The organism is Pseudomonas reactans, from assembly GCF_013385825.1.
GTDB lineage: Bacteria > Pseudomonadota > Gammaproteobacteria > Pseudomonadales > Pseudomonadaceae > Aquipseudomonas > Aquipseudomonas reactans.
Window position 1 is genome coordinate 1 of the sequence record NZ_JACAPG010000014.1, and the last position, 111,879, is coordinate 111,879.

The following is a 111,879-nucleotide window of genomic DNA, read 5'->3' on the forward strand; positions in this document are numbered from 1 at the left end:
GTGGCGGCGGCCCCCCAAATCACTGTCGGATTACGGGCATACCGAGCCTAGGCGAGGTACCGAGTGTTGGGGCAAGAGCCCTTTTGGTTACTTTTGGGGCTCTTTTCCAAAAGTGACCCGCCGTAAGGGCGGAACCCATATCAGCCATCACCCAAATAACGGATATGTACCCAGTCCCACCCCTATCCCAGACATAAAAAAAGCGCCGCGTACCTCACGATACGCGGCGCCTCTTCACATCAACACTTTAGGCCTGAATCACCGGAATGTTGGCGCTAGCTGCGATCTTGCGGAACTCAGCAATCTGGTCGAAGTTCAGGTAGCGGTAAACGTCACTGGCCATGGTGTCCAGTTTCGCCGCGTAGCCCATGTACTCTTCGACAGTCGGCAGGCGACCCAGGGTAGAAGCCACTGCCGCCAGCTCAGCCGAAGCCAGGTAGACGTTAGCGCCGTCACCCAGGCGGTTCGGGAAGTTACGGGTCGACGTCGACACCACGGTCGAGTTCGGCTCTACACGTGCCTGGTTACCCATGCACAGCGAGCAGCCCGGCATTTCCATGCGCGCGCCAGCCTTGCCGTAGATGCCGTAGTAACCTTCTTCGGTCAGTTGGTGAGCGTCCATCTTGGTCGGAGGCGACAGCCACAGACGAGTTGGCAGCTGACCCTTGACCTGCTCCAGCAGCTTACCGGCCGCGCGGAAGTGACCGATGTTGGTCATGCACGAACCGATGAACACTTCGTCGATCTTCTCGCCGGCAACGCTCGACAGCAGACGGGCATCGTCCGGGTCGTTCGGTGCGCAGAGGATCGGCTCGTTGATCTCGGCCAGGTCGATCTCGATGATTTCAGCGTATTCCGCGTCAGCATCGGCTTCCATCAGCTCAGGGTTCTTGACCCAGGCTTCCATCGCTTGGGCGCGACGTTCCAGGGTGCGTGGGTCGCCGTAGCCTTCACCGATCATCCAGCGCAGCAGGGTGATGTTGGAGTTCAGGTATTCGGTGATCGACTCTTTCGACAGCTTGATGGTGCAACCGGCAGCCGAACGTTCAGCCGAGGCGTCGGACAGCTCGAAAGCCTGCTCCAGCGTCAGGTCGTTCAGGCCTTCGATCTCCAGGATGCGGCCGGAGAAGGCGTTCTTCTTGCCTTTCTTCTCTACTGTCAGCAGACCCGATTGGATCGCGTAGTAAGGAATGGCATGAACCAGGTCACGCAGGGTGATGCCAGGTTTCATCTTGCCTTTGAAGCGCACCAGGATCGATTCCGGCATGTCCAGTGGCATAACGCCAGTGGCTGCGGCGAACGCGACCAGACCGGAACCGGCCGGGAACGAGATGCCCATCGGGAAACGGGTGTGGGAGTCACCACCGGTACCGACGGTGTCCGGCAGCAGCATGCGGTTCAGCCAGCTGTGGATGATGCCGTCACCTGGACGCAGCGATACACCGCCACGGGTCATGATGAAGTCAGGCAGGGTGTGGTGGGTGGTCACGTCGATCGGCTTTGGATAGGCCGCGGTGTGGCAGAACGACTGCATGACCAGATCGGTCGAGAAGCCCAGGCACGCCAGGTCTTTCAGTTCATCACGGGTCATAGGACCGGTGGTGTCCTGGGAACCCACGGTGGTCATCTTCGGTTCGCAGTAGGTGCCAGGACGAACGCCTTTTCCTTCTGGCAGACCGCACGCCTTGCCGACCATTTTCTGTGCCAGGGTGAAGCCTTTGCCGGTGTCGACCGGTGCTTCTGGCAGTTTGAACAGGTCGGTCGGGCCCAGGCCCAGCTCGGCACGTGCCTTGTCGGTCAGGCCACGGCCGATGATCAGCGGGATACGGCCGCCGGCGCGGACTTCGTCCAACAGCACCGGGGTCTTCATTTCGAAGGTGGTGATGACTTCGTCGGTGCCGTGTTTGCAGACCTTGCCAGCATGCGGGTACAGGTCGATCACGTCGCCCATGTTCATGTTGGTAACGTCAAACTCGATTGGCAGTGCGCCCGCATCTTCCATGGTGTTGTAGAAGATTGGAGCGATCTTGCTGCCGAAGCAGAAGCCGCCGGCGCGCTTGTTCGGCACGTACGGAACGTCGTCGCCGAAGAACCACAGCACGGAGTTGGTGGCCGACTTACGCGACGAACCGGTACCAACCACGTCGCCCACGTAGGCGATCGGGAAGCCTTGGCCGCGCATTTCTTCGATCTGCTTCATCGGGCCGGTCTTGCCTTGCTCGTCCGGCACGATGCCTTCACGGGCCATTTTCAGCATGGCCAGGGCGTGCAGCGGGATGTCAGGACGGGACCAGGCATCGGGAGCAGGGGACAGGTCGTCAGTGTTGGTTTCGCCGGTGACCTTGAACACGCGCAGGCTGATCTTGTCGGCCAGGGTAGGGCGGTTGCTGAACCACTCGCCGTCGGCCCAGGACTGGATGACGGCTTTAGCGTGTTCGTTGCCGTTCTTGGCTTTTTCAGCCACGTCGTGGAACGCATCGAACATCAACAGGGTGTGCTTGAGTTGGGCGGCGGCGACAGGAGCCAGTGCGGCGTCGTCCAGCAGCTCGACCAGGGTCACGATGTTGTAGCCGCCTTGCATGGTGCCAAGCAGTTCAACGGCACGTTGCTTGCTGATCAGGGGGGAAGTGGCTTCGCCCTTGGCCAGGGCAGACAGGAAACCGGCTTTGACGTAGGCAGCTTCGTCAACGCCTGGTGGAATGCGGTTGGTGATCAGGTCAACGAGGAATTCTTCTTCGCCAGCCGGAGGATTTTTCAGCAGCTCGACCAGGCCTGCGGTTTGTTCGGCGTTAAGCGGCTGGGGAACGATACCCAGGGCTGCACGCTCTTCGATATGTTTGCGGTAGGCTTCAAGCACAGTTATTACCCTCATCAGTGGTCCCACGGGACGCTCATCCAGAAATGAACGGCACGCATGCGCTCGGGGGCTTTTTGGGCCGCAAAGCCAGCGCTGCCGGCATTCCTCACAGAAGCTGCTTTCAAAGTTTTACGCCTGCAGAACGGAGCTGATGAGGGTTGGCGAGGGCTCTGACCTACCGAGTCATTAACCATCGCCAACACCGTTCTGAAGGAACGACTGTGCTCGTGACGCTTTGAAAACAGCTTCCAGCGGATTATTGGCGCCTTACAAGGCCGGATGATTCTACGGCAAAAAAATTCTAAAGGTAAGTTGCCTAACCAAGTTTGCTGGGTGATCAAGCTTAGACAAAGGGCTAACATGGCGCATTGTTTCGCTGATTTGCGTGTCGCTGCCCATGTCCAACCAAACCATCAAGACCCCCTGCGTCGGCCTGTGCTCCACGGTCTACGGCGATCTCGTGTGCCGTGGCTGCAAGCGCTTTCACCACGAAGTGATCCAGTGGAACGGCTACGGCGAAGAGGAAAAACGTGCGGTCTGGCTGCGGTTGGAGCAGCTGCTGGTGCAGGTGATGGCCGGAAAGCTGGAGGTTTTTGACCCCAAGACCCTGCGCGGCCAACTGGAACAGCGCAAGATCCGCTTCGTGCCGCACCAGTCCGAATACTGCTGGGCCTACCAGTTGATCGCCCGCGGGGCTCGGGTGATCAATAACCTGGAGGCCTATGGCATGGTGCTGTTGCCCGAGTTTCGCGACTGGCCCTTGCCGGACCTGCGCGATGCCATCGATCGGGAGTTCTTTATCCTGTCCGAGGCCCACTACCAGCGCTATATCGCGCCGGGGTTTCTCAAGGATGCATTTGGCGCCTAGCGGTCAGGCGTTGGTGGCCTGTTCCACCAGGCGGTCCATCACTTCTTCAGGCTTGAGCACCAACACGTCGCTTTCCAGCGTATCCAGCACAACCTCTGCGGTGTTGCCAATCAATGCGCCGGAAATGCCCGTACGCCCCACGGTACCGATGATAGTCACCGCCGCCTGCAGCTTGTGGGCGAGATGCGGTATCAACACGTCCGCCGGTCCTTCCTCGATATGCAGGTGTTTGTCATCCACATCGAACTCCGCCTGAAACGCCCTGCATTGCTCGCGATAACGTGCCTCGATGGTCTCCTTGAGCTGAAACGTCGGGTCCGCCGCCGACAGCATCGGCGACGGATGGGCGCTGATCACATGCAACTGCGCCTTGGCCAGGTGGGCGATATCAAAGCCATGGTCGATGATCGAGTTATGCAATGAACGGTGCTCACCGTCGGTATTGCCCACATCGATCGCCGCCAGGATCACGCCGCCCGTCCAGGGTGTAGCGGTCTTGACCAGCAACACCGCCGTCGGGCAATAACGCAGCAACTTCCAATCCGCAGGCGTCAGCAGCGCCTTTTTCAATGGGCTGTCCGGGAAGTGCTGCTTGATCACCAGCCCACAGCCTTCGGCCTGCTGCACGTCGATAATGGTTTCATGCAAGCTGGCATTCCACGCCTGCTCGGTGCTGACGCTGTAGCCGTCTTCCTGCAAGCCCGACTTGAGTAGGCTCAGCAGCGCCGAGTGCTCATGCTTTTTGTCGCAGACCAGCAAATGCAGGTGCGCGCCGGTGACCCCGGCGATCAGCTTGGCACGCTTGAGGGCCAGGCTTTCCGAATGCTCGGGCTCGATGACCACCAGGATGCTGCGGATGGCTTGCATGGTCGGGATCTCCATAAAAAAGGGCGGGGGCCTGGAACAACTATAGTTGCTGGCTGGCGCACGTCATGTTGATGCACATCAAGGCCGGTGGCTGGTGGTCTGCGGCGGGGTCGGTATAATCGCCGGCCTTTTGTGATCCTTTTACCCGTGAGCCCGATGAACCTGCCCGAAATCCACGAATTCCTCGGTTGCCGCACCCCTGGCGCCTGGGTCCAGGCCGCGCTGGCCGATCAGGACACCCTGCTGATCGACCACAAGAACTGCGAATTCAAAGCCGCAAGCACTGCCCTGAGCCTGATCGCCAAGTACTACAGCCATGTGGACCTGATCAACATGATGTCGCGCCTGGCCCGCGAAGAGCTGGTGCACCATGAACAAGTCATGCGCCTGATGAAAAAGCGCAAAGTCGAGTTGCGTCAACTGAATGCCGGGCGTTACGCCTCGGGTTTGCGCAAAGTGGTGCGCACCCATGAGCCGGTCAAGCTGGTGGATACCCTGGTGGTAGGCGCGTTTATCGAAGCGCGCAGTTGCGAGCGTTTCGAAGCACTGGTGCCGCATTTGGACGAAGAACTCGGCAAGTTTTACTTCGGTTTGCTGAAAAGCGAGGCGCGGCACTTCCAGGGTTACCTGAAGCTGGCCTACCAGTACGGCGACACCAAGGATGTTGCCCAGGTGATTGAGCGGGTGAGGGCGGCCGAGCAGGAGCTGATCGAATCACCCGACATCGAGTTCCGCTTTCACAGTGGCGTGCCAGCCTGAGGCCACGGCCACGCCGATCAGCGCGGTGATTCCGGCGAGCAGCAGGATCACCGCCTGCGTGCCCAGCGGCGCCGCCAACAGCGCAATCGCCAGGCCCGCCAAGGGTTGCGGCAGGTTGTTGAGCAGGGTGATCACGCCTACGGTCTTGCCGAAGTCCTGCACGGGAATCACCCGCTGACGGGTGCTGCGCAGGTAGACGTTGAACATCTTGTCGAAGCCGGTGACCAGCAGGAAGCCCACGGCGTAGAGCCACACGTCGGGGCTGACTGCCATGATCACCGCACCGACCGCAATCATTGAATACGACAGGCCGCCCAGCACCTTCAACGGCAGCCCGGCCCGCGCCAAATAAAACAGAATCCCGATGGTCACCAGGGCGCCGGCTGCCTGCAGCAGGGCGTAGGCGTCCTTATCCTGTGCAAATTGGCCGGTCACCATCGCCGCAGACGTGGCCAGCGTGACGCCGATGATCAGGTTCACGCCCACGGCCAGGGTGATGATCCGCTTCAATTCCGGCAGTCGGCGGATATGCCCGAAGGCAATCTTAAGTGGCCGCAGCCAGATATCCCGGTGCTGCTCGAAAGTTTCCAGCTGTGTCGTGCTGGAGCGTTGCCACGCGCGCATCGCCAGGTCAGCCAATAAGAACAGCCCGGCCACCCCGAGTACGACCCAGTGCCAGGCCCACACTTCCAGCATCAGCGCCGCTACCAATGGGCCGAGCACCAGCCCGCTCTGGTCGGCAATCTGCGAATAGGACAGTGTCTTGGCATAGCTGTAGTGGGGGAAAACATGGGGCATCAGCACTTCTCGCGCCATGATGCCCTGGGTGGTCAGCACGCCGCAGAGCGCCGAGAGCAGGACGATCCAGAGGATGCCGTCGAATACCCCGTACAAAACCACGGCCGTCACGCAAGCCAGCGCCCGGTAAACCTGGCTGATATGCAGGATGCGCACCGGTGCGAACTTGTCGCACAATGCGCCACACACCGGGAACGCGAGATAACGCGGCAGCGACTCGATAAAGAACGCCAGCCCGGCCCAGGCCACGCTCTGGGTGGTCTGGAACACGATCAAGGGCACGATGAACAGCAGAATCTGGTCCGCCAGCCGCGACAGGAACAGCGAAACAAAGAACGCCAGGTAATCCTTGCGCATACAACTCCCTGTGGATGGCGTTAAACATTGCAGGTTATTTGTTAAAAACTCTTAAAAGCATGAAGCTTCGTCGGCCAATGCTGGCCAGCCGCTTTAGTTGCCCAGCTTGCCACCTATAATGCCCGCTCTTCAATCCGTGTCTGCATACTGAGAACTTATGGAAAACTTGGGGCTGGGCAAGGTCTTGCTCGTTGAGGACGACGAAAAACTGGCAGGGCTGATCGCGCACTTTCTCGCGCAGCATGGCTTTGAGGTGCGCGTAGAGCACCGGGGCGACGAGGCCCTGGCCGCGTTCCTGGAATTCAAGCCGAAGATCGTCGTACTCGACCTGATGCTGCCCGGCCAGAGCGGCCTGCATGTCTGCCGGGGGATTCGCGCGGTGTCTGACACGCCGATCGTGATCCTCACGGCCAAAGAGGACGACTTGGACCATATCCTTGGCCTCGAGTCCGGTGCCGACGACTACGTGATCAAGCCGATCAAGCCCCCGGTGCTGCTGGCGCGCCTGCGCGCCCTGCAACGACGCCAGACGCCAGAACCGACCGTGCGTGGTTCGCTGGCCTTCGGACGGCTGGCCATCGATCGCAGTTGCCGGGTGGTCAGCCTGGGCGATGACAAAATCGACCTTACCACCATGGAATTTGAGCTGCTGTGGCTGCTGGCCAGCAACTCGGGGACGATCCTGTCCCGCGATGACATCCTCAACCGCATGCGCGGCATTGCGTTCGACGGCCTCAACCGCAGTGTCGATGTGTACATCAGCAAGCTGCGCGGCAAACTCAACGATAACCCCCGCGAACCGGTGTGCATCAAGACCATCTGGGGCAAGGGCTACCTGTTCAATCCGTTCGCGTGGGAGGCTTAGATGCTGCGGCTCTATATCCGCCTGTACATCATCCTGGCGCTGGGCCTGGCGGGGGCGATCTGGCTGGTCAACTACACCTTCGACGAGCTGCTGCCCGAAGCCAATGAAACCTATAACCGCGAAGCCCTGCGTGGCCCGGCCTATGGTTTGGTCGAGCAGTTGCGGCCCTTGCTCGGTGATGCCCGCCAAGCGCGTCTGAGCGAGCTGCAACCCCATTACGGCCTGCACCTCAAGCTGGTGCAGCGCGATGAACTGGCGCTGGATCAGCGTGAGCAACAATTGCTGGCGGCCGGGCAGTTGGTGGTGCGGGGCGACTTCATGGAGTTCATCGCCAATATCGACGGCGGCCCGCAATTGCTCAATATCAAGCTGCCCGACGAGCCGAAATGGCTGTATTTGTGGGCCTACAGCCTGCTGGGGCTGAGCCTGGCGATCGTGCTGTATTTCTGGGTGCGCCCGCACTGGCGCGACCTGGAGCATATCCGCCTGGCGGCCCAACGCTTCGGGGATAACGATCTCAGTTCACGCATTCTGCTGCCACGCCGTTCCACCGTGCGTTCGCTGGCCGGGCACTTCAACCAGATGGCCGAGCGTATCGAAAGCCTGATCGCCAACCAGCGCGAACTCACCAACGCCGTGTCCCATGAACTGCGTACGCCGATTGCGCGGCTGTCGTTCGAACTCGACCAGCTCAAGCAACAGACCGATCCACGCCAGCGCGGCGAATTGATCGCGGACATGTACGCGGACCTGGGCGAGCTGGAAGAAATGGTGTCCGAGTTGCTCACCTACGCCAGCCTGGAACGCGGTGCCACCCAAGTCACCCGCGAAAGCATCGAGGCCCACAGCTGGCTCGACAGCGTGATCGGCAGCGTGGCGCTGGAGGCTGAAGCGGCGGGTATCCAATTGTCGTTGCGCACGTGCGAGGTGGACTTTATCCAGATCGAGCCGCGCTTCATGGCGCGCGCGGTAATCAACCTGTTGCGCAACGCCATCCGTTACGCCGAACGCCGTGTGGAAGTGTCGCTGGTCAAGTTCGGCAGCGGCTACGAAGTGCGGGTGTGTGACGACGGCCCAGGGGTACCGGAAGAAGGCCGCTCGAAGATCTTCCAGCCCTTCATGCGCCTGGACGCCAGCCGCGACCGCCGCACCGGCGGCTTCGGCCTAGGCCTGGCGTTGGTGCAGCGGGTGTCGCAATGGCACGGTGGCCAGGTGCAAGTGCTGGATTCGGAATGGGGCGGGGCCTCATTCCGAATGACTTGGGCGTATGCCGAGTAGCTGTAGGCGCTGGCTTGCTGCGAAGGCTGCCTGACTGCCGACCACTCTCTAACTGTTGCCCCGCAATCTAACTGTAGGAGCTGGCTTGCCGGCGATGGCGATCGTTCATTCAAGGACAGGGTGAATGTTTATCCGCTATCGCTGGCAAGCCAGCGCCTACAGTGTTTGATTGGATTACTAGGTTAGAAGGTGTATTCCAAAACGCCCATCACTGACGTCTGTAACCGTCGCTCCACGATGGGGCTCTTGCCGGCTTCGTCCGCTAGGTATTGCACGTCCAGCAAGGTCGAGAACTGGGTGTGCTCGCTGATCGGCAGGCTCCACACCAGGTTCATGCCATTGCTGATATTGCCACCACTGGCCTTGTAGGCTTTGAAGCGACTGCGCGCGGCTTGGCCGGTGGTCACGCCGTACCAGGTCTGCAGGTACTCGCGGTCGCCAAAGTGGCTGCTGAGGCTGGCGTCGACGGAGCCGAAACGGCCTTCATACAGGTTGGTCCCCAGGCTCAATTCCAGATGGGTGAACGCTTTGCCGCTGTCCTTGTGGTCATCTTCCTTGAGGGCATGCTCCAGCGTGGCGCCCATAATTACACCGCCCAGGTTGTAGCTGGCACTCACGCCCAATTGCGGGCGTGATTTGATTTCACCCATGCCTTTCAGGCGCTTTGAACCGAGGTGCATGGACTCGTTTTTGTCTTTGCGTGATCCACTGGCGCCGACATACGCACTGAAGCTCAAGGCGTTGCCTTCGTAGCCCCAGCCCAGGCCCTTGTCGGTGTCGAGGAAAATCCCCCAGGGGCTGACGATGGCACCGCCGAACACCGGGGCGGTCATGCGTTCGTCGCTGCCGCTGTAGCGGGGCAGGTTGGCCACGCCGGCCTTGAGGCTGTAGGTCCAGTCCTCGGCCAGTACGCTGTTGGCGCTCGCGAGCAAACACAGTGAGGTCAGGGACAGGCATAGATTTTTTGGGTTCATCAGGGTTTTCATGTCGGTTAGAAACTCAAGGGTGGATGGGTACGTTTGAAGGAGTAGCCCGAAGCGCTCAGGCCATTGATCTGGCGGCTGACGGTGTCACCCAGGCCATAGCCGTTACCGGCCAATACGGCATGGGCGTTGTCCACGGGCAGCAGGATGTAGTCGGTCAGCGGTTCGTCGTGCAGTTGGCCGCGAATCACCAGGAAGCCTTCTTCGAGGCGCACGCTGATCCCGCTCAATGGCGCATCGGGTTCATGGGTGTTGAGTACTTGGTAGGTGCCGACGGTGTCGGCCCAGGCCAAGGGCAGTGGCGGCGGGTCGATGCGTTCGCCGATGGGGATGCGCTGGCCATGGCTGCGCGCCGTGAGCATCTGCCGGCCTTGCACAGTGATGACGTCGAGTTGTACCTGGCCCAGTTCGCCGAGGTCCTTGAGCCAGAAACCGAAGACTTTCTTCTGGGCGCGCAGCCAGCCTTGATCGTCACGCAGCAGTTCGAAGTTAAAGCCAGCCAGTTCGCCACGCAGCCGATGGTCATCATCCTTGATCCGGAACACCCCCCACGCGGTGGCATAGAACCCGGCCAGGCGCTGGCGGTCGATGGCGGCCGGCACCTGGCGCAGCTTGAGTCCGTGGCGGGGGGCCTGGCAGTCGTCGCTGCAGACTTGCTCGCCGGTTTGCGCCTGAAGCATCAGGCGCAGGGTGTCGGTGGCCAGTGTGGCGACCAGGTCTTCGGCATTGCTGTCGTTGGCCATGATGATCACGGCCAATTGATGGTCCGGCAGCAGGCTCAGCTGTGCGGCGAAATCATCGCCACCGCCGCTGTGCTGGTAGGTGCGCACACCAGGGCCGACCGGCTCGTCACCGCAGGGCGCCAGAAACCACGCCAGGCCGATCTGGCAATCGAAGTCCAGGGCATTGCCAGTGTTTTGCTGGGTGAACATTTCATCGATGGAGCGGCTGGTCATTACCCGGTTGCCCTTGTAGAGGCCTTCGGCAAACAGCATCTGCACGTAATGGCTGAGGTCCCTGGGGCTGGCCCACAAACCGCCGGCAGCGATGTCACGCAGTTGCGCATCGGTGCTGGCGACACCTTCCTGATAACCCTGGGCGCGATAGCCGATTTGCGCGGCGGTCCCGACAAAGCTCGCACGGTCCATCTCCAGCGGTTTGAGCAGACTGTGTTGCAACTGGGCTTCAAATTCCTTGCCGCTGCTGCGCTCGATGGCCGCGCCCACCAGCGCGTAACCCAGATTGGAATAGGCCACTTGCGTACCGGGCGGCGTGCTCAGCCAGACGCCGGACAGGCGCATCGGCATCTGCCCCATGGCGTAGGTGTTGCGCAGGTCTCGCAGGTGTTCACTGGGCAAGCCGGACTGATGGCTGAGCAGGCGACGCAAGGTGATGTCGCGGTCGGCGGCCTGCTGGTCGGTATGGAAGCGCGAGCGCACATAGAATTCGCGCAGGGTTTGCTGGATCGGTGCGTCCAGCGCCAGTCGCTGTTGTTCAACCAGTTGCAGGGCCGCACTGGCGGTGAGCAGCTTGGAGATCGCACCGGCCCGGAAGGCGGTGTTCGGCGTCACCGGCAGGCCCTTGGCTTTGTCGGCCATGCCGAACCCGCGACTCCAGATCAACTCCTGGCCGTTGACCAGGGCAATCGACAGGCCCGGGATGTTGTCCTGGGCCATGTCTCGCGGGATCCGGGTTTGCAGGTAACGGATGATCGCGCTGTAGTCGCCCTTCGGAATCGGCGGCGGGGCAGGTGACTGCCCTTGGCAGCCGATACTGCCCAACAGGCAACCGAGTAATGGAAGACCGCGCAATGTGCGAAGCATGACGAGCACCCGACAGGTGATTTGGATGCTCGAATGCTAGGGCTGTGGCGCCCGAGGGTCTTTGACAGCTTTGTCGATAAACTGTCAAAGACTGTTAACGGGTCACTCCGTTGCGCTCATGCCACTGGGCGATCGACTCTTCGGGGTACTCATCGAACTGCAGGTCGCCCTTACGCAGCGTGACCTCTACCCAAGGTGCCTTGGACCCCAGCATCAAGTGCGTGTGCTCCGGTGGTACCGGCAGCGGCGTGTCGATGGCCGAGGCGAACGGATGGATCAACTCCGGCCATTCGGGGCTGAACACCCACAGCGCGCTGCCGCACTGCGAGCAGAAATGCCGCTCGGCCGTACTGGCATGGGCGCGGCTGGCGCCTTCAGGCTTGAGCTTGGCGTGGTAGACCGAAATGAATTTGCGCCCGCGCACCTTCAGGCTGGCGGTGTCACCGGCCAGGTTGATCGCGTAACCGCCACCGCCCTGGGTCTTGCGGCAGATCGAGCAATAGCAACGCTGGTAAGGGTAGGGGTGGGCACTGACGAGGCTGAACGTGACGGCGCCGCAATGGCAGGATCCTTCAAGCTGCATGGGCTGACTCCTTTGGCAAGGTGACTGTTCAGCTTAGGCGCTTTGCGGCATCAACGTGGCAATCAGCGCACGAATGGTGCCGGGCAACGCCTCCAGCTCCCGCACCAGGATACTGCGCTCGCGAATCGCCCAGGGCTCATCCAGCTTCACCGCGACCAATTGCATGGTGCGGCTGTGTCGCACGGCAGCCGACTCCGGAATGATGCCGATCCCCACACCGGCCTCGACCATCCGGCAGATCGCCTCGAAGCTCGACACCTGGATACGCAGTGACAAATGCTTGCCCAGCCGTTCGACGTGTTCGCGCAAGAAGCTCAGCAAGGTGCTGCCTTCGTGCAGGCCGATGTGCTGGTAGGCGAGGGTCTGTTCCAGCGTGACCGAGGGTTGTTCCGCCAAGGGATGGCCGACCGGCACCATCAACACCAGTTCATCGGTGCTGAAATGCAGCACCTGCAAACCTGCCGCTTCTACGGGGCCGGCGATGATGCCCATGTCGCTGGTGCCATCCAGCACGCCGCGCACGATATCGCGGGACAGGCGTTCCTGCAGGTCGACGGTCACGCCGGGGCGTTGTGACAGGAAGCCCGCCAGCACCTCCGGCAAGAACTCGGTGACGGCGGTGGTGTTGGCAAAGATGCGGATATGCCCGGCCGAATCCACGCCGTATTGGGTGAATTCGCTCTTGAGGTAGTCCACCTGGCGCATGATCAACCGCGCATGGTGTAGCAAACGCTCACCGGCCGGGGTGATCTCGACGCCACGGCTGTCGCGGTACAGCAGGCGGGTGTCGAGCTGGCCTTCGAGGGCTTTGATCCGCGCGCTGGCGGCAGCCGGCGAGAGGAACGCACGCTTGGCGCCCTGGGTCAGGCTGGGGGATTCGGCGATATGGATAAACAGGCGCAGGTCGGCCAGATCGAAGTGCATGCAAGGCTCCCGGTACAGGATGGCGGCGTTCAGCATAACCGAACGCCGGTTTATTGAAATGCAAATTCTCAGAACGGCGATAGGCTTGCATGATCCGGGGCAGACACTCACTGCCCGAGGACCTGCACCCGATGAGCGCCACCGATTGGATCGGCCGAAGCGAAACCGCCCACGACCACCTCAGCCATAACCTGCTCAAGCGCATTGCCGCCACCTTCGGTGAAAAAGTGCCCGAAGACGGCGCGGACATCCCGCCGTTGTGGCAGTGGTGTTTCTTCCAGGACCCGTTGCCGGAAACGGCCCTGGGCACTGACGGCCACCCGGCCCGTGGCGGTTTCCTGCCGCCGGCCGACAACCGCAATCGCATGTGGGCCGGTGGCCGAATCGAGTTTGTGCATGCGCTGCGTGCCGGCGAGGCAGCGACCCGCGTGTCGACCATCACTCAGGTCGAAGAAAAGACTGGCCGCACCGGTTCGCTGCTGTTTGTCACCGTGCGCCATGACTATTCCCAAGACGGCCGCCTGGCGATCCGCGAGGAACAGGACATCGTCTACCGCGAACCCACGCCGCCCAAATCCGGCAGCGGTGACGCGCTGGAGCAGGGCGAATGGTCTGAAGCCGTCAATCCCACGCCCACCCTGCTGTTTCGCTACAGCGCCGTGACCTTCAACGGTCACCGCATTCACTACGACTACCCCTATGTCACCGGCACCGAAGGCTATTCAGGCCTGGTGGTGCATGGGCCGCTGATCGCCACCCTGAGCCTGCGCGCATTCTGCCGCGCCAACCCTGGCGCCACCTTGCGCCGGTTTGCCTATCGCGGCGTGCGCCCGTTGATTGCGCCGCAGCCGTTTGAAGTGGGCGGCCGCGTGACCGAAACCGGTGTGGCGCAGCTGTGGGCCGGCAACGCCCAGGGCCTGGCGCAGCAAGCCAGCGTGCATTTCGAATAATCCAAGAACAACAGGCGGAGAGCCGTTAATGAACCCGAATGACAATGAAGAACTCAATGCCATCCGCGAAGGCGTGCGCGCCTTGTGCGCTGAATTCGATGCCGCGTACTGGCGCAGGATTGACGAGGAAAAAGGCTTCCCCGAAGCCTTCGTCAAGGCGTTGACCGACGCCGGCTGGCTGTCCGCGATGATCCCCGAAGAGTACGGCGGCTCCGGCCTGGGCCTGGCTGAAGCTTCGGTGATCCTTGAAGAGGTGAACCGCTGCGGCGGCAACTCCGGCACCGTGCACGGCCAGATGTACAACATGTTCACCCTGTTGCGGCACGGCAGTGAAGCCCAGAAACGCTTCTACCTGCCCAAGCTCGCCAGCGGCGAATTGCGCCTGCAATCCATGGGCGTGACCGAGCCCACCACCGGCACCGACACTACCAAGATCAAGACCACCGCGATTCAGCGTGGCGACAAGTACGTGATCAACGGCCAGAAAGTGTGGATCTCGCGGGTCCAGCATTCCGACCTGATGATCCTGCTGGCGCGCACCACGCCATTGGCCGAAGTGAAGAAAAAATCCGAAGGCATGTCGATCTTCCTGGTGGATCTGCGCGAAGCCATCGGCAACGGCCTGACCGTGCAGCCCATCGCCAATATGGTCAACCACGAAACCAACGAGCTGTTCTTCGACAACCTGGAGTTGCCGCTGGACAGCCTTATCGGTGAAGAGGGCAAGGGCTTCAAATACATCCTCGACGGCCTCAACGCCGAGCGCACGCTGATCGCCGCCGAATGCATCGGTGATGGCCGCTGGTTTATCGAAAAGGCCAGTGCCTATGCCCGCGACCGCGTGGTGTTTGGCCGGCCCATCGGGCAGAACCAGGGCGTGCAGTTCCCGATTGCCGAAGCGCATATCGAGATCGAAGCGGCGGACCTGATGCGTTGGCGTGCCTGTGAGGAATACGACAGCGGCGCCAATGCCGGGGCCAGTGCCAACATGGCCAAGTACCTGGCGGCCAAGGCGTCCTGGGAGGCGGCCAACGCTTGCCTGCAAACACATGGCGGTTTCGGGTTTGCCTGCGAATACGACGTGGAGCGCAAATTCCGCGAGACGCGCCTGTACCAGGTGGCGCCGATCTCCACCAACCTGATCCTGTCCTACGTGGCCGAGCATTTGCTCGAACTGCCACGCAGCTTCTGAGGGCCTGACCATGAGCCATACCCAAGCTTTGTGTCGGTTCCTGGCCGAACTGGATTACGCGCGACTGCCGGAAGACGTGCTGGCGCGCACCGAAGATTTGTACCTGGACTGGTTGGCCTCGGCGCTGGCAAGCCAGGGCGCGCACCCGATTCCGTTGTTCGAGCGTTATGCGCAGAAAATGGGCCCCGGCAGCGGCCCGGCGCAGGTGATCGTCAATGGCGGCAGCACCAGCGCGTATTTCGCCGCGCTGGTCAACGCGGCCTCATCCCATCTGGTAGAGCAGGACGACCTGCACAACAGCTCCGTCCTGCACCCGGCGACCGTGGTGTTCCCAGCCGCGCTGGCGGCCGCCCAGGACCTCGGCAAATCCGGCCGCGACTTGCTGCTGGCCTCGGTGGCCGGTTATGAAGCGGGCATCCGAATCGGCGAATTCATGGGCCGTTCCCACTACCGCATCTTCCACACCACGGCCACCGTCGGCACGTTGGCGGCGGCGGTAGCCGTAGGCAAGTTGCTGGATTTCAACGAAGAACAATTCATCAACCTGCTCGGCAGCGCCGGCACCCAGGCGGCCGGGTTGTGGGAGTTCCTGCGTGATGCCGCCGATTCCAAGCAACTGCATACGGCGAAAGCCGCAGCGGACGGCTTGCTCGCCGCTTACCTGACGGCAGATGGCCTGACCGGCGCGCGCAATATTCTGGAGGGCGATCAAGGTCTGGCTGCCGGTATGTCCCGTGATGCCGAGCCGGCCAAATTGTCTGCCGATCTCGGCAGTCGCTGGGCGTTGCTGGAAACCTCGTTCAAGTTCCACGCCTCATGCCGCCATACCCATCCGGCCGCCGATGCGCTGTTGGATTTGATGCAGCGCGAAGGCCTGCAGGCCGAACAGATCGCCCACGTGGAAACCCGAGTGCACCAGGGCGCCATCGATGTACTGGGCCGCGTGAAAGTACCGACCAGCGTGCACCAGGCCAAGTTCTCCATGGGCACCGTGCTGGGCCTGATCGCCGTGCATGGCAAGGCCGGGCTCACCGAGTTCCATGAGCTGGCGTTGACCGATCCAGCGGTCTCAGCGTTTCGCGACAAGGTCAGCATGACCCTCGACGCCGACGTCGACGGCGCTTACCCGCAGCGCTGGCTCGGTCGCGTCACCGTCACCACGCTGGATGGCCGCACGCTGCACGGCGCCATCGACGAGCCCAAGGGCGATCCGGGCAACACCCTGAGCCGTGTGGAGCTGGCCGACAAATTCCAGCGCCTCAGTCAATTCAGCAACGCCCGCACACCGGCCCAGGCCAATGCCCTGATCGACAAGGTCTGGGACCTGCGCAACGCCGCATCCATGGCCGACTGGCTTTGAGGAACTGTCATGACTAACCCAAGACCGCTGGACGGCATCACCGTTGTCAGCCTGGAACACGCGATTGCCGCGCCGTTCTGCACCCGTCAATTGGCCGACCTGGGCGCTCGCGTGATCAAGGTCGAGCGCCCCGGTGCCGGTGATTTTGCCCGTGGCTACGACGAACGCGTGCGCGGCCTGGCTTCGCACTTCGTGTGGACCAACCGCTCCAAGGAAAGCCTGACCCTGGACCTCAAGCAGGATGAGGCGGGGGATATTCTCGACACCCTGCTGGCCGATGCCGATGTACTGGTGCAAAACCTGGCGCCCGGCGCCGCCGCGCGCATGGGCCTATCGTTCGAGGCGCTGCATGAGCGCTTCCCGCGCCTGATCGTCTGCGACATTTCCGGTTACGGCGAAGGTGGACCTTATGAAAAGAAAAAGGCCTACGACCTGCTGATCCAGAGTGAAGGTGGCTTTCTGTCGGTGACCGGTGGCCCCGGTGAAGACCAGATGGCCAAGGCCGGATGCTCCATCGCCGATATCTCGGCGGGCATGTACGCCTACAGCGGCATCCTCTCGGCGCTGCTGCTGCGTGGCAAAACGGGGAAGGGCAGCCGCATCGACGTGAGCATGCTGGAAAGCCTGGTGGAATGGATGGGCTACCCGATGTACTACGCGTTCGACGGTGCACCGCAGCCACCGCGTGCTGGGGCAGCGCATTCGACGATCTATCCCTATGGACCGTTTCCCACCGGCGACGGCGGCACGGTGATGCTCGGCCTGCAGAATGAACGCGAATGGGCGGCGTTCTGCGACAAGGTGCTGCTCACCCCGGCATTGGCGACTGACGAGCGTTTCTCCGCCAACTTCAAGCGCTCGGCCAACCGCGACGTGCTGCGCCAGATCATCGTGGACAGCTTTGCGCAGTTGGATGCCGAGGCGGTGATCCAGCGCCTGGAAGACGCACAGATCGCCAGCGCCCGGGTCAACGACATGCAAGGCGTGTGGGACCACCCGCAGCTCAAGGCGCGGGACAGTTGGCGTGAAGTCGACAGCCCGGCCGGTGCGTTGCCATCGCTGCTGCCGCCGGCACGCAATGCCGCATTCACCCCGCGCATGGACGCTGTTCCAGGTTTGGGGCAGCACAGCCAAGGCATTCTCGAAAGGCTCGGTTACGCCGCAGACGCCATCGACGGCCTGCGCACGCGCGGTGTTATCTAACAATAAGGAATTCAACAGATGCCCAAGCCATTGGTACGTTCGGCGTTGTTTGTACCCGGTAGCCGACCGGAGCGATTTTCCAAAGCCTTGGCCAGCGGTGCCGACGCGGTGATCGTGGATTTCGAGGATGCGGTGGAAGAGCCGCTCAAGCGCCAGGCGCGGGATAACCTTGGAGCGTTTTTGACCGCCAACCCCGCCGCCCAGGTGTGGGTGCGGATCAACGCGCCGGAACATGCCGAGCACTTTGAGGATGTGGCGTTCTGCAAGGCCCATCCGAATGTGGCGGGCGTGCTGTTGCCAAAGGTCGAAAGTGCAGCCCAGGTCGCCGTGGTGGCGGCCACCGGCAAACTCATCTGGCCGATTATCGAGAGCGCGCGGGGTTTGCTGGCGGTGGCCGAGATCGCCCATGCACCGCAGGTGGAGCGCCTGTCATTCGGCGGGTTGGACCTGGCGCTGGACCTGAACCTGAGCAGCCATTCTGCGGCCGCCCAGTTCGCCCTGGACCAGGCGCGCCTTGGACTTATCGTGCATTCCCGTGCCGCCGGCCTGGTCGCACCGCTGGATGGCGTGCACCCAGCCATCGATGACCCTGAAGGCCTGCGTCGCTCGATCCGGCATGCCTATGAGATGGGCTTTGCCGGGGCGTTGTGTATCCACCCCAAGCAGGTGGCGGTGATTCACCAGGCCCTGGCGCCAAGCGCCGAAGACCTGGCCTGGGCCCGGCGTGTGGTGGATGCCGGCGCCCATGGGGCAGGGGCGTATCAGATCGATGGGCAGATGGTGGATGCACCGGTGTTGCTGCGCGCGCAACGGCTGTTGGCGGCTCAGGTCTAGCGTTCGTCCAGACCGAACGCAGGTATCAAAAAATCGAAATTCACTACACGCGTCACATCAGGCACCTTGCCCTATAACACAACAATAAGAAGGTGATTTCCCATGCTCAAGCTTTCCCGGGCGCTGCTGTGCGCCGCCACCTTGTTTGCCGCGGGCCTGGCCCAGGCGGCAGACCCGATTGTCATCAAGTTTGCCCACGTGGTCGCCGAAAACACTCCCAAGGGCCAGGGCGCGCTGCTGTTCAAGAAACTCGCGGAAGAACGCCTGCCCGGTAAGGTCAAGGTCGAGGTGTACCCGAACTCGTCGTTGTTCGGCGACGGCAAGGAAATGGAAGCGCTGCTGCTGGGCGACGTGCAGATGCTGGCACCGTCCCTGGCCAAGTTCGAGCAGTACACCAAGCAAGTGCAGATCTACGACCTGCCGTTCCTGTTCAACGACCTGGCCGCCGTCGACCGTTTCCAGGCGGCCCAGGGCAAGGAACTGCTGACCTCCATGCAGGACAAGAACATCCTCGGCCTGGCCTATTGGCACAACGGCCTCAAGCAACTCTCGTCGAACAAGGCGCTGCATGAGCCCAAGGACGCCCGTGGCCTGAAATTCCGTGTGCAGGCTTCAAGCGTGTTGGAAGAGCAATTCAAGGCGATCCGCGCCAACCCGCGCAAGATGAGTTTTGCCGAGGTGTACCAAGGCCTGCAGACCGGCACCGTGAATGGCACCGAGAACACCTGGTCGAACTATGAAAGCCAGAAGGTCAACGAGGTGCAGAAATACTTCACCGAGTCCAACCATGGCCTGATCGACTACATGGTGATCACCAACGCCAAATTCTGGAACGGGCTGCCACCGGACATCCGCAGCACGCTGGAGCAGATCATGGTCGAGGTTACCGTCGAGGTGAACAAGCAGGCCGAAGCACTGAACCAGTCAGCCAAGCAGAAGATCGTCGATTCCAAGACCAGCGAAATCATCGAACTGACCCCGGAGCAACGCCAGCTGTGGCGCGAAGCCATGCGCCCGGTGTGGCAGAAGTTCGAGGGTGAGATCGGGGCTGACTTGATCAAGGCCGCCGACGCGTCCAACCAGCCCCAATAACCCCTGTAGGAGCCGGCTTGCCGGCGATGAGGCCCTCAGGCCTTGTGGCGATCTTGCGGCAGTCATCGCCGGCAAGCCGGCTCCTACACAAACGCCATCCGCGTTCACATTCCTGTTCCTGTTGCGAGGTTTTGCCATGCAAACGCTAAGGCGCGTCTGGGAGCACCTGGAGGAAGGTTTTATCGCCTTCCTGCTGGCCGCCATGACCCTGGTGACATTCGTCTACGTCATGCTCAACAACATCTACACGCTGTTCTTTGCCCTGGCTGACAAGTGGGCGCTGAGCAGCAATTTCTTCAATGCTTTGGGCGATCACACCATGACCTGGGCCCAGGACATGACCTGGAGCGTGGCGCTGACCAAGGCCATGTTCGGCTGGCTGATCTTCTTCGGTATTTCCTACGGCGTGCGCACCGCCGGCCACCTTGGCGTGGATGCACTGGTGAAGTTGACCAAGCGCCCGGTGCAACGCGTGCTCGGCATGCTTGCCTGCCTGTGCTGCCTGGCCTACGCCGGGCTGTTCATGGTCGCCAGCTACAAGTGGGTGAGCGCCGTGATGGGCGCGCATATCGGCGCCGAAGACCTCGATCAATACGGCATCGATGTGGGCGATATCGTGATCATCGTGCCTATCGGGTTTGCCATGGTGTTCATCCGCTACCTGGAAATTTTCTACCGCATCTTTACCCACCGTCAGGTCGGGTTGGGGCTGGCCGACGAGGCTGGCGAGGCCAGCAAATTGGCCGGCAGCCATGAGGAGCGTCACTGATGGCCGTGCTCTGTCTATTCCTGTTGTTGTTCGTGTTCATGTTCCTCGGCGTGCCCATTGCGATTTCCCTGGGGCTGTCCGGCGCCGTGTCGATCCTGATGTTCAGCCAGGACTCGGTGAGTTCCCTGGCGATCAAGCTGTTCGAGACCTCCGACGCCTATACCTTCCTGGCGATTCCGTTCTTCCTGCTCTCCGGTGCGTTCATGACCACCGGCGGCGTGGCGCAACGCCTGATCGACTTTGCCAACGCCTGTGTCGGTCATATCCGTGGTGGCCTGGCGATTGCGGCTGTGCTGGCGTGCATGCTGTTTGCGGCGCTGTCCGGTTCGTCTCCGGCAACGGTGGCGGCGGTGGGCTCGATTGCCGTGGCCGGCATGGTGCGTTCCGGTTACCCGAAGGAGTTTGGCGCCGGGATCATCTGTAACGCCGGCACCTTGGGCATTCTGATTCCGCCGTCGATTGTGATGGTGGTGTACTCGGCGGCCACCGAAACCTCGGTCGGCAAGCTGTTCATGGCCGGCGTGATTCCAGGGTTGCTGCTGGGCCTGATGCTGATGATCGCGATCTACATCGTCGCACGCATCAAGAAGCTGCCGGCCCAGCCGCGCGCGACCTTCCGCGAGTGGCTGACCTGCGCACGTCGCGCGTTCTGGGGCCTGTTGCTGTTGGTGATCATCCTCGGCGGTATCTACAGCGGCATGTTCACCCCGACCGAAGCCGCAGCGGTGGCGGCGGTGTACTCGGCGTTTGTCGCGCTGTTCGTCTACAAAGATATGAAGCTGCGTGACTGCCCCAAGGTGCTACTGGAGTCCGGGCGCCTGGCGATCATGCTGATGTTCATCATCGCTAACGCCATGCTCTTTGCCCATGTGCTGACCACCGAACAGATTCCCCAGGAAATCACCGCGTGGGTGCTGTCTGAAGGTCTGACGCCGATTGGCTTTTTGATCATGGTCAACGTGGTGTTGCTGATTGCCGGTAGTTTCATGGAGCCGTCAGCCATCGTGCTGATCCTGGCGCCAATCTTCTTCCCGATTGCCATGAAACTGGGCATTGACCCGATTCACCTGGGCATCGTGATGGTGGTGAACATGGAGATTGGCCTGGTTCACCCGCCGGTGGGGTTGAACCTGTTTGTGACCTCGGCGGTGACCGGGCTGACCCTGGGGCAGACCATTCGTGCGGCGTTGCCGTGGCTGATGATCTTGTTGGTGTTCCTGATCATGGTCACCTACTTGCCGTTTATCTCCCTGGCGCTACCGCACTGGCTCGGTATGTAGTCGCCCCCCTGTAGGAGCCGGCTTGCCGGCGATGAGGCCCTTGAATTCGGTACAGCAATCAAGGACGCCATCGCCGGCAAGCCGGCTCCTACAAAGGGCGCTGGGTCCTTTAATGGTCCAGCGCACTCAAGATCGCATGGGCCACTTTCACCCGTTCCCCGTTCGGGTAGTTTTTGTTGGCCAGGATCACTACCCCCATTTCCTTGCTCGGCACATACGCCACATACGCGCCAAACCCATTGGTGGAGCCCGTCTTGTTCACCAATGTGTCGGCGTGCGGCGCCTGCGGCGGGGTCAGCCAGTCAACCTTGTGCGGCACCCTGGCCATTTGCGTGGAGTTGCCGCTAATCAAGGCATCAAGCGTGATGGGGTAGGGATACATTTCCCAGCCAAGGCCCTGAGTCATGCCCTCTACGGTGTAGTAGCCGGTGTGGGTGGTGGCGATGGCCTGTTGCAGCACCGTGTCCAGTTTCGTCGGGTTCATGTTCGCACTGACGTAGTGCAGCAGGTCTGCCGCACTGGTCTTGATGCCGTACGCTTCGCTGTCCATGGCGCCGGGGCCGACGCGCACCGGCTTGCCGTCGTTGCCATAGCCTTGGGCATACAGGCCCATCTGGTTGGCGGGTACGTTGACGAACGTGTGCTTGAGCCCCAGTTTCGGAATCAGGGTTTTCTCCATCAGTTGATCAAACGGCTGCTTCAGGCTCTGCGCCGCCAGGTAGCCGAACAGGCCCAGGCTTGGGTTGGAATACAGGCGTTGGGTGCAGGGGGCGAAGTCGGGTTTCCACTGCTGGAAGTAGCTGATCATGTGCTGGGTGTTGTCCGCCTCGCGGGGGAATTGCAGCGGCAGGCCACCGGCGGTGTAGGTACCCAGGTTGAGTAGGCTGATGTGGTCGAACTTGCCGCCGCGCAACGCAGGCAGGTACTGGCTGGCCGGGTCGGTGAGGGTCAGTTTGCCGCTCGCCACGGCATAGCCGGCGAGGGTGGCGGTGAAGGTCTTGCTCACCGAGCCAATTTCAAACAGCGTGTTTTCACTGACGGGCTGTTTAGCGTCTTTACTGGCAACGCCGTAGTTAAAGTATTGCGCCTTGCCGTCCTTGATGACACCGACAACCAGACCTGGAATAGACTGTTGCTGCATCAGCGGCTTGACGCTGGCGTCCACCACGGCGCGCAGGTCGTCGGCGGCCAGGCAGTGGCCGGTGGCGAGAAATAACGCCAGGGCGCCGACTTTACGCACTCCGGACAGAGAGAGTTGAGGCATGATATCGCTTCCATGAGAGTGATCGATTGAATGAAGAGCCTGCGCGGGCGTGGCCAATGTAGGCAGTTCGCGGGCGTTGGGCAAACGATGATATCTCGCACCTGCCATTAGATTAATTGGGGTCAAGCATGCTGCGCTCCCATCTTCCCCTCAATGCCCTGCGTGCCTTTGAGGCCTCGGCCCGGCATTTGAGTTTTACCCGCGCCGCCATTGAGTTATGCGTGACCCAGGCGGCGGTCAGCCATCAAGTCAAAAGCCTGGAAACGCAGTTGAACGTGACCTTGTTCAAGCGCCTGCCCCGTGGCCTGATGCTCACCAGCGAAGGCGAAACCCTGTTGCCGGTAGTGCGCGACTCGTTTGACCGCATCGCCCAGACCTTGAGCCAATTCGAAGGCGGGCATTACCGCGAAGTGCTCACAGTGGGCGCGGTCGGCACCTTTGCTGTGGGCTGGTTGCTGCCACGGTTGCCCGAGTTCCAGGCGCGTTACCCGTTTATCGACCTGCGCCTGTCCACCCACAACAACCGCGTCGACGTGGCGGCCGAAGGCCTGGATTATGCGATCCGCTTCGGCGCGGGTGCCTGGCACGGTACCGACGCTTGTGAGCTACTGGCAGCGCCTCTCACCGTACTCTGCGTGCCGCAATTGGCCGAGCAACTGCACGCACCGCAAGACTTGCTCAAACACACCTTGCTGCGCTCCTATCGCACCGATGAATGGAACCTGTGGTTCCAGGCCGCCGGTTTGCCCGCCGATACCCTGGTGCCGCGCAGCATCGTGTTCGATTCTTCGTTGGCGATGATGGAAGCCGCCTTGCAAGGCATCGGCGTGGCACTGGCGCCGGCAATGATGTTTTCGCGGCAACTGGAGAGCGACGTGATCCGCCAGCCGTTCGACGTCGGCATCAGCACGGGCAGCTATTGGTTGACGCGTTTGCAGTCGCGGGCTGAAACGCCAGCGATGCTGGCGTTTAAACGGTGGATGTGTGAAAGCGTAAACGCCTAAACCAGGTACTTGTTAAACCAACCGAGCGTTCTTTCCCACGCCAGGTTCGCTGCCGCCTCGTCATAGCGTGGCGTCGAATCATTATGGAAGCCATGGTTGGCGCCCTTGTAGATATACGCCTCATACGGGGTGCCGGCGGCCTTGAGCGCCTGTTCATACGCCGGCCAACCCTCGTTGATCCGCGTATCCAGCTCACCGAAATGCAACATGATCGGCGCCTTGATCCGTGGCACGTCCTTGGCTTCCGGCTGGCGCCCATAAAACGACACCGCCGCGCCCAATTCCGGGTAGGCCACGGCCGCCGCGTTGGTCACGCCGCCGCCATAACAGAAGCCGGTAATCCCGACCTTGCCGGTGCTGCTGTCGTGGTGCATCAGCCATTCGATGGCGGCGAAGAAGTCGTTCATCAGCTTGGTCGGGTCGACGGTCTGTTGCAGGGCCACGCCTTTTTCGTCGTTGCCGGGGTAACCGCCCACCGAGGTCAGGCCATCCGGGGCCAGGGCGATGAAGCCGGCCTTGGCCAGGCGCCGGGCGACGTCTTCGATGTAGGGGTTGAGGCCGCGGTTTTCGTGGACTACCACCACCGCTGGCAGCTTGCCCGTGGCTTTGGCTGGGCGCACCAGATAGCCGCGCACCGTGCCGTTGCCTTTGGGCGAGGGGTAGGTGATGTAGTCGGCGACGATGTCCGGGTCGGTGAATTTCACTTGTTCGGCCAGCGCGTAGTTGGGGCTTAGGGCAGCCAGCAGGGCCGAAGCGGTGAGGCCGCCAAAGGTGAACAGTGCAGCGCGGTCGAGAAATTCGCGGCGGTTGATCTTGCCGTGGGCATAGCCGTCGTAGAGTTCCAGCAGTTCGGGGGCAAAGTCTTTCGCGGTCAGACGAGTCATCGGTGCATCCTCGATTAGCGGTGGCGGTCAATGTAGCCCAGGATCAGCCCTCGCGACCATGGGCGGCGACGGCCAACTGGCCGGTGTCGACACGCACGAAGATCGAATCGCCGATGGCGGTCAGCACGTCACCGGCGTACACCTCGCAGATCACGCGGGTCTTGCGTCCCACGTCACCGTCGACCCGTGCGCGCAGGGTGAGGGTGATGCCCATGGGCGTCGGCTTGATGAATTTGATCCCCAGGTTGCCGGTGACGCAGTCGATGCGCGGCAGGCTGCCGGGTTCGCGCGCTTCGGCGCGGTAGTGGTAGGCCATGGCGGTCCAGTTGGAATGGCAGTCCACCAGCATGGCGATCAGGCCGCCGTAGACCAGGTCGGGCCAACCGCTGTAATGGGCCTCGGGCAGGTGTTCGGCAACCAAGTGGATACCGTCCGCGTCCCAGCGGCTCTTGATGTGCAGGCCGTGGGGGTTGCTGCCGCCGCAGCCGTAGCAGATGCCTTCCGGCGCGGTGATGTCCTGGAGTGAGGGGGCGTGCATGCAGCGTCCTTATTATGGAGGGGCGACTACTCTGTTTAGCAGGACAAACGCCGGAATGGAATAAATCCCTGGTATGGCGTGTTAGCTCAGTACCTTGTGTCCTTTCCTCTCTGCGGAGCGTTGCATGAAACGTCTTATTTCCCCGGTCGCGGTACTGGCCCTGATCCTTGCTTATGGTGCCAGCGCCCAGGCGGTGGAGTACAAGGACGTCAACCGCACCGCCAGCCAGATCAGCTTCACCTACAAGCAATTGGGGCAGCGGGTGTACGGTACGTTCAGCGAGTTTGAAGGCACCTTGACCTTCGACACGCAAAAACCGGAGGCCGGGCATGCCTTGCTCAAGATCCAGCTGGCCAGCATCGACGCGGGTAGCCCGGACGCCAACGACGAGCTGCAACGCGCGTCCTGGTTTGATACCGCGACGTTTCCGGTGGGCGTGTACGAATCCACCGGCGTCAAAGCCTTGGGCGACAACCGCTACACGATCAGCGGCAACCTGACCATCAAGGGCACCACGCGTCCGGTGGATGTGGACGTGGTGCTCAAGGAGCAGAGCGGCATTGGCGTGTTCGACGGTGAGTTCGTCCTCAAGCGTGGCGACTTCAAGATCGGCGAGGGTGAGTGGGCTGGCAACAGCGTGGTGTCCAACGACATCAACATCAAGTTCAAGATGGTCGCGCCGCAGCGTTAACGGGCGAACTTCTTTGCGCCGGCCACGCAGCCGATCACCGCGACCGTCACCAGCACCATGCCCAGGCTGACCTGCTCATGCAGCAGGCCCGCCGCCAGTGCCAGGCCGAAAAACGGTTGCAGCAACTGCAACTGGCCGACGGCGGCAATGCCACCCTGGGCCAGGCCGCGATACCAGAACACAAAGCCGATCAGCATGCTGAACAGTGACACATAACCCAGGCTCAACCAGGCGGGCAGGCTGATGCCGCTGAAGGTCGACGGCGCAAGCATCAGGCTCAGCGGCGCCACCACCGGTATCGACACCACCAGCGCCCAGCAGATCACCTGCCAACCGCCCAGGCTGCGCGACAGCTTGGCGCCTTCGGCGTAACCCAGGCCGCACACCAGCACTGCCAGCAGCATCAGCAGATCACCGGCCGGTGCGGCGCTCAAGCCTTGGGCCACGGCATAACCCATTACCAACATACTGCCCAGCACCGAGAACAGCCAGAACACCGGCCGCGGTCGCTCGCCACCGCGCAACACGCCAAACACGGCGGTGGCCAGAGGCAGCAGGCCGATGAATACGATGGAGTGGGCCGAGGTCACGTATTGCAACGCCAGGGCGGTGAGCAAGGGGAAGCCGATTACCACGCCCAAGGCGACAATCGCCAGCGGCACCCACTGATTGCGCGCGGGGCGTTTTTCCTTGAACAGCCACAGCAGGATCACGCCGAGAAAGGCGGCGATCGCGGCACGGACCATGGTGAGAAACACTGGGTCGAATTCCATCACGGCCAATCGTGTGGCGGGCAATGAGCCGCTGAAAATCACCACACCGATAAAGCCGTTGATCCAGCCCTGAGTGCTAGTGTCCAGGGTGTTGAGGGGGGATGTGCGTTCCATGGGGGAGTGCCCGTAGCCGGAGGGGTTGCGTTCTGGCCATCCTAGGGGCGAGGATTAAGACAATCAAAAAATTGTCATGGATACAGCCCAATGCCGCGCGCCCGCTACAAGTCCTTGGTCGACACCTTTGCTGGAGCCATCCGCAGCGGCCAAATGCCGCCTGGCACGCGCCTGCCGACGCATCGTCAATTGGCCGCCGAGCATGGCCTGGCGCTGGTCACCGCCAGCCGCGTGTACACCGAGCTTGAGGCCATGGGCCTGGTCAGCGGCGAACCCGGGCGTGGCACCTTCGTGCGCGAAATCTCGTTGCCGCCAGGGCAGGGCAGTGGGCAGATGACGGTGACGGCGGGCATGCTCGACCTCAACTTCAACTACCCCTCGTTGCCGGGCCAGGCAGACCTGTTGCGCACGGCGTTGCGCCAACTGGCGCTGTCCGGCGACCTTGAAGCGCTGTTGCGTTACCAGCCTCACGCCGGGCGTCTGCATGAGCGCGGGGCCTTTGCGCGGCACTTATTGAACCGTGGGCTTACCGTGGAGGCCGATCAAGTGCTGCTGGTCAGCGGCGCCCAGCATGGCCTGGCGGTGACGATGATGGCGCTGCTCAAACCCGGCGATGTGATTGCGGTGGATGCGTTGACCTATTCGGGCTTCAAGGTATTGGCCGAGACCCTGCACCTGGAAATTGTCGCGATCCCGATGACCCCGACCGGCCCGGACCTGGAAGCCTTGCAAAACCTGTGTCGCAAGCGCCCGGTGCGCGCCGTATACAGCATGCCGACCTTGCACAATCCCCTCGGTTGGGTAATGGATCTGGCCCAGCGCGAGCAGTTGGTCGCTATCGCCCGTCAGCACAATCTGATGATCATAGAAGACGCGGCCTACGCGTTTCTGGCTGAAGACGCACCGCCACCCGTGGCGACGCTGGCGCCAGAACGCACGGTGTATGTGGGTGGGCTGTCGAAAAGCGTGGCAACGGGCCTGCGCGTGGGGTTTATCGCGGCGCCGATTGAATGGGTAAAGACGCTGGAGCGCACCATCATGGCCACTACCTGGAATGTACCCGGCGTGATGAGCGCCATGGCGGTGGCATGGCTGGAGGATGGCACCGTGGCACAGCTTGAGGCGCAAAAGCGCGAAGATGCCCAGGCACGCCAGGCGCTGGCGGCTCAGGTGTTCAAAGGGCTGGCGTACATCAGCCATCCCTCGTCGTATTTTCTATGGCTGCCGTTGGCGGAAGACGCCCGGGCCGATCAGGTCGCCATGACTTTGCAGCGCGACAATATTTCTGTGTCCACCGCCGAGCCGTTTGCCGTCTCGGGGTATGTCCCACACGCGTTGCGGTTGGCCTTGGGTTCGGTGCCGATGTTGGTACTGCGCGAAGCGTTGCTCAAGGTGCGCAAGGTGGTGGCGTGGTGAGCCGGTTTCAGCGGCTCACCGCAAGGTATCAGTACTTGTAGGCCTGACGTCCGATCAGCAGCCATTTGCCTTTTTGCTTCTGCCAGACTTGGAAGTTGTCGATGTCGGTAGGCACTTCAACGCCGCTGTTCACGGCCAGGGCATGGAAGTGGTTGCGTACCAGCGCAGTGTCGCCTTGCAGGGTGATGGTCTGGTTTTGCATTTCCAGGGTCTTGAAGGCGCTGGTATGGGTTTCCAGGTCAGCGATGAATTGGTCTTTGTTCTGCACCTTGCCGCTGGAGTGGCCGTAGGTGAGCTTGTCGGCCGTCAGCGCGTGAAGCTGCTTGAGGTCCAGGTGCAGCATGGCTTGGGTCAGTTGGTCGACCGCTTGGGCCACATCCTTTTCGGCAGGGGCAGGCGCGGCTGCAACATAACCGGTGAACAGGCACAGAAAACCGATCAGCACTTTGACGTTTTGCATGGGTGTTTCCTTATTGTTGTTGGGGGCTGGTACGACAGGCTGTGTCGTCGTACAACCATGCAATATTTCAGGTGGGGAAGGAAAGTGAAATTTCGAAATATCTTGAAAGGATTAGGCTTTTAGGCGGAATAAAATGCGCGCCTTCTTATACGATGTCTTAACACATCAATCGCGTCATGCCTTGCTTCCTGTGCAAGTAGCACATCGCTATGCTACTGCCGAAACCTGACACTGCCCGAGACACAAAATGGATTTTGACTGGCACAGCGACACGCTCACCCGCGCCACTCCGGTAACCCCACACTACAAAAACACTCAAAACGTACGCCGCTTCATGCTTGAGCACTGCGGCCCAGGGTTCACGTTCGACCGGCCGTTCATGGCCTGGATTCGCAACGAGGTGCCCAAGACCCTGGGCGACGTGGTGGATGAGTGGCAACGCCGAAACGAGGATTCACGCCCATGACACCCGACGAAAAATACCAGGCCGCCCAGCAACGCCTCGGCTATCAGCTGGATGAATTCAAAGTCGGTGGCAACTACACGCCATTGGTCCGCGACGGCAACCACCTGTATATCAGCGGCCAGATTCCTCGGGTCGGCGATGCCATCGTGTTGCCGGGCAAGGTGGGGGACAGCCTGACCCTGGCCCAAGCGCAAATCGCTGCTGGCATCAGTGCCTTGCGCTGCCTGGGGTTGCTCAAGCAGGCCTTGGGTTCGCTGGACCGGGTCAAGGCCATCCCGCGCATCACCGTGTACGTGCGCAGTGCCGAGGATTTTGACCAGCAGAGTGAAGTGGCCAACGGTGCGTCGGATCTGTTGCACGAGATCCTCGGCAGCGCCGGGGTGCATACGCGTACGTCGGTGGGGGTGATGCAGCTGCCGAAGTCGGCGGCAGTGGAGATCGATATGATTGCGGTGGCGCACGGTTGAGCCATCGATGATTACTCAAGGCATGGCGGTACTGGTCAACTACGGCACCTACTTGGCGCCGGGCCTGGCCTTGTTTGGTCTATGGTTCGCACTCACGCCCAGGACGCTGACGGCCCTGCGTATCCTGATTCTGCTGGCGGCGTTCGTGCTGATGCGCGACGTGATGACGCCCTTGGGCATGTGGGCGCTGAGCAGCGAGGTGCAGCTTGCCTTCACGGCCAATACCTTTGTGCTGGCGGTGTTGGGCGGTTTGTCGGCGTTGTTGATTGCGGCGCTTGTGCGGGTGGCGCCGGACTTGGCGGCGCTGATCGTCTGGTCCAAGGGGCCGCGTGCTGTTGGCTTGATGATCGGGATCGCGGTCGGCGGCTTGATTGGGGTGCCGCTGCTGTTGTACCAGGGGATCGAAGCGTCAGCGATCCCAGGTTATTGGGTATGGCTGCCGGGTATGGTGGTGTTGGCCTACGGCGCCAATGCGTTGGAAGAGGTGCTGTTCCGCGGATTTTTGCAGGGCTATCTGGAACAGCATGTCACGCCGTTGCGTGCGGCATTGGGCAGTGGCGTAGCCTTCGCGGCCTGTCATACGTTCCTGGCGCTGAGCGTTACCCAACTGGGCTGGCCGGTATTGCTGTTTACCTTGCTCGAAGGGTTGGCGTGCGCGCTGGTGCGCATGCGTTATGGCGTGTTGGCGGCGACATTGACCCATGGCACGGCAATCCTGTTGATTGCCGTGCCCCACATCGCCTGATGTGAAACGCGGTCCTTGTAGGAGCCGGCTTGCCGGCGATGGTGGTGGCCCAGGCTGCGCAACCATTACGGTTAGACCGCTATCGCCGGCAAGCCGGCTCCTACAGGTTTAGGCAGCTGTCAGCGGGGGGGTGCGCGGCGGAACCAGGCGCTTGCTGCCGGTTGCCTCATACGCCGACGCAAACCGCAGCAATGCCGAATCGTCATACGCCCGCCCGGCAAAGGTCAGCCCCACTGGCATGCCGATATCCGCCATCACGCCCATCGGCACGGTGACGGTCGGCACGCCGAGGTGGCGAATCGCGAGGTTGCCGTTGGCCACCCACACGCCGTTGCTCCAGGCGATATCGGCGGAGGCTTCGTTCACATCAGCATCCGCCGGGCCTACGTCAGCCACGGTCGGGAACAACACGGCGTCGAGACCGAGCGTGTCCATCCAGTCTTCCAGGTCGATGCGGCGGGTTTGTTCCAGACCGCGCAGGCCGTCGGGGACCGTGCTGATCTCGTTCCACGGCGTGATGCCGCGTTCGGCCATGCGCACGTATTCGTCCATGCCGGCGGCCAAATCGTCCTCACGGTTGGGCAGGGTGCCGGGGTCGTGGGGGAAAATCTTCGGCCCGTCCACATCCGCCAGGCGGTTGAGGGCAGGGTCGTTGTTGGCGCGCAGGAAATCATCGAAGGCCCAGGCCGACAGTTCCCACAGTTCATCGTGGAGGAACGCCTTGGAGACCAGGCCACGGGTGAACACGGTGGGTGCGCCAGGGCGGTCGCCTTCGCAGTTGGACACCAGCGGGAAGTCCACGTCGATGACTTCGGCACCGGCCGCAACCAGCGCCTGGCGCGCGTCGTTCCACAGGTCGATCACGCTGGCGCGGGTGTTGATCCTCTGCCCGGTGGGGCCGCCGATGCCGGGTTTTTCACTGGTGCCGGCGTCGGGGTCGGCGTTGATGTACATGCGCGGCACGCCAAAGCGTTTGCCGACGAGGGATTCGGCAGTCACGGCCAGTTCAACGTAGGACGCCGGGCGCACCGAGGCGACGCTCGGGATCGGCACCCACGGCTGCAAACGCCACAGATCGCCACGGGTGTCCGGGTCTTCGGCCACCACCACATCGAGCACTTCCAACAGGTCGGCCATGGTGCGGGCATAAGGCACCACCACGTCCATGGTCGGTGTGAGCGGCCAGTTGCCGCGCACCGAAATCACGCCTCGGGACGGGGTGTAGGCGCACAAGCCATTGTTGGACGCCGGGCCGCGTCCGCTGGACCAGGTTTCTTCGGCTACGCCAAACGCGGCAAAACTGGCGGCCGTCGCGGTGCCGGCGCCGTTGGACGAGCCGGAGGCAAACGGCGCGGTCAGGTAGTCGGCGTTATACGGGCTTTCCGCGCGGCCATACACACCACGCTGCATGCCGCCATTGGCCATCGGCGGCATATTGGTCTTGCCCAGGCAGATGGCGCCGCCGCCGCGCAGGCGCTCGATGGTGAACGCGTCACGCTGGGCGACCAGGTGGGCAAACGCCGGGCTGCCGGAGGCGGCGGTCAGGCCCTTGACCAGGTAGCTGTCTTTGGCGGTGTAAGGAATGCCATCCAATGGCCCCAGGGTTTCGCCTTTGGCCCGGCGTGCATCGGACGCCTCGGCTTCTTTCAGGGCCTCGGGGTTGCGCACCACCACGGCGTTCAAGGCGGTGGCGGTCTGCGGGCCGTCGTAGGCGTCGATACGCGCCAGGTAGGCGTTGACCAGTTCAACGGCCGTGGTCTGGCCGGATTCAAGCGCAGCGCGCAATTGGGCAATGGAGACTTCGGTAACTTGCATCACGTTTTTTTCGCCGCCTTCAAGTGGGGGTATGGCGGCAGTCTACGGACAGATATTTCACAAAACCAGCGCGGCATACTCCGCATAGGCGCCGCGCATCACCTGCCAGGTGGCCTCGTCCGCAGGAATCAGATGTTCGATCCGCAGGGAGGTGAGGGTGATGTCCTGGGGCATGCCAAACGTGGTGAAGGTGGACAAAAAGCTCAGTTCACCCTGGCGTGAGCGCACGCGGGTCAGTACCAGCGGCGGCATGTGTGCGGGCAGTTCGGTGTTGGCGGGAGTTGGCAGGCTTGCCAGCAGCGCGGCCAGTTCGGGATTGCCCAGCGCTTCACGGGTAGCGCGCTGCCAGGCCAGGGTGCGGATCTCCTCGGCATTGATCAGGTGATCGCCCAGGCCGCCCGGCTTCAGCAGCGTCGTCAACAAGTTCACGCCCTCAGCGGCATCCGCGCGGATGCCCACCAATTCAAACAACAGGCCGGTACTGGCATTCGCCGCCAGCACTTCCCACTGGCTGCCCAGCAGGATGGCAGGGGCTGGATTGTTGGCGTGCAGCACATGGCTGACGGCTTCGCGGATTGCCGCCATGGCGGGCGAGGCGAGCGGGGTTGCGGCATAACGCGGCGCATAGCCGGCGGCGAGGAATACGCGGTTGCACTGTTCCAGCGGTGCCTCCAGCGTGGTCAACAGGTTGTGTAACGTGGCGGGACTTGGCTTGGCCCGGCCGGTCTCGATGCAACTGAGGTGGCGCTGGGAAATGCCGGTGATCAGGGCCAGGTCGAGCTGGCTCAGCTTGGCCTGACGGCGCAATTGGCGCAGCTGTTCGCCGGCAGTAGCAGGGTTGTCCATGGCGGAATCATGACCTCCGAGGTCATTGCGAGGGGCCGAACCTTATCACTAACGTGGGGCCTCTATCACTCCAAGGAAGAACCCATGAGTAGTCGCTTTATCGCCCTGGCCGGTTTGCTCGGATTCTCGCTCTACACCCTGGCGACGATGCTGACGGCCGAGCAGTCGCTGTTGGCCTTTGGCCGCGAATTGATGTCGCGGCCGGACACCGCGCAGGTGGTGATTGACCTGTATTTGATGGCGGTGCTGGCGTGTGTATGGATGTCCCGGGACGCGCGGCGACGCGGGCGCTCGGTGGTTTCGCTGCTGCCGTATTTTGTGCTGACGGCGGTGTTTGTGTCGGTGGGGCCGTTGCTCTATCTGGTGGTAAATGGGGGGCGCGATGAGTGATCTTTTGCAGGTTTACGCGCTGTGTGTGCTGGTGCTGTGCCTGAAGATGTATGCGATTTCCTGTTATCAGGGCTTTTTTCGCCTGAGGCTCAAGGCCTTTACCAACCCGGAGGATGCACGATTGTTCGACCGCGCCGCTCATGCGCAGGAACTGCCTCAGGTCGTGAGAGCGGCCAAGGCGTGGAGGAATGACCTGGAGAACATCCCGCTGTTTTTTGTGTTGGGTGGGCTGTGCGTGGCGTTGGAGACTTCCCTGGATACCACCCCCTGGCTGTTCGGCAGCTTCACCGTGGCGCGGGTGGTGCATACGGTGGCGTATTTGATGGGATGGCAACCCTGGCGCACGCTCGCTTATGGGGTGGGTGTGGTCTGCCTATTTGGTATGGGCACTGTAGGAGCGAGCTTGCTCGCGAAAAACGTCAACGATAACGCGGGTTGCCTGAATGCACGCGTTGATCTTGCGTTCTTCGCGAGCAAGCTCGCTCCTACAGGGAGGTGTGTTGGGGTTCAAGGATTGAGAAATGCCTGGTAATTCTCCTTGGTGATCTGCTGATAAGGAATTGTCAGCTCAGCCGTGTACGGTTCCTTCTTCACCATCTTCACCGCCAGGTCAATCGAACCCACCGCCTGGCCTTTATTGTCCTGGTACACCGTCACCAGCAACTGGCCTTTCTTGACCGCGTCCAACCCCGCTGGGCCGCCATCGCTGCCGGCCACTAGGATGTCCTTGCCCGGCTGCATGCCTGCCTGGCTGATCGCCATGGCCGCGCCGATCGCCATTTCATCGGCATTCGCCGCCACCGCGTCGATTTTGCGCCCGGACACGATCCAGTTGTTCATCAAGTCGATCGCCTTGTTGCGTTGCCACTCGGCGGTCTGCTCCTCGACGATCTTGATGTCGGGATACTCCTTGAGCACCGTCTTCACCCCCAGCGTGCGATTGTGCGTGGCGTTGTTGGACAGCAGCCCGAGCATGATCGCCAGGTTGCCCTTGCCGCCCATTTTTTCGGCCAAGTAGCGCATCTGGATTTCACCGGCCTTGACCTCATCCGAGCCCACGTAGCCCACGCCCGGTGGCAACTGCTGGGCATCCGGGCGGCGGTTGACGTAGACCAGCGGGGTCTTGGCCTGCTGTGCGTTGGCGGTCATTTTTTGCGTGGCCGCCGTGTCCACCGGGTTGACGATAATCGCGTCCATGCCCTGGGCCGTGAAGTTCTGCACCTGGTTGAGCTGGCGCACCACATCGCCCTGGGCGTCTTCGAATTGCAGGGTCACGCCGGGCAGTGCCTTGGCGTGGGCGGCCATGTAGTCACGCATCTGCGCGAGGAAGACATCGTCGACCTGGGCGATGCTCACGCCGATACGGATATCGGCCAGCGCCCAGGGGCTGATTGCCAGGGTAAAGAGTGCTGCAAGGAGTTGCTTCTTCATGGTGGTGCTCCGTTCTTCTTGTTGTTGTTAAAACAGAGGGTTCACGCTTGGCGTTTGGCCCGCATCTGCGCCACGGCAGCGGCAAAGTCCGAGAGCGGCCAGCGTTCGGCGAGGGCTTGCTGCATCAGCTGCTGCCCGGTTTGCGGGGCCAGGCCCTTTAAAGGTGGGTCGGTGTCCAGGTTAGTGGGGAAGGAATAGCCGTCGGCGGTGCAGGCAATCACGGCGTGCACGGCCTGGGCATCCAACGCGGTGTTATCGAGCAGGGCTGGGTACACCGCAAGCATCATGCGATCGCGGTCGAGGGCTTCCATGGGCTTGCCGAATGCCGAGGAGATTTGCAGCAGGTTGGCCATGCGCTGGCGGTCCGGCGTGCGGTTCGTGCCAGCGGCATGGAACAGCGCCGGGTTGAAGAACAACAGGTCGCCCTTGTTCAGCGGCAGTTGCACGGCGTGTTGCTGGAAGTAGTCGATGAACTCTGGGCGCCGCCACGCCAGATAACCCAGGGTGTATTGCTGGGAGAACGGCAGCAACTGCGTCGGGCCGGTTTCCAGCGGCATGTCCGAGTGCGCCACCGCGCCTTGCAGTGTCAGGTACTGGGACAGCAGGTGCAGGGGCAGGGGAAAGCGCTCCACCACGTCATTGGTCTGGAACCCCAAGTGGTAATCGCGGTGGGGTTGCTGCGCCTGGCCGCCGGGATGCACCACGTTGACCTGGGCGGTCACCTGATAGCTCGGGCCAAGCCATGCCTCGGCAATCAAGCCCAGCAACGGGTTGGCGTAGTACTCGACAAAAGAGGCAGGCGATTGCACCGCGGCTTTCTGCAACGAATTCCAGATGCGCCCATTGCTGCCGGCTTTGGCGAAGTGGTCGGCGGCCACCCCTTGCGCGGCCTCGTTGGCGAAAATCGCTTCGAACACCTGGCTGTGGCGGTCCACCACCTCCAGGTCTTCATAAGCGCTGCGCACCACCATCACCCCAGGCCCGTCGCGGAACAGACGATGCAGTTCGTTCATCGCCGTCAAACGGTCAGCGTTGCGCAGGGTGCGGGCCTGATAGATCGGCACATTGTTATGCACTTGCGCGCACAACGGGTAATCCTCGGTATTGACCTGTTGCGCGCAAAGCTCGCTGAAATCCGCCAGGCGCACGGCCTGTTCAGTCACGAACACCGACATCACACACCTCCCAGCGCCTGGTTGGGTTGCGGGCTGCCGCCGTCGGTGCAACCGACCACGCCTTGTTCCAGGTCGATCACCGAACCGGTCATCATCCCCGACTCGCGGGACAGCAGGAACGCGACGCTGCGTGCCACCTCTTCGGGCTTGAGCAGGCGCCCAAACGGTTGCGCGCGTTCGGCCTTCTCCAGCCAGCCATCCTGGGCGCCGTGGTACTGGCGCTGGATGTCATCCTCATGGGGCGTGTCCATCCAGCCGATATTCAGGCCATTCACGCGGATGCGGTTACGCAGCGCGCTGAACGCCACGTTCTTGGTGAGGATCGCCAGCGCGCCCTTGGACGCCGCATACGCGCTGAGGAAGGATTGCCCGCCATGCCCGGTGACGCTCTGGATATTTACCACCGCACCTTCCACACCGTTGCTGATCATCAGCTTCAGCGCTTCCTGCATCAGGAAGAACGGTGCCCGCACATTCACCGCCATCAGCCGATCAAACAGCTCCGGCGAGGTGTCAAGAATGGTGCCGCGGTCCGACATGCCGGCGCAGTTCACCAGCCCATGCAAGGTGCCGAAGTGGGTGCGCGCCGCGTCGATGATCGCGCGGCAATCCTCGACTTTTTCCAGGTCCGCCTCGACAAAAAACGCCTGGCAATCCAGCTGTGCCAAGAGCCGTACCTGCTCTTCGCCTTGGGTGCGACGGCGTCCGCAGATGATCAACCCGGCGGCGCCACGCTCGGCCAGGGTGCGCGCCACTGCGGCGCCGAGGCCCTGGGTGCTGCCGGTGACGACAAAATATTGGCCGCTGAACGACGTGGCGAGATCGGTGTTAGGCATGCAGTTCTCCAGGATTTTTTGTTGTTGTTCATCGCCTGGCTCGACGCCGGGCAAAACTGAGACTAGCATTGCGAAACCTCAGTAACGCCCAAAAAACACCTCAAAAACACCTCAGGCGAAACCCCATGCTCGAACGCGCCAAACACTTCTCCATCAAGCAACTCGCCACCCAGGCCGGGGTGAGCAAAGCCACGGTCGACCGTGTGCTGCATTTGCGCGGCAGCGTGCACGCTCAGACCCGGCGGCGTATCGAGCAGGCGCTGGATGAGTTGGAGTCCCAGGAGAAAAACGGCCTAGCGGTGGGGCGTACCTTTCACGTTGACGTGATCATGCACACGCCCAAGCGCTTCAGCGCAGCGGTGCAGGCGGCGATTACCGCGCAACTGGGCAGCCTGGCGCCGTTCCGGATCGCCCCGCGTTTTCACCTGTTCGAAGAGATCGAACCCCAGGCCATGCACGACCAGTTGTTGCGCTGCCTGGACACCGGCAGCCAGGGCGTGGTGCTCAAGGCGGCGGATGAGCCGGCGGTGAACCTGGCGGTCAAGCAACTGATCGCGGCGGGTATTCCGGTGGTGACGTTGGTCACGGACCTGCCGCAAAGCGAGCGCATCGGCTACGTCGGCATGGACAACCGCACTGCCGGCCAGACCGCCGCCTACCTGATGTCACGCTGGCTGCCGGCGCAGCCCCAGGACGTGGCGGTGGTGATCGGCAGCGAGCTGTTCCGTGGCGAGGAAGAACGTGAGATGGGCTTTCGCGCCTGGCTACGTGGGCGCGCCGCGCACTTGCGGGTGCTGGATGTCAGCGGCGGCTATGGGGTTTACGACCGCACCTTCGAGCGGGTGACCCAGGCGCTGCAACAGCATCCCGAATTGAAGGCGGTGTACAGCGTCGGCGGCGGCAACCGCGCGATTGTCGATGCCTTCGCCGCCCAGAACCGGCCGCTGGAGGTGTTCATCGGCCACGACCTCGACGAAGAAAACCGTCAGTTGCTGCGCGAAGAAAAAGTCGCGGCGATCATCGATCACAACCTGCAGATCGATGCACGCCACGTGTTCCTGCACATCTTGCAGTACCACCGGCTATGGAAGGCCGGGCCGATTGCGCCATCCCAGGTGCAGATCGTTACGCCATTCAACCTGCCGGATTAAGTACTCCCTCAATAACAACATCAGGAGTTCGACCATGCTGAGAATCGCCGTTCTGGGTGCCGGGCGCATCGCCAGGATCCACGCCGCCAATGTCGCCGCCCACCCCCATGCCACGCTGGTGCTGGTGGCCGACCCCTGGCGCGAAGGCGTCGATGCGCTGAGTACGCAATTGGGGTGCGAGGCCGCCTACGATTGCGCCGCCGTGCTGACCCGAAAAGACATCGACGCGGTGGTGATCGGCACGCCCACCGACACGCACATCGACCTGCTCCTGGCGGCGGTGGCCGCAGGCAAGGCGGTGCTCTGCGAAAAGCCCATTGACCTGGATATCGCCAAGGCCCGCAACGCCGCCCAGGTCGTGGAGCGCCAAGGCGGCAAGGTGATGCTCGGCTTCAACCGCCGCTTTGACCCCGACATGCTGCGCCTGCGCCAAGCCCTCGATGCCGGGCAGATCGGCGCGGTGCGCCAGGTCATCATCACCAGCCGCGACCCCGGCCTGGCGCCACGTGACTACCTGGCCCACTCCGGCGGCATCCTGCGCGACATGACCATCCACGACTTCGATACCGCCCGCCACCTGCTCGGCGAAGAACCAGTGGAAGTCAGCGCCATCGCCAGCCGTCTGGTGGACCCGAGCCTGGCCGAAATCGACGATTACGATAGCGTAATGGTGCTGCTGCGCACTGCCTCCGGCAAGCAATGCCACATCAACTGCTGCCGCCAGGCGGTGTACGGCTACGACCAGCGCGTGGAAGTGTCCGGCGCCAGCGGCGTATTGCTCACCGACAACCACCGCCCGAGCACCTTGCGCCATTGGAGCGCCGAACACACCGAAGCGCTGGAGCCGTTGCAGCATTTTTTCCTGGAGCGCTATGCAGATGCATATCGCAATGAGCTGACGCAGTTCATCGATGCGCTGAACAGCGGCAAGGCACTGCCCACCAGCATGCGCGATGGGCTGTATGCCTTGCATTTGGCGGACTGTGCGTTGGAGTCGGTGAAGACCGGGCGCAGTGTGGCGGTCAGTTACGACCTCTAGCCGTAGGAACTGGCGCCGGTCCGGTCGACCAGGCGAATGCTGTCGCGCCCGCCACGCTTGGATTCATACAGTGTGGTATCGCCTTGCTCGATCAACGCCGTGAGGCTTGGTGGCGGCTGGTCGAACAGGTTGGCGCCGATGCTCAGGGTCACCGGCGCTGGCGTGGTGAAGGATTGCGAGGCCAGTTGATGAAACTGGTCGCGCAGGCTGCTGCCCAGTTCGACGATCTGTTCGGTGGACGCCGGGTTCAGCAGGATCACGAATTCATCCCCGCCCAGGCGTGCGGCCAACGCGCCTTGGGGCACCACGCTGCGAATCATCTCGCTCAAGGCAATCAGCAAACGGTCACCCGCCGTGTGGCCGTAAAGGTCGTTGACCGACTTGAAGTTGTCGATGTCGATCAGCAGCAACGCGCCAGGTTGCGCCGGCGACACCTGGGCCAGCAGGCGCGGTGCGCGTAGGTCGAGCGCGCGACGGTTGTACAGGGCGGTCAATGGGTCGCGGGCGGCGAGGCGGGCAATCTGTTGTTCGCGGCGGTAGCGTTCGGAGCCGGTCATCGACAGCGCAATCAGCATGATCGCCATGGCGCCTTCCACCAGGGAGATCTGGATGATCTCACCCTTGAAGGCGGCGAGGTCGATCAAGGTGCCAGGGATCAGCACCGACAGCGCCTTGGCCACATAGAACGCGCCATGGATCAACAGCACATAACGCAACTGCACCGCGCCGATGCTCAGGGATTTGCCATGGGGCCGCAGCAAAAAGCTGGCGCGCAGGGTCGGCAACGCCACCAGCAGCGACTGCACCGCCAGCATGGCTATGGACCATGAAGGGTCGGCTGGCAGCATCAGCATGCCCAGCCAGACCACCAGCATCAGCAACCACAGCAGCGACAGCCGCGTTTGGGTGAACCGCGCCACGCCGAGCAAAAACAGGAAGTGCGCGGTCACCAGCAAGCCGTTGGCGAACCAGATGCCAATCGTCAGGTAACCATTGAGGCGCAGCAGGGCCAGGGTGGAACCGACAGTGATGGTGGCGAAACCCGCGCTCCAGCACAGCAGCGAGGGTTCGCGCACGCTGCGCCATTCAACGGCCAGGTACAGGGCGGCAGCGGCTGCCAGGGCAACGGTGAGTGCCAAAATCGTAGGAGGGTCGAGCGTCATGTCTTGCCGGGTCTGCCTGGTGTGCGTTTAGAACCGGGATTGTAAGCGCACACGCAGGTTTTTCAGAGCATTCATCGTGATGGCATACGGCCAGGCGATGATCGGCAGGTCAGGCGCCCTTGGTCGAGGGCAGCAATATCGTCAGGATGCCCACCAGCGGCAGGAACGAACACAGCTTGTAGACGTACTCGATACCGTGAGTATCGGCGAGCAAACCGAGCAACGCTGCGCCAATCCCGCTGAACCCGAACATCAGGCCGAAGAAGATCCCGGCGATCATGCCCACGTTACCCGGCACCAGTTCCTGGGCGTATACCACGATGGCCGAGAAGGCCGACGCGATGATGAACCCGATCACCACGCTCAACACTGCTGTCCAGAACAGGTCGACGTAGGGCAGGGCCAAGGTGAACGGCGCGGCACCCAGGATGGAGAACCAGATGACTTTCTTGCGTCCGATCTTGTCGCCGATCGGGCCACCCGCGAAGGTGCCCACGGCCACGGCGCCGAGGAACAGGAACAGGTACATCTGCGAGCTTGCGACCGACAGCTGGAATTTTTCGATCAGGTAGAACGTGAAGTAGCTGGTCAGGCTGGTCATGTACCAGTATTTGGAGAACACCAGCACGGCCAGCACCACCAAGGCAAAAGTCACGCGGCCTTTGGACAAACCGTGGGTGGCTTTGCCGCCTTGCTTGAGCTTGAACAGGTTGAGGTGATGGCGATACCAACGGCTCAGACCGTAGAGCACCAGGATGGCGAACACGGCAAACAGCCCAAACCAGGCGATATGGCTCTGGCCGTAAGGAATGATGATTGCGGCCGCCAGCAAGGGGCCGAAAGCGCTACCGGTGTTGCCGCCGACCTGGAAGGTCGATTGCGCCAGGCCGTAGCGACCGCCCGAAGCCAGGCGCGCGACGCGGGAGGTTTCCGGGTGGAAGGTCGACGAGCCGACGCCCACCAGGCCCGCCGCCAGCAGGATTGCCGGGAAGGTGCCGACAAACGCTAGCATCAGAATGCCGATCAAGGTGCAGACCATGCCCGCCGGCAACAGCCACGGCTTGGGATGACGGTCGGTGTGATAGCCGATCCACGGTTGCAGCAGGGATGCAGTTAGCTGGAACGTCAGGGTGATCAGGCCCACCTGGGTGAACGATAGGCCGTAGTTGGCCTTGAGCATCGGGTAGATCGACGGCAGCACGGCCTGGATCAGATCATTGATCAAATGCGCCAGGGCGCAGGCGCCGAGGACGCGCATGACCAAAGGGCTGGCTTGGGGTGTGGTGGTTGCAGCGGCGGGTGACGCGGTGAGGGTCGACATGCAGGCATTCCATACAAGGCAGCTAATCAGAGGCGGCAACTTCTTAAGGTCGCCATCCATTACAAAATGATTCGGCGTTCATGCTAGATTCGTCGGGAATGCCTGTCTCGCGTAATTCGGGCGGTAACTATTGCAAAAAGGGCGAAATGATCAAACCACTGAACGAATTTCTCCAGGAAATCAACGAAGGCGATTGGGCGGTCATCAGTTCCGCCACGGACTACCCGGAAAACTGGGTGATCCCCGACCACAGCCACGAAAAGCACCAACTGCTCTACGCCATCGAAGGCGTGATGGTGGTGTACTCGGCGCTCAACCAATGGACGGTGCCGCCCAATCGCGGTATCTGGATGCCCGCCGGGCAGGTGCATTCCCTGCGGTGCGTGGGCACCCTGAAAATGCGCAGCGTGTTTGTGCGCCCGGATCGCTTCCCGAACATGCCGGGCGAGCCGAAGACCGTGAGCATTTCGCCGCTGCTGAGCGAACTGATCAAGGCCTCGGTGAGCCTGAAACCGCCCTACGCCGAGGACTCGCGGGATGCGCGGATCATGCACCTGATCCTCGACGAACTGGCCATCCTGCCGGCCCTGCCACTTTCTTTACCGCAGCCTGCCGACCCGCGCTTGCAGCGCATCTGCCTGGCGTTGCAGGAAGAACCCGGCGATGCCTCCACGGTGGCGCACTGGAGCGAGCGGCTGAACCTGGACCAGAAAACCATCCAGCGCCTGTTTCGCAAGGAAACCGGTATGACCTTCGGCCAGTGGCGCCAGCAGGCGCGGCTGCTGCTGGCCTTGGAGAGGATTGCGGTGGGGGAGAAGGTGATCGATATCGCCCTGGAGCTGGGTTATGAAAGCCCGAGCGCCTTTACCAGCATGTTCAAGAAACAGTTCGGCAAGACGCCGAGTCATTTTTTCAGATAGCGCCGTGCGTGGCAGGGGCGTGCAGGCCCAGCAGGTCGTTGAAGCCATCGACGTCCAGCGGTGGGCTGAGGAAATAGCCCTGGCCCTCTTCACACGCCACGCTCTTGAGCAATGCAAGGTGCTCGGCGGTTTCGATGCCTTCGGCGGTCACCGTCAGGGCCAATGCCCGGCCCAGGCCGACAATCGCCTGGATGATCGCCTTGTCGTCATCGCTTTCTTCCAGGCGGGTCAGGAAGCTGCGGTCGATCTTCAAGCCATCGAAGGGGAACGCCCGCAGGTAGCTCAACGAGGAATAGCCAGTGCCGAAGTCATCCATGGCGATGCGCAGGCCCAAGTGCTTGAGCGTGTGCATGACCTCAAGTGCCCCGCTGGTATCATCGAGCATGACGCTTTCGGTGATTTCCAGTTCCACCCGGGCCGGGTCGATACCGGAGCTCGTCAACGCCTGGCGTGTGCGCTCCACCAGGTTGCCGCGTTTGAACTCGGAGGGTGACAGGTTCACCGATACAAACAGATGCTCCGGCCATTGGGCGGCACGCGTGCAGGCGGTTTCGAGTACCCAGTCGCTCAAGGCCAGAATCAGCCCGGACTCCTCGGCAATCGGGATAAAGGTGTCTGGCGCGATCAACCCACGCACCGGATGCTGCCAGCGCACCAGGGCTTCGGCGCCAACCATCTGCCCGTCGGCGATGCGATAGCGCGGCTGGAAATGCAAGCGCAGCTCGCCGTGCTTGATCCCATAGCGCAGGTCGCTCTCCAGGCGTCGACGTTCGATGATCCGTGCGTTCATGTCGCCGGAGTAGAAGCGCCAGGTATTGCGCCCCGCAGCCTTGGCCTCGTACAGCGCAATGTCAGCGTAGCGCAGCAGCTCCGCGGCCTCGTGGGCATCGTTGGGGGCGATGGCGATACCGATGCTGGCGCTGACAAACACCTCTTGTTCGTCGATTCTGATGGTGCGCTCGATGGATTCGATCAGTCGCTTGCACAGGGCTTCGACTTCATCCTGCGTGCCGGCATCGGTCAGGATCAACACAAATTCATCACCGCCGATACGCGCGACCAGGTCGCCATGGCGTACGCAGTCGGCCAATCGGGACGACACTTCGTTGAGCACCCGATCACCGGCAGCGTGCCCGAGCAGGTCATTGACCGGCTTGAAGCGATCGAGATCCAGGCTGAGCATCACCAGCGGCTGCTCTGAGGTAGGCATGGCCTTGAACTTGCCTTCCAGGAACGCTTGCAGGCGTGTGCGGTTGGGCAGCCCGGTCAGGGCGTCGTGTTGGGACAAGAACTCGATGCGTCGACGGGCTTCGACCTCTTCCGTCACATCGGTGGCGGTGCCGCGAAACCCGCCACAGGGCATCTGCCGCGCGGACAGCCGCGTGCTGCGCTCCAACCCCAGGGCATCGACGTAACGACACTGCACGCTGATGTCCGGGCGACGTCCGGGTGTGCTCAGCCACTGGGACAGCTGGCCGCTTTCGGTCTCCAGCAAGTCGTTTATCGCGGCGCCGATCCAGGCGTTGCGTACCAGCCCGGTGACGCCTTCAAAGCGTTCCGACAGGTAGGTGAAGCGCCAGCCTGCGTCGATTTCCCAGACCCAATCGGAACTGGCCTCGACCACATCGCGAAAGCGGGCTTCGCTGGTGGCCAGGGCCCTCTGGCTGTTCTGCAGCGACGTATGGCTGGCATCCAGGGCCAACGCGGCGGCGGTGGTGCGGCGCGAAATGACCCAGGTCATCAAGCACACCAGCAATGCCGCCAGACCCAGCAGGGGCAGGCCGACCCCCATCAAACGCAAGCCTGGGCGGGCCGGCTCCCAGTGCAGGCTGCCCGCTGCGCCATTGTCGCCGAGGGGGAAGAGCAAGGTCTTGCCGATTTCATCGGGGGTGGCAATGTGCAGTTTGTCCACGCCGAACTCATCGCCGATCACCGCCAGTTTGGCGCTGTCGAGGATGTCGACGAAGATCAGCACCGATGCCGGTCGGCCGTCGGGCAACACCGTGGGGTCGGTACCGGGGGTGATGGCGGCGGCGGCCACCAGTGCAGGGCTGCCACGTACGTTGATAAAGGCCGTGGTGGGCGTTTCATCCTCGGCGCCCGCGCGAGCCTGCTCGAGAATCTCGGTGATGGGCCCGCCGAGCCACTGGGTGAGTTCGACGCTCTGCAACTGGCCGTCCACCACGGCATAGACCGTGCGGTTGGCGTCGTCGACCACAAACAGGCCTTGAAAGCCAAAGTCATCGAACAAGGTGGCGCCGATATTGCCACGGGCAAAGGCCCAATCGGTGTCGACCGTCATATGCAAATGTTTGTAGGCGTCGCTCCAGAAGGCGTAGTCCTTGACCGTTACGCGCAAGGATTTTTCCAGCGACTGCACGGCTTTACGGGTATAGAACGCACTTTCAACCTGTTCGGAGCGGTCCAGTTCATGGGCAAGGTAGACCAGAGAATAGGCCGCGGCGGCAAACACCACGGCCAGCAAGGCCATGAAGCGCAGAAGCGAGGTGCGCGCCAGGGAGAGGCTGGTGCGATCGGAGAGCGAGCGGACGATGGGAGCGAGAGTATTCGGCATTGTTTCCCGCAGGGCGTCACTGCAAGTCAGGGGTATCTCGTGTTATCGGCCGCGCGGGTCAGAAAATGAGTGCTTATGTATCGCCGGTCGTCGTCAAGTTTGCATAGAAAATACAGCCGATCAGCCGTGCAAACAGGCTCAGGGTTTCCGGCAGGTTGGGGTCGTCGAACAGCATGGCGCGCGAGTCCAGCGCACACAACGCACCGTGCAAACGCCCGTCAGGCAGGAAGATCGGCGCACCGGCGTAGCTTTCAATCTCGTATTGCTTGACCACCGGGCGCGTGGCAAAACGGCCGTGTTTGCTGATCTCGGGGATGAACAGCGCCTGGGGATTGATGCAGAACTCGCTGCACAGGGTGGTTTCCAGGTCGAGTACATCGTGGACGTTGATGCCCATTTGCAGCGGGTCGTAGACCGAGCACACCACCCATTCCAGGTCGGTGAACTTGGCGATACCTGCGAAGCGCATGCCGGTGAGGCGGGTGACCAGGTGCAGGATGCTGGTGGTGGCTTCGATTTCGGCGATGGCAGCGCGTTCATCTGCGCTGAGTAACGAGGCTGCGGTGACGCTTGGAACCATGCGTGAACACTCCTATGGGGTGGCGGCCTCGGCCGCCACGCAGGGTCAGGGCTTAGTTGATACGGGGATGCTGCTCGACCAGGTTCTTGCGCTTGGCTTCCAGTTCGGCAATTTCGGCATCGATGTCTTCGATCTTCTGCTCGATATTGTCGTGATGCTCCTGCAGCAGTTCCTTGGCTTCTTCCATGTCCGAAGCGGCCGGCGCTGCGCCGCGCAGTGGCTTGTTGGCGGTTTCCTTCATGGTCAGGCCGGTGATCAGGCCGACCACGGCAAACACCATCAGGTAGTAGGCAGGCATAAACAGGTCGTTGGTGCTTTCCACCAGCCAGGCCACGGCGGTCGGGGTTACGCCGGCGATCAGTACCGACACGTTGAACGCACTGGCCAACGCGCTGTAGCGCAGATGCGTCGGGAACATGGCGGGTAGCGTTGAAGCCATCACGCCGATGAAGAAGTTGAGGATCACGGCGAGGATCAGCAAGCCCGCGAAGATCAGGCCGATCTTGCCGCTGGTGATCAGCATGAACGCCGGAATGGACAGGAACAGCAGGCCGATACTGCCAGCGATGATGAAGGGCTTGCGGCCAATCTTGTCGCTGATGAAGCCAATGAACGGCTGCACGAACAGCATGCCGACCATGATCGCGATGATGATCAGCACGCCGCTGTTTTCTTTGTAGTGCAGGTTGTGCGACAGGTAGCTCGGCATGTAGGTGAGCAACATGTAGTAGGTCACGTTGGTCGCCGCCACGATGCCGATGCAGGTCAACAGGCTGCGCCAGTGCTTGGTCGCCACTTCCTTGAACGAAACTTTCGGGCCATGGGTCAGGCCTTCGCGGTCGCCTTGCTCCATTTTGTCCATGTGCTGCTGGAAGGCTGGAGTCTCTTCCAGCGCATGACGCAGGTACAGGCCGATAATGCCCAGGGGCAGGGCAAGGAAGAACGGCAGGCGCCAGCCCCACGACTCAAAGTCGGCTTCGCCCAAAATGCTTGAGATCAGCACCACCACGCCCGCGCCCAGTACGAAACCGGCGATGGAGCCGAAATCCAGCCAACTGCCGAGGAAGCCGCGTTTGCGGTCCGGCGCATACTCGGCGACGAAGATCGACGCGCCGGTGTACTCACCGCCCACCGAGAAACCCTGGGCCATTTTGCACAGCAACAGCAAAATCGGCGCCCAGATGCCAATCGAGGCGTAGGAGGGGATCAGGCCGATGGCAAAAGTGCTCAGCGACATGATCACGATGGTCGCGGCGAGGACCTTTTGCCGTCCGTATTTATCGCCCAGTGCGCCGAAGAACAAACCACCCAGGGGACGGATCAGGAACGGCACCGAGAACGTGCCGAGTGCAGCGATCATTTGTACGCTGGGCGAGGCGTCGGGGAAGAACACCTTGCCGAGCACATAGGCGACAAAACCGTAGACGCCAAAGTCGAACCATTCCATGGCGTTACCCAGGGCGGCGGCGGTAATTGCCTTGCGCACCTTGGTGTCGTCGACGATGGTGATGTCTTTCAATCCGATGGGCTTGACGCTTTTCTTACGTAATTTCATGCGGGGCACTCTAAAGCAGAACAGGGGAGGTGCCATCGTTGCGATGGCACCGCTCTGTCAGTTCAGATACAAGCGGACATGAAATAATTCACCTCTATTTGCGTTTTTTTGCACATGCATTGAACTTCACAGGTTTACCCAGGAGAAAACCGAATGCCCGCTGCCGCCTCCCGCCTGACCTACCGACCACCACAACCGAGTGACATGCAGCGATTGTTCGCGATCTACGGCGATCCGCAGACCAACCTGTTCAACCCCGCCGGCCCCATGGCCAGCCTGGAGGTTGCACAACGCCTGCTCGATCACTGGCTCGAACAATGGGCTACCCAAGGCTACGGCTGGTGGGCGATTGCACGCGTCGAAGCACCGGATTACATCATTGGCTTTGGTGGCATCGCGCCGATGGACTACCTGACCGAAAGACGCATCAACCTGGGTTACCGGTTTGCGGTGCAAGCCTGGGGGCAGGGCTACGCCACCGAGTTGGGCCGTGATGCATTAAAGCTGGCCTTCGAAACACTCGGCTTGCCCGAAGTGTTCGGGTTGGTACGGCCGGATCACGCGGCATCCATCCGCGTGCTGGAAAAGATCGGCATGCAGCCTTTCGGTACACTCGACGATGTGCCGGGTAAGGCACCCAGCTTGGTACTACGCGTTCGTCATCCTACAACTGCTTTTGCCTGACATTTCACATACCCGCGCAATACCTCGATAAACGGCAATCTTTCAGATTGACAGCGTTCTGGCGTCCCGATATAAAAGTGACAGTTGTACGACGACATATGACGTTACATATGTCCTACCTAACAAAAATAAAAAGTGATGCCATGAACTTGAACGAGCCCATCAACGCACACCGCGTTGGCCAAGCTGTAGGCAACTATCGCTGGACCATCTGCGCGATGCTGTTTTTCGCGACCACCGTCAACTACCTTGATCGCCAGGTGCTCAGCTTGCTGGCGCCGCAGCTGTCAACGCAATTTGGCTGGAGCAACACCGACTACGCGAACATTGCGGCGGTATTCCAGTTTGTCTACGCGATCTCCATGCTGTTTGCCGGGCGTTTTGTCGACAAGATCGGCACCAAGGCGGCCTATATAGTGGCGATTGGCATCTGGTCCACGGGCGCGATCATGCATGCGTTCTCGGTGCCCATGGGCGAGGGCATCGCAGCCATCAGCGGTGCAATTGGCCTGGCAGTGATTCCGGTGTCGATTGCCGGTTTCATGCTGTCGCGTGCGGTACTGGCGATTGGCGAGGCGGGCAACTTCCCGATTGCGATCAAGGCCACCGCCGAATACTTCCCCAAGAAAGAGCGCTCGCTGGCCACCGGTATTTTCAACTCCGGCGCCAACGTCGGCGCGATCCTGGCACCGATCTGCGTGCCGTTGATTGCCGGTTTGTGGGGGTGGGAAGCGGCGTTTATCGTGATTGGCGGGTTGGGTTTCGTGTGGGTAGCGGTGTGGATCGCGCTCTACAAGAAACCGGAGGAGCAAAAACGCCTGTCGCCTGAAGAATTGGCGTATATCCGCAGCGACCAGACCGTGCAGCCTTTCACACCTGCACCTGCTGGCGCCGTGGAGAAGAAAGTTTCGTGGTTCAAGCTGCTCACTTATCGCCAGACCTGGGCGTTTGCCTTCGGCAAGTTCATGACCGATGGCGTGTGGTGGTTCTTCCTGTTCTGGTTGCCCACCTACCTGTCGGCGCAATACGGCATGAAAGGCGCCGATATCGTCATGCCGCTGGCGGTGCTGTACAGCATGACCATGGTCGGCAGTATCGGCGGCGGCTGGTTCCCCAGCTACTTCATGGCACGCGGCGATGCGCCCTATGATGGCCGCATGAAAGCCATGCTGGTGATCGCGCTGTTCCCGCTGGTGGTGTTGCTGGCGCAGCCATTGGGCTATATCAGCTTCTGGGTGCCGGTATTGCTGATCGGCGTGGGCGCCTCGGCGCACCAGGCGTGGTCATGCAACATCTTCACCACGGTGTCGGACATGTTCCCGCAGAAAACCGTGGCCTCGGTGGTCGGGATCGGCGGCATGGCCGGCGGCCTGGGGGGCGTGGTCATGACCAAGATCGGCGGTTGGGTGTTCGACTACTACAAGTCCGTCGGCGACATCCACACCGGCTACATGATCATGTTCGCCATCTGCGCACTGGCCTACCTGGTGGCCTGGAGCGTGATGAAGACGTTGGTGCCGCGTCACAAGGAAATCACTGACCTGTAAGGTCTTATGTCCCGCGCCGCAACGGCGCGGGACCGCTTTACAGCGTGAGCGCCCAGGTCTGGCTGACCAGGGATTTGCCGAAGCTGTCTATCGTCTCTTCCTCGACCAACGCGAACCCGGCCTTCTGATAGAGCTTGCGTGCATCGCCGAGGATGTCCACCGTCCACAGTTGCATGCGTTGGTAGCCGACCTGCCGGGCAAAGCGCACACACTCATCCACCAGCCGTTGGCCGATGCCCATGCCGCGCGCACTAGCGTCCACGTAGAGCATGCGCAGCTGGGCTGTGGTTTCGCCGTGGCGGATGACGAACACCGAGCCCACCACTTCGCCGTCCTTTTCCGCGATCCAGCAACGCTCGCACGTCGGATCAAACGCCCTCAGGTACTTGGCGACCGTCTCCGCCACCAATGCTTCGAACTCCCAGTTCCAGCCATATTCACGGGCATACAACGCGGTCTGTTGTTGCACCACCACGCCCATGTCGCCTGGCTGTGGGTCGCGTAGCAGATAGCTGGGCGCGGTGCCTTGCAGCAGGGCCTGGATGCGCTTCATGGCATCGGTGAGTTGCCGCTGTTGGGGTTCCGGCAGGCTGTCGAGCAGGGCGATGACTTCGCTTTGGGTCTGCTGTTCCAGGGGCGCCAGCACTGCACGGCCATGGTCGGTGAGGTGCAGTTGCACTGCGCGGGCGTCGGTGGCGGAGCGGACTTTCTGGATCAGGCCCTTCTTTTCGAAACCACTGGTCAATCGGCTCAGGTAGCCCGCGTCAAGGCTGAGCATCTGGCACAGGTCGGCGCTGGTGAGATCACCACGGGTAGACAGTTCGTACATCACGCGGATTTCGGTGAGCGAATAGTCGCTCTGCAGCAGGTGTTCCTGCAGCACGCCGATCTGGTGGGTGTAGAAGCGATTGAAGCCGCGCACGATGCCGGCGCGTTCGACAAGCAGGGGAGTGGACATGCGGGAATGCTCGAATGGTTGCCTGAAGCAATTATATTGTTGCTTCAGGCAACCATGTCAAACACTTTGCTTAGCGGTTACGCGTCACCCGCCAAAGGGTATTGGCCAGGTCATCAGCAATGATCAGCGCACCTTTCGGGTCCACCGTCACACCGACCGGGCGCCCACGGGTCTTGCCGTCGTCACCGCGAAAACCCGTCGCAAAGTCGATCGGCTCACCGGACGGCTTGCCGTTGCTGAACGGCACGAAGATCACCTTGTAGCCCACCGGGTTGTCGCGGTTCCAACTGCCGTGCTCACCGACAAACACGCCGTCAGCGAACTGCTCGCCCATTTGCGGGATGGAGAAGTCCACGCCAAGTGCTGCCACATGGGAACCCAGGCTGTAATCCGGCTTGATCGCGGCGGCGACCTTGGCCGGGTTCTGCGGTTGGGCGCGCGGGTCGACATTCTGGCCCCAGTAGCTGTAGGGCCAGCCATAAAACGCGCCTTCACGCACCGAGGTCAGGTAGTCCGGCACCAGGTCGGGGCCCAGTTCGTCGCGTTCGTTGACCACGGTCCAGAGTTGCCCGGTGTCCGGCTGGATCGTCAGTGCCGTCGGGTTGCGCAGGCCTGTTGCATAAGGCTTGTGTGCGCCAGTGGCGGCGTCGATCTGCCAGACCATTGCGCGGTCGATCTCCACTTCCATGCCACGTTCGGTAACGTTGCTGTTGGAGCCGATGCCCACGTAAAGCTGGCTGCCGTCGGCACTCACCGCCAGGGACTTGGTCCAGTGGTGGTTGATCTGTGCCGGCAGGTCGGTGACCTTGGTGGGCGGGCCAGCGGCCTTGGTCTGGCCGTCGGCGTAGTCGAAACTCACCAGCGCATCCTGGTTGGCTACGTAGAGCTTGTCGTTGGCAAACGCCAGGCCGTACGGCGCGTTGAGGTTTTCGGCGAACACCGTCTTGAGTTCATAGGTGCCGTCACCGTCGGCGTCACGCAGCAAGGTCAGGCGGTTGCCGCCCTTGACCTTGGTGTTGCCTTCAGCCTTGATCAGGCTGGCGATCACATCCTTGGGCTTGAGCTTGGCCGCGCTGCCGCCACGGCCTTCGGCGACGAGGATGTCACCGTTGGGCAGCACCAGGGTCTGACGCGGGATCGCAAGGTCAGTGGCAATCGCCGTGACGCTGTAGCCTTGCGGCACCTTGGGTTTCTGATCGCCCCAGGGCGCGGGCTCGGCAATCTTCATGCTCGGCAACAGGCTGCTTTGTTGTTCCGGCAGCTTGGGATCGGGGCCGCGGGCCTGGGTCTTGTCGCCTTCACCCCCGCAGGCGGTCAGCAGCAGGGCAGCGCTCAACAGCGTCAGTGTGCTCGACGTTTTCATTTAACACCTCCCGCGCGCAGGCCGGTCCAGGTGGCCGCCAGCGTCAGCAGCAAGACAATCGCCGACAGGATCAGGCCGCCAGGCATCGACGCGTAGGCGTCTTTGGCGTGTTGGAAGGCATTGACCAGGCCGAGGATCCAGGTGGCCAACAACAGCAGCACATAACGCGTGGGTTGCCCGGCCTTGCGCTCGGCACGGAGCAGGTTGACCAGCGCAAACAAAAACGCGAAGCCGGCGAACACCAACGCGCCGGCAATCAGCCAGGCGGAGAAGTTGGCCCATTGAATCTGGTAGGTCTGGGTGTAGGCAATGTCGCTGAGCAAGGCACCGAGAAACAACGGCACGGTGCCGGCGAGCAAGGTCGCATGCAGCGGCCCTGGGCCGTATCGGTAGACGGGAAGGGTAGTCATGGGGTGGCGGCTCCTTGTTGTATAACGCCCCTGGACGGGGCAGCGCATAGGAAGTGAACGCGTCGCGTGTGAGAAAGTTCAGCGTGAAACGTTTCGAAATAGTGGGAACCCTCTAGGGCCGCCCCGGCCTAACACGGTATCATCCCGTCCTTTTCTCTCGTCAGGCGCCTCCATGACCCACCCTCGCATCGGCTTTGCGTGCCAGTACCAACATCCCGAGCGCCTACTGTCCGCCAGTGCCTTGAAGTTGATTGAAGGCCCGTTCAACCCGCGCACCACCACGTTGCGCTGGATGGACAGCGTCACGCCGCAAGTGGCCCGCGACAAGCTGGTGGAAGTGGTCACGCACAACCTGGCCGCCCAGTTGCGCCTGTTGGCTTACGTGACCGAGTTACCGCCGACCTTGCGCATGTTGCGCCTGAGCAGCGATCTGCTGCCGTTCTACAGCCACCCGAAGGTTGCCGCGGTGTATAAAGACCCGGCCATCGAGCGCCAGTTGGTGGAAGGGTTCGCCGCCATCGGCGAGTTGGCGCGCGCGTCGGATATCCGCCTGTCGTTCCACCCCGGCCAGTATTGCGTGCTTGGTTCGGAGAACCCCGGCGTGGTGGAGAACAGCCTGGCCGAGTTCGAATACCACGCCGACATGATCCGCATGATGGGTTACGGCCGTCGCTTCCAGGACCTCAAGTGCAACGTGCACATCGCTGGTCGCCTTGGCGTGGAAGGCACCCGCGCGGTGTGGTCGCGCCTGTCGGAGGTGGCGCGCAACTGCATCACTTTCGAGAACGATGAGAAAACCTACGGCCTCGACCATTGCCTGCAAGTCGCTGACCTGGCGCCGGTGGTATTGGACATCCACCACTGCTGGATCAACGAAAACGACTATATCGACCCCCATTCGGAACGCGTCGCCCGTGTGATTGAAAGCTGGCGCGGCGTGCGCCCGACCATGCATTACTCGCAGCCCCAGGAAGTCTTGCAGGAACTGGGTTTCGACGCCGAACACAAGCTGGAAATGGACGCGCTGTTGCAGGTGGTGTCCAAGCGCGATCTCTACGCTCACAGTGTGCAGATGTGGAACCGCTGGACCAATGACTACGCGCTGCAGTTCCTCGATCGCTTCGACATCATGCTTGAAGCCAAAGGCAAGAACGTCGCCTCGCTGGCGTTCTACGAACACTGGAAGCGGCAAAGTGCCTGAATCGCGTCAGCCTTTGCCAGACAGAGGGATTACCAGGGACAGCCACATGTTCCAGCCGTCCGGGCGGTTTTTGGCATCGAATTCGTAGTAGCCCTTGATATTGGCGTACCACAGTTCATCACCCACCTTGAAGAAGTGCCCCGCCTGGGGCCCAATCCCGGCCACGCGGGACTTGAAGTCCCCCAGCACCGCGCCGCTGCCACTGTCGCCGGTCACCTGGCGGAAGTAATAACCCACCAGCCCGGCGTGGGTCTGTGCGGTAAAGAAGTGCGAGGCGCTGAGGTCGATGTGCGCGTCGATGCCGTTCTGGTAGTGGGTGTCGCGGTTTTCCCAGTTATAGGTCACGCCCGCCACGGCGGAGAACTCGTTGGTCTTGTCAAAAAAGGTGTAGCCGCCGCCCGCGTCCAGGGCGGCATGGCCCAGGCCGATATTGACCAGGCGATCCGGGTCATAGGCGCCCACGGGTAGGTTGCCCATGGAATAAGCCATGAAGTTGTGCACGCCGTGGTTCCACTTCAGCGTTCCGAGCAGATACAGATCGCTGGCACCTTTGAGGGCATCGTTGGTACCGCCCGAAAACGAGCGCCCGCGTGGGCCGGTCACCGTGGCGTCGACACTCGCCTCGGAACGCCCCACGGCCGCCACCGCCGAAATCGCCGCCTGGGCACCGCCCAATACCGGCGTGGCGAAGGTGTAGGTCGGGCTGGCAAACAACAGGTCGGCCTTGGCATCCAGCCCCACCACCGTGCGCCCGCCCCGCGGGGTGGCCGAGTGTCGGCCGTCGCTGGCATTCACATGGTAGTAGACCAGCGGCAGGCTCCAGCCCGGCGTGGTCGGCGCAGCGGCAAGGGCGCCGAACTGGCCGGGCAGCCAGAAGCTGATACCGCCGTCGTCGGCCTGCGCCATCGCGATAGGCAGCAGGGTGAGCAGGCTTAAAACGCGGGTCGTTGGGTTCATAGGACTTCCTATCCAATTGGCCATACTGTGCGTGCTGTCGGGGGCCGCTTGAGCATAGTCCAAGTATTGAAGGTCGTTGCGCCCTCAGCCCCTTGCCCGTCATGCTTGTCGGTCTTTCTCAAGGAAACAGTGCCCCGTGAATTCATCGCAACCTACTGGAGTCGACGCCCAAGGATGTGTCCTGGCCGAGACCGATTTGCCCCTGCAGCCTGAGTTTCAGCCGTTGCTCAGCGATGTCTGTGCGACCCTTTCACCGGCGCAGTGGGGGCTGGACGGCATTTATGTGTATGGCAGTGTCGCCAGGGGAGAGGCCATTTCCGCTGAGTCCGATCTGGATCTCACGTTGGTATTTCGTGAACCGCCTCAAGCCGAGTTGCTTGAACAGTTGGAACTGACGCGCCTGGCCCTTGAACAGCGGCATCCGGAAGTCACGAAGGTCGACTTCGATATCGGTCATTGCGCGCAGGTGCTGTCACCCGAGAACAAAGATCGTTGGGGTTTTTGGCTCAAACACCATTGTCGTTGTGTATGGGGCAATGATCTTTCGGTGCGTTTCGACGCGTTCCGCCCATCCCGTGAGATTGCCTGGGCGCTGAACGGTGACTTTGAAGCGGTGCTCGTGGGCTATCTCTTGCGCATCGAGCAAGCCGGTGCTGATGAAGCGCGTCTGCGTTTGCAGCGTGAAGCATCGCGCAAGCTGGTGCGCTCAACGCTGCTGTTTTGCCCGGTGCAGGCTTTGATGTGGCCGCAATCGCTTGAGGACTACGTCAAGCTGTTCCTCCAGCATTACCCGGCGATGGTTGCCCAACTCGCGTTCTTTTTGTTCGAGGCACGCAACCCCGGCGCGGAGGGCGAGAAATTTTCTACTCGGCTTCAAGCCTTTCTCGACTGGATGGTTTCCCAGCAAAAATAGATAGGTATATTGGCGCTAAACCGCTGATCGCATACGCCAAGCCTATGGAAACGCCATGATCAACTTCCGCCTTATCCGCCACCTCTGGCTGTTCCTCGCCGTCGCTGAAGAACAAAACTTCGGCCGCGCCGCCAAGCGCCTGGGCATGTCGCAGCCGCCGTTGAGCGAGCAGATCCAGGTGCTGGAGCAGGCGCTCAAGGTCCAGCTATTCGAACGCTCCCGGCGGGGCGCCAAGTTGACCCCGGTGGGCGCGGCGATCCTGCCGGCGGTACGCAAGTTCGCCGAGCAGCTTGAGCGCCTGGAACTCGCGGTCGAAGAAGCAGTGGCGGGCCAGTCGGGGATGCTCACCATCGGCGCGATTTCCACGGCGATGTTCGATGTGTTGCCGGGCCTGATCGACCAACTCAAGCAGCAATACCCGCACCTCACTGTGTCGGTGCGCGAGATCGACAGCGTAGAGGCGCTGCCGGCGCTGGAAGCCGGGGATATCGACCTGGCCTTCGCCCGGCTGGACGGCGACCTCGGCCCGGCAATCCAGTCGTTGCCGGTGAGGGAAGATCGCTTGATGGTGGCGTTGCCGAGCGATCATCCATTGGCCGCACGTTCACGCATCAGCCTGTCGAGCCTGGCCAGCGAGCCGCTGGTGATGTTTTCGCGCAAGGTCAGCCCGGTGTATTTCGACAACCTGATCGCCACCTGCCGCGCCAGCGGCTTCTCGCCACGGGTGCTGCATGAAGTGCGCTCGGTAGCCTCGCAGATTGCGTTCGTCAGCTGCGGCCAGGGCATTGCGCTGGTGCCGGCGTCGTTGAAAAAACTCGCGCCGGACAACGTGGTGCTACGGCCGCTGACCCAGAAACTCAATGTGGTCACCACGGCGGTGGCCTGGAACAGTGAGCGACCCAACCCCCTGGTGACCGAGTTGGTCGCGCAGTTCCAGGCTCATACGATTGGCGTATGACAAGCTTCCGTTATCCGTCATTTACACCGCGCGGCTAACCGCTGAAATTGGCGCCTTTTTGGCCAAGGAACTCTTGCATGTCGTTCGTTCATTCCTTCATTCCATTGACCGTAGACGGCACCGCTGTGGAGATAGCGGCGATCCACCGCGACGGCGAGCGGGCGCCCATCCTGTTCCTGCACGGGTTCGGCTCGACCAAGGAGGACTACGCCGATATCGTCCTGCACCCGGCGTTCGACGGGCATGCCTTCATCGCCTACGACGCCCCCGGCTGCGGTGAAAGCCAATGCGCCGACCTGGCGAGCATCAATATCCCATTCCTGCTCGAAACCGCCTTGCAGGTGCTTGCGCAGTTCAAGATCGAACGCTTCCATCTGGTCGGCCATTCCATGGGCGGTCTCACCGCCTTGATGTTGGCGCATCGCTTTGCGGATCGCGTGCTGAGCTTCACCGATATTGAAGGCAATATCGCCCCCGAAGACTGCTTTCTCAGCCGCCAGATCGTGGATTTCCCGGCAGAGGATTCCGAGGCGTTTTTCAGCGCGTTCATCGCGCGCACTCGTCAGGCACCCGCGTATGCCAGCGCGCTTTACTCGGCAAGCCTGCGCCACAAGGTGCGTGCCGGTGCCGTGCGCGGGATCTTCCAGTCGATGGTCGAACTCTCTGACAACGCCGACCTGATGGGCAAGTTCCTCGGGCTGCCGTGCCCCAAGATGTTCATGTACGGCGAGCAGAATGCCGGGCTGTCCTACCTGGCGCACATCCAGGCCAACGGCGTGCGCCTGGCGCCGATTGCCCAGTGTGGGCATTTCCCGATGTATTCCAACCCGGTCGGGATGTGGCAGGCAATCGCCGACTTCCTCAGGACTTGAACCGCCCCACCAATCCATTCAACTCATCCGACAGGTTTGACAGCCGCCCCGAATCGTCCTGCGCTGAATTGGCCAGGCTTTCCACCAGGCGCGCCTCGTCGTAGATCTGTTGGATATGCCGGTTGATCTCTTCGGCCACGCTGTGTTGTTCCTCGGCGGCTGCGGAGATCTGCAGGTTCTGGTCGCGGATCTCGTTGACCGAGGTCTGGATCCCTTCAAAGCTGTCCCGCGCGTTTTCGATGGACGACACACTGGCCTTCGACAGGTCCAGGCAACTGCCCATTTTTTGCGTGACTTCCTGGGTCTTGTTTTCCAGGGTGCCGAGCAGTTGCTCGATCTCGCCGGTGGAGTCGGAGGTGCGCTTGGCCAGTGCGCGCACTTCGTCGGCTACCACCGCAAAACCACGGCCTTGATCACCCGCACGGGCGGCTTCGATGGCGGCGTTGAGCGCCAACAAGTTGGTCTGTTCGGCAATCGCACGGATGGTGCCGAGGATCTGGTTGATGCTGCGGCTGCCGGCTTCCAGTTCGACCATGGCCTGGGATGACTCAGTCAGGCGGCGCCCCAGGCGGTTGACGTTGTCGGTGGTCACTTCGATCTGCTGCTTGCCCTCGGCCACGCGCCGGTGCCCGTTTTCGGCGGATTGCGCCGCGCCACTGCAGGAGCGTGCGACTTCGTTGGCAGTGGCGACCATTTCATTGAACGCCGTAGACACCAGTTCTACCGCCTCACGCTGGCGCCCGGCCGCATCGTTCATGTTGTGCGCCACCTCGCTGTTGACCCTGGAGGCGTTCTGCAAGTTGGCCGAGGCCGCGCCGATGTGCTGGATCAGTTGGCGGATCGCCGTAAGAAACTTGTTGAACCAGCCGGCCAGTTCGGCGGTTTCATCCTTGCCCTGGACCTGCAGTTCGTGGCGCAAGTCGCCTTCGCCCTGGGCGATGGACTGCAAGCCGGTGCTGACCTGGCCGATAGGCTTGACGATGACCTTGGAAAACGCCGCCGCGATCAGCCCGAAGATCAGCACCAGCACCGCGACGATGACGGCGGTGAGGTAGGTCATGCGTGTGGCTTCGGCCATGACTTCACGGTGTTCGATCAGCCCGATGTAGCGCCAGCCGAGGCCGGGGGAGGTCCACACGTTGGCCATGTAGCGTACGCCGTCGATCACCACTTCAGTGGAGCCCTGTGCAGTGTCGGCCAACTGTGCATAGGCTGTGCCCAGGTCTTTGAGCGGCTTGAAGTTGTGGGCGGCGTTGCGCGGGTCGACCAGCACCACGCCGTCCTCGATCAGCATCACGTAGCCACTTTCGCCGAGCTTGATGCTCTTGAGCAGTTCGGTGAGGTTTTTCAGTGAGACGCTGACCACGAACACGCCCTTGGCCTTGCCGTTTTCCAGCAGGGCGCGCGCGGTGCCCACCAGGGCGACGTCGTCTTTGTCGTAGTAATACGCGGGGGTGCGCACGGTCTTGCCGGGGCTGGCCATGGCCGCCTTGTACCAGGGGCGGGTGCGCGGGTCGTACTTGGCCAGTTGCGGGTCATCCGGCCATTTGGCGTAGGTGCCGTCTTCGAGGCCGATGGACAGGATGGCAGCCGCCGGGTGTGTGGCGCCAAAGCGCGCGAAGCGATCGATCACCGCTTGCACTTCGGCGGGCATGGGCTGGTTGGCCGCGTCGGCGGGCTGGTAGTTTTTCAGCGTGTTCACGGAGGTGTATACAGAATCGGTGGCCATTTGATCGACGTTTTGCAAGGTGCCGTCGAAGAACTGGCGGATGTTGCCATCAATCTGGCGGATTTCCCGGGTGCTGCCGTCGATAAACTGATCCACCGCCTGGGTCCGTGTGTTCATGACCGAAATCACGGCCACCAGGCTTACCGGGATGAAAGCAACGGAGACAAATGCGAGTACCAGCTTATTTTTTATTTTCATCGAGACGACCATCAGCGTGAAGGGCGGCCAAATCGTCGCGCACCTCGATCAGGGTCGCGGCGATTTGCTATCACTGCTGTTTCGGCCCGGTTCCGGTAAATCTTTAGGGTTTTTTGTACACAATACAAAGTGCTTATTGTTCTGTATCCAATCAATACACATCACGCAGATAACGCTTCTGCTCACTTAACTGCCGCCAGTACTCCACTGCACCCTCGACGCCAAGCCCGCCGTGGGTTTGCGCGACTTGGCGCAGGGCCTGGTCGACATCTTTGGCCATGTGGCTGGCGTCACCGCAGATGTACAGCCTGGCGCCATCCTGCAACCAGCGCCACAGCTCGGCCCCCTGTTCGCGGATGCGGTCCTGCACGTAGACCTTCTGCGCCTGGTCGCGCGAGAACGCAAGGCTCAAGTGGTTGAGCAGGCCGTCGCGCTGCATGCCTTGCAGTTCGTCCTGATAGTAGAAGTCGCTGGCGGCGTGCTGTTCGCCGAAGAACAGCCAGTTGCGCCCCTGATGACCCAGCGCGCGACGTTCCTGCAAGAACGCGCGAAAGGGCGCGATACCGGTGCCGGGCCCGATCATGATCATCGGCACGTCGCCGTCAGTCGGCGTGCGAAAGTGCTTGGACGGCTGCACGAACAGCGGCACTTCGCCGTCGCCGACCCGGTCAGCCAGGAACGTCGAGGACACACCCTTGCGCTTGCCATAGCGCACGGCAGCCACGGTGAGATGCACTTCCTGCGGATAGGCCTTGGCACTCGAAGCGATTGAATACAAGCGTGGTTGCAAGCGCTTGAGGGTGCCCAGTAATTCATCCGCCTTGCACTCGATGGGGTAGGCCTGCAGCACATCCGCCAGTTGCCTGCCCCACAGCCAGTCATTCAGTTCGGCCTTGTGTTCGGGGTTGAGCAAGTGCTTGAGGCCAGGGTTGGTGCTGCGCTCGGCGATGAAGGCCAAGGTGTCGCTGCTGGGCCGGGCGATTTCGAAGTGCTGGGTCAAGGCCTGTTGCAGCGGCACATCGCCGAAGGTGTCGATGTTCACGCTGGTCTGGGCGTTCAGGCGGGTGAGGTCGAGCAGTTCGTTGACCAGTTCGGGACAGTTGCGCGGCCGCACGCCCAGCGCATCGCCGGCTTCGTAGGTCAGCCCGGAGTCGGCCAGGTCCAGGGCGAACTGACGGGTTTCCTTGTGGACGCTTTGCGGATTCAGGTGTCGGTTGAGCAGCAGGCGTGAGCCGTACAGCTTGGTTTTTCCGGCGGGGGTGGCGGGCGCGACTGGCTTTGCCGGGGCGAGGGTTTGCTGGAAACGCACCAGCCACGCATCAGCCAGCGCTTCGAATTCGGTGTCGCAGTCGACGCGTTCCAGCAGGCGGGTGGCGCCCAGTTCCGACAGGCGTTGGTCGAGTTGCTTGCCGTGGTTGCAGAACTGGTCATAGTTCGGATCACCCAGGGCCAGCACTGCGAAGCGCAAGGACTCCAGGCGCGTCTCGGCGGTGCTGAGGCTGTGCCAGAAACCTTCGCCATTGTCCGGTGGGTCGCCGTCGCCAAAGGTGCTGCTGATCAGCGCCAGGGTGTGGGTGCTCGCCAGTTTGCTCGCCGGGAAATCCGACATCGCGCTCAGTTCCACGGCAATGCCCGCGTCGCGCAGGCGCTGGGCAAAACGCTCGGCCAGGGCTTCGGCGTTGCCGGTTTGCGAGGCCCACAACAAGGTGACGGCTGGGGAGGACGCTGCGAGGGATTGCGTATGGCTGAACAAACCGCCGAGCAAACCGTTCAACCACAGCCGCGACGCATCGGCCAGCGGCGCATTCGCGGGCATTGTCGGCACGCCGACGGCCTGGCGCGCGGCGTTGGACTGCAGGCCGCTGAGAAAGCCGGCGAGGTAGGTGCGCTCATTCTCGCTCAAGGGGGGCGCGGGTAAGTTGCGGATGCCGGCGATTTCGGCGAAGGCGTCGAGGCGCGACATGGCGGTGTCCTCTGCTACGGGGGAAGGGAGGTCCAGGAATTGGTGGTCGATCAGCTCGACGCGGGTCAGGGCGACGGCGCAGTACTTGAACTCCGGCTGTAAGGAAATCGGGTCCACCGCGTCGTTGGTCACTGCGTTGATGGCCAGGTTTTCACCGAACACATCGTTCCAGTGGAACGGCGCAAAACAATTGCCTGGCCGCACACGGTCGGTGACCACGGCGGGCAGCACGGCGCTGCCGCGCTGGGAGCGTATTTCGACTCGATCCTTGTCCTTGATACCCAAGCGGCTCGCGTCTTCGGGGTGTAATTCCACAAAGGGGCCGGGGTTGAGTTTATTCAGGGTCGCAACCTTGCCGGTCTTGGTCAGGGTGTGCCATTGGTGCTGCACACGGCCGGTGTTGAGCACGAAGGGGAACGCGTCTTCCGGCATTTCTGCGGGCGGCATATGCGGGCGGGCGAAGAACTGGGCTTTGCCGTTTTCGGTGGCGAAGGCGAGGGTGCCTGTGCCCAGGTAGCGGATCGGATTGCGGTCAGCGCCATGCTCCGATGCGCAAGGCCATTGCAGCGGCTGCTCACGCAGGCGCGGGTAGCTCGCGCCACGCAGGTCGTAGCCGGTCTTGGGGTTCCAGGCGCGTTTGATTTCTTCAAACACGTCGGCGGCGGATGCATAGGTGAACGCATCGGCAAAGCCCATTTCGCAGGCGACCCTGGCGATGATCTGCCAGTCGGGCAGGGTCTCGCCGGGCGCGTCCACGGCTTTTTGCATCAGGGTCAGGTTGCGCTCGGAGTTGATCATCACCCCTTCGGCCTCGGCCCACAGCGCGCCGGGCAACAGGATGTCGGCGTAGCGGTTGGTCTCGGTGTCGAGAAAAGCATCCTGGGTGATCACCAGTTCGGCGGTTTGCAGGCCTTTGATCACGGTCTGCCGGTTAGGCACGCTGGCGACCGGGTTGGTGCAGATGATCCAGCAGGCCTTGATCTGCCCGGCAGCCATTTGCTCGAACATTGCCACGGTGCCGCTGCCAGCCTGGCGCGGCAGGCTGTCGTGGGGGATCTGCCACAACTCTTCGATAAAGGCGCGGTCGGCCTCGACCAGCACCGAACGTTGCCCCGGCAGCCCAGGGCCCATGTAACCCATTTCGCGCCCGCCCATGGCGTTGGGTTGACCCGTGAGGGAAAACGGCCCGCTGCCCGGCCGGCAGAGGGCGCCAGTGGCCAGGTGCAGGTTGCACAGCGCGTTGGTGTGCCAGGTGCCGTGGGTGCTCTGGTTGAGGCCCATGGTCCAGCAACTCATCCACTCGGCGGCCTGGCCGATCCAGTCGGCGGCTTGGAGGATATCGGCTTCGGCCAGGCCGGTGATGGCGGCGACTTGATCTGGCGAATAGTCCTCGAGGAATTCCGGCATCGCCTCCCAGCCTTCGGTAAAGGCGGCGATAAAGGCAGGGTCGGTGTGGCCGTTTTTGACCAGCAGGTGCAGCAGACCATTGAGCAACGCCAGGTCGGTGCCGGGTTTGATCGGCAGGAATAGGTGGGCCTTGTCCGCCGTGGCACTGCGCCGGGGGTCGACCACGATCAGCTTCGCCCCGGCCTTGACCCGGTCCATCATGCGCAGGAACAGGATCGGGTGACAGTCAGCCATGTTCGCGCCGATCACGAAGAACAGGTCGGCGCGATCGAAGTCTTCATAAGACCCCGGCGGGCCGTCGGAGCCGAGGGAAAGTTTGTAGCCACTGCCGGCGCTGGCCATGCACAGCCGCGAGTTGGACTCGATGTTGGGGGTGCGGACGAAGCCCTTGGCCAATTTGTTGATCAGGTACTGGGACTCCAGTGACATCTGCCCGGACACGTAGAAAGCCAAGGCGTCCGGGCCGTGCGTGTCGAGGGTGTGACGCAGGCGGTGCGCGGTTTCGCGGATGGCGTTGTCCATGCCGATGCGCACCGGGTCATTCTGTCGGGCCTGGCGTACATAGGCGTTTTCCATGCGCCCGGACTCGGCGATGGCTTGCCCGCAGGTGGTGCCCTTGGTGCACAGGCGGCCAAAGTTGGTGGGGTGGGCTTTGTCGCCGATCACCTTGACCACTTTATTGTCTTGCACCTGCATGACGATGCCGCAGCCCACGCCACAATAAGGACACACACTGCGTATGCTTTGGTTGGCCATCTGAAACCTGCGTAAACAAAAAAGGCGCCTTGCAACCCTCCGTTCAGAACGGGGATTACACGGCGCCTTTGTCGTGAGAGGGCAGTCAGCGTTGACTGCTTGGTTGGGGTGTTCCTAGCAAGTCACGCGCCAGGTTTCACCGCCCTCCTGTAGGAGCCAGCTTGCTCGCGAAAATCCTCAACGATGACGCGGGTTGCCTGGTGTTGTGCGTCGTTCTTGGGTTTTTCGCGAGCAAGCTCGCTCCTACAGGGGATGTGCACATTTATGAAGCGCGGCGCACCAGTTGGAGGCGCTGGGGGAGTGTTTTGGGATGCTTAATGGATGCCAGCAGCGTTGCTGCGGGGAGTCCGACGGCTTGGCACAGACCCTGCAAGCTCCCCCATAACCCACTTCGGTCAACGACGATCGACACAGGGGCAATAGCGGAGAATCCGGCGCAGTCGCCTGATCCGAACCCGCATAAGAACAGGCAAAGACGCCTGGAACCGCAAGGTTTCAGGCGTTTTTTTTTGCTTTTTTAAACCGTGATGAGCCTTGTCGGGTGCTTACTATGAACCAACTCAAAACCTTGATCGTCGTCGGCAATGGCATGGTCGGCCACCACTGTGTGGCGCAATTGATCGAGCTTGGCGCGCTGGATCACTACCGTTTGCATGTATTCAGCGAAGAGCCGATGCGCGCCTACGACCGCGTGCACCTGTCCGAATATTTCACTGGCCGCGATGCTGAGTCACTGGCCTTGTCCGACGCCGAGCTATACCAGACGCCAGGTGTCACCCTGCACCTCGGCATACCGGTGCTGGAGATCGACCGCGCCCGCTGCGAGGTGATCACCGCTGAGGGCTGCGTCGCCTATGACAAGCTGGTGTTGGCCACCGGCTCCTATCCGTTTGTGCCACCTATCGAAGGCGCCGAAGGCGATTCGCGGTTGGTATATCGCACCCTTGAGGACTTGGACGCAATTCGTAAGGCCGCCGCCAATGCGAAACGCGGCGTGGTAGTGGGCGGTGGCCTGTTAGGCCTGGAAGCCGCCAACGCCCTGAAAAGCCTCGGCCTTGAGGCCCATGTGGTGGAATTCGCGCCGCGCTTGATGCCGGTGCAACTCGACGACTTTGGCGGCCTGGCACTCAAGGCGCAGATCGAACGGCTGGGCGTGGGCGTGCATTTGTCGCGCGCCACCCAATCCATCAGCGCGGGCGAGCAGTACCGCTACCGCATGAATTTTGCCAATGACGAGTTCCTTGAAACTGACCTGATCGTGTTCTCCGCCGGTATCCGCGCCCAGGATGCACTGGCCCGCCAGGCCGGCCTGGACATCGGTCCGCGTGGCGGTGTGGTGATCAATGACGAATGCCTGAGTTGCGACCCAAACATCTACGCAATTGGCGAATGCGCGTCCTGGAACGGCAGCCTGTTCGGCCTGGTCGCGCCGGGTTACCAGATGGCCCGTGGCGTTGCCGCGCTGCTGTGCGCGCAAACCGCCGAGCCGTTTGTGGGTGCCGACATGTCGACCAAACTCAAGTTGCTCGGCGTCGACGTAGGCTCCATCGGCGACGCCCATGCCCACACGCCGGGCGCACGCAGCTACCAGTTCATCGACGAAGCCAGCGCCAGCTACCGGCGCCTGGTGGTGGATGCGTCGGGCAAACATGTGATCGGCGCCGTCTTGGTGGGCGACAACAGCTACTACGACACGCTGCTGCAATACATGCAGAACAACATCACGCTGCCGTCCGAGCCCGCCAGCCTGATTCTGCCGTCGTCCAGCGGCGCACCGACCCTTGGCCCCGGCGCGCTGCCGGAATCGGCCACCGTCTGCTCCTGCCACAACGTGAACAAGGGCGCGATCTGCTCGGCCATCGACGGCGGCTGCAGCGACCTCGGCCTGCTCAAAGCCCAGACCAAGGCCTGCACCGGTTGCGGCGGCTGCGCTGGCTTGCTCAAGCAGGTGTTCGAGCATGAGCTGATCGCCCGTGGCGTCAGCGTCGACAAGAGCCTGTGCGAACACTTCGCCTACACCCGGCAGGAGTTGTACGCCCTGGTGCGCGTGGAAGGCATCCTCACCTTCGACGAACTGCTGGCCAAACACGGCCGTGGCCACATCGGCTGTGACGTGTGCAAGCCGGCGGTGGGCTCGATCCTGGCATCGTGCTGGAACCAGCCGATCATGGATGCGTCCCTGGTGCCGTTGCAGGACACCAACGATACGTTCATGGCCAACATGCAGAAGAACGGCACCTACTCGGTGGTGCCGCGTATTCCAGGCGGCGAAATCACCGCGGATAAACTCATCGTGATCGGCGAGGTCGCGAAGAAATACGACCTCTACACCAAGATCACCGGTGGCCAGCGCATCGACCTGTTTGGTGCACAACTGCACGAACTGCCGGATATCTGGAGCGAACTGATTGCTGCCGGGTTTGAAACCGGGCACGCCTACGGCAAATCCACGCGTACGGTGAAATCCTGCGTGGGCAGCACCTGGTGCCGTTACGGCGTGCAGGACAGCGTGAAAATGGCGCTGTTGATCGAGGACCGCTACAAGGGCCTGCGCTCGCCGCACAAGCTCAAGTTCGCAGTGTCCGGCTGTACCCGTGAATGCGCCGAAGCCCAGAGCAAGGACGTCGGCGTGATCGCCACCGAGAAGGGCTGGAACCTCTACATCGCCGGCAACGGCGGCATGCGCCCACGCCATGCGGAGCTGTTCGCCACTGACCTGGACGACGCCACGCTGATCCGCTACATCGACCGCTTCCTGATGTTCTACATCCGCACCGCCGACAAACTGCAACGTACCTCGGTCTGGCGCGAAAGCCTCGAAGGCGGCCTGGATTTCCTCAAGGACGTGATCCTGCACGACAGCCTGGGCCTCGGCGCAGAATTGGAAGCGCAGATGCAACAGGTGGTGGACCGCTACGAATGCGAATGGGCCAACGCCCTCGCAGACCCGGAAAAACTCAAGCGCTTTCGCACCTTCGTCAACGACAAACGCCCCGACCCGGACATCCACTTCGTCCAGGAGCGCGGCCAACGCCGGCCGATCATGGCCGCCGAACTCAACCTGATTCCCGTCACCGAGGAGATTGCCTGATGAGCCAAGCCAATACGCAACGCAACCTGGCCACCTGGAAAGGTGTGTGCAGCGAGACCGACCTGGTGAGCAATTCCGGCGTGGTGGTGTGGCTGGACGGCGCGCAAGTGGCGCTGTTCTACCTGCCGGGTGCGCAGGACCAGACGTTGTTTGCGATCGACAACCATGACCCGGAATCCGGCGCGAATGTGATCGGACGCGGCTTGGTCGGTAGCATCAAGGGTGACTTGGTGGTGGCGGCGCCGATCTACAAACAGCATTACCGGCTCGAGGATGGGCAGTGCCTGGAGGCGCCTGATCAGCGATTGCGGGTGTGGCCGGTGCGGTTGAACGCTGGGGTGGTGGAATTGGCATTGGATTGATGCTGTGTGGCAAGCGGGCTTGCCCCGCTTGCCACAGGAAACGTGCATGGCCTTAGGAAATGCCCTTCGTCGCACGCACCGAGTCATCCTTGATATCCTCGGCAAACTTGCGCATCAGCCGCACCAGATTGTCGAAGTCGCCTTCATCCCAGGTGGAGAAGATCGACACACCGATCCTTTCCCGCGCGTCGTCGACGCGGTCAGTCATGGCTTTGCCTTTCTCGGTAATCACCGACTCGCGTACGCGGCGGTCGACTGCGCTTGCCTGGCGCAGAACCAAGCCCAGGCTTTCCAGCTTGGCCACCTGCCGGCTCACGGTGGTGTAGTCACGGCCCACGCGGTCAGCCAGTTCGACCACGCCGATCGGACCCAACCTTTCCACCAGCACCAGCAGCGGAAACAGGGCGCGATCCAGTGAAATCCCGGCTTCGCGCACCATCGCTTCGTCGCGCTGCGGGCGGTTCATCACCCCCACGATCTCAACCAATGAACCATGCAGGTCACGCAGTTGGGCGGATATATGTGCGTTTTGCACATTTTTAATTGACACGGTGTTCGCCTCTCTTAATATGTGCGTATTGCACATATAGGTGATCCAGTATGAAAGCGCAATTCGCTGTCGATGTACTGATTTGCGGTGCCGGTGCCGCCGGCCTGACCTTGGCGATCGACCTGGCGAGAAGGGGTATCACTTTTCGGCTGATCGAAAAAAATGCGCATCCCTTCCAGGGTTCACGCGGCAAAGGTCTCCAGCCAAGGTCTCAGGAAGTGTTCGAAGACCTGGGGATTCTCGACCGTCTGATGGCAGTGGGTGGAGTCTATCCGACTGACCGGCGCTACCGCGACGATGGCAGCTACAGCGAAACAGAATTCACCGAATCCAAGGCGTCGATGCCCGCCGAGCCTTACCGACAACCGTTGATGGTGCCGCAGTTTTTGACCGAGCGCGTGATGCGCGAGCGTCTGCTTGAGTGGGGGCATCAGCCTGAATTTGCTTGTGAACTGGTTGGGTTTGAGCAGGACGGCAACGCAGTCACCGCACGGCTGATCGGCAACGCAGGTGAAGAACACATCCGTGTGCGTTGGTTGGTGGGTGCTGATGGGGGGCGCAGTTTTGTTCGACACGCCCTGGATATCGGCTTTCCCGGCAAGACCCTTGGCGTACGCGCTTTGGTGGCGGATGTCGAACTTAGCGGCCTCACGCGTGATGCCTGGCACCGTTTTGGTGACGGCGACATGCAGCGCCAGATTGCGATATGCCCCCTGGCCGGCACCGATCTGTTCCAGATTCAGGGGCCGATTCCCGCGGATCTTGACGTCGATTTCAGTGCCGAGGGGCTCACCGCAATCATCGCCCATCGCACCGGTCGCGCCGATATCCAGGTGCACGCGGTGTCTTGGTCGTCGGCCTACACCATGAATGCCCGCCTGGCGGATCAATACCGCGTGGGGAGGGTGCTGCTGGTGGGGGATGCCGCCCATATCCACCCACCCACCGGCGGCCAGGGCCTGAATACCAGCGTGCAGGACGCGTACAACCTGGGCTGGAAGCTGGCGGCGGTGGTACAGGGGGCACCTGATGATTTACTGGATACCTATGAAGCGGAGCGTCGGCCTGTCGCCGCTTGCGTGCTTGGTTTGTCCACCCAACTGCTGGGTGAGATGAAGAACGGCGAACTGCGTCGGGGCAGGGAAGTGCATCAGTTGGATATTGCCTATCCAGAGTCCTCGCTGGCGTTGAAGAGCTCCGTGCGTAAAGGCGTTGCAGCGGGCGACCGGGCGCCGGACGCGCCGGTCCTAGGTGCCGCTGGACAGGCGTTGCGGCTGTTCGATCTGTTCAAGGGAACGCACTGGACGGTGCTCGGTTATGGCGTGGCGCGCGGGGTGGTGCCTGCTCGGCCGGGCGTGCATGTCCATATAGTTGGACCTGAGGGTGACGTGCTCGACGACCAGGGCTACGTTAAACATGCCTACGAACTGGCGATGGGCGAGTGGGTGCTGGTGCGGCCTGATGGGTATATCGGTGCGATTGGGTCGTCAGCGAACACCGATGTCCTGGACGCTTACCTTCAGCAGGTTTTGCCGTATGCGCAAGGTGGATGGCAGGGCTTGAAATCGCGTTAAGATGCCGCCTGGACTTCAGGTTGATCAAGGATTTTGCATGGCGCTTATCACCGAACGTGTAGCACAGGCCCGTAGCGGCACCAACGACAAGGTTATATGCCGCATGGCCTCGGGCTGGGCGGTCATGGGTGATGTACAGTTTCTCCCTGGTTACTGCCTGCTGCTGCCTGACCCGGTCGTTGCCAGCCTGAACGACCTGGACACCGAAGCCCGCACTGCCTACCTGCTGGACATGGCCCGCCTTGGCGATGCGGTGTTGCAGGCCACCGGTGCGTTGCGCATGAACTACGAAATTTTGGGCAATTCCGAGCCGGAGCTGCATTGCCATCTCTTCCCGCGCTATGCCTCGGAACCGGACGACAAACGCACGATGCCGGCGTGGTTTTATGACTGGAAAAACGCACAGCCGTATGCGGAGGTCGACCACGGGGAGATGCGCAAGACGATTGCGCAATTGTTGAAAACGACGCCATCGGCCTAAGAAAGGGATGGATTCAATGCGCGAACGAAAGGCGTCACGCCTGCTGGTGATCAACCCCTCCCAGGAGGTGCTTCTGTTCAGGTTCGTCCATAAAGACGGACCATTGGCCGGGCAAAATTATTGGGCTACGCCTGGCGGTGGCGTAGAGGCTGGTGAAACCTTCGAGGTGGCTGCAATACGCGAGCTGCGTGAGGAAACGGGAATCAAGGTTGACACTGTTACGGCGCCCATCGCGGACCGCAAGGTTCCCTTGATGTTGCCTTGCGGGGAAACGGTGTTGGCGATTGAGCAGTATTACGTGGTTCACGCACCCGATGAGGCACTGTCAAAAGCGGAATGGACCGCCCATGAGACTCAGGTCATGGCGGATCATCGTTGGTGGTCTGCCAATGCGCTGCGCTCTACCGAAGAGACAGTCTGGCCGCAATCACTGATCGATATGCTTGTGAAAGAGGGCGTTTTTCAACCCGCTACCTGACCGTCGTGGTCAACAATGAACCAGGATTTCGTCGGTCTTCATCACGGCGGCATAGTCCATCGCCAGGTTGCTCAGCGACAGCGCATGCACGTCTTCAGCAGGCCACAGGCGCCCGGACAAATCGGTTTGATCGAAGGTGTAGCACGCATCCGAAACCACCGTCACCGCAAAACTAAGGTTGCCGCCGGAGCGTGCCGTGGCCTCGACCGAGTTGTTGGTGATCACGCCGACGATCACCAGTTGCCGGATCCCGCGTGCATGCAGCCAGCGTTCCAGCCCTGAGGCGACGAAGGCATCCGGAACGTTCTTTTCGACCACATGTTCATGTGCCAGCGGTTGCAGCGCGGGCTGGAATTCGCAACCCGGTTGACCCGGCCAGAACACCGAATCGGGCGAGCGGGACATGTGCCGGATGTGAACAACAGGGCGGTCGGATTGACGCCAGGCTGTCAGCAGACGCTGTATCTGCACTTCGGCGTCGGGGTTGTTGCGTCGACCTAGCTTTGGCTGGTTCATACCTTGCTGCATGTCGATGATCAGCAGTGCAGCGTTGCTGGTTAACGGTTGCATGGCACCTCCTTTTGCGGGTGAGGCCCGAAACATACCACGACGGTAAACGGTCATGAAGGTTGGGTTTACTTGAAGGACATTGACGGAATAAGGATTAGATCAATGATTCGCAAAGCGTTACCTGGCGACGCCAACGCCATCGCCCAGGTGCATATCCGCAGTTGGCAGGCAGCCTATCGTGACCTGATGCCTGCCGAGTTTTTGAATGGCTTGGACGCAACGCTGGCCCGGCGAGAATCCTTCTGGGTTCGCTCGATTGAGTCGGGGGAGTCCGATGTGTGGGTCGCGGAGCTGGACGGGCACGTTGTCGGCTGGATATCGGTCGGTGCCAGTCGTGACGAAGAAGCTGCCGGAGCAAACACCGGTGAGGTCATGGCCATTTATGTTTTAGCCAGGTATTGGCAAGCCGGCGTTGGGCTGGCGTTGTGGAACGCGGGCCTGCAGTTCTTGATAGAGCAAGGGTATGAGTGTTTGACGCTTTGGGTGTTGAGCCGTAATGAAAGAGCTGTCCGATTTTATCGCAGGGCGGGCTGCGTAGCGGATGCAGGGAGTGAGCGCACTCTTCAGCGGGGCGGCGCAACACTGGAGGAAGTGCGGTATCGGTTAATCTATGCTGCACAAAAAGGGGAGGTCCATGACGGAACATGAATTATTTTGGCAGATTTAATTGAGCGTCGCCGTAGTAGGTACGCTGGGGCACTTATGAATGACTCGGTTGAGGACTATTGCCTGTGAGTATTGACCTGTGAGGATACTGAGCTGGTCCAGCTGTAGCCAGAGAGGCTAGGTATCTACGATTTCTTACATTCAGGAGCGCACGCTCATGACCGACCGCTTCCGACCCATAGCGGCCATACACGAAGGCTCAGCTACAACACGTGTAAATGCGGTTTAGTGGATGAGATTCAGTGTATTTTTGGCCCGCTCACCACAGCAATGCCTCAACTTCATCATATTTCTCAGCGACCTTAAGGAAGGGTTCCGCCCAACCACTGCTGAGGCTGACTTCTTGCAGGGGACCGGTTGGAGCAAACAGAACTGCAAATTTTAGCCTTTCGGGTAACACGCCAGACTTCAGCGTACTGACCAACCCTAGCAATTCTTTTTTTGCCTGTGCTTCGTCCTCCCAACTTGACCAGCAGAAGTCATTGTCCGGAAGAGAAATAAGCTCAATGGCTGCTTCAAGAACATGGATGAGACTTTCAATAGGGAAGTCGTGATTTAACTCGCCATGAATCAGCTGCCTTGCACGATCCAAATTCATAGGGTGACTGCCTTCTTCCTGTTTGTGGCGGTTAAAACAGCATTGAGGCTAGCGCGTACAGGGATGGAGAAACAAGGGAGAAGCCCCCTATTTCCGAACGTCTGCTTTGGGCCGAAAGCGGCCGAAACCGAGTGCTCTGCAAGAAGCTCACGGAAAGTCTGTATGCCAGGGTCAGAGTCCATGGCTCCGTATCTGCGACTGACGTGATAGCCCATATTTACCTCGTGTGTTCAGGTGGGATTTAGCGCATTCACATACGCACGAAACATATCCGCCATCCCGTGCGCATAAACTGCAATTTCTTCCGCCGTTCGCGGACTGTTGGAGAACTCCTTCCCGACTGAACTGAGGGTGGTCAGGATCAAATCACTGGCCAACGTACGCGTGTCAACCGACACCTCAGGCAACAACTCCAGCATGAACCCCTTGAACGCCTGCCGTCCCGCCGCGCGCACCTCCAGGGCCTCCGGCGCATCACGGTAGATCGGCGCCGCATCGTTCAGCGCCCCGCGCATTTGCGCTTCTTCGCATTCTGACTGGATAAAGGCGTGCACCACGCTACGCAAACGTTGCAGCGGCGTCTCGTCGTGGTTTTCCAGGATGCCGCGCAGCATCTGGGTGGTCTGCTGCCACTCCTCACTCTGCAACCGGAACAGAATCGCCGCTTTGTTGGGGAAGTACTGGTACACCGACCCCACGCTCACGCCGGCCTTTTCCGCGACCCGTGCGGTGGTGAAACGTGTGGCGCCTTCCTTGGCCAAAACCTGAATAGCCGCTTGCAGAATCGCCGCCACCAACTCGGTGGAACGAGCCTGTTGCGGCTGTTTGCGCGTGGAAATACGTGGGGTCTGGCGGCTGGTCATTCGGGGCTCCTGAAGCAAGGCTAATGCGAATAGCGAAGGATGCGAATCACTCGCATACTTTTAATGCGACGAATTAGTCGCATCTTAGTCCCAACTCACTGGAAATCAATTATGTCGAGCCTGACCACCGCGCCTCTGGCGCCCCTGATTGAACGTCTTTATGCCCAGGCCGATGCGGCCACCAGCCCACTGCTGAACTCGGTCTCTCAGGCAGAACGCGAGCGGCTGATGCACAGTAAAACCGAGTATGTGGCGCTGTATTCGATGCTCAAGGACCTGTGGCTGCCCGTGTCGCAGGACACCGGCAAGCTGCTCTACATGCTGGCGCGCAGCAACAAGGCGCGGGCGATTGTCGAGTTTGGCACTTCGTTTGGGTTGTCGACCTTGTTCCTGGCTGCCGCGCTGCGTGACAACGGCGGCGGTGTGCTGATCGGCAGCGAATTCGAAGCCTCGAAGATCGCCCTGGCGCGCGAGCATTTCATCGAAGGCGGCGTGAGCGACCTGATCCACATTCGTGAAGGTGACGCGCTGGTGACCCTGGCCAGCGACCTTCCTGAATCTGTCGACCTGCTTCTGCTGGACGGCGCCAAGACGCTGTATAGCGACGTGCTGAACCTGGTGGAACCCCACCTTCGTCCTGGCGCATTGGTAGTCGCGGACAACACCGATTATTGCCCTGAATACCTGGCCTACGTACGCGCCCCGGAGAACGGCTATTTGTCGGTGCCCTTTACCGATGACATAGAACTTTCAATGCGCCTGGGCTAATCGAGGACTCAACTCATGCATGTATTTGTCACGGGAGCCACCGGTTGGGTCGGCTCCGAAGTGGTCAAGGACTTGATCAATGCCGGCTACCTGGTGACCGGCCTGGCTCGCGCCGACGATAAGGCGCGGGCGCTCGCCGCCACCGGCGCCAAGGTGCTGCGCGGCACCCTGGATGACTTGGACACCTTGCGCCGCGCGGCGTGGACGGCGGATGCGGTGATTCACACCGCGTTCAATCACGACTTCTCGCGCTTTATCGAAAACTGCGAGCAGGACCGCAGGGTGATTGAGGCTTTTGAGTCGGTGTTGAGAGGTTCGGATACGCCGCTGATCGTCACTTCAGGCTTGTCCGGCCTGCCACGCGATGCGGTCGAGGCAGACCTGCCGAATGCCGCATCGCCACGCCAGTCCGAAGCCGCCGCGAGGGCGCTGGCTGCACGCGGTGTGCGTGCGGCAACGGTGCGCCTGGCGCCGTCGGTGCATGGTGTGGGCGACCACGGTTTCTTGCCGATCCTGATCCGCCTGGCCCGCGAAACCGGCGTGTCGGCGTATATCGGGGAGGGGCAGAACTGCTGGTCGGGGGTGTACCGCACCGATGCGGCGCGAGTGTATCGCCGGGTGCTGGACGATGGTCTGAGCCAAGCGGCGTATCACGCGGTCGCGGACCAGGCAGTGCCGTTCAAGGCGATTGCCGAGGTGATCGGGCGGCGGTTGGGCGTACCGGTGGAATCCCGGCCACGCGAACATTTTGGCTGGTTCGCCAACATGGCCGGCGCCGATATGGCCGTGTCCAGTGAGCAGACCCGTGAACGGTTGAAGTGGACACCGGTGGGTCCGGGTTTGCTGGCGGACCTTGATCAAGCCGATTACTTCAGGCGCTGAAGGAGGATTTTGATGACACAACACAGAACCGTACTGATGAGTATGTTGCCGATTACGTTGGCGGTGTTCGTCGGTTTCCTGATTATCGGCATGCAGTTGCCCGTGTTGCCTTTGCACCTGAATCAGACATTGGGCATGGGCACGCTGGTGGTGGGCGTGGTGATTGGTGCGCAGTTCGCGGCGGCGTTGCTGTCGCGGGCCTGGGCCGGCAATTTTGCTGATATGCGTGGCCCCAAGCGCGCCATGTTGCTGGGCATGCTGGTGGCGGCCAGTTCGGGGTTGTTCTATCTGGCTTCGCTGGCGTTTGTCGATTCGCCGGTGCTGTCGGTTTGGTTGCTGCTGGCTGGACGTGTGGTGTTGGCACTGGGCGAAAGCCTGGTCATCACCGGCTCCATGGGCTGGGGCATGGGGCGGGTAGGACCACAGAATACCGGTAAGGTGATGGCCTGGATCGGTATCGCGATCTACGCCGCCTTCGCGCTGGGTGCGCCGTTGGGTGTGGCAATCAACAACCAATGGGGGTTCAGTGGGCTGTCCATTGCCAGCTTGATCATGCCGTTGTTGGCGGTTGGCATCGTGATCGGTGCGAAGGGCGTTGCACCGACCAGTCAGCGGCGTACGTCGTTCTACTCGGTACTCGGGGCGGTCTGGCTGCCGGGCTTGGGGCTGGCATTTTCCAGCATCGGCTCTGGCGTGATTGCTGCCTTTGTCGCGCTGCTGTTTGCGTCCAAGGATTGGGGCAATGCGTCGTTTGCGTTTACCGCGTTCGGGATCGCATTTATCGGTGCGCGGATTTTTTTCGGGCATCTGCCGGACAAGCTCGGCGGTGCGAAGGTTGCGCTGGTCTGTGTGTTGATCGAAGCGGCGGGGCAATTGCTGATCTGGGGCGCGAATGATCCGTTGATGGCGTACCTGGGCGCAGCGCTCACAGGGTTTGGTTATTCGCTGGCGTTCCCAGGGTTTGGAGTGGAAGCGATCAAACGCGCACCGCCGCACACCCGTGGGCTGGCAATGGGCGCGTATGTGGCGTTCCTCGATGTTTCCCTGGGCATCGCGAGCCCGTTGGCTGGGGCTTTGGCTGGGGCGGCAGGGGTGGCATCGGTGTATTTGGCAGGTGCGGTCGCGGTGGCGCTGTCGGGGTTGGTCGCTTGGGCGTTGCTGGCAAAAAAACCGTTGCTCAGCGCTTGCTGAACGCCAGCCGTGCAGCGAACAACACAAAGATCAGGCCGGTGGTGCGGTCCATCCACTGGATGACCTTTTCACGGCGCAGGAAACCGGAAAGCGGTTGTGTAGCACCGATCAATACCAGAGACCACACCAGGCCGAGCACCACATGGATGCTGACCAGACCGAACGTCCAGAGGATCAAGGGCTGGCCTTGGGGAATGAACTGCGGCAGGAAGGATACGTAGAAAATCCCCACCTTGGGGTTGAGCACGTTGCCCAGCATGCCCTTGATAAACCAGTTGCCGGCAGGTTTGCCCTCCACCTCGGTGCCCGCCAATGAGCGGCGCGGGCGCAGCAACATGTTCAAGCCCAGCCAGGCCAAGTACGCGGCGCCGCAGTACTTGAGCAGGTTGAAGGCAACTTCCGACACCGCAATCAACGCACCCAAGCCAAAGGCAACCGCCGCGCCCCACAACAGGCAACCGGCGTTGATCCCCAGCGTGGCTTGCAACGCCTGGCGCTTGCCTTCCACCGTGGCGGTCCTGAGCACCAATGCGGTGTCGAGACCGGGCGTGAGCGTCAGCAGCGTGGCGGCGAAGGTGAAGGCGAGGAGGTTATCGGTGATGGACATGGGGGATTCATGATTGGCTGGGCGTTACACCCAGCATATAGGCAATAGCGGAGAGCGAGCGAGCTTGTTGTGGCGAGCAGGCTTGCCCTGCGGTGGGCTGCGAAGCAGCCCCAAAACCAGGCACTGATGTGCGGCTGATACACTGCGGCCCATATTGATGGGGCTGCTGCGCAGCCCAACGCAGGGCAAGCCTGCTCGCCACAGGGAGCTACAGTTAGCCAGACTCATTACAGAGAACCTGGCTCACCACAGAGCAGTAAACGAAGGCTCAGCGATTGAACCGCTCTACCAACGCATACTGGGTGGACGCGTTGTTCGTCAGCTCCTTGCTCAGGTCCGTGGATTGATGGGCTTGTATCGACGTCTGGTCGGCCAGTTCGGCGATGGTGGTGATGTTGCGGCTGATTTCCTCGGCGACCGCGCTCTGTTCCTCGGTAGCGGCGGCGATCTGGGTGGTCATGTCGGTGATATGGGACACGGCTTCGCTGATGCCGACCAGCGCCTGGTCCGCCTCCAGCACCCAGGCCACGCCTTCCTGGGCCTGGCGTTGGCCGTGTTCCATGCTTTGCACGGCATTGTTGGAGGACGCCTGCAGCTGGGTGATCAACCCGTGGATCTGGGTGGTGGACTGGGACGTGCGTTGTGCCAGTTGCCGCACTTCGTCGGCCACCACGGCAAAACCACGGCCTTGCTCGCCGGCACGCGCTGCTTCGATGGCGGCGTTGAGGGCCAGCAGGTTGGTCTGGTCGGCAATGCCTTTGATCACATCCACCACGCTGCCGATTTCGTCGCTGTCCTTGGCCAATTGCGCCACGGTGGCGCCGGTTTCGCTGACCACCGCTGACAGGCGTTCGATCGCCTCACGGGTGTCGCGGGCCACTTCGCGTCCGCGCCCGGTCAGGACGTTGGCTTGCTGGGTGGCGTCGGCGGTGCGTTGCACGTGGCTGGCGACTTCCTGGGTGGTGGCGGCCATCTGGTTGACAGCGGCCGAGACCTGTTCGGTTTCGACACGCTGGCGGTCCAGGCCCTTGGAGCTGGCGGTGGCCAACTGATCGGATTGCCCGGCGAGGGCGCTCAGTTGCTCGGCGCTGTCCTGCAGGCGGGTGAGGCAGGTCTTCAGACGTGCGTTCTGGCTGAGAAACGCCGTTTCGAGACGTGCCTGTGGCCCGCTGGCGTCGCTGTACATCTGCGCGATCAAGGCATCCGAGGTCGAGGGCTCCACACCGTGCAACAGACGCAATGTGCTGCCTTGACGCGAGCGTAAGCAGAGCACGCCCACCGGGATTGCAACTGCAACGGTCACAGCAATGGCGACGGGCGCGCTAAGGAACAAACCGGCGAGACAGCCAGTAAGCCCGGTTGTCACATACGGCACACAACTGATGGCCGCCGGCAGCCAGGCATCCTGCCGCGGAACGGCCGGTTTGCCTTGGCTGATGCGCCGGTACAGGGCCTGGGCCCGACGGATTTCATCCGCCGTGGGTTTGACCCGCACGGACTCGAAACCCACGACTTTGCTGCCATCGAAGATCGGTGTGACGTAGGCGTTGACCCAATAATGATCGCCGTTTTTCGAGCGGTTCTTGACGATGCCCATCCAAGGCAGGCCTTGCTTGAGTGCACTCCACATGTGCGCAAACACGGCGGGGGGCACATCGGGGTGACGCACGATGTTCTGCGGGGCGCCAATCAAATCGGCGCGTTCAAAGCCGCTGATCTCGACAAAGGCATCGTTGCAGTAAGTGATGACACCTCGGACATCCGTGGCGGAGATGAGTTTTTGCGAAGGCGCGAGGGAAATCTCACGCTGTGTTACGGGCTGGTTATTGCGCATTCCGACTACTCCCTGGTTGCCCTCAGTCCATCGGCGCCATCTGCGAAAAGGTTAATCCACATTGGCCAATTCGCCAGCCACTGGTCAAAAGCCTGAAACTTCCCGGTGAAACCCCTCATAATGGCGGCCATTTTTGTTTAGCCGTTATTCTGGTGTGCCCCCATGGAAATCAAGGTCAATTTTCTCGACAACCTCCGGCTTGAAGCCAAGTTCGACGACTTCACGGTGATTGCCGACCAGCCCATCCGCTACAAAGGCGATGGCTCGGCACCGGGGCCGTTCGATTACTTCCTGGCGTCGTCGGCGTTGTGCGCGGCGTACTTCGTGAAGCTGTACTGCCAGACGCGCAATATCCCCACCGAGAACATTCGCCTGTCGCAGAACAACATCGTCGACCCGGAAAACCGCTACAACCAGATCTTCAAGATCCAGGTCGAGCTGCCGGCGGACATCTCCGACAAGGACCGCCAAGGCATCCTGCGTTCCATCGACCGTTGCACGGTCAAGAAAGTGGTGCAGGCCGGGCCTGAGTTCGTCATCGAAGAAGTCGAAAACCTGGACGCCGACGCCCAGGCCTTGTTGATGCCCAACTCGACCTCAGAGGGTGGCACTTATATCGCCGGCAAAGACCTGCCGCTGGAACAGACCATTGCCAACATGTCCAGCATCCTCGCCGGCCTGGGCATGAAGATTGAAATCGCGTCGTGGCGCAATATCGTGCCGAACGTGTGGTCGCTGCATATCCGCGACGCGCATTCGCCGATGTGCTTCACCAACGGTAAGGGCGCGACCAAAGAGGGCGCCTTGGCGTCGGCATTGGGCGAGTTCATCGAGCGGCTCAACTGCAACTTCTTCTACAACGACCAATTCTGGGGTGAGGAACTGGCGAATGCGCCGTTCGTGCATTACCCGGATGAGCGCTGGTTCCAGCCGGGCCCCAACGACGAGCTGCCCAGCGAAATCCTCGATGCCTACTGCCTGAAGGTCTACAACCGCGAGGGCGAACTGCGTGGTTCGCACCTGTTCGACACCAACTCCGGCAACGAAGCGCGCGGGATTGTGTCGCTGCCGTTCGTGCGCCAATCGGACGGTGAAGTGGTGTACTTCCCGTCCAACCTGATCGAAAACCTCTACCTCAGCAACGGCATGAGCGCCGGCAACACCTTGGCTGAAGCCCAGGTGCAGTGCCTGTCGGAGATCTTCGAGCGCGCCGTGAAGCGTGAAATCATCGAAGGCGAGTTCGCCTTGCCGGACGTGCCTGCCGAGGTGCTGGCCAAGTACCCTGGCATTCTTGCCGGGATCCAGGGCCTCGAAGCCCAAGGCTTCCCGGTGCTGGTGAAAGACGCGTCCCTGGGCGGTGAATTCCCGGTCATGTGTGTGACCCTGATGAACCCGCGCACGGGTGGCGTGTTCGCCTCATTCGGCGCGCACCCAAGCCTGGAAGTGGCGCTGGAACGCAGCCTCACCGAACTGCTGCAAGGCCGCAGTTTCGAAGGCCTCAACGACTTGCCGCAGCCGACCTTCGAAGGTCAGGCGGTGACCGAGCCGAATAACTTCGTCGAGCACTTCATCGACTCCAGCGGTGTGGTGTCGTGGCGTTTCTTCAGTGCCCAATCGGATTACGAATTCGTCGAGTGGGACTTCTCAGGCGAAGGTGAGGATTCCAACGCCCAGGAAGCTGCGACCCTATTCGGGATCCTGGAAGGCATGGGTAAAGAGTCCTACATGGCGGTGTACGAACACCTCGGCGCCACCGCGTGCCGCATCCTGGTGCCGGACTACTCTGAAATCTACCCGGTGGACGACCTGATCTGGGACAACACCAACAAAGCGCTGTTTTTCCGCGAGGACATTCTCAACCTGCACCGCCTCAACGAGGAAGAGTTGCAAGCGTTGGTCGAGCGCCTGATCGAAAGCGAGCTGGACGACTACACCGATATCACCACCCTGATCGGCATCGAGTTCGATGACAACACTGCCTGGGGCCAACTGACCATCCTGGAGTTGAAGCTGCTGATCTTCCTGGCCTTGCAGCAATATGAAGAGGCCAAGGAGTGCGTGGAGATGTTCCTGCAGTACAACGACAACACCGCTGAGCGTGGCCTGTTCTACCAGGCGATGAATGCGGTGCTGGAGATGGAACTGGACGAGGACCTGGAACTGGCGGACTACGAAGCCAACTTCCGCCGCATGTTTGGCAATGAGCGGATGGATGCGGTGATTGGTTCGGTACAGGGTGATGTGCGCTTCTATGGTTTGACTCCGACCAGCATGAAGCTGGAAGGGCTGGATCGGCATTTGCGCTTGATCGACAGCTACAAGAAGCTGCATGCGGCGCGAGCCAATATCACCTCAGCCTGACGCAAATCCTTGTAGGAGCTGGCTTGCCGGCGATGCAGGCACCTCGGTGTTTCTGGTGTACCGAGGTGATGCTATCGCTGGCAAGCCAGCTCCTACAGGGATCGGTTTTCGCTGTCAGATTTTTGCCAAGGCTTGCGCCAGATCCGCGCGCAGATCCTCCACATCCTCAACCCCCACCGACAACCGCACCAACCCATCGCCAATCCCCAACTGCGCCCGAGTTGCCGCCGGGATGCTCGCATGGGTCATGATCGCCGGGTGTTCGATCAGGCTTTCCACACCGCCAAGGCTTTCGGCCAGGGCGAAGATCTTGACGTTTTCCAGGAAGCGCGTGGCGCCGGCCAGGTCGCTGTTCAGATCAATCGAAATCATCCCGCCAAACCCACGCATCTGTTTGCGCGCCAGTTCATGCTGTGGGTGAGACTTGAGGCCCGGGTAGTAAACCCGCGCTACTTGCGGTTGCTGCTCCAGCCAGGTGGCGAGGTCGAGGGCGTTGCTGCAATGGCGTTCCATGCGCAGTGCCAGGGTCTTCACGCCGCGCAGGGTGAGGAACGCGTCGAAGGGCCCGGCGATGGCGCCGACCGAGTTTTGCAGGAAGCCCAGGCGTTCAGCCAGTTCGGGGTTGTCGCCGACAATGGCGATGCCGCCGATCACATCGGAGTGGCCATTGAGGTATTTGGTGGTGGAGTGCACCACCACATCAAATCCCAGCTCCAGTGGGCGCTGGATCCACGGGCTGGCGAAGGTGTTGTCGGCCACGCAAATGATGCCGCGATCCCGGCAGATACGTGCGATGGCGCTGAGGTCGGTGAGGCTCAGCAGCGGGTTGCTTGGGGTCTCGACCCAGACCATGCGCGTGTCGTCTTGCAGGCTCGCTTCAAACGCCGACAAATCGCTCAGGTCAACAAAGCTGAAACGGTGCCCGGCGCTGCGTTGGCGCACTTTGTCGAACAGCCGGAAGGTGCCGCCGTACAGGTCATTGCCGGAGACGATATGGGCACCGGCATCCAACAACTCCAACACCGTCGAAATTGCCGCCAGCCCGGAAGCGAAGGCAAACGCCTGGCTGCCGCCTTCCAGGTCCGCCACGCAGCGTTCCAGGGCAAACCGCGTGGGGTTGTGGGAGCGCCCGTAGTCGAAGCCTTTGTGCACGCCGGGGCTGTCTTGCAGGTAGGTCGAGTTGGCGTAGATCGGCGGCATCAGCGCGCCCGTGGTCGGGTCGGGGGACTGTCCTGCATGGATCACACGGGTGGCAAACGCGCTTTTATCGGACTGACTCATGCAAGGGATCTCCGTAGGTGGTTGAGCAGGTCGACGCGGGTGATCAGGCCGTGGAAGCCTGATGCGTCGGCAATAATGGCGACCAGGCCGCGATCCAGCTCCGCCTGCAATTGCGCGAGGCTAGCGCTGGGGGCCAGGGTTTGCAGGGTGTCGGTCATGGCGCTGGAGACGATCATGGAAAAGTGCGTGGCGTCCTGGTGCAGGCCCAGCAGGATGTCGGATTCATCGATCACACCGACCAGTTTTTGACCGTCCACCAGCACGGGCAACTGCGAGACATCCGCCAGGCGCATGCGCTGGAAGGCGGTCAGCAGGGTGTCGTCGGGGCTTACGCTGATCACGCGGCCGTCCTCGAAGCGCCGCGCGATCAGGTCGCGCAGGTCGCCGTAGTGCTTGTAGTGCAGCAGGCCGGCGTCATTCATCCACTGGTCGTTGTAGACCTTCGACAGGTAACGGGTGCCGGTGTCGCAGACAAACGTCACCACGCGTTTGGGCTCGGTCTGTTCGCGGCAGTAACGCAGGGCGGCCGCGAGCAGGGTGCCGGTGGATGAACCGCCGAGAATGCCTTCGGCCTTGAGCAACTGCCGGGCGTGGTCGAAGCTTTCTTCGTCGCTGATGGAGTAGGCATGACGCACGCTGGACAGGTCGGCAATTGACGGAATGAAGTCCTCGCCAATGCCTTCTACCGCCCAGGAGCCCGGTGTTTCCATCTTGCCACTGCGGCTGTATTCGGCCATCACCGAACCCACCGGATCGGCCAATACCATCGCCAGTTCGGGTTGCACGCGCTTGAAGAAGCGCGTCAGGCCGGTGAGGGTGCCGGCAGAGCCGACGCCGACGACGATCGCGTCGACATCATGTTGGGTCTGTGCCCAGATTTCCGGCGCGGTGCTGGTTTCATGGGCCAGGGGATTGGCCGGGTTGTTGAATTGATCAGCGAAGAACGAGCCCGGAATGTCCTTGGCCAGCCGCGCGGCCACGTCCTGGTAATACTCGGGGTGGCCCTTGCCCACGTCGGAACGGGTGATGTGCACCTCGGCGCCCATGGCCTTGAGGTGCAGCACCTTTTCCGTGGACATCTTGTCGGGCACCACCAAGACCACCCGGTAGCCCTTGGCCCGGCCGACCAGCGCCAGGCCCAGGCCGGTGTTGCCGGCGGTGGCTTCGATAATAGTACCGCCGGGGCGCAAGCGGCCGTCGCGCTCGGCGGCGTCGATCATGGCCAGGCCGATGCGGTCCTTGATGGAACCACCGGGGTTCTGGGATTCAAGCTTGAGAAACAACGTGCAGGGGCCGGTATCGAACCGGCTGACCCGAACCAGCGGTGTGTTGCCGATCAGTTCGAGGACGGCAGGGCGGGAAAGCGTGGGCATGTCGTCACCTGAATACGAATGGGTTGGACAGCAAAAGGCAAAGCATGGGTTCGACGATAGGCCGGGATCGGTCCGGTCGCAACCGGACGGTCCGTTGGCTGTCTGTTTTTGGCGCATTAGCCGGTCGGGTTCAGTACCTGCTGCAAGCGCGTGACGACGGCGCTACTGGCGGCCTGCATGGGTGCGCGCATTTCGCTGCCGGTCAAGCCTTGCAGGGCCAGCGCGGCCTTCACCGGTGCTGGATTGGGCTCCATGAACAGCGTGTTGATCAGTGGCAGCAACTGGAAGAATGTCGCTCGCGCCTCAGCCAGTTGGTTGTCGCGCACTTGCTGGAAAAGCGCCACAAATTGCTCGGTGTGCAGGTGGGCCGAGGCCGCAATCGCACCGGTCGCGCCGAGGCACAGTGCGTTGAAAATCTGCACGTCTTCGCCACACAACACGTCCACGTCACCGCTGGCCAGCAGTGCAAGGGTGTTGCCCAGGTTGCCACCGCAATCCTTGATCGCTTTGATGCGCTCATGGGCGATGATGTTGAGCAAGGTCGCCTGCTCGAAAGTAGCGCCAGTGCGGTAGGGAATGTCGTAGAGAATGATCGGCACGCTGGAGGCATCGGCCACGGTGCGGAAAAACGCCTCCAAACCCGCTTGGGACGGCCGGATGTAACTCGGCGCCGGCACCAACAGCCCAGCCACCGGGCGTTGCAGGATTTCACGCTGGAAGTGCAGCAGCTCAATCTGGTTATAGCCCGCCAGGCCCATCACCACGCGGTGCGCCGGCACCCATTGCAACACCGCATCGAGCACCGCCAATTGTTCCTGACGACTCAGCGCCGCCGCTTCCCCGGTGGTGGTGCACACCATGATCCCGGCCACGTGCTGTTCCAGCAGGTGGCTGACCAGGCGGTGCAGGCCGATGAAATCAATGGCGCCGCCCTGGAACGGCGTGACCACGGGAACCCAGATACCTTGAAACGATGACATGCACTTTCTCCTGATGATTGACCGCTGGAGTCACCGTCAGAAGGGCAGAGGGAATTGTGCAAGGGAGGGAGACCGTCGCGCTCAATGTCCTGTCAGCTCATCTGACGGGACAGCGCGCCCCGGTCACATGAGCGACTGTTTCTTCGATTTGAGGGCGTGCGCAACGCAACCTTGCGCCTTGGCAATGGAGCCAATGGCGAAGAGGTTAACGGAAGACGTTGCAGACATGAGATGACACACCCTGAATAAGGCCTCCATCTTCATGGAATATTACGGAGTGTGTCAACGGGGTGTATTCGAGTTTATATGGCCGTCGCCGGATATGTGCGGGTCGCAAACGTCCTGCCGTGCTTTCAGCCAACCGGTAGTCTATTCGGACATTCCGGGAGAACCTCGATGATCCGACGCGCGTGTTTGGCCGCTTTGCTGACCCTGTCTGTGTCGACCGCCTTTGGCGCCTCGACCTACGATCATTTGTATGCCTTTGGCGACAGCTATTCCGACAATGGCGCGGGCGAAGCGCTTACCTCCCGGCTTGCCGCGCAGAAGGTCAAGGACGCCCAGGCACTGCCTGGCCCGCTGTACTGGAGGGGACGCTGGAGCAACGGCCCAACCGCCGTCGAAGGCCTGGCCCAGGCATTGAAGACACCGCTGACCGACTACGCCGTGGGCGGTGCCAAAAGCGGCCACGGCAACTACTACACGTGGCTGATGCCGACCCAGGACACCGGCGTGCTCGGCCAGGTAGCCGAGCACTTGCAGGCCGCCAAGTCCCACAAGGCCGACCCCAAGGCGCTGTATTTCATCTTCATCTCGGCCAACGATTTTTTCGAATGGGCCGACTTCTCCCATCCTGAAACCATCGAGGCCCTGAGCGAGTCGAGCCTGGCCAACATCCGCAACGCCACCGAGCAACTGGTGGCGGCGGGGGCCAGGCATGTAATGGTGGTGGGCACTACGGACCTCAGCCACGTGCCCGCCGTGGTGCAGGGCAACCAGGTCGACAACGCGAAGCACTACCAGCAATTGCTCGCACAGAAGCTCCCGGCCATATTGGCGCAGATTGGCGTTGCGAAGGTCACCTACTTTGATCACCTGGCGTTCAGCGACGCGCTACGCGCCAATCCGCAAGCCAATGGATTCACGGACCTGGACACACCGTGCCAGGCCACCTACCCGGACGTGAAACCGGTGTGCGCCAATGCCGATGCGCATTACTACTGGGACGAATGGCACCCCACCCGCAAGGTCCACGCCCTGGCGGCAAAGGCCATGCTCAAGGCATTGCCTTAGCCGGCTGCCACCGCCGCTTCAATGGCAGCGATGTCGATCTTCTTCATGGTCATCATCGCGTCAAAGGCGCGCTTGGCGACGGCCGGGTCCGGGTGGGTGACGGCGTCCGTTAGCACGCGTGGTGAGATCTGCCACGACAAACCCCACTTGTCCTTGCACCAGCCGCAGGCGCTTTCCTGGCCGCCGTTGCCGACGATGGCGTTCCAGTAACGGTCCGTCTCGGCCTGGTCGTCAGTGGCCACCTGAAATGAAAACGCCTCGGTATGGGGGAAGATCGGCCCGCCGTTGAGGCCGATGCAATGGATGCCCAATACGGTGAAGTCTACGGTCAGCACATCCCCCTGTTTGCCGGACGGGTAATCGCCGGGCGCCAGGTGCACGGCGTTCACTTTGCTGTCCGGGAAGGTCATGGCGTAGAAGGTGGCGGCCTCCAGGGCAGTGCCGTTGTACCAGAGGCAGAGGGTGTTTTTGCTTTTCATGGTCGGTCTCCACGGAAAATCCGTGCGTAGAGTCTAGACGGCCAGTTGCTGCTCGATGGCCCCCTTGTCGATAACCGACCACACGTGGGCAAATTTACCGTCCGCCACTTCGTAGAGCACATTTTCGTCGAACGTCACCTTGCGCCCATTGATCGGCAGCCCGAAGAACTCGCCCCTGGGCGTCACAGTGAAATTCAGGCGACTGGCAACCGTCGGCGGATCGGCCACCAGCAGTTGGATGCGGAACACCAGGTCCGGTATCTCACGAAAATCCCGTTCCAGCATCGCGCGGTAGCCGGTAAGGCCGACCTGTTCGGCGTTGTAGGTCACGTCCGGGTGCACGAAGTCACCCAAGCGCTGCCAATCCTGACGGTTCAGGCAGTCGATATAACCTTGGTAAAAGGCGGCGAGTTCGTCTCTAGTCATGTCTCAAGCCCTGCGCGCCATCAACAACACCGTCGCCGCTGCCGACAGCAATCCCGCGCAGCACCGATTGAAAATCCGCTTGCCCCGCGGCTCGGCAAACCAGCGCCGCATGTGCAGGCCCATATAGGCGTAGGCACTGATGGCGATCCACTCCAACGCCAGGAACATCGCGCCGAGCAGCGCGAATTGCGGAGTGATGGGCTCGCCGGGCACCACGAATTGCGGGAGGAAGGCGGTGAAGATCAGGATTGCCTTCGGATTGCCCGCCGCCACCAAAAACTCCTGCCGCGCCAACGCCCACAATCCCACCTTCGCTGTGGCCGAATCTGCCTCGGCCTCCGGATTAGCCCGCCACAACTGAAACGCCAGATAAAACAGATACGCCGCACCCAGGATCTTGATCCCGTAGAACAACAGCTCCGACGTTTGCAGCACCACCGCCAAACCCGCAGAGGCGAGAGCGATCATGCCGGCGAAGGCCAGCAAGCGGCCAATGCCGGCCAGGCATGAGGTGCGGTAGCCGTAGCGGGTGGAGTTGCTGACGGACAACAGGTTGTTCGGGCCCGGCGCCATGTTCAGGGCGAAGCAGGCGGGGAGGAAAAGGGCGAGGGTGGCGAGGTCCATGGCGGCTCCGGGTTCGCGGGGGCGGGGAGGTGTGAGGATAAGGGGAGTGGAAGTCGTTGGACAGCCTCAGCGGTTCATGTCTTGAGCTGTTTCGGCATTTGCGACACCGCCTGAGCGACTTCGGCGGCCATTTGTTCAGCACCCCGCATCCCGTCAATCCGTAAGACCGGCGCCGTTTGCTGTGACAGCCATGCCTCATGCCACGCCCGGTTGCGTCCTGAGAAATTCGGATCGTCGTATTGCGAAGCCCATTCCCGGAAGCCCACATGTATCGCGTGCATATCACCACCGGGTGCAATCCGCTCGCCAAAACGCGCCTTCTCGCGGGCGACCAGGCGTTCGAGGCGAACGGGCGTGGGTGTGACCACAAAGACAATCAGGTCGGCATCAGCAATCAGCGTGTCGCCCCAGACCATGCAGGAACCACTCAGCACCCAGCCGTCGTCACCGAGTGCTTGTTGCACCAGGGACACCCGGTCGCTGGGAGGTCGCTTGGTTGTGAAAGGCGGGTTTGTGGGCATCCAGTAAAAGTCATCGACGTCGACGTGTCGTATACCGAGCCGCGTGGCGAGGTTGTGACCCAGCGTGGTGACGCCTGCGCACGATGCACCTGTGATGTAGATCCGCATTTTTCCTCCATGAACACAAGCCGGGTCCCAGGTCAGGGAGATGTCCTGCCCAGGCAGTTCAGGGCAAAGGTGTCGGGGTGACGGTGTACCAACCCGAAGGGGTTTTGGCACACACCTGCGGCCTGAGCGGTGTTTCAACCGTGTTGTTGCCCTGAACGGAGAGTTGGCGAACGGCAATCACGCAACCGGCCTTGAACGTGCTGATTTTGACCATCTGCAGTTCCATTTCATAGTCTTTGCCGGGCTCGGGAATGAGTGTGACAGGCGCGGGAAAGCAGGACATTTGCGAACCGCCCATGGCGAAACCTGCAATAAAGGGTTTACCCGCCGCAATGACATGCTCGTCAAACACTTTGGGTGACTGGTTGATGGCTTTGCTTGCCTTGCTGGCAGGCATGCCAATCACGCTGTTCTGACTGTCAGTGGCCCTGAAAGGGTAGAGCCCCGCCGAGTCGACATGGGCTGTTTGCCATCCGGCTTCTTCGGGCGTTTTGGTCAGCAGGGACCCGTTGTAAAACGCCTCGCAAGTCTGGCCACTGAGGAAGCCCGCGTTGGTGGTGTCCCCCGTGATGAAACGGACGCGGGCTGAGTTGGCCGGGTCGTATTGGTTGATCTGGGTTTCGTTGCGAACGTCGGTTTTGGTGGTGGCGCAGCCGATAAGCGTCAAGCTGAACGCCAGGGGAAAGAGAAAACGCATGGTTAACCTTCAAGTCCTGTGATGGTTGGTGGGCGCAACCATACTATGAAGGGCGCGCCGTGGCTTGCGTTCAAATTGAAACCACCGGCGGCTTGGTTTACGGCTAGAGGCGCAGAGGGGTGGGGTTCTCCAGCCACGCAGCATGCAACTGCGGGAAATGCTTCTGCAGCCAATCGATAAAAACCTGCACCTGGGGCGCCAAATGAGTTCGGCTTGGGTACAGCAGCGACACCGGGCGAGGGGCTGGCCGATAGGGCCTTAATATCTCCACCAAAGCGCCGCTGTCCAGATGCTCGGCAACGGTTATACCGGGCGCCTGGATGATGCCGAAGCCGGACACGCCGCACTGCACATACGCGTTCGACTCGGTGACGGTGATGCCGGCATTACTGATAAATGTCCGGCTCTGTCCGTTGACCGAAAAGTGCCAAGGCAGTGTCCTGTTGCTCTGGCCGGATAAGAAGTTGACGCCTCGGTGGGCGGCCAGATCGTCGAGCGTTTCAGGCAGGCCATGCGTGTGCAAGTACTCAGGGGCTGCGCAGGTCACCATGGTTGCCAATGCGATAGGGCGGGCGATCAGGGTCGAGTCCGGCAAATCGCCGATACGCAACGCACAATCGATGCCTTCGCCTATCAGGTCAACGGCTCGGTCGGTGACGCCCAGCACGATGTTGATACCCGGGAACGCAGCGGTGAATCCTTTGAGACTTTTGATGAACTCCATTTGCGCGAAAGCAGTAGGAATATCAATGCGCAGACGGCCCACGAGTGTCGCTCCGCCGCGGTCGAACATCGTGGTCGCAGCGGAGATCTGCGCAAGAATGTCCTGCACGCGTTCATAGAACCGCTCGCCCTCGGCGGTCAGTGCGACCTTTCGCGTGGTGCGCTGGAACAGGCGCACGCCCAATGACGTCTCCAGTTCCTGGATATATCGAGTGACCTGGGGTCGACCGATGTCCAGCGATTCGGCTGCTTTTGTGAAGCTGCCGAGTTCGGCCAGGCGGGCGAATAGTCGCATCGATTGCAGCAATTCCATGATGTCTCCGATGCGCCCGAGTGAATCGAAGCGCTGCCAATGATTGTTGCTAAATAATAGAACAATCATGTCTTTTTCAGTGCATTTATTGCGCGCCTCTAATCACGAAAGATGTGTCAAAGGCGAACCGGCTTCGGTTGGCAACCATTAAATGGAGTGGGAGATTCATCATGAGAGCCTGGCAGTTAAAAGATTTCGGATTGGACAACCTGCAACTCGCAGAGGTAGCGACCCCTCAACCCAAGGCGGGCGAGCTTCTGGTCAAGGTTGGCGCGGTGTCGCTGAACTTTCGCGACAAGGCCATCGTTGATGGTATCTACGAGCCGCACAAGGTGCCCAAACTGCTGATCCCGGTCAGCGACGCGGCCGGCACCGTGGTCGCAGTCGGTGATGGTGTTACGCGCTTCAACGTTGGCGATCGGGTCAACTCGCACCTTTACTCGCGCTGGCTGGATGGCGAGCCAGGGCCAAACGAGCCGGACTACTGCTTCGGCTCGCCATTGCCTGGCGGCTTGGCTGAATACATGATCATCCACGAGGACAGCGCCGTGGCCGCACCCGCCAACATGACTGACGAAGAGGCGGCCACACTGCCCATCGCGGCACTGACCGCGTGGTACTCGCTGGTCGACTTCGGGCACATCCAGCCGGGTCAAACTGTGTTGGTCCAGGGTACCGGGGGCGTGTCCATATTTGCGGTGCAGATCGCAACAGCGCTGGGGGCGAAAGTGATCGCAACGTCGAGCAGTGACGAGAATCTTCAAGCGGTAAAACGTTTGGGCGCGGTCGCCGGCATCAATTACCGAACCTCGCCGAACTGGGCGGATGAGGTGCTTGGACTCACTGACGGCAAAGGCGTCGATCTGCTGCTCGATGTGGCCGGTGGCAGCGGCATCAACCAATCGGTCGCAGCAACCAAGGCCTCCGGACGTATTGCACAGATCGGCTTTTTGACGGGGTAGACCGTGGAACTCAACCTGATGCCGCTTATCTTCCGTCAGACCACCCTTCGCGGTATTGCCGTGGCGCCACGCTCATCCTTCGACCAGATGAATGTGTTCCTTGAACGACATGGTATTCGTCCCGTGATCGATAAGGTGTACCCGTTCGAAAAAGCGCGTGAAGCCTATGAGCATCTGGCGAAAGGTGCGTTCGGGAAGGTCGTCATCAAGGTCGATTGATAGGGGAGAAGGGGCGGTAGCCGAGAGCGCCGCCCCGATGTCGCAAAGAGACCTATTGATCAGCGTTCCAAACCGCCAGTTCATAGCCATCCGGATCGGTGAAGTGGAACCTGCGTCCACCCGGGAATGAAAATGTCTCGCGGGTGATGACAGCCCCCAGGGCTTTGAGTCGCTGCTGCGTGGCATCGAGATCATCGGCGTACAAAATAACTAACGGCCCACCCGGCCGAACCGGCTCCCCCGTGGTGAACCCGCCTGTCAGACGCCCATCGCTGAACTCGGTGTATGTGGGGCCGTAATCGACAAACGTCCAACCGAACGCGCCGCCGTAGAATGTTTTGCTGCGGGCAATATCGCTGACGTTGAATTCGATGTTGTCGATTTGCCGGTCTTTACCTTGAGTGCTCATGCTTGCCTTCCTGGCTGATCCTTTCGAGCGGCGAGTGTAGCGTGAACGCCAGCCTGCATGAAGACGGCAATCGTGCCTATGATGCACCCGACTACAGAACTGACCGGAGTGGACAGCGTGCTGAAGATTGGAATCCTGGGCGTCGGTGAGCTGACGGAGAAGGTAGTGATCGGCCTGCGGCGTAGCGGGTTTGACGGGCGGGTCTTGCTGTCTCCGCGTAACCACGAACGTGCGCAGCAACTCGCTGAACAGTGGGACTGTGACGTGATGGCCGACAATCAAGAGGTTGTCGATGGGGCGGACTTGTTGGTGTTGGGCGTGCGCCCGGAGGTGGTCGATCAGCTTTCAGATGAAGTGCAGCTCAGACCTGAGCAAACGCTGGTGTCGTTGGTGGCTGGATTGCAGCTGGCGGAGTTGCAACGTCGCTTCCCGCAGGCGCGCGTGGTGCGCGCCATGCTGTCCTATGCCGCGCAGATCAACCAGACAACCGTGGTCGTCACACCAGGCGGCGAACCCCACGCAACGCTGCTGGGCGCGCTTGGATCATTGGTTGTGTTGGACGAGGAAGAGGCGTTCGAACTGGCCACCGTCGCGGCCTGCATGAACGGTTGGTTCTATTTCTTCCTGAGCGATCTTCAGCAGTGGTTCACCGACAAAGGCCTGTCCAAAGACCAGGCCGCCCAACTGGTGATGGGCAACCTGCAAGACTGCCTGGCCAGCGTCCGCCACCAGCCATCCGTGAGTCTGGAAGCGTTGGGTAGCGCTATTGCCACGCCCGGCACCTTTACGGCAGCCGGGTTGGAGGTGCTCAGGAATAAGGGGGCGTCCCAGGCATGGAGGGCGGCGGCGGATGGGGTGCTTGAGCGGCTGCACAGGGGGAGTGAGCGGGAATGAAGCCTCGTGTCAGCGTCTCTTCATCCCCGTTCTAATTACCCCGCGACAGCCGGCACGGGTGTGTTGAGCAATTGCTGCTCCCACAGGTACGCAATGCCGCTACCGGCAGCATGCTGCTGAAGCACCTCGGTCAGTGCGCCGGCAGTCTCGCTGCGCGCCCAGTCGCGCTGCCATTCGGCGGCAATCGCCAGCCAGGTCATCATGTTCGCGCCGGCTGCAATCATGCGCTGGATGGCAACCTGATGGGCCTCGACGGAAACAGCGCCCGATGCGTCGGTGATCACGGTCACGTCCCAGCCTTCGCCGAGGGCTTGGATCACCGGCATGGCCACGCAGATTTCAGTCCACAGGCCCGCGATGACCAGTTGCTTGCGGCCAGTGGCTTTTACCGCGTCCACGACGTTCTGGTCTTCCCAGGTGTTGATGAGCGTACGGTCGATGACCGTTTGGCCGGGAAACACATCGGTGATTTGCGGGAAGATGAAACCGCCACGTTCGGCGATTACGCTGGTCAGGATGGTGGGTACGTTGAAGGCCTTGGCGGCTTTGGCTAGCGCCGTGGCATTGTTGACCACCATCTGCGGCTCATGACTGTTCAGGTTGGTGAGTTGGTAAGGCTGATGGTCAATCAGAACGAGTACCGAATCTTCCGGGCGAAGCAGCGAGTCAATGCCGTTACGAAAAGTCATTCATACATCCTTTGTTGTCGTTGTGAGCGGGATCAGCTATCAAGCAGTGCGCAGGTCGCCGCATTGCTTGTGGACAGCACTGTGCTTTTCTCTCACTCATTGCGGTAGTCGCGTGCGGTGGTTAGCTGTGTCGCTCAAAGGGGAACACTGATTTGGATATCGAAGAACTTCAGACCTTCGTGGAGGTTGCCGATGCGGGGGGCGTTTCGCCTGCTGCGGTGAGGCTTGGTGTGTCCAAGTCAATCGTCAGTCGCAGGTTGGCGCGCCTGGAAGCAGAACTTGGCGTGCAGTTGCTGGCCCGGTCTACGCGCGGCGCCGCGCTGACTGAGGCCGGCGCTACGTTTCGCGACTATGCCGCCAGGGTCTGCGCGGAAATGGACGTCGCCAGGGAAGCGATCCTGCCCGCCGGAGCGTTGCGAGGCCGCCTGCGAGTGGCCGCGCCGCTGTCTTTCGGCCCCACCCATTTTGCCCCCGTACTGGCGGAAATGGCCCGCCGACACCCGCAACTGCATATCCAGACCTGCTACAGCGATCGTTTTGTTGACCTCATCGCAGAGGGTTATGACTGTGCGATACGGGTCGGCTACCTGCAGGACTCCAACTTGATTGCACGCTGCATTGGCCTGATCAAGGGCAAACTGGTTGCGAGTCCAGGGTATATCAAGGCCCATGGTGCGCCGCAGAAGCCGGAGGAGTTGATCGCCCATCAAGCCCTGATGCAGAGCACCGAAGCCTGGCAATTTCTGGATGGCGACAAGGTCGTTGCGGTGCGTCCCCAGGGGCGCTTCAAGGCGGACAGCGGTGTGGCGTTGGTGGCTGCCGCCGTAGCCGGGCTGGGGATCGTGTACCTGCCCGATTGCCTCACCCACGACAGCCTGGCCAGCGGTGCGCTGGTGCCGATCATGACGGCGTATCCACCCCCTCCGGCAGGTGCCTACATGGTCCGGCCGGCAGGTCTGCATCCCGCCCGGAAGATTCGGATTCTTACCGAACTCCTGATCGAGTATTTCGGTACGTCTCCGCACTTTGCGGGGGATGTTGCCAGGTGAAGACTCTGGAGCCAGGCGTGGTTTACAGCCGGTGATGTTCCAGCAAGAAGTCCACAAACACGCGGATCCGCGCCGGCATGCTCGCGCCCCCGACAAACACCACATGGATCGGCTCCCTGTCGCCGGGGTTCCAGGATTCCAGCAGGCGCACCAGGTCACCGCGTTGCAAGTCTTCTGCCACCGTGAACTCGCCGATGCGTGCGATACCGGCGCCTAACCGCGCCAGTTGAGCGAGCGCTTCGCCACTGCTGCATTCGATATTGCCGTTTATCTTCAAAGAAAATTCCCGGCCGTCACGGGCGAAGGGCCAGTCGGATTGGGCACGGCGGAAGTTGAACCGCAGGCAGTTGTGTCGCAGCAAGTCGTTCGGTTCGAGCGGTGTGCCGTGTTGCTGGAGGTACGCAGGCGACGCCACCAGCGCCTGGCCGGTGTCACCGATGCGGCGCGCTGTCAGCGGGCTGTCTGGCAGGTCGCCAAAGCGGATCGCCACGTCAGCCTGGCCGCCGAGGATATCGACCACTTCGTCGCCCAAGGTCAGGTCGACCACAATGTTCGGGTAGCGGGCGCTGAACGCCGCCACCAACGGCACGATGGCCATGCGCCCGTGGCCCAGGGCCGCACTGATCCGCAGCCGGCCTTTGGGCGCGCCCTGGTCGGCGATGGCTTCCTCGACTTCGTCCATGTCGGCCAGGATGCGCCGGGCGCCGCGAAGGTACGCCTCGCCTTCGGCTGTGAAGGCGAGGGCGCGGGTCGTGCGAATCAACAGGCGAGTGCCCAGGCGCTGTTCCGTGCGTGCGATAACGCGGCTGACGGCCGAGGGCGTCAATCGTAATGCCCGCGCCGCCGCCGACAGGCTGCCTTCCTGCGCCACCATCGCGAATACCGCCATTTCGCCCGACCTGCCGTTGAAGTCCATTTTTGCCTCGCGCGCAAAGGTGATTGCCATTTAAACGGTCTAGTGCCGTTAAAGCGTTGATCGTAGCATTTGCGGCATAAATGAGGAGTCTTCCATGCGTATCAATCCACCCCTTGTAGCCCTTGCCGTCGGTGCCTTTGGCATTGGCGTCACTGAGTTCGCGCCCATGGGCATGTTGCCCACCATCGCCAATGACCTTGGCGTTTCGATTCCCACTGCGGGGCTGTTGGTCAGCGCCTACGCCCTGGGGGTATTGCTCGGCGCGCCACTGATGATCTTGACCACCGGCAAGATTCCCCGTCGTCACTTGCTGGTCGGGCTTATGGCCATTTTCACCCTGGGTAACGTGATGTCGGCGCTTGCAACCGGCTATTACGACCTATTGATCGCCCGCGTCATCACTTCACTCAACCACGGCGCGTTTTTTGGCGTCGGTTCCATCGTCGCGGCCAGTGTGGTCGCGCCGGACAAGCGTGCCGGCGCCGTCGCCGCGATGTTTATGGGCCTGACCCTGGCGACCATTGGTGGCGTGCCACTGGCGACCTGGTTTGGTGAACTGCTTGGCTGGCGTACGGCGTTCTGGGGCATTGGTGGATTGGGCCTGGTGACCATGGTCGCGTTGTGGTTCGCGCTGCCTAACTTGCCGCTGCCGAAAAGCGACGGTGTGCTGGCCGAGATCAAGGTGCTGGGGCGCGGTTCGGTACTGGCGGCGCTGGCCCTGACCGTGGTGGGTTCGGGGGCAATGTTCACCGTGTTTACCTATATCGCGCCGATCCTGAGCAACGAGACCCATGCGTCTACGCCATTTATTACCGCCATGCTGGTGTTGTTCGGCGTCGGGTTGACCCTGGGCAATATGTGGGGCGGCAAGGCGGCAGACCGTTCGATTGACCGGACCCTGATCGTCTCGTTGAGCGCACTGATCCTGGTCCTGCTGGCCTTTGCATTCCTGATGCGCTGGCCGATACCGGCTGCGGTGAGCATCCTCATCTGGGGCATCGCCAGCTTCGCCGTCGTGCCACCGTTGCAGATGCGTGTGATGGAAGCGGCCAAGGATGCGCCGAACCTGGCCTCGGCCGTAAACATCGGCGCCTTCAACTTCGGTAACGCGATTGGCGCCGCAGTAGGTGGCGCCGTGATCAACGCAGGGCTGGGCTATCCGGCGATTTCCCTGGCCGGCGCGGCGATGGCAGGTTTGGGGCTGTTGATGGTCGTGAGCTTCGCCTGGAGTTCCAGAACTCGCATGGCTGCGGCGGTTTAGCAGATGCGGACCAAAGGGTTCACTGCGGCGCCTTCAGAAAACGCTGCTCATGGTCTGGATGCGGCAACAGACACGTGTCGTACCGCCCGAAAATCCGATAGCGATTGCGTGCGATGCGGTCGTAAGCCCAATCCCGCAGCCCGCGCGGGATGATGCGCAACAGCAGCAATGGACGCCACGCGGCAGGCAGTTGCGCAATGATTTCGAACACGGCGTTCGAACGCATCCAGTAGTGGTGGTTACGAATGACCGCCAGGGTATCGAACTGATCCAGGGGCAACCCCGCCCAAGCCAGCAACGCCTGGCCCTCGGGGGATTGCACCGCCGCCAAGCGTATGCGTTGTTGGCGGTCATGACGGATCAGGAACCTCGCCCAACCATTGCACAGCTTGCACACGCCGTCGAACAGCACCACGGTTTCGCCAGGTTTGAGCAACGGCGCGGGGGAAGGGCGGGTTTGGGATACGGGCATGAGGGTGGGTCCAATCGGGCCGGTCTGGCCTGGATCATACCTGCGTTCAGCGGCTTCCACCCTCGCGCCGTTTACCTTGACAGCAACGGTGCGGTGCTTTTGTCCTCCGGCCCCACGTCATGCAAGGAAATCCGCGACGTCTCCGGCAACGCCAACCCACCCGCCAACGCCAGCAACGCGACGGCAATCAGGTAAAACGCCGGTGACAGATTGCTGCCCGTGGTGCTGATCAACCAGGTCGCCATCAACGGCGCGGTGCCGCCGAAGATCGTGTAGGCCAGGTTGTAGGTGATCGCCGAGGCGGTGTAGCGCGTGCGGGTCGGAAAGGTTTCCGACAACAAGGCGGCCGTGACCACGCCACACAGCACGGCCCCTACTGCCAACAGCATCACGCCGACGATGGAGGCCGCGAACGAGCCGGAGCTGGCCATCAGGAACGACGGATACACGACCACCATCAACAACACACAGGCGGTCATCACGGTGACACGACGGCCGACTCGATCCGAATACAACCCCGCCAGTGGGCAGATCGCCGCCGCGAAGATCAGCGCAATCAGCGACACCAGCAACGCCATCGCCCGACTCAAGCCGCCCGCCACTTGCAGATAGGTCGCAAAATACGTGGTGAACATATAAAACGACAGCGCCGTCAGTGACACAAAAGCGCCCAGGCAGCAGATCGCCGCACCATGGTTGCGCAGGGTTTCCTTGAGGGGGGAGTGGGCCACCGTGTGTTCTTCCTTCACGGCCTGGAAGGCGGGCGTCTCGTCCAGCTTCCAGCGCAGGTAAAGCCCCACCAGGCCGAGCGGCGCGGCGATCAGGAACGGCAGGCGCCAGCCCCAACTGCCCATGGCTTCTGCGGACAACGACGCTTCCAGCGCATACGCCACCACCGCGGCGGCGGCGAATGCGGAAAACGTCGACACCGGCACGAAGCTGCCGTACCACGCGCGCTTGTCACTGGGCGCGTGCTCCATCAGATAGGCACAGGCCCCGGCGTATTCGCCCCCGGCGGAGAACCCTTGGGCGCAGCGAATCAGCGACAACAGGATCGGCGCCGCAACGCCGATGGCGGCGTAGGTCGGCAGCAGGCCGATCAGGGTGGTGGCGCCGGCCATCAACAGAATGGTCATGGCCAGCGTGCGTTTGCGGCCGATGCGGTCGCCGAGCATGCCGAAGAAAATCCCGCCCAGTGGCCGGAAGGCAAACGCCACGGCAAACACGGCGAAGGTCTTGAGCAATGCCGCGCTGGCGTCACCACTGGGGAAGAATTGCTGGGCGATGGTGGTGGCGAGGAAACCGTAGACGGCGAAGTCGAACCACTCGACAAAGTTGCCGATGCCGGCGGCGATAATGACCTTTCGCAAAGTCTGGGGGCTGACCTGTTCGGTGGATGGGCTCGTCATGGGGGAGGCCTCGGGATAGGTGCGGGGATGACTGATTATCGGGGCAGGGGGTTGGGCGACGGGGTCCAAAAGAGTCGTCCGCGTAGTCAGCAGCGACTTGGTCGTGTTGGGGGGGGCAGGAATTGGGCCAGGTGAGGCAAGGCGCTTGTGCGCAACTGTGGTTAAGACTTTAACAATGGTTTACACCGCCGAATCGATGATGCCGGTAGGGTTTGTGGCTACTGGTAAACATGATGAGTACCCCATGCAGTCGAGCGACAATCTGTTGAATCCGGAGCTGATCCACATCCGGCGGCTGTTCACAACGCCTTTGGCCAGCATCCAATACCCGAATGCCGACACGCTCAACGCCGAGCTCAAAGCGCTCATCACCCAGCGCATGGCGCAGGATCAGAACGGCGCCCAGCGCAGCAACGATGGCGGCTGGCAGTCCGCGAACGATTTTCAGGCGTGGGGTGGAGACGCCTGCAGCGCGTTGGTGACATTCGCCACACAGTTCGCCACTGAACTGACCGCGGTTCATCACGAAGGCGTCGGATTAACCGTGCCCGGTTTCGAGTGGAAACTCAACGCGTGGCCAATGTGAACCAGGCGGGCCACAGCAATGCGCTGCATGGACACCCTGGCGCATTTTGGTCGGGCGTTTACTGGGTCGATGCGGGTGGTCGTGAAGAGGATGCCGCCGTCGGCGGCGACCTGGAATTCGTTGATCCACGCGGCATGGTGGCCTCGACCTACAATCCCGCCTTGCGCATGCGGGTCGAGGATTGCCTGACCGCCGGGTTCAGCAGCACCTGCGTTGCCAGCAGCGGGACATTGATCATGTTTCCGTCCTGGTTGATGCACTCGGTACGACGCTTTGAGGGGACGCGGCCGCGGATCTCCATCGCGTTCAACTTTGGGGTATGAGAGGCGGGCGGGCTGCCCCCATGACCTCCCGAATCACTTGCGCAAGTATCCGGATGCCTTCATCAATCTGCTGCACGGTAAGCCCGGCATAGCCGAGTATCAGGCTTGCCGGTCGTTCACCCGGCGTAGTGAACAGGGGTGATAGCGGATAAACACCGATCCCGCGCTCAAGCGCCATCGCTTGCAATGCGTGTTCATCCCGCGCATGCAGGTCGGGCAACAACAAGACGCCATGCAACCCGGCGGCCATGCCCTCCAGTTTTCCCAGGCCCGGTAGGTGGTGGTCGACGGCATCCAGCAGTGCCTTTCGACGGCCTTCGTTGTCACGGCGCAAGCGGCGTAGGTGGCGCTCGTAGGCGCCGCTGTCGATCAACGAGGCAAGCACGTTTTGCTCCCAGCGGGTTTCGTTGCGATCGGTCAACCGCTTGGCCTCGCGAAACACGCCCACCAGTTCGCGCGGCAGTACCAGGTAACCCAACCTCAGTTGCGGCGAAAGCGCCTTGGAGAAGGTGCCGACGTAGATCACGCGGGCCTCGGCATCCATCGATTGCAAGGCGTCGATGGGACGCTGGCCGTAACGGAACTCGCCACCGTAATCGTCTTCGATGATCCAGGCACCATGACGGCTTGCCCAGTTCAGCAGTTCGACGCGTCGCACGATGGACAGCACGGCGCCCATGGGGAATTGGTGCGACGGAGTGACGTAGGCCAACCGTGCGCGCGGGTCATCCGGCAACTGTTGTGTCTGCAAACCGGATGCATCCACCGGGATGGGCAAGGCCGTTGCGCCGGTGGCCTCGAAGCAATAGCGGGCCATGCGGTAGCCTGGGTCTTCGAAGATGAAGGCGTCGTCAGGGTTGAGCAACAAGCGGGCACACAGGTCGAGCCCTTGCTGGGAGCCGTGCACCACCAGTAGTTGCTCGGTATCGCAGGTCAAGCCACGGGCGCGGCGCAGGTAGCCTTGCAGCGCCTGGCGCAAAGCGGCTTCGCCTTCGGGCTGGCCGTAAGGCCGGGTAGGTTGGCGCTTGATCAGTTCGGCTCGATAGGCGCGGTTCCAGCCCAGTGCCGGAAAGTCCCGCGATGCCACCGCTCCGTATCGGAAGTCGATACGCGCGGTGGGAGAAACCATGTGATAGGGCGTGAGAGCGGCAACCCGCTGCCCATAGCGCGACAATGCGGGTGGCGGGCTGTCGGGGGGCACGGTGCCAACGACAGGCAGCGCAACGGCAAGGGCTGCGACCTTGGCGGCCTTGCCCACCGCGGTCACCACAAACCCTTCCGCAGCCAATTGCTCGTAGGCGGCGGTGACCGTGGTGCGTGAGACCCCAAGCGTCTCCGCCAGGGCGCGGGTGGAGGGCAGCTTGGCGTCGGGCGCCAGGGTGCCGTCCTCTATCTGCGCTCGCAGCTGGGTGTAGAGACGGCGTTCCGCGCCGCGCCTGGGGTTCGATAACTGGCCCATGGAAAAACCTCAAAACTGGTACTTTTTGCGGTGCCGGTGATGCGCGAGATTATGACGTCTCTTCTCTGCGAAATGAATGCACTCCATGGAACTTGAGCTGACAACCACGACGATCCTGGTGACCTTTGCCGGGGTCTTTTTGATCTGCTTTATGAAAGGCGCCTTTGGCGGCGGCTTTGCCATCGTCGGTATACCGCTGCTGTCGCTGGTGATGGACCCGATCACTGCCGGCGGCTTGCTGGCGCCGTTGTTCATCGCCATGGACCTGTTCGGCCTGCGCTATTGGAAACCGTCGACCTGGTCAAAGCCCGACCTCAGGTTACTCGTACCTGGGTTGGTGGTCGGGATTGGCGTTGGCTACCTGCTTTTTCGCGTACTGGATCACCGGGCGATTGCCATCGTGATGGCGGTGGTCACGCTGGTGTTTGTCGGCCTGTGGTTCAGGGCCGGGGGAAATGTCAGTGTGAAGCCGCGTTCAACACCGAAGGCCGTGGCCGCTGGGATTACCTCGGGAATCACCACCATGGTTGCGCATTCCGGTGGGCCACCGTTGGCGATGTACTTGCTGCCACTGGGCCTGAGCAAACAGGTTTACGCCGGAACCACCAGCCTGTTTTTCACCGTGGGCAATGTACTCAAGGCGATCCCCTGGTTGATCCTCGCCAGGCCGACCGGCAGCGTGTTGGGCCTGGCGCTTATCTGTTTGTTCGCCGTGCCCAGTGGCGTGTGGCTGGGCTGGCGGCTGCATGCGCGGTTGGATCAGCGCCAGCTCTATCGCGCCTGCTATGGCTTGCTGATTATCACGGCGATGAAGCTGTTGTGGGACGGGATTGGGGGCTACTGGGCCTAGGGGTGAAACCTGCGTCCCAACGCATCCAGCCGCACTGCAATCGGCGGTAGCTGCTCACTGCTGCGCGCCAGGGTTTCGACATCGTTGGCGGTGCTTTGCGCAATGCTCTGCACCGACTGCAACCGCCCGACAATCTCCAGGTTCGCGCTGGTCTGCTCACGAGTGGTGGTCACGATCCGGCCATTCAGATCGTCGATGTGCGCAATGTCGCTACCCACCGCGCGCAGCATGTCGACGGCCACCTGGCTGTCTTCCACGCAGCGCTCCACGCCTTGACGGCTGTCGTGCATGGCTTCCACCGCTTGGCGGCTGCCGTGTTGCAGGCCTTCGATGATGGTCTTGATTTCCTGGGTGGACACTGCCGTGCGCTGCGCGAGGCTGCGCACTTCGTCGGCGACCACGGCAAAGCCTCGGCCTTGCTCGCCGGCGCGGGCGGCCTCGATGGCCGCGTTGAGGGCGAGCAGGTTGGTCTGGTTGGCGATGCTGTTGATCACTTCGAGCACGGTGCCGATCTGCTCGGCTTGCACGGCCAGGCCCTGCACGGTTTCGTGGGTGCCGTTGAGGCGGGCGGCCAACTGCGTGATTTCCTGCTGGGCACGGCTGACGCTTTCCTGGCCGCGCAGGATCTGTTGGCTGGCCTTGCCGGCGTGGTCCACCGCTTGCTCGACGTGCACGGTGATGTGGCCCATGGCGTCTTCCATGCGCTGCATCGAGCCGGTCATTTGGGTGATCTCGGCCAATTGGTGCCGCGCGCCTTTTTCCAGGGTACCGCTGGCGCTGGCCAGTTCCTGGCCGAGTTGGCCGAGGCCGTGGGAGTCGCGGGCGACGCCGTCGATCAGGTGCGTGATCTGTTGCAGGAAGTGGTCGAAGCGCTTGGCCAACGACACATGCACCTTGCCTTCGCCTTGGGTGGTTTGCGCGCTGAATTGGGACGTGACTGCGAGCATCTTCTCCAGCATTTCCTGGCTCTCGACCGCTTCGGCCTGGCTGTGCACGGCAAGGTAGAGCAGCGCGACGGTTTCCATCACCACGTAGAACGCATGGACGAACACCATGGTCCAGCCGCCATGATGTTCCATCACAAACACCGGAAAGCCTTGGTGTTGCAGGGCATGGAACACCACGTGATGCACGGCGATGGTGGCGGCGGCGACCAGGATCGGCAGCCAGTCACGATAAAACGTCAGCACCGCCAACAGCGCGAAGATCCCGAAGTGCGATTCGATCACGCCCTGGGCCTGGTTGATGTGCAGTGCCGCCATGACCATCAGGCCCGCGCCGAGGGCGCAACGCATCACGCGGGTGCCGCCTATGGCACGGTACAGCGCCGTGAGCACCACGCTGGTGCCGCCGCCGATTACGGCGGCTTGCATCAAGGTGTCGTGCCAGAACGCCAAGCCCAGGGAGAACAGGAACATCAACCAGATCAACGCCAGCATGATGCGGTCGGCTTTACGGTAGTGCTCGAAAAAACGCGCGCGGGTGGGCATGCACACTTACTCCCTGTGGTCTGGCCGAATCAAAATGAGGGGCAGGGTGGAGCGAATCAGGTGTTTTTGGTTTTTATTGGATTCAGTGATGCCAAACGGTTATCGGCATGAGGGGGCGGGACTTGAGGAACGGCTACCCTGGCGGGTAGCCGTTGATCGGATCACGATCAGAAGCTGTATTTGGCTGTGACACCAAAGCTGCGCGGGTTGCCGTAGGTGTCGGTCGAACCCCAGATCGGGCTGGTGGCGATGGCTGAGTAGTAGGTGCGGTCGAAAATGTTGTTCACGTTCAACTGCAGGTCCAGGTGTTTGTTCACCTGGTAACCGGCCATCACGTCGGCAACGGCATAACTGCCTTGTTCCAGGCGATAGGTATTGCTGTTGGCAAGCACCACATCGTTGTACATGCGGCTCTGCCAGTAGACGTTGCCACCGATGCGCAGTTTTTCCAGTGGGCCCTGGAAGCGGTAAGAGGTGGTGAGCTTGAACAAGCGTTCCGGGGTGTCGGTGTCGAAACGCTGGTTGTTGTTGGCTGGTTTGGTGTCCTTGATGTAATGCGCGCGGGTGTAGGTGAACCCGCCGCCGACCTGCCAGTTTTCGGTGAGTGCACCTTGCAGCTCAAGGTCTATGCCTTGGCTACGTACCAGGCCGGAGGCTTCGTAGCAGGCCATGATCGGGCAACCGGCTTGGCTCTCGGGCAGGGTCGCACGGTTTTTCTGGTCGATCTGGAACACCGCCAGGCTGGCGTTGAGCGCGCCGTTGAAGTATTCGCCCTTGATACCGACTTCATAGTTTTCACCGACGATAGGCTTCAGCGGCTTGTCCGAGAAGTCGCGGCTGGTCTGCGGTGTAAAGATGTCGGTGTAGCTCGCGTAGACGGAGTACTGGTCGTTCAGGTCGTAGATCACACCGGCGTAGCGCGTGAGGTTACGGGTGACTTTGTAGTCGCCGTCGCCTTGGCGGTCATCGTAGTCATACCAGTCTACGCGCGCGCCGAGGATCACCTTGAGCGGGTCTGCGAGGTTCAGGCGGGTGGTCAGGTAAACGCCATCCTGGGTGGTGATGCTGTGGCCTTTGCCGTCACGTACGAAGTCCGGTTTTGCCCCGTTGAGCGGGTAATTGGTGTCGTAGGGGCTGTATTCCTTGGACGTGGCGTCGTAGATGCGCTTGCTGGTGCCGACCACCACTTCATGGGTGCGCCCGAACGCTTCGACCGGGCCGCTGAGGAACGTGTCCAGGCCGTACTGTTTGTCGTCCTGGTGCGATTGATAGGCGGTGCGCGCCAGTGTGGTCTGGTAGCGCGACTGGTAGGTGCCGGTGAACACGCCATCCAACTGTGAGGACGAGCCCGCGATGTGCAGCTTCCAGTCGTTGGCGAAGCGATGTTCGATATCACCGAAGACGGTGTCGATGGTCAGCTTCTTGTTTTCCCAGTCGGAGCCGGGGTTGGTGGAGCGGGGCAGGTTCAGGTGATGACCGTCGGTGCCGATGGGCAGGCCGCCCCAGAAGAAGTTGGTCTGGTCTTCCTGGCGCGAGAAACCCAGGGTGGCGGTGGTGTTTTCGCTGAGGTCAGCTTCGCCGATGGCGTAGAACAGGCCGTGGTCGCTTTCTTCGCCTTTGCGGAAACTGTTGGCGTCGCGGTAGGAGCCGACGACGCGGCCACGCAGGGTGCCGCTGTCATTCAAGGCGCTGGAGGCGTCGAATTCGCCGCGATAATCGTCCCAGCTGCCGGCGGCACCGGTGATCGATACCTGCGGCGTGGCGGTCGGGCGCTTGCGCACAAAGTTGATCGCCGCCGAAGGGTTGCCGGCGCCAGTGACCAGCCCGGTTGCGCCGCGAATCACCTCCACACGGTCGAACATCGCCAGGTTGGGCTGCACGCTGTTGGCGTAGCCGGAATAGGAACTGGGAATGCCGTCGAACATCATGTTGTCGATGTCGAAGCCACGCGAGCTGTACGTTTGACGGCCAGGACCGCTGGATTGGCTGAGGAACAGGCCGGGGGTGTTCTTGACCACGTCGTTGACGCTGGTCATGGCCTGGTCGTCCATGCGCTGGCGGGTGATGACCGTGACGGCCTGGGGTGTTTCACGCATGGTCAGCGGGAGTTTGGTGGCGGTCGCCATCTCGCCGGTGGTGTAGGACTGGGTGCCTTCGGTGGTCTGGCCCAGTTGTTCCGTGCTGATCTGGGTGGCACCCAGCTCCAGTGGGGCGGCTTTTTCCGCCTCAGCGGCAAAGGCCGCCGTTGAACTCGCAAGGCAGACGGCCAACGCCATCAGACTGGGTGAAAAACCTTTGCCGCCGTGTTGTTGCACAGACATGGAACTGACTCTCCCCGAATGCCGTCCATGGCGAATAATAAAGGTGTTGATAATTATTCGCATCAGTGTGGCAGATTGAGCTTCCGGGAAAAAGCCTTTAATGAGAATCAGTTAATGAATTTTTCACATTTGATTAGCAGCGATTTGCCACCTCGCCCCTCAAAAACGTGACCTTGTTGGTCACTATTCACGCGTTGGAATCGCCACCCGACTCGTCGCCTTGACTTCCCTCAGCGCCAGACTCGACTGAATCGACGCAATCCCCAACTGCCGCCGCAACACGCTCTCGACAAACTCGCTGTAGCTGTCCAGGTCTTCCGCGAGGACCTGCAACAGGTAATCCGCATCGCCGGTGATCTTATGGCACGACAGCACCTGCGGCAGCTCCTTCACCACGGCTTCAAACGCATCCGGCGCGTGATCGGTGTGGATGGCGAAACGCACATGCACGAACGCCATGATGTTCAACCCGAGCAGCTTGCGATCAAGATTGGCCTGGTAGTCTTTGATGACACCTTCCTCTTCCAGGCGTTTACGCCGACGCCAGCAGGGCGTGAGGCTCAGGGATAAACGTTCGCTCAACTGCGCATTGGAAATACTCGCGTCTTCCTGCAGTAGCGCGAGGATGGCGAGATCGGTGTCGTCAAGAACGACCTGCTTGGTTTTATTTTTCATAACTCGGCGCTTTAGGGGTAAATATTCCCGATAAAACTAACAGCGTCGCAAATAAAAGCAAAGAAAGCCCAAGGCTGCCAGAACAAAATAGACCCTGTCTTTTACTGGCGGATGCCCACCCATGTTGACTGTTTTTAGCGAAGCCCACCGTTTGCACCATGGCACCGAACTCAAGGACGGCGTGCTCAAACCCTCGTTCGAACAACCCAGCCGCGCCGACACCGTGCGTGATCGCGTCAGGCAGGTGGGCCTGGGCGATATCATCACGCCGCGCCGCTTTGACCGGGCCTGTTACGTCAACGCCCACAGCGAACGCTACGTGGCATTCCTCGAGTCGGCCTGGGCCGAATGGACCGCCATTGGCCGCAGTCATGACGCATTGCCCCTGGTGTGGCCGGTGCGTGACCTGGCCAACCATCAAGTCCCGGACTTCATCGACGGCAAGCTCGGTTTCTTCGCCATGGACGCCGGCTCGCCGATTACCCGCACCACCTGGGATGCGGTCAGAACCAGCGCCGATATCGCCTTGACCGGCCTGGCGCTGATCGACGAAGGCCATCACAGTGCATTCGCCCTTTGCCGTCCACCCGGTCACCACGCAGCCCGCGAATACATGGGCGGTTATTGCTACCTCAACAACGCAGCGATTGCCGCGCAGCAGGCTATTACTCAAGGCGCCAAGCGCGTGGCGGTGCTGGATGTGGATTTTCATCACGGCAACGGCACGCAGAATATTTTCTACGATCGCCCGGACGTGTTGTTCGTTTCCTTGCATGGCGATCCGGCAGTCTCTTACCCTTACTTTTCCGGTGCCGCCAGTGAACGCGGCGCGGGCGCAGGGGAGGGCTTCAACCTGAATTATCCGTTGCCGAAAAACACCACGTGGGCGCACTACCAGACCGCTTTGATCAATGCGTGCCTGCAACTGCGCGACTTCGCGCCCGAGGTGCTGGTGATCTCCCTCGGCGTCGACACCTTCAAGGACGACCCCATCAGCCACTTCCTCCTCGACAGCCAAGACTTCCTCGGCATGGGCGAAATCATCGCCAGCGTCGGCGTGCCCACCCTGTTCGTGATGGAAGGCGGCTACATGGTCGATGAAATCGGCATCAACGCCGTCAACGTGCTGCACGGTTTCGAAAGCCGCACCCGATAACAACAACCCGTCGTCTTTTCTTCTGCCAAAACTCAAAAACATAACAAGAGGTTTTGTGATGAAAACAACCACGTCCGGGCTTTGTGAAAAGCCTGCGTTGCAACGCACCCTGAGCAACCGCCATATCCAGTTGATGGCCATGGGCGGTGCAATCGGCACTGGCCTGTTCATGGGCTCCGGCAAGATCATCGCGCTGTCCGGCACCTCGATCATCCTGATCTACATGATTATCGGGCTCTTCGTGTATTTCGTGATGCGCGCCATGGGCGAACTGCTGCTGTCCAACCTCAACTTCAAGAGCTTCGCTGACTTTGCCGGTGCTTACCTGGGGCCGCGCGCGGCGTTTTTCCTCGGCTGGTCGTATTGGTTGAGCTGGAGCGTGGCGGTAGTGGGGGATGCGGTAGTGGTCGGTGGCTTCTTCCAGTACTGGTTTCCCCATGTACCGGCGTGGATGCCGGCGGTGGGCATGCTGCTCACGCTGTTTGCGTTGAATGTGCTGACGGTGAAGTTGTTTGGCGAAGTGGAATTCTGGTTCGCGATCATCAAGATCATCGCCGTAGTGACCTTGATTGGGGTGAGTGTGGTGCTGATCGCCAGCTCGTTTGTCTCGCCGACGGGCGTCACCGCTTCGCTGACGCACTTGCTGGATAAACAGGCCGCGTTTCCCAACGGTTTGTTCGGCTTTTTTGCCGGGTTCCAGATGGCAATTTTCTCCTTTGCCGGCACCGAACTGATCGGCACCGCTGCCGCCGAAACCCGTGCGCCGGAAAAAACCTTGCCCAAGGCGATTAATTCGATCCCGTTGCGCATCATCCTGTTCTACGTGCTGGCTCTGGCATGCATCATTGCGGTGACCTCATGGCAGCAAGTCTCGCCGAGCAAAAGCCCGTTCGTTGAGTTGTTCCTGGTGGCGGGTTTTCCGGCAGCGGCGGGCATCGTCAATTTCGTGGTGCTGACCTCGGCGGCGTCGTCGGCCAATAGCGGCGTGTTTTCCGCCAGCCGTATGTTGTTCGGCCTGGCTGACCTGGGTGATGCGCCGGGGATCTTCGGGCGTTTGTCGAAGAGCAGCGTGCCGTTTATCAGCCTGGCGTTTACGACATTGCTGATGCTGTTGGGGCTGGTGTTGCTGTTTGTGGTGCCCGAGGTGATGACCGCCTTCACCATCGTGTCGACAGTGTCGGCGATCCTGGTGATCTTTACCTGGTCGACGATCCTGGCGTCCTACATCGCCTACCGAAAGAAGCGTCCGGACCTGCATGCCAAGTCCGTCTACAAAATGCCCGGCGGTGTACCGATGGCCTGGTTTTCCCTGGGGTTTCTCGCGTTTGTGCTGGGCCTGCTGGCGTTGCGGCCGGATACACGCTTGGCGCTGTGCGTGATGCCGGCCTGGTTTATCTGGCTGGGGGTTGCTTATCAGTTTTCACGCTTTCAGGGCGCAAGTTTGGTAAAGACATAATCCCGATCTTTCACCAACGCCTGGTGGCACGCAAAGCACGTCTGGTGCTGCGCTTCATCAGTCGGCTTGCCGTTGACGAACCGACCGAACCCCCAGCCGCCTGTGGACGCGTATTTCTTCGAGTCCTTGACCATGAACTGCACCGTGGTCGCCGCGCCGGGGATGGACGCGGTCTTGAACTCCGGTGACTGTTCATGTTTCCACGCCAATTTGGCCAGGACGGTGCCGTCCGGGAAGGGCAGCTTGCCCTCCCGGTAAGCCTTGAGCGCCGCGCTGTTGCCCAGCACCACACGCAACTCGTTCAACGGGTCGGCCTCCTGGGCAGGCGCCACCAGTTCCCACTGACGGTAGCCGTCGGGAATGGTCACGCCGTAGATCGGTGACGGAGCGCTGTCAGCCAAGGCAAAGGCCGAAGTCGCCAGGGCCAATGCAGCCAGGCACAGGCGCCACATCACAAGTGATCCGCATCAATAACCGCCTTGGCAAAGGCTTCGGGCGCTTCCTGAGGCAGGTTGTGGCCCACGCCGCCGTTGATCAGGCGGAACTCATACTTGCCGGTAAAACGTTTGGCGTAGTCCTCGGGCTGCGGGTGCGGGGCGCCGTTGGCGTCGCCTTCGAGGGTGATGGTCGGCACGCCGATCGACGGCGCCTGGGCGAGTTTCTGCTCCAGGGGATCGTACTTCGTCTCACCTTGGACCAACCCCAGGCGCCAACGGTAGTTGAACACGGTGATCGCGACGTGATCCGGGTTCTCCAGGCCCTTGGCACTGCGGTCAAAGGTGGCGTCATCGAACTTCCATTGCGGCGAAGCCAGTTGCCAGATCAGCTTGGCAAAATCATGGGTATTTTTCTGGTAGCCGACCGCACCACGCTCGGTGGCGAAGTAGAACTGATACCACCATTGCAGTTCGGCTTTAGGCGGCAACGGATTCTTGCCTGCCGCCTGGTTGCCGATCAGGTAACCGCTGACCGACACCAGTGCCTTGACCCGTTCCGGCCACAACGCTGAAACGATATCTGCCGAGCGTGCGCCCCAATCGTAGCCGCCGAGCACGGCTTGCTTGATCTTCAGCGCGTCCATGAAGTCGATCACATCACTGGCCAGGGCCGCCGGTTGGCCGTTGCGCAAGGTCGTGTCCGCGAGAAAACGAGTACCGCCATAACCCCGGGCGTAGGGGATCAACACGCGATAACCCTTGGCCGCCAACAGCGGGGCGACCTGGGCGTAGCTGTCGATGTCGTAGGGCCAACCGTGCAGCAGGATCACCGCCGGCCCCGTGGCCGGGCCGACTTCGGCGTAGGCCACGTCCAGCAGGCCGGCCTTGACGTGTTTGAGCGTGCCGAAAGCGGTTTGCGGGCTGGCGACGGCGCGGGTAGGTGCCTCTGGCATTTCGGCGTGGGCCACGCCCAGGACGCCGAATTGCGACAAGGTCAAGGCCAGGAAAAGGGATTGGCGGTTGAAGCGGCGAGTCAACTGAGTATGCATGGCGAGCCTCCTGCGGCTGGATGTGTGCCTGGTGCTCAGTTGAACGCTGCGCTGTATCTGGCCTGTTTCAGGAAACCCGTTGAGTTAAAGGCTGTGTATCGCAGTGGGTTCTGTACACACTGCGATACAAACCCCGCAGACGTTGAATTGAGACGCCCCAAGCCACACATTCAGCCACCGAGTCGGATGCTACGACAGCACGATTTCATAGGGTTCGCGCATTCTCTCCAGCAGCACCTGGGCCAGCATGGGCGGCAGGCCGATTGCCGGGTCGCCGGCCAATTGGCTGGCATAGGCATGGGCCGCATGCAGCTTGCGGGCGACGGTCCAGGTGTCCAGGCGCACCTTGCGTGCGCGTTGCCAGGGGATGATTGCGCCTTCGCGGGCAGGCCAGTGCCAGGCCCAGATAGGTAGCTCATACAGTTGCGCGCCCACCAGGCTGCAGGCATTGGCACTGGCGCGACCTACGCTGTCGTGGTCGTCATTGCCATCGTTGCGCCAGGTGCTGAAGACCACATCACCCGGTTGCAGGTAGCGCGCGATGAATTGGCTTAGTTGCGGCTCGCGGCTGGCGAGGGCATCGTCACAGAAGCCGCCGCGAATCCATTTCAAGCTGTGCAGCGGCATGCCCAGGCGGCGCATGGCCTCGACGCTTTCCTGGGGCCGCACCACGCTCAGGCGGCTGGCCGGCCAGACGTTGGACCCTGGGTGACTGGCGCTGCCATCGGTGATGGAGATGAGTTGCAGTGGGTGTTCCAAGGTGCTGAGCAGTTGCAGCAGGCCGCCACAGGTCAGTACTTCGTCGCCGGGATGGGGTGCGATGATGACCACGCGTGCGCCAGCCGGCACCAATGAGGACGGGGTGATCGGGGGGATTTGCGCCAACTGCGGGGCGCTGTTCCAGATTTGCGCAGGGCCGCTGCGGCCGTCGCTTAAGGAAGCAAGCTTCATGGGGTGTCACATCCTTGTCGATTGATGCGGGGTCGTGGTCCGTTGACGGCACAACTCTTTTTTTCCACCGCAGGCTCCGCCGCAGTGGCTGCATGGCACTCCAACGTTGGAACGCCAGCAAGGCGTCCTCAGCATAGACAAGGATTGGTCGGTTTTACATTCGGTAACGTCGTTTTTTTCAAGTGGCGTGCATCAGGCTCTTCAAGTAATCGCCGAAACCGCCCTGGGCACGGGCGTCCAGGCGCGCACTGGTGATCACCTGCGGGGAATGGCTCCAGGCGATGGAGGCGCCGCACAGCTCCAGGTTACGCACCAATTGCACATCCTCATGGCACGCCAGGGGTTCGAAGCCACCGGCGCGCACATAAGCGCCAGCGCTTACCCCCAGGTTGGCACCGTGGATGTGCCGATGGCCGTCTCGCGCCTCGTAACCCTGGTGATATCGAATCTGCGCAGCGGGGTCGAAACCTTCGCCCCAGGCATCCACGGTGACAGTGCCACACACGGCATCGGTCCCCAATGCCAATTGGGCCACCAGCCAATCAGGGGCCACGCGGCTGTCGGCATCGGTGCAAGAGATCCAGCGGGCGCCCTGGTTGAGCAGATGCCGCGCGCCCACGCCACGTACATGGCCCACGTTGCGTGCCTGGGCTTCCAAATATTGCACCGGGTAAGCCTGGGCAATGGTGGCACTGTCATCGCTGCAACTGTCGAGTACCACCAGGACCGTTACGGCTTCGCCCAGTAAACCCGGATGACTGGCCGCGATCAGTGCCGCTTTCAGGCAATCGTCCAGCAAGGCCTCTTCGTTGTGTACCGGGATCAGAATGCCGATCATCGCAGGCCCTCAAGGGTGGCGACCGAAGTGCCGTCGCGGCTCCACAGGTCGAGAAGAAAGTCGTGTTCGTGATGACTGGCTACACGGGGCATGTCCAAACGCTCGTGGAGCAGGGCATGCACCTGCTCGGCAGTTTGCGGGCAGCCTTCGATGGCGGGGCGCCAATGACAGGCAAGCAGTTGGCCGTCGGCGGTCAGCGAAGCACGGGCGCGATCAACCAACTCGCTCAGGTCGTCGGCGTCGAGGTAGTAACACAACTCGCTGAGCACGATCAGCTCGAACTGGCCTGTGGGCCACTGTTCGGGCAAACGGCTTTGCTGCACCTGGGCATGGGGAAAACCCAGCAAGCGACTGCGTGCCAGGGCGACGGCTGCCGAAGCCGTGTCGCAACACAGCAAGCGATCACAACGGGGCGCAAGCTCGAAGCTCAGTTCGCCATTGGCGCAACCGGGCTCGAACACCGAGGCATAACGTGGCCGTGTGAGTACCGCTAGCGTCAACGCCCGTTTGCGCCGTTCATACCAGCGTTGGCGAAAGGCCCAGGGGTCGTCGTTATTGGCGAATAACTGGTCGAAATACGGCGTGGCCACACTCATACGAATACCACTTCAAAGGGTTGCAGCAGGCGTTCCACCACGTAGGGCGCCAGCACGGGGGCCAGGCCGATCTGCGGGTCACCCTCCAATTGGCTGGCGAAGGCATGGATCGCATGGCGCTTGCGGGCCACCGCTTCACAGGTCAATGGAATCTTGCGGGCGCGGTGCCAGGGCACCTGAGTGTCCTCGGGTGTTGCCCAGTGCCAGGTCCACACCGGCAGTTCATATAGGGTTGCGCCGACCGCAAGGGACGCCTTGGCGCTGGCACGGCCGACGGCTTCGTGGTCGCAATGCCCATCTTCGCGCCAGGTGGTGAACACCACGTCGTTGGGTTTGAGGTAACGCTGAATAAACCTCGCGAGCTCATCTTCCCGCGCCGCTACCTTACTGTCAGTAAACCCCGCACGCAGCCACTTCAAACTGTGCAGCGGCAAGCCGAGGCGATGCAGCGCCTGGGCCGATTCCTGGGGACGCACGACACTCAAACGCTCCACCGGCCAACGCCGCGAGCCGGGATGACTGGCGCTGCCATCGGTCACCG

At 61.5% G+C, this 111,879-nt stretch carries 102 protein-coding genes and 6 pseudogenes (1 of these 108 only partly in view); 48 read left to right on the forward strand and 60 right to left on the reverse strand.

What is annotated here, in order from left to right; all coding sequences use genetic code 11:
• Window positions 1–247: 247 nt before the first annotated feature.
• On the reverse strand, window positions 248–2,857 hold the full coding sequence (acnB, locus tag HX868_RS16505) for a bifunctional aconitate hydratase 2/2-methylisocitrate dehydratase (RefSeq protein WP_095016489.1): 2,610 nt from the start codon (window positions 2,855–2,857) through the stop codon (window positions 248–250).
• Window positions 2,858–3,254: 397 nt separating this feature from the next.
• On the opposite strand from acnB, the gene HX868_RS16510 reads away from it, so the two are divergent.
• Window positions 3,255–3,725, forward strand: coding sequence for a DUF1289 domain-containing protein (locus tag HX868_RS16510; RefSeq protein ID WP_016979484.1), 471 nt, complete (start codon window positions 3,255–3,257; stop codon window positions 3,723–3,725).
• A 3-nt stretch (window positions 3,726–3,728) separates the two neighbouring features.
• Here HX868_RS16510 and HX868_RS16515 read toward each other — a convergent pair whose 3' ends face one another.
• Complete coding sequence (locus HX868_RS16515; protein ID WP_177003594.1) at window positions 3,729–4,592, reverse strand: universal stress protein; 864 nt, start codon at window positions 4,590–4,592, stop codon at window positions 3,729–3,731.
• Between the two features lie 156 nt (window positions 4,593–4,748).
• Here HX868_RS16515 and HX868_RS16520 point away from each other — a divergent pair, with 156 nt between their 5' ends.
• Window positions 4,749–5,351 carry a MiaE family protein gene (locus HX868_RS16520; RefSeq protein WP_177003595.1) on the forward strand — a complete coding sequence of 201 codons (603 nt, stop codon included), beginning with the start codon at window positions 4,749–4,751 and terminating at the stop codon, window positions 5,349–5,351.
• Here the strand turns inward: HX868_RS16520 and HX868_RS16525 are convergent.
• Entirely contained in the window at window positions 5,307–6,506 is a 1,200-nt protein-coding gene (locus HX868_RS16525; RefSeq protein WP_177003596.1) for an MFS transporter, read from the reverse strand. The two genes, HX868_RS16520 and HX868_RS16525, sit on opposite strands and share 45 nt — an antisense overlap.
• Window positions 6,507–6,663: 157 nt before the next feature.
• Here HX868_RS16525 and HX868_RS16530 point away from each other — a divergent pair, with 157 nt between their 5' ends.
• Window positions 6,664–7,371: a winged helix-turn-helix domain-containing protein gene (locus HX868_RS16530; protein ID WP_016979480.1), complete on the forward strand. Its 708-nt coding sequence runs from the start codon at window positions 6,664–6,666 to the stop codon at window positions 7,369–7,371.
• On the forward strand, window positions 7,372–8,649 hold the full coding sequence (locus HX868_RS16535) for an ATP-binding protein (protein WP_177003597.1): 1,278 nt from the start codon (window positions 7,372–7,374) through the stop codon (window positions 8,647–8,649). It abuts the gene before it with no gap.
• Between the two features lie 182 nt (window positions 8,650–8,831).
• Here the strand turns inward: HX868_RS16535 and HX868_RS16540 are convergent, their stop codons facing one another.
• The 4 genes from HX868_RS16540 to HX868_RS16555 all read right to left on the reverse strand — a co-directional run bounded on the left by HX868_RS16540 (window position 8,832) and on the right by HX868_RS16555 (window position 12,962).
• Window positions 8,832–9,623: a MipA/OmpV family protein gene (locus HX868_RS16540; protein ID WP_177003598.1), complete on the reverse strand. Its 792-nt coding sequence runs from the start codon at window positions 9,621–9,623 to the stop codon at window positions 8,832–8,834.
• Window positions 9,624–9,640: 17 nt separating this feature from the next.
• A complete protein-coding gene (locus HX868_RS16545) occupies window positions 9,641–11,455 on the reverse strand; it encodes a serine hydrolase domain-containing protein (protein ID WP_177003599.1) in 1,815 nt (604 codons plus the stop codon).
• A 94-nt stretch (window positions 11,456–11,549) separates the two neighbouring features.
• A complete protein-coding gene (locus tag HX868_RS16550; RefSeq protein ID WP_177003600.1) occupies window positions 11,550–12,038 on the reverse strand; it encodes a GFA family protein in 489 nt (162 codons plus the stop codon).
• Between the two features lie 33 nt (window positions 12,039–12,071).
• Window positions 12,072–12,962 (reverse strand): LysR family transcriptional regulator, encoded by an 891-nt coding sequence (locus HX868_RS16555; RefSeq protein WP_095017614.1) that lies wholly within the window; start codon window positions 12,960–12,962, stop codon window positions 12,072–12,074.
• 131 nt (window positions 12,963–13,093) lie between these two features.
• Between HX868_RS16555 and HX868_RS16560 the strand changes: the two genes are divergently transcribed.
• From HX868_RS16560 to dctM, 8 genes are all read left to right on the forward strand, one after another.
• Window positions 13,094–13,912 carry an HTD2 family dehydratase gene (locus HX868_RS16560; protein ID WP_177003601.1) on the forward strand — a complete coding sequence of 273 codons (819 nt, stop codon included), beginning with the start codon at window positions 13,094–13,096 and terminating at the stop codon, window positions 13,910–13,912.
• A 28-nt stretch (window positions 13,913–13,940) separates the two neighbouring features.
• On the forward strand, window positions 13,941–15,104 hold the full coding sequence (locus HX868_RS16565; RefSeq protein WP_177003602.1) for an acyl-CoA dehydrogenase family protein: 1,164 nt from the start codon (window positions 13,941–13,943) through the stop codon (window positions 15,102–15,104).
• Between the two features lie 10 nt (window positions 15,105–15,114).
• A complete protein-coding gene (locus HX868_RS16570) occupies window positions 15,115–16,464 on the forward strand; it encodes an MmgE/PrpD family protein (protein ID WP_177003603.1) in 1,350 nt (449 codons plus the stop codon).
• Window positions 16,465–16,473: 9 nt separating this feature from the next.
• Window positions 16,474–17,667, forward strand: a complete 1,194-nt coding sequence (locus HX868_RS16575; protein ID WP_177003604.1) for a CaiB/BaiF CoA transferase family protein — start codon at window positions 16,474–16,476, stop codon at window positions 17,665–17,667.
• Between the two features lie 18 nt (window positions 17,668–17,685).
• Window positions 17,686–18,501: an HpcH/HpaI aldolase/citrate lyase family protein gene (locus HX868_RS16580; protein ID WP_177003605.1), complete on the forward strand. Its 816-nt coding sequence runs from the start codon at window positions 17,686–17,688 to the stop codon at window positions 18,499–18,501.
• Between the two features lie 102 nt (window positions 18,502–18,603).
• Window positions 18,604–19,593, forward strand: coding sequence for a TRAP transporter substrate-binding protein (locus tag HX868_RS16585; protein ID WP_095016479.1), 990 nt, complete (start codon window positions 18,604–18,606; stop codon window positions 19,591–19,593).
• Between the two features lie 136 nt (window positions 19,594–19,729).
• A complete protein-coding gene (locus tag HX868_RS16590; RefSeq protein WP_177003606.1) occupies window positions 19,730–20,362 on the forward strand; it encodes a TRAP transporter small permease in 633 nt (210 codons plus the stop codon).
• Window positions 20,362–21,642: a C4-dicarboxylate TRAP transporter large permease protein DctM gene (gene dctM, locus HX868_RS16595; RefSeq protein WP_012724622.1), complete on the forward strand. Its 1,281-nt coding sequence runs from the start codon at window positions 20,362–20,364 to the stop codon at window positions 21,640–21,642. The genes HX868_RS16590 and dctM overlap by 1 nt, the downstream gene beginning before the upstream one ends.
• Before the next feature lie 109 nt (window positions 21,643–21,751).
• On the opposite strand, the gene ampC is transcribed toward dctM, so the two are convergent.
• Window positions 21,752–22,906: a class C beta-lactamase gene (gene ampC, locus HX868_RS16600; protein ID WP_177003607.1), complete on the reverse strand. Its 1,155-nt coding sequence runs from the start codon at window positions 22,904–22,906 to the stop codon at window positions 21,752–21,754.
• A 128-nt stretch (window positions 22,907–23,034) separates the two neighbouring features.
• On the opposite strand from ampC, the gene HX868_RS16605 reads away from it, so the two are divergent.
• On the forward strand, window positions 23,035–23,910 hold the full coding sequence (locus HX868_RS16605) for a LysR family transcriptional regulator (protein ID WP_177003608.1): 876 nt from the start codon (window positions 23,035–23,037) through the stop codon (window positions 23,908–23,910).
• On the opposite strand, the gene yghX is transcribed toward HX868_RS16605, so the two are convergent.
• On the reverse strand, window positions 23,907–24,794 hold the full coding sequence (yghX, locus tag HX868_RS16610; RefSeq protein ID WP_177003609.1) for a YghX family hydrolase: 888 nt from the start codon (window positions 24,792–24,794) through the stop codon (window positions 23,907–23,909). The two genes, HX868_RS16605 and yghX, sit on opposite strands and share 4 nt — an antisense overlap.
• 43 nt (window positions 24,795–24,837) lie before the next feature.
• Entirely contained in the window at window positions 24,838–25,332 is a 495-nt protein-coding gene (locus tag HX868_RS16615; RefSeq protein ID WP_177003610.1) for a PaaI family thioesterase, read from the reverse strand.
• 124 nt (window positions 25,333–25,456) lie between these two features.
• Between HX868_RS16615 and HX868_RS16620 the strand changes: the two genes are divergently transcribed.
• Window positions 25,457–26,023: a YceI family protein gene (locus HX868_RS16620; RefSeq protein ID WP_177003611.1), complete on the forward strand. Its 567-nt coding sequence runs from the start codon at window positions 25,457–25,459 to the stop codon at window positions 26,021–26,023.
• Here the strand turns inward: HX868_RS16620 and HX868_RS16625 are convergent.
• A complete protein-coding gene (locus HX868_RS16625) occupies window positions 26,020–26,910 on the reverse strand; it encodes a DMT family transporter (protein WP_177003612.1) in 891 nt (296 codons plus the stop codon). The genes HX868_RS16620 and HX868_RS16625 overlap by 4 nt on opposite strands.
• A gap of 90 nt (window positions 26,911–27,000) precedes the next feature.
• On the opposite strand from HX868_RS16625, the gene HX868_RS16630 reads away from it, so the two are divergent.
• Window positions 27,001–28,326 (forward strand): aminotransferase-like domain-containing protein, encoded by a 1,326-nt coding sequence (locus tag HX868_RS16630; protein ID WP_177003613.1) that lies wholly within the window; start codon window positions 27,001–27,003, stop codon window positions 28,324–28,326.
• A 28-nt stretch (window positions 28,327–28,354) separates the two neighbouring features.
• Here the strand turns inward: HX868_RS16630 and HX868_RS16635 are convergent, their stop codons facing one another.
• Window positions 28,355–28,786 carry a nuclear transport factor 2 family protein gene (locus HX868_RS16635; protein WP_016979456.1) on the reverse strand — a complete coding sequence of 144 codons (432 nt, stop codon included), beginning with the start codon at window positions 28,784–28,786 and terminating at the stop codon, window positions 28,355–28,357.
• A 247-nt stretch (window positions 28,787–29,033) separates the two neighbouring features.
• On the opposite strand from HX868_RS16635, the gene HX868_RS16640 reads away from it, so the two are divergent.
• Genes HX868_RS16640 through HX868_RS16650 form a run of 3 tightly spaced genes read left to right on the forward strand, consistent with a single transcriptional unit; the run spans window position 29,034 to window position 30,464 of the window.
• Window positions 29,034–29,252 (forward strand): DUF6434 domain-containing protein, encoded by a 219-nt coding sequence (locus tag HX868_RS16640; protein WP_177003614.1) that lies wholly within the window; start codon window positions 29,034–29,036, stop codon window positions 29,250–29,252.
• Complete coding sequence (locus HX868_RS16645; RefSeq protein WP_177003615.1) at window positions 29,249–29,719, forward strand: RidA family protein; 471 nt, start codon at window positions 29,249–29,251, stop codon at window positions 29,717–29,719. Before HX868_RS16640 ends, HX868_RS16645 begins: the two co-directional genes overlap by 4 nt.
• 7 nt (window positions 29,720–29,726) lie before the next feature.
• Window positions 29,727–30,464 carry a CPBP family intramembrane glutamic endopeptidase gene (locus tag HX868_RS16650; protein ID WP_177003616.1) on the forward strand — a complete coding sequence of 246 codons (738 nt, stop codon included), beginning with the start codon at window positions 29,727–29,729 and terminating at the stop codon, window positions 30,462–30,464.
• A 108-nt stretch (window positions 30,465–30,572) separates the two neighbouring features.
• Here the strand turns inward: HX868_RS16650 and HX868_RS16655 are convergent, their stop codons facing one another.
• The gene (locus HX868_RS16655) at window positions 30,573–32,282 is read right to left on the reverse strand and encodes an amidase (RefSeq protein WP_177003617.1); all 1,710 of its coding nucleotides are present in this window, start codon (window positions 32,280–32,282) and stop codon (window positions 30,573–30,575) included.
• Between the two features lie 54 nt (window positions 32,283–32,336).
• Window positions 32,337–33,125: a helix-turn-helix domain-containing protein gene (locus tag HX868_RS16660; protein WP_177003618.1), complete on the reverse strand. Its 789-nt coding sequence runs from the start codon at window positions 33,123–33,125 to the stop codon at window positions 32,337–32,339.
• Window positions 33,126–33,209: 84 nt separating this feature from the next.
• On the opposite strand from HX868_RS16660, the gene HX868_RS16665 reads away from it, so the two are divergent.
• On the forward strand, window positions 33,210–33,515 hold the full coding sequence (locus HX868_RS16665) for a DUF2834 domain-containing protein (RefSeq protein WP_177003619.1): 306 nt from the start codon (window positions 33,210–33,212) through the stop codon (window positions 33,513–33,515).
• Window positions 33,508–33,897: pseudogene (locus tag HX868_RS16670) on the forward strand (MAPEG family protein); the annotation flags it as partial. The gene HX868_RS16665 and the pseudogene HX868_RS16670, both read left to right, overlap by 8 nt.
• Window positions 33,898–34,022: 125 nt before the next feature.
• On the opposite strand, the gene HX868_RS16675 reads toward HX868_RS16670, so the two are convergent.
• From HX868_RS16675 to HX868_RS16685, 3 genes are read right to left on the reverse strand one after another with little or no spacing between them, the layout of a single operon-like run.
• Window positions 34,023–34,946: a sugar ABC transporter substrate-binding protein gene (locus tag HX868_RS16675; protein ID WP_033896606.1), complete on the reverse strand. Its 924-nt coding sequence runs from the start codon at window positions 34,944–34,946 to the stop codon at window positions 34,023–34,025.
• Window positions 34,947–34,987: 41 nt separating this feature from the next.
• A complete protein-coding gene (locus HX868_RS16680) occupies window positions 34,988–36,121 on the reverse strand; it encodes a phytanoyl-CoA dioxygenase family protein (RefSeq protein WP_177003621.1) in 1,134 nt (377 codons plus the stop codon).
• The gene (locus HX868_RS16685) at window positions 36,121–36,957 is read right to left on the reverse strand and encodes an SDR family oxidoreductase (RefSeq protein ID WP_177003622.1); all 837 of its coding nucleotides are present in this window, start codon (window positions 36,955–36,957) and stop codon (window positions 36,121–36,123) included. Before HX868_RS16685 ends, HX868_RS16680 begins: the two co-directional genes overlap by 1 nt.
• A 125-nt stretch (window positions 36,958–37,082) precedes the next feature.
• On the opposite strand from HX868_RS16685, the gene HX868_RS16690 reads away from it, so the two are divergent.
• Both HX868_RS16690 and iolG read left to right on the forward strand, forming a co-directional pair.
• Window positions 37,083–38,108, forward strand: coding sequence for a LacI family DNA-binding transcriptional regulator (locus HX868_RS16690; RefSeq protein WP_177003623.1), 1,026 nt, complete (start codon window positions 37,083–37,085; stop codon window positions 38,106–38,108).
• A 34-nt stretch (window positions 38,109–38,142) separates the two neighbouring features.
• Entirely contained in the window at window positions 38,143–39,147 is a 1,005-nt protein-coding gene (gene iolG / locus HX868_RS16695; RefSeq protein WP_177003624.1) for an inositol 2-dehydrogenase, read from the forward strand.
• Here iolG and HX868_RS16700 read toward each other — a convergent pair.
• Together HX868_RS16700 and HX868_RS16705 are read right to left on the reverse strand one after the other, a co-directional pair.
• On the reverse strand, window positions 39,144–40,310 hold the full coding sequence (locus HX868_RS16700; RefSeq protein ID WP_177003625.1) for a GGDEF domain-containing protein: 1,167 nt from the start codon (window positions 40,308–40,310) through the stop codon (window positions 39,144–39,146). The genes iolG and HX868_RS16700 overlap by 4 nt on opposite strands.
• A 109-nt stretch (window positions 40,311–40,419) precedes the next feature.
• Window positions 40,420–41,631 carry an MFS transporter gene (locus HX868_RS16705; RefSeq protein WP_016979981.1) on the reverse strand — a complete coding sequence of 404 codons (1,212 nt, stop codon included), beginning with the start codon at window positions 41,629–41,631 and terminating at the stop codon, window positions 40,420–40,422.
• A 98-nt stretch (window positions 41,632–41,729) separates the two neighbouring features.
• On the opposite strand from HX868_RS16705, the gene HX868_RS16710 reads away from it, so the two are divergent.
• On the forward strand, window positions 41,730–42,551 hold the full coding sequence (locus HX868_RS16710) for an AraC family transcriptional regulator (protein WP_177003626.1): 822 nt from the start codon (window positions 41,730–41,732) through the stop codon (window positions 42,549–42,551).
• On the opposite strand, the gene HX868_RS16715 is transcribed toward HX868_RS16710, so the two are convergent.
• The 3 genes from HX868_RS16715 to proP form a co-directional block, all read right to left on the reverse strand.
• Complete coding sequence (locus HX868_RS16715) at window positions 42,544–45,126, reverse strand: bifunctional diguanylate cyclase/phosphodiesterase (RefSeq protein WP_177003627.1); 2,583 nt, start codon at window positions 45,124–45,126, stop codon at window positions 42,544–42,546. The two genes, HX868_RS16710 and HX868_RS16715, sit on opposite strands and share 8 nt — an antisense overlap.
• A gap of 73 nt (window positions 45,127–45,199) precedes the next feature.
• The gene (locus tag HX868_RS16720; RefSeq protein ID WP_177003628.1) at window positions 45,200–45,706 is read right to left on the reverse strand and encodes a GAF domain-containing protein; all 507 of its coding nucleotides are present in this window, start codon (window positions 45,704–45,706) and stop codon (window positions 45,200–45,202) included.
• A 52-nt stretch (window positions 45,707–45,758) separates the two neighbouring features.
• Window positions 45,759–47,261 carry a glycine betaine/L-proline transporter ProP gene (proP, locus tag HX868_RS16725; protein ID WP_038849597.1) on the reverse strand — a complete coding sequence of 501 codons (1,503 nt, stop codon included), beginning with the start codon at window positions 47,259–47,261 and terminating at the stop codon, window positions 45,759–45,761.
• Window positions 47,262–47,414: 153 nt separating this feature from the next.
• Between proP and HX868_RS16730 the strand changes: the two genes are divergently transcribed.
• Together HX868_RS16730 and HX868_RS16735 are read left to right on the forward strand one after the other, a co-directional pair.
• On the forward strand, window positions 47,415–47,945 hold the full coding sequence (locus tag HX868_RS16730) for a GNAT family N-acetyltransferase (protein ID WP_177003629.1): 531 nt from the start codon (window positions 47,415–47,417) through the stop codon (window positions 47,943–47,945).
• A gap of 143 nt (window positions 47,946–48,088) precedes the next feature.
• The gene (locus HX868_RS16735; RefSeq protein ID WP_095016455.1) at window positions 48,089–49,492 is read left to right on the forward strand and encodes an MFS transporter; all 1,404 of its coding nucleotides are present in this window, start codon (window positions 48,089–48,091) and stop codon (window positions 49,490–49,492) included.
• Between the two features lie 37 nt (window positions 49,493–49,529).
• Here the strand turns inward: HX868_RS16735 and HX868_RS16740 are convergent, their stop codons facing one another.
• The 3 genes from HX868_RS16740 to HX868_RS16750 all read right to left on the reverse strand — a co-directional run bounded on the left by HX868_RS16740 (window position 49,530) and on the right by HX868_RS16750 (window position 52,223).
• Window positions 49,530–50,450 (reverse strand): bifunctional helix-turn-helix transcriptional regulator/GNAT family N-acetyltransferase, encoded by a 921-nt coding sequence (locus tag HX868_RS16740; protein WP_177003630.1) that lies wholly within the window; start codon window positions 50,448–50,450, stop codon window positions 49,530–49,532.
• 70 nt (window positions 50,451–50,520) lie between these two features.
• A complete protein-coding gene (locus HX868_RS16745) occupies window positions 50,521–51,813 on the reverse strand; it encodes a PQQ-dependent sugar dehydrogenase (RefSeq protein WP_177003631.1) in 1,293 nt (430 codons plus the stop codon).
• Complete coding sequence (locus HX868_RS16750) at window positions 51,810–52,223, reverse strand: DUF2231 domain-containing protein (protein ID WP_177003632.1); 414 nt, start codon at window positions 52,221–52,223, stop codon at window positions 51,810–51,812. The genes HX868_RS16745 and HX868_RS16750 overlap by 4 nt, the downstream gene beginning before the upstream one ends.
• A gap of 172 nt (window positions 52,224–52,395) precedes the next feature.
• Here HX868_RS16750 and HX868_RS16755 point away from each other — a divergent pair, with 172 nt between their 5' ends.
• Window positions 52,396–53,424 (forward strand): apurinic/apyrimidinic endonuclease family protein, encoded by a 1,029-nt coding sequence (locus tag HX868_RS16755; RefSeq protein WP_177003633.1) that lies wholly within the window; start codon window positions 52,396–52,398, stop codon window positions 53,422–53,424.
• Window positions 53,425–53,430: 6 nt separating this feature from the next.
• Here HX868_RS16755 and HX868_RS16760 read toward each other — a convergent pair whose 3' ends face one another.
• Entirely contained in the window at window positions 53,431–54,381 is a 951-nt protein-coding gene (locus tag HX868_RS16760; protein ID WP_016979971.1) for a SphA family protein, read from the reverse strand.
• A 136-nt stretch (window positions 54,382–54,517) separates the two neighbouring features.
• Here HX868_RS16760 and HX868_RS16765 point away from each other — a divergent pair, with 136 nt between their 5' ends.
• From HX868_RS16765 to HX868_RS16775, 3 genes are all read left to right on the forward strand, one after another.
• A complete protein-coding gene (locus tag HX868_RS16765; RefSeq protein WP_177003634.1) occupies window positions 54,518–55,294 on the forward strand; it encodes a nucleotidyltransferase domain-containing protein in 777 nt (258 codons plus the stop codon).
• Window positions 55,295–55,349: 55 nt separating this feature from the next.
• Window positions 55,350–56,252 (forward strand): LysR family transcriptional regulator, encoded by a 903-nt coding sequence (locus HX868_RS16770; RefSeq protein WP_016979969.1) that lies wholly within the window; start codon window positions 55,350–55,352, stop codon window positions 56,250–56,252.
• Window positions 56,253–56,329: 77 nt separating this feature from the next.
• Window positions 56,330–57,124, forward strand: a complete 795-nt coding sequence (locus tag HX868_RS16775; protein ID WP_177003635.1) for an alpha/beta fold hydrolase — start codon at window positions 56,330–56,332, stop codon at window positions 57,122–57,124.
• Here HX868_RS16775 and HX868_RS31240 read toward each other — a convergent pair.
• From HX868_RS31240 to HX868_RS16785, 3 genes and pseudogenes are all read right to left on the reverse strand, one after another.
• The gene (locus HX868_RS31240) at window positions 57,114–57,881 is read right to left on the reverse strand and encodes a methyl-accepting chemotaxis protein (RefSeq protein ID WP_425504230.1); all 768 of its coding nucleotides are present in this window, start codon (window positions 57,879–57,881) and stop codon (window positions 57,114–57,116) included. The two genes, HX868_RS16775 and HX868_RS31240, sit on opposite strands and share 11 nt — an antisense overlap.
• A gap of 87 nt (window positions 57,882–57,968) precedes the next feature.
• Window positions 57,969–59,063, reverse strand: a pseudogene (locus HX868_RS31245) (cache domain-containing protein); the annotation flags it as partial.
• A gap of 139 nt (window positions 59,064–59,202) precedes the next feature.
• Window positions 59,203–63,177: a bifunctional nitrate reductase/sulfite reductase flavoprotein subunit alpha gene (locus tag HX868_RS16785; RefSeq protein ID WP_177003637.1), complete on the reverse strand. Its 3,975-nt coding sequence runs from the start codon at window positions 63,175–63,177 to the stop codon at window positions 59,203–59,205.
• 550 nt (window positions 63,178–63,727) lie between these two features.
• Between HX868_RS16785 and nirB the strand changes: the two genes are divergently transcribed.
• Together nirB and nirD are read left to right on the forward strand one after the other, a co-directional pair.
• Complete coding sequence (gene nirB / locus HX868_RS16790) at window positions 63,728–66,268, forward strand: nitrite reductase large subunit NirB (protein ID WP_177003638.1); 2,541 nt, start codon at window positions 63,728–63,730, stop codon at window positions 66,266–66,268.
• A complete protein-coding gene (gene nirD / locus HX868_RS16795; RefSeq protein WP_177003639.1) occupies window positions 66,268–66,630 on the forward strand; it encodes a nitrite reductase small subunit NirD in 363 nt (120 codons plus the stop codon). Before nirB ends, nirD begins: the two co-directional genes overlap by 1 nt.
• Window positions 66,631–66,682: 52 nt before the next feature.
• On the opposite strand, the gene HX868_RS16800 is transcribed toward nirD, so the two are convergent.
• A complete protein-coding gene (locus HX868_RS16800; protein ID WP_038849624.1) occupies window positions 66,683–67,180 on the reverse strand; it encodes a MarR family winged helix-turn-helix transcriptional regulator in 498 nt (165 codons plus the stop codon).
• 50 nt (window positions 67,181–67,230) lie between these two features.
• Between HX868_RS16800 and HX868_RS16805 the strand changes: the two genes are divergently transcribed.
• The 3 genes from HX868_RS16805 to HX868_RS16815 are packed head-to-tail and all read left to right on the forward strand — an operon-like array spanning window position 67,231 to window position 69,713.
• Complete coding sequence (locus HX868_RS16805; protein ID WP_177003640.1) at window positions 67,231–68,754, forward strand: FAD-dependent oxidoreductase; 1,524 nt, start codon at window positions 67,231–67,233, stop codon at window positions 68,752–68,754.
• A 37-nt stretch (window positions 68,755–68,791) separates the two neighbouring features.
• Window positions 68,792–69,235 carry an HIT family protein gene (locus HX868_RS16810; protein WP_095016443.1) on the forward strand — a complete coding sequence of 148 codons (444 nt, stop codon included), beginning with the start codon at window positions 68,792–68,794 and terminating at the stop codon, window positions 69,233–69,235.
• 16 nt (window positions 69,236–69,251) lie between these two features.
• Window positions 69,252–69,713: an NUDIX hydrolase gene (locus HX868_RS16815; protein ID WP_177003641.1), complete on the forward strand. Its 462-nt coding sequence runs from the start codon at window positions 69,252–69,254 to the stop codon at window positions 69,711–69,713.
• Window positions 69,714–69,722: 9 nt separating this feature from the next.
• Here HX868_RS16815 and HX868_RS16820 read toward each other — a convergent pair whose 3' ends face one another.
• A complete protein-coding gene (locus HX868_RS16820; protein WP_177003642.1) occupies window positions 69,723–70,283 on the reverse strand; it encodes a cysteine hydrolase family protein in 561 nt (186 codons plus the stop codon).
• A 102-nt stretch (window positions 70,284–70,385) separates the two neighbouring features.
• On the opposite strand from HX868_RS16820, the gene HX868_RS16825 reads away from it, so the two are divergent.
• Window positions 70,386–70,931: a GNAT family N-acetyltransferase gene (locus HX868_RS16825; protein ID WP_095016440.1), complete on the forward strand. Its 546-nt coding sequence runs from the start codon at window positions 70,386–70,388 to the stop codon at window positions 70,929–70,931.
• A 277-nt stretch (window positions 70,932–71,208) separates the two neighbouring features.
• On the opposite strand, the gene HX868_RS16830 is transcribed toward HX868_RS16825, so the two are convergent.
• Entirely contained in the window at window positions 71,209–71,547 is a 339-nt protein-coding gene (locus HX868_RS16830; RefSeq protein WP_074893646.1) for a hypothetical protein, read from the reverse strand.
• Window positions 71,548–71,777: 230 nt separating this feature from the next.
• Window positions 71,778–72,410, reverse strand: a complete 633-nt coding sequence (locus HX868_RS16835; RefSeq protein WP_177003643.1) for a TetR/AcrR family transcriptional regulator — start codon at window positions 72,408–72,410, stop codon at window positions 71,778–71,780.
• A gap of 111 nt (window positions 72,411–72,521) precedes the next feature.
• Here HX868_RS16835 and HX868_RS16840 point away from each other — a divergent pair, with 111 nt between their 5' ends.
• From HX868_RS16840 to HX868_RS16850, 3 genes are read left to right on the forward strand one after another with little or no spacing between them, the layout of a single operon-like run.
• On the forward strand, window positions 72,522–73,178 hold the full coding sequence (locus tag HX868_RS16840) for an O-methyltransferase (protein ID WP_177003644.1): 657 nt from the start codon (window positions 72,522–72,524) through the stop codon (window positions 73,176–73,178).
• A 15-nt stretch (window positions 73,179–73,193) separates the two neighbouring features.
• Window positions 73,194–74,060 carry an SDR family oxidoreductase gene (locus HX868_RS16845; protein WP_177003645.1) on the forward strand — a complete coding sequence of 289 codons (867 nt, stop codon included), beginning with the start codon at window positions 73,194–73,196 and terminating at the stop codon, window positions 74,058–74,060.
• Between the two features lie 12 nt (window positions 74,061–74,072).
• Entirely contained in the window at window positions 74,073–75,251 is a 1,179-nt protein-coding gene (locus HX868_RS16850; RefSeq protein WP_177003646.1) for an arabinose transporter, read from the forward strand.
• Here HX868_RS16850 and HX868_RS16855 read toward each other — a convergent pair.
• From HX868_RS16855 to HX868_RS31255, 3 genes and pseudogenes are all read right to left on the reverse strand, one after another.
• Window positions 75,238–75,858, reverse strand: a complete 621-nt coding sequence (locus HX868_RS16855) for a LysE family translocator (protein WP_177003647.1) — start codon at window positions 75,856–75,858, stop codon at window positions 75,238–75,240. The two genes, HX868_RS16850 and HX868_RS16855, sit on opposite strands and share 14 nt — an antisense overlap.
• A gap of 268 nt (window positions 75,859–76,126) precedes the next feature.
• Window positions 76,127–77,071, reverse strand: a pseudogene (locus tag HX868_RS31250) (methyl-accepting chemotaxis protein); the annotation flags it as partial.
• A 348-nt stretch (window positions 77,072–77,419) separates the two neighbouring features.
• Window positions 77,420–77,692: pseudogene (locus tag HX868_RS31255) on the reverse strand (PAS domain-containing protein); the annotation flags it as partial.
• A 162-nt stretch (window positions 77,693–77,854) separates the two neighbouring features.
• Between HX868_RS31255 and HX868_RS16865 the strand changes: the two are divergent.
• The gene (locus HX868_RS16865; RefSeq protein ID WP_177003649.1) at window positions 77,855–80,053 is read left to right on the forward strand and encodes an OsmC domain/YcaO domain-containing protein; all 2,199 of its coding nucleotides are present in this window, start codon (window positions 77,855–77,857) and stop codon (window positions 80,051–80,053) included.
• Window positions 80,054–80,167: 114 nt separating this feature from the next.
• Here HX868_RS16865 and HX868_RS16870 read toward each other — a convergent pair whose 3' ends face one another.
• The 3 genes from HX868_RS16870 to dapA form a co-directional block, all read right to left on the reverse strand.
• Window positions 80,168–81,334: a cystathionine gamma-synthase gene (locus HX868_RS16870; protein WP_177003650.1), complete on the reverse strand. Its 1,167-nt coding sequence runs from the start codon at window positions 81,332–81,334 to the stop codon at window positions 80,168–80,170.
• A complete protein-coding gene (locus HX868_RS16875) occupies window positions 81,331–82,707 on the reverse strand; it encodes a pyridoxal-phosphate dependent enzyme (protein ID WP_177003651.1) in 1,377 nt (458 codons plus the stop codon). The genes HX868_RS16870 and HX868_RS16875 overlap by 4 nt, the downstream gene beginning before the upstream one ends.
• A 116-nt stretch (window positions 82,708–82,823) precedes the next feature.
• Window positions 82,824–83,687 carry a 4-hydroxy-tetrahydrodipicolinate synthase gene (dapA, locus tag HX868_RS16880; RefSeq protein WP_177003652.1) on the reverse strand — a complete coding sequence of 288 codons (864 nt, stop codon included), beginning with the start codon at window positions 83,685–83,687 and terminating at the stop codon, window positions 82,824–82,826.
• Between the two features lie 396 nt (window positions 83,688–84,083).
• On the opposite strand from dapA, the gene HX868_RS16885 reads away from it, so the two are divergent.
• Complete coding sequence (locus tag HX868_RS16885; RefSeq protein WP_177003653.1) at window positions 84,084–84,980, forward strand: SGNH/GDSL hydrolase family protein; 897 nt, start codon at window positions 84,084–84,086, stop codon at window positions 84,978–84,980.
• Here HX868_RS16885 and HX868_RS16890 read toward each other — a convergent pair.
• From HX868_RS16890 to HX868_RS16915, 6 genes are all read right to left on the reverse strand, one after another.
• Complete coding sequence (locus HX868_RS16890) at window positions 84,977–85,459, reverse strand: VOC family protein (RefSeq protein ID WP_016979938.1); 483 nt, start codon at window positions 85,457–85,459, stop codon at window positions 84,977–84,979. The genes HX868_RS16885 and HX868_RS16890 overlap by 4 nt on opposite strands.
• Window positions 85,460–85,492: 33 nt before the next feature.
• Window positions 85,493–85,885, reverse strand: coding sequence for an ester cyclase (locus HX868_RS16895; RefSeq protein ID WP_177003654.1), 393 nt, complete (start codon window positions 85,883–85,885; stop codon window positions 85,493–85,495).
• 3 nt (window positions 85,886–85,888) lie between these two features.
• Window positions 85,889–86,509 (reverse strand): LysE family translocator, encoded by a 621-nt coding sequence (locus tag HX868_RS16900; RefSeq protein WP_177003655.1) that lies wholly within the window; start codon window positions 86,507–86,509, stop codon window positions 85,889–85,891.
• A 74-nt stretch (window positions 86,510–86,583) separates the two neighbouring features.
• Entirely contained in the window at window positions 86,584–87,138 is a 555-nt protein-coding gene (locus HX868_RS16905) for an ATP-binding protein (protein ID WP_177003656.1), read from the reverse strand.
• A 58-nt stretch (window positions 87,139–87,196) separates the two neighbouring features.
• Entirely contained in the window at window positions 87,197–87,835 is a 639-nt protein-coding gene (locus HX868_RS16910; RefSeq protein WP_177003657.1) for a hypothetical protein, read from the reverse strand.
• A gap of 103 nt (window positions 87,836–87,938) precedes the next feature.
• Entirely contained in the window at window positions 87,939–88,871 is a 933-nt protein-coding gene (locus HX868_RS16915; protein WP_177003658.1) for a LysR family transcriptional regulator, read from the reverse strand.
• Window positions 88,872–89,041: 170 nt separating this feature from the next.
• Here HX868_RS16915 and HX868_RS16920 point away from each other — a divergent pair.
• Window positions 89,042–90,052: pseudogene (locus HX868_RS16920) on the forward strand (zinc-dependent alcohol dehydrogenase family protein).
• Between the two features lie 52 nt (window positions 90,053–90,104).
• On the opposite strand, the gene HX868_RS16925 reads toward HX868_RS16920, so the two are convergent.
• On the reverse strand, window positions 90,105–90,461 hold the full coding sequence (locus HX868_RS16925; RefSeq protein ID WP_033896551.1) for a VOC family protein: 357 nt from the start codon (window positions 90,459–90,461) through the stop codon (window positions 90,105–90,107).
• A 117-nt stretch (window positions 90,462–90,578) separates the two neighbouring features.
• On the opposite strand from HX868_RS16925, the gene HX868_RS16930 reads away from it, so the two are divergent.
• Window positions 90,579–91,355 carry an NAD(P)-binding domain-containing protein gene (locus HX868_RS16930; protein ID WP_343048254.1) on the forward strand — a complete coding sequence of 259 codons (777 nt, stop codon included), beginning with the start codon at window positions 90,579–90,581 and terminating at the stop codon, window positions 91,353–91,355.
• Between the two features lie 35 nt (window positions 91,356–91,390).
• On the opposite strand, the gene HX868_RS16935 is transcribed toward HX868_RS16930, so the two are convergent.
• Entirely contained in the window at window positions 91,391–92,044 is a 654-nt protein-coding gene (locus HX868_RS16935) for a hydrolase (RefSeq protein WP_095016424.1), read from the reverse strand.
• Between the two features lie 152 nt (window positions 92,045–92,196).
• Between HX868_RS16935 and HX868_RS16940 the strand changes: the two genes are divergently transcribed.
• Window positions 92,197–93,093, forward strand: a complete 897-nt coding sequence (locus HX868_RS16940) for a LysR family transcriptional regulator (RefSeq protein ID WP_177003659.1) — start codon at window positions 92,197–92,199, stop codon at window positions 93,091–93,093.
• Window positions 93,094–93,115: 22 nt separating this feature from the next.
• Here the strand turns inward: HX868_RS16940 and HX868_RS16945 are convergent, their stop codons facing one another.
• Entirely contained in the window at window positions 93,116–94,009 is an 894-nt protein-coding gene (locus tag HX868_RS16945) for a LysR family transcriptional regulator (RefSeq protein ID WP_177004052.1), read from the reverse strand.
• Window positions 94,010–94,103: 94 nt separating this feature from the next.
• Between HX868_RS16945 and HX868_RS16950 the strand changes: the two genes are divergently transcribed.
• Window positions 94,104–95,270, forward strand: coding sequence for an MFS transporter (locus HX868_RS16950; RefSeq protein WP_177003660.1), 1,167 nt, complete (start codon window positions 94,104–94,106; stop codon window positions 95,268–95,270).
• Window positions 95,271–95,289: 19 nt separating this feature from the next.
• Here HX868_RS16950 and HX868_RS16955 read toward each other — a convergent pair whose 3' ends face one another.
• Window positions 95,290–95,742, reverse strand: coding sequence for a thiol-disulfide oxidoreductase DCC family protein (locus HX868_RS16955; RefSeq protein WP_177003661.1), 453 nt, complete (start codon window positions 95,740–95,742; stop codon window positions 95,290–95,292).
• Between the two features lie 71 nt (window positions 95,743–95,813).
• Window positions 95,814–97,151 carry an MFS transporter gene (locus HX868_RS16960; RefSeq protein WP_177003662.1) on the reverse strand — a complete coding sequence of 446 codons (1,338 nt, stop codon included), beginning with the start codon at window positions 97,149–97,151 and terminating at the stop codon, window positions 95,814–95,816.
• A 244-nt stretch (window positions 97,152–97,395) separates the two neighbouring features.
• Between HX868_RS16960 and HX868_RS31260 the strand changes: the two are divergent.
• Window positions 97,396–98,060, forward strand: a pseudogene (locus tag HX868_RS31260) (TIGR02466 family protein).
• On the opposite strand, the gene pdxR reads toward HX868_RS31260, so the two are convergent.
• A complete protein-coding gene (gene pdxR / locus HX868_RS16970) occupies window positions 98,044–99,519 on the reverse strand; it encodes a MocR-like pyridoxine biosynthesis transcription factor PdxR (RefSeq protein WP_177003663.1) in 1,476 nt (491 codons plus the stop codon). The pseudogene HX868_RS31260 and the gene pdxR sit on opposite strands and share 17 nt — an antisense overlap.
• Before the next feature lie 85 nt (window positions 99,520–99,604).
• Between pdxR and HX868_RS16975 the strand changes: the two genes are divergently transcribed.
• Window positions 99,605–100,369: a sulfite exporter TauE/SafE family protein gene (locus HX868_RS16975; protein ID WP_177003664.1), complete on the forward strand. Its 765-nt coding sequence runs from the start codon at window positions 99,605–99,607 to the stop codon at window positions 100,367–100,369.
• Here the strand turns inward: HX868_RS16975 and HX868_RS31030 are convergent.
• From HX868_RS31030 to HX868_RS16990, 3 genes are all read right to left on the reverse strand, one after another.
• Window positions 100,366–101,859 (reverse strand): methyl-accepting chemotaxis protein, encoded by a 1,494-nt coding sequence (locus HX868_RS31030; protein WP_177003665.1) that lies wholly within the window; start codon window positions 101,857–101,859, stop codon window positions 100,366–100,368. The two genes, HX868_RS16975 and HX868_RS31030, sit on opposite strands and share 4 nt — an antisense overlap.
• Window positions 101,860–102,026: 167 nt before the next feature.
• Complete coding sequence (locus HX868_RS16985) at window positions 102,027–104,180, reverse strand: TonB-dependent siderophore receptor (RefSeq protein WP_095016417.1); 2,154 nt, start codon at window positions 104,178–104,180, stop codon at window positions 102,027–102,029.
• Window positions 104,181–104,363: 183 nt separating this feature from the next.
• Window positions 104,364–104,855 (reverse strand): Lrp/AsnC family transcriptional regulator, encoded by a 492-nt coding sequence (locus tag HX868_RS16990; RefSeq protein WP_016978088.1) that lies wholly within the window; start codon window positions 104,853–104,855, stop codon window positions 104,364–104,366.
• A gap of 121 nt (window positions 104,856–104,976) precedes the next feature.
• On the opposite strand from HX868_RS16990, the gene HX868_RS16995 reads away from it, so the two are divergent.
• Both HX868_RS16995 and HX868_RS17000 read left to right on the forward strand, forming a co-directional pair.
• Window positions 104,977–106,011 carry a histone deacetylase family protein gene (locus HX868_RS16995; RefSeq protein ID WP_177003666.1) on the forward strand — a complete coding sequence of 345 codons (1,035 nt, stop codon included), beginning with the start codon at window positions 104,977–104,979 and terminating at the stop codon, window positions 106,009–106,011.
• 58 nt (window positions 106,012–106,069) lie between these two features.
• The gene (locus HX868_RS17000) at window positions 106,070–107,467 is read left to right on the forward strand and encodes an amino acid permease (protein ID WP_177003667.1); all 1,398 of its coding nucleotides are present in this window, start codon (window positions 106,070–106,072) and stop codon (window positions 107,465–107,467) included.
• On the opposite strand, the gene HX868_RS17005 is transcribed toward HX868_RS17000, so the two are convergent.
• The 6 genes from HX868_RS17005 to HX868_RS17030 all read right to left on the reverse strand — a co-directional run.
• On the reverse strand, window positions 107,440–107,919 hold the full coding sequence (locus HX868_RS17005; protein WP_177003668.1) for a cytochrome P460 family protein: 480 nt from the start codon (window positions 107,917–107,919) through the stop codon (window positions 107,440–107,442). The genes HX868_RS17000 and HX868_RS17005 overlap by 28 nt on opposite strands.
• Window positions 107,919–108,953 (reverse strand): alpha/beta fold hydrolase, encoded by a 1,035-nt coding sequence (locus HX868_RS17010; RefSeq protein WP_177003669.1) that lies wholly within the window; start codon window positions 108,951–108,953, stop codon window positions 107,919–107,921. Before HX868_RS17010 ends, HX868_RS17005 begins: the two co-directional genes overlap by 1 nt.
• A 189-nt stretch (window positions 108,954–109,142) precedes the next feature.
• Entirely contained in the window at window positions 109,143–109,904 is a 762-nt protein-coding gene (locus tag HX868_RS17015; protein WP_177003670.1) for a PIG-L deacetylase family protein, read from the reverse strand.
• A 178-nt stretch (window positions 109,905–110,082) separates the two neighbouring features.
• The gene (locus HX868_RS17020) at window positions 110,083–110,742 is read right to left on the reverse strand and encodes a glycosyltransferase family 2 protein (RefSeq protein WP_095016411.1); all 660 of its coding nucleotides are present in this window, start codon (window positions 110,740–110,742) and stop codon (window positions 110,083–110,085) included.
• On the reverse strand, window positions 110,739–111,338 hold the full coding sequence (locus HX868_RS17025) for an SAM-dependent methyltransferase (RefSeq protein ID WP_177003671.1): 600 nt from the start codon (window positions 111,336–111,338) through the stop codon (window positions 110,739–110,741). Before HX868_RS17025 ends, HX868_RS17020 begins: the two co-directional genes overlap by 4 nt.
• On the reverse strand, window positions 111,335–111,879 hold the 3' portion of the coding sequence (locus HX868_RS17030) for a PIG-L deacetylase family protein (protein ID WP_177003672.1). It continues 214 nt past the right edge of the window; only the last 545 of its 759 coding nucleotides appear in the window; the start codon falls outside the window, past its right edge; its stop codon occupies window positions 111,335–111,337. Before HX868_RS17030 ends, HX868_RS17025 begins: the two co-directional genes overlap by 4 nt.

Excerpts from the sequence above, each read along its gene's own strand:
- HX868_RS16510 (WP_016979484.1), top strand. The coding sequence starts at position 3,255 with ATGTCCAACCAAACCATCAAGACCCCCTGCGTCGGCCTGTGCTCCACG.
- HX868_RS16515 (WP_177003594.1), bottom strand. The coding sequence starts at position 4,592 with ATGCAAGCCATCCGCAGCATCCTGGTGGTCATCGAGCCCGAGCATTCG.
- HX868_RS16520 (WP_177003595.1), top strand. The coding sequence starts at position 4,749 with ATGAACCTGCCCGAAATCCACGAATTCCTCGGTTGCCGCACCCCTGGC.
- HX868_RS16525 (WP_177003596.1), bottom strand. The coding sequence starts at position 6,506 with ATGCGCAAGGATTACCTGGCGTTCTTTGTTTCGCTGTTCCTGTCGCGG.
- HX868_RS16530 (WP_016979480.1), top strand. The coding sequence starts at position 6,664 with ATGGAAAACTTGGGGCTGGGCAAGGTCTTGCTCGTTGAGGACGACGAA.
- HX868_RS16535 (WP_177003597.1), top strand. The coding sequence starts at position 7,372 with ATGCTGCGGCTCTATATCCGCCTGTACATCATCCTGGCGCTGGGCCTG.
- HX868_RS16540 (WP_177003598.1), bottom strand. The coding sequence starts at position 9,623 with ATGAACCCAAAAAATCTATGCCTGTCCCTGACCTCACTGTGTTTGCTC.
- HX868_RS16545 (WP_177003599.1), bottom strand. The coding sequence starts at position 11,455 with ATGCTTCGCACATTGCGCGGTCTTCCATTACTCGGTTGCCTGTTGGGC.
- HX868_RS16550 (WP_177003600.1), bottom strand. The coding sequence starts at position 12,038 with ATGCAGCTTGAAGGATCCTGCCATTGCGGCGCCGTCACGTTCAGCCTC.
- HX868_RS16555 (WP_095017614.1), bottom strand. The coding sequence starts at position 12,962 with ATGCACTTCGATCTGGCCGACCTGCGCCTGTTTATCCATATCGCCGAA.
- HX868_RS16560 (WP_177003601.1), top strand. The coding sequence starts at position 13,094 with ATGAGCGCCACCGATTGGATCGGCCGAAGCGAAACCGCCCACGACCAC.
- HX868_RS16565 (WP_177003602.1), top strand. The coding sequence starts at position 13,941 with ATGAACCCGAATGACAATGAAGAACTCAATGCCATCCGCGAAGGCGTG.
- HX868_RS16570 (WP_177003603.1), top strand. The coding sequence starts at position 15,115 with ATGAGCCATACCCAAGCTTTGTGTCGGTTCCTGGCCGAACTGGATTAC.
- HX868_RS16575 (WP_177003604.1), top strand. The coding sequence starts at position 16,474 with ATGACTAACCCAAGACCGCTGGACGGCATCACCGTTGTCAGCCTGGAA.
- HX868_RS16580 (WP_177003605.1), top strand. The coding sequence starts at position 17,686 with ATGCCCAAGCCATTGGTACGTTCGGCGTTGTTTGTACCCGGTAGCCGA.
- HX868_RS16585 (WP_095016479.1), top strand. The coding sequence starts at position 18,604 with ATGCTCAAGCTTTCCCGGGCGCTGCTGTGCGCCGCCACCTTGTTTGCC.
- HX868_RS16590 (WP_177003606.1), top strand. The coding sequence starts at position 19,730 with ATGCAAACGCTAAGGCGCGTCTGGGAGCACCTGGAGGAAGGTTTTATC.
- dctM (WP_012724622.1), top strand. The coding sequence starts at position 20,362 with ATGGCCGTGCTCTGTCTATTCCTGTTGTTGTTCGTGTTCATGTTCCTC.
- ampC (WP_177003607.1), bottom strand. The coding sequence starts at position 22,906 with ATGCCTCAACTCTCTCTGTCCGGAGTGCGTAAAGTCGGCGCCCTGGCG.
- HX868_RS16605 (WP_177003608.1), top strand. The coding sequence starts at position 23,035 with ATGCTGCGCTCCCATCTTCCCCTCAATGCCCTGCGTGCCTTTGAGGCC.
- yghX (WP_177003609.1), bottom strand. The coding sequence starts at position 24,794 with ATGACTCGTCTGACCGCGAAAGACTTTGCCCCCGAACTGCTGGAACTC.
- HX868_RS16615 (WP_177003610.1), bottom strand. The coding sequence starts at position 25,332 with ATGCACGCCCCCTCACTCCAGGACATCACCGCGCCGGAAGGCATCTGC.
- HX868_RS16620 (WP_177003611.1), top strand. The coding sequence starts at position 25,457 with ATGAAACGTCTTATTTCCCCGGTCGCGGTACTGGCCCTGATCCTTGCT.
- HX868_RS16625 (WP_177003612.1), bottom strand. The coding sequence starts at position 26,910 with ATGGAACGCACATCCCCCCTCAACACCCTGGACACTAGCACTCAGGGC.
- HX868_RS16630 (WP_177003613.1), top strand. The coding sequence starts at position 27,001 with ATGCCGCGCGCCCGCTACAAGTCCTTGGTCGACACCTTTGCTGGAGCC.
- HX868_RS16635 (WP_016979456.1), bottom strand. The coding sequence starts at position 28,786 with ATGCAAAACGTCAAAGTGCTGATCGGTTTTCTGTGCCTGTTCACCGGT.
- HX868_RS16640 (WP_177003614.1), top strand. The coding sequence starts at position 29,034 with ATGGATTTTGACTGGCACAGCGACACGCTCACCCGCGCCACTCCGGTA.
- HX868_RS16645 (WP_177003615.1), top strand. The coding sequence starts at position 29,249 with ATGACACCCGACGAAAAATACCAGGCCGCCCAGCAACGCCTCGGCTAT.
- HX868_RS16650 (WP_177003616.1), top strand. The coding sequence starts at position 29,727 with ATGATTACTCAAGGCATGGCGGTACTGGTCAACTACGGCACCTACTTG.
- HX868_RS16660 (WP_177003618.1), bottom strand. The coding sequence starts at position 33,125 with ATGGACAACCCTGCTACTGCCGGCGAACAGCTGCGCCAATTGCGCCGT.
- HX868_RS16665 (WP_177003619.1), top strand. The coding sequence starts at position 33,210 with ATGAGTAGTCGCTTTATCGCCCTGGCCGGTTTGCTCGGATTCTCGCTC.
- HX868_RS16675 (WP_033896606.1), bottom strand. The coding sequence starts at position 34,946 with ATGAAGAAGCAACTCCTTGCAGCACTCTTTACCCTGGCAATCAGCCCC.
- HX868_RS16680 (WP_177003621.1), bottom strand. The coding sequence starts at position 36,121 with ATGTCGGTGTTCGTGACTGAACAGGCCGTGCGCCTGGCGGATTTCAGC.
- HX868_RS16685 (WP_177003622.1), bottom strand. The coding sequence starts at position 36,957 with ATGCCTAACACCGATCTCGCCACGTCGTTCAGCGGCCAATATTTTGTC.
- HX868_RS16690 (WP_177003623.1), top strand. The coding sequence starts at position 37,083 with ATGCTCGAACGCGCCAAACACTTCTCCATCAAGCAACTCGCCACCCAG.
- iolG (WP_177003624.1), top strand. The coding sequence starts at position 38,143 with ATGCTGAGAATCGCCGTTCTGGGTGCCGGGCGCATCGCCAGGATCCAC.
- HX868_RS16700 (WP_177003625.1), bottom strand. The coding sequence starts at position 40,310 with ATGACGCTCGACCCTCCTACGATTTTGGCACTCACCGTTGCCCTGGCA.
- HX868_RS16705 (WP_016979981.1), bottom strand. The coding sequence starts at position 41,631 with ATGTCGACCCTCACCGCGTCACCCGCCGCTGCAACCACCACACCCCAA.
- HX868_RS16710 (WP_177003626.1), top strand. The coding sequence starts at position 41,730 with ATGCCTGTCTCGCGTAATTCGGGCGGTAACTATTGCAAAAAGGGCGAA.
- HX868_RS16715 (WP_177003627.1), bottom strand. The coding sequence starts at position 45,126 with ATGCCGAATACTCTCGCTCCCATCGTCCGCTCGCTCTCCGATCGCACC.
- HX868_RS16720 (WP_177003628.1), bottom strand. The coding sequence starts at position 45,706 with ATGGTTCCAAGCGTCACCGCAGCCTCGTTACTCAGCGCAGATGAACGC.
- proP (WP_038849597.1), bottom strand. The coding sequence starts at position 47,261 with ATGAAATTACGTAAGAAAAGCGTCAAGCCCATCGGATTGAAAGACATC.
- HX868_RS16730 (WP_177003629.1), top strand. The coding sequence starts at position 47,415 with ATGCCCGCTGCCGCCTCCCGCCTGACCTACCGACCACCACAACCGAGT.
- HX868_RS16735 (WP_095016455.1), top strand. The coding sequence starts at position 48,089 with ATGAACTTGAACGAGCCCATCAACGCACACCGCGTTGGCCAAGCTGTA.
- HX868_RS16740 (WP_177003630.1), bottom strand. The coding sequence starts at position 50,450 with ATGTCCACTCCCCTGCTTGTCGAACGCGCCGGCATCGTGCGCGGCTTC.
- HX868_RS16745 (WP_177003631.1), bottom strand. The coding sequence starts at position 51,813 with ATGAAAACGTCGAGCACACTGACGCTGTTGAGCGCTGCCCTGCTGCTG.
- HX868_RS16750 (WP_177003632.1), bottom strand. The coding sequence starts at position 52,223 with ATGACTACCCTTCCCGTCTACCGATACGGCCCAGGGCCGCTGCATGCG.
- HX868_RS16755 (WP_177003633.1), top strand. The coding sequence starts at position 52,396 with ATGACCCACCCTCGCATCGGCTTTGCGTGCCAGTACCAACATCCCGAG.
- HX868_RS16760 (WP_016979971.1), bottom strand. The coding sequence starts at position 54,381 with ATGAACCCAACGACCCGCGTTTTAAGCCTGCTCACCCTGCTGCCTATC.
- HX868_RS16770 (WP_016979969.1), top strand. The coding sequence starts at position 55,350 with ATGATCAACTTCCGCCTTATCCGCCACCTCTGGCTGTTCCTCGCCGTC.
- HX868_RS16775 (WP_177003635.1), top strand. The coding sequence starts at position 56,330 with ATGTCGTTCGTTCATTCCTTCATTCCATTGACCGTAGACGGCACCGCT.
- HX868_RS31240 (WP_425504230.1), bottom strand. The coding sequence starts at position 57,881 with ATGAACGATGCGGCCGGGCGCCAGCGTGAGGCGGTAGAACTGGTGTCT.
- HX868_RS16785 (WP_177003637.1), bottom strand. The coding sequence starts at position 63,177 with ATGGCCAACCAAAGCATACGCAGTGTGTGTCCTTATTGTGGCGTGGGC.
- nirB (WP_177003638.1), top strand. The coding sequence starts at position 63,728 with ATGAACCAACTCAAAACCTTGATCGTCGTCGGCAATGGCATGGTCGGC.
- nirD (WP_177003639.1), top strand. The coding sequence starts at position 66,268 with ATGAGCCAAGCCAATACGCAACGCAACCTGGCCACCTGGAAAGGTGTG.
- HX868_RS16805 (WP_177003640.1), top strand. The coding sequence starts at position 67,231 with ATGAAAGCGCAATTCGCTGTCGATGTACTGATTTGCGGTGCCGGTGCC.
- HX868_RS16810 (WP_095016443.1), top strand. The coding sequence starts at position 68,792 with ATGGCGCTTATCACCGAACGTGTAGCACAGGCCCGTAGCGGCACCAAC.
- HX868_RS16815 (WP_177003641.1), top strand. The coding sequence starts at position 69,252 with ATGCGCGAACGAAAGGCGTCACGCCTGCTGGTGATCAACCCCTCCCAG.
- HX868_RS16820 (WP_177003642.1), bottom strand. The coding sequence starts at position 70,283 with ATGCAACCGTTAACCAGCAACGCTGCACTGCTGATCATCGACATGCAG.
- HX868_RS16825 (WP_095016440.1), top strand. The coding sequence starts at position 70,386 with ATGATTCGCAAAGCGTTACCTGGCGACGCCAACGCCATCGCCCAGGTG.
- HX868_RS16830 (WP_074893646.1), bottom strand. The coding sequence starts at position 71,547 with ATGAATTTGGATCGTGCAAGGCAGCTGATTCATGGCGAGTTAAATCAC.
- HX868_RS16835 (WP_177003643.1), bottom strand. The coding sequence starts at position 72,410 with ATGACCAGCCGCCAGACCCCACGTATTTCCACGCGCAAACAGCCGCAA.
- HX868_RS16840 (WP_177003644.1), top strand. The coding sequence starts at position 72,522 with ATGTCGAGCCTGACCACCGCGCCTCTGGCGCCCCTGATTGAACGTCTT.
- HX868_RS16845 (WP_177003645.1), top strand. The coding sequence starts at position 73,194 with ATGCATGTATTTGTCACGGGAGCCACCGGTTGGGTCGGCTCCGAAGTG.
- HX868_RS16850 (WP_177003646.1), top strand. The coding sequence starts at position 74,073 with ATGACACAACACAGAACCGTACTGATGAGTATGTTGCCGATTACGTTG.
- HX868_RS16855 (WP_177003647.1), bottom strand. The coding sequence starts at position 75,858 with ATGTCCATCACCGATAACCTCCTCGCCTTCACCTTCGCCGCCACGCTG.
- HX868_RS16865 (WP_177003649.1), top strand. The coding sequence starts at position 77,855 with ATGGAAATCAAGGTCAATTTTCTCGACAACCTCCGGCTTGAAGCCAAG.
- HX868_RS16870 (WP_177003650.1), bottom strand. The coding sequence starts at position 81,334 with ATGAGTCAGTCCGATAAAAGCGCGTTTGCCACCCGTGTGATCCATGCA.
- HX868_RS16875 (WP_177003651.1), bottom strand. The coding sequence starts at position 82,707 with ATGCCCACGCTTTCCCGCCCTGCCGTCCTCGAACTGATCGGCAACACA.
- dapA (WP_177003652.1), bottom strand. The coding sequence starts at position 83,687 with ATGTCATCGTTTCAAGGTATCTGGGTTCCCGTGGTCACGCCGTTCCAG.
- HX868_RS16885 (WP_177003653.1), top strand. The coding sequence starts at position 84,084 with ATGATCCGACGCGCGTGTTTGGCCGCTTTGCTGACCCTGTCTGTGTCG.
- HX868_RS16890 (WP_016979938.1), bottom strand. The coding sequence starts at position 85,459 with ATGAAAAGCAAAAACACCCTCTGCCTCTGGTACAACGGCACTGCCCTG.
- HX868_RS16895 (WP_177003654.1), bottom strand. The coding sequence starts at position 85,885 with ATGACTAGAGACGAACTCGCCGCCTTTTACCAAGGTTATATCGACTGC.
- HX868_RS16900 (WP_177003655.1), bottom strand. The coding sequence starts at position 86,509 with ATGGACCTCGCCACCCTCGCCCTTTTCCTCCCCGCCTGCTTCGCCCTG.
- HX868_RS16905 (WP_177003656.1), bottom strand. The coding sequence starts at position 87,138 with ATGCGGATCTACATCACAGGTGCATCGTGCGCAGGCGTCACCACGCTG.
- HX868_RS16910 (WP_177003657.1), bottom strand. The coding sequence starts at position 87,835 with ATGCGTTTTCTCTTTCCCCTGGCGTTCAGCTTGACGCTTATCGGCTGC.
- HX868_RS16915 (WP_177003658.1), bottom strand. The coding sequence starts at position 88,871 with ATGGAATTGCTGCAATCGATGCGACTATTCGCCCGCCTGGCCGAACTC.
- HX868_RS16925 (WP_033896551.1), bottom strand. The coding sequence starts at position 90,461 with ATGAGCACTCAAGGTAAAGACCGGCAAATCGACAACATCGAATTCAAC.
- HX868_RS16935 (WP_095016424.1), bottom strand. The coding sequence starts at position 92,044 with ATGACTTTTCGTAACGGCATTGACTCGCTGCTTCGCCCGGAAGATTCG.
- HX868_RS16945 (WP_177004052.1), bottom strand. The coding sequence starts at position 94,009 with ATGGACTTCAACGGCAGGTCGGGCGAAATGGCGGTATTCGCGATGGTG.
- HX868_RS16950 (WP_177003660.1), top strand. The coding sequence starts at position 94,104 with ATGCGTATCAATCCACCCCTTGTAGCCCTTGCCGTCGGTGCCTTTGGC.
- HX868_RS16955 (WP_177003661.1), bottom strand. The coding sequence starts at position 95,742 with ATGCCCGTATCCCAAACCCGCCCTTCCCCCGCGCCGTTGCTCAAACCT.
- HX868_RS16960 (WP_177003662.1), bottom strand. The coding sequence starts at position 97,151 with ATGACGAGCCCATCCACCGAACAGGTCAGCCCCCAGACTTTGCGAAAG.
- pdxR (WP_177003663.1), bottom strand. The coding sequence starts at position 99,519 with ATGGGCCAGTTATCGAACCCCAGGCGCGGCGCGGAACGCCGTCTCTAC.
- HX868_RS16975 (WP_177003664.1), top strand. The coding sequence starts at position 99,605 with ATGGAACTTGAGCTGACAACCACGACGATCCTGGTGACCTTTGCCGGG.
- HX868_RS31030 (WP_177003665.1), bottom strand. The coding sequence starts at position 101,859 with ATGCCCACCCGCGCGCGTTTTTTCGAGCACTACCGTAAAGCCGACCGC.
- HX868_RS16985 (WP_095016417.1), bottom strand. The coding sequence starts at position 104,180 with ATGTCTGTGCAACAACACGGCGGCAAAGGTTTTTCACCCAGTCTGATG.
- HX868_RS16990 (WP_016978088.1), bottom strand. The coding sequence starts at position 104,855 with ATGAAAAATAAAACCAAGCAGGTCGTTCTTGACGACACCGATCTCGCC.
- HX868_RS16995 (WP_177003666.1), top strand. The coding sequence starts at position 104,977 with ATGTTGACTGTTTTTAGCGAAGCCCACCGTTTGCACCATGGCACCGAA.
- HX868_RS17000 (WP_177003667.1), top strand. The coding sequence starts at position 106,070 with ATGAAAACAACCACGTCCGGGCTTTGTGAAAAGCCTGCGTTGCAACGC.
- HX868_RS17005 (WP_177003668.1), bottom strand. The coding sequence starts at position 107,919 with ATGTGGCGCCTGTGCCTGGCTGCATTGGCCCTGGCGACTTCGGCCTTT.
- HX868_RS17010 (WP_177003669.1), bottom strand. The coding sequence starts at position 108,953 with ATGCATACTCAGTTGACTCGCCGCTTCAACCGCCAATCCCTTTTCCTG.
- HX868_RS17015 (WP_177003670.1), bottom strand. The coding sequence starts at position 109,904 with ATGAAGCTTGCTTCCTTAAGCGACGGCCGCAGCGGCCCTGCGCAAATC.
- HX868_RS17020 (WP_095016411.1), bottom strand. The coding sequence starts at position 110,742 with ATGATCGGCATTCTGATCCCGGTACACAACGAAGAGGCCTTGCTGGAC.
- HX868_RS17025 (WP_177003671.1), bottom strand. The coding sequence starts at position 111,338 with ATGAGTGTGGCCACGCCGTATTTCGACCAGTTATTCGCCAATAACGAC.